Below are 113,296 nucleotides of genomic sequence, written 5' to 3'. Positions count from 1 at the left end.
TGCGCGATTCTCGGCAACGCGCTCAAGACTGCGGGTCTTGGGGATGGCGATGGCGTCCCGCTGATCCAGCAGCCAGGCGAGCGCCGCCTGGGCGGGCGTCATCCCGTGGCGCCGGGCGAACTCCTGCAGGCCCGGGTGCTGCAGCAGCCGTCCCTGGCCGAGAGGGCAATAGGCCATGACCGGAATCCCGTGCCGGCGCAGCCACGGCTGCACCTGCCATTCGATGCCCCGCTCCCCCAGGTGGTAGAGGAGCTGATCCGTGACCGCCTCCGCGCCGCCGGGGACCTGCCGGAGATCGTCCAGGTCATCGGCGTCCAGGTTGCTCACGCCCCAGTACCGGATCTTTCCGGCCTTCTGGAGATCCCGGAACCCGGCCACTGCCTCGGCCAGGGACGCCCCGCCGCGCCAGTGCAGCAGGTAGAGATCGATGCGGTCCGTCCCCAGGCGCTCCAGGCTGCGCTCACAGGCGGCGGCCACGCCGCTGCGGCCGGCGTTGTGGGGAAAGACCTTGCTGACCAGGAACACCTCGTCGCGGCGGCCCGCCATGGCCTCGCCGACCACGCGCTCGGCGCCGCCGTCGCCGTACATCTCGGCGGTGTCGATGAGCGTCAGCCCCTGGTCGAGCCCCGCTCGCAGGGACGCCACCTCCGCCACCCGGTCGCCGCCGCGCTCGCCCATGTGCCAGGTGCCCTGGCCGAGCGCCGGCACCCGCTCGCCGCCCGGCAGCTCCACGTATCGCATGATCACTCCGCTCCGGATCGTCCCATTCGGGCCATACCCTACCGGCGACCGGGCCGCATGAACACGGCCCGGTCCCGGCGGCTGCCACGGGCCGTCAGTCCTGCGCCCGGAACTGCTCCAGCAGCTCCTCGACGGTATTGCGGAAGCCGCCGTACTCCAGCTCCGTGTAGGGCAGCATGGCCGGCCCGGACCAGCCCTGGCTGCGCATCTCCAGGGCCTTGTGCTGGGCCTTCCGCCGGGTCTCGTCCCAGGCCGGATTGTCGAAGAAATCCGCCGCCTCGCGGCTGAAATGCCCGTCCGCCGACAGCGAGAAGCCCACGCAGCTCACCACCGGCAGGCAGTAGGCCCCGGTGACGGCGGTGTTCACCGGCACCGGCATGAGCGGCATGTTGTGCGAGCCGCGGGCGTCGCCGCCGACGTAGTGGGCCTTGGTGAACGGCTGCAGCAGCTCCTCCGGCGCCGGGAAGATGCCCTGGTTGCGCACCAGCGCCACCGGGTCGTCCTTGCCGGTGTACTCGCCGGCGATGCTGTGCAGCCGCTGGGCCGAGATGGACACGGCCTTGTCGCTGTATGTCCGCGAGGTGATGCTCTCGATGGCGAAGCGCTCGTTGTCCCGCAGCAGTGCCGCGATCCGGTAGGCATCCTCCGGCGCATCCAGCTCCAGGGCGTAGTCGGCATCGGTGCGCTCCATGTCGATGATGCGGAAGGTAAAACCGCGGATCATCTTCGGCAGCATCAGCCCGGCGCAGTACATTGGGTCGGCGAAGCCGAGGTAGAACGGCAGGTTGTAGGCCCCCGGCCCGCACTTGTCGGCGGCGAACATCATGAACGACTCCGCCGGCCGGGGCTTAGTCAGGTCGTGCTCGAACTCGATCTCCGCCACGGCCGGGCCGGCCCCGCGGACGTTGCCGGAGGGCGCATCCGCCAGCAGGTCCTGGCCGGCGCCGTAGAGGCCGTCCCGCCGGGCCCGGTCCGTGGCCTCCAGGAACGCGTTCCACGCCAGCTCGTGGACCCCGGCGTTATCCTCGCCGCGGGTGTGACTCATGAGGATGGCGATATCATCGCCCGTGTAGGACACGTAGCTATCGATGATCATCCCCTCGTGCACCGCCCCGTCGATGCGCTCGCGCACCGCCGCCAGCATGTCCGCCGACGGCTGCGTGTGGCCGCCGATGGAACCGACGTCCGCCTTGATCAGGGAGAGCGTTATTCGCATGGCAACAACCTCCTCCGTACTCGTGTTTCACCCTCCAGTGTAAGCCCGCCCTTCCGGGAATGCGGTGCCTGCCGTGCACGGCAACAGTCCGGGCGACGCAATGCAAAGGGACGTCCCCCTGGCGGAAGGCCCCGGCGGTGTAGTACTGTGGATATATACAGCTTCGCGAGTTCCTGCTTAACGTCAGGGCAACCGAACCCGTCACCCCGACCCATACGAGGCATTCCATTATGGCGGTCAAAGCGTTCTTCGTTTCCGACAAGGATCCCAAGCAGATGATGTTCGAGAAAAAGGCCGACGCCGACGCGCGTGACAAGGACCTCAACGTGGCCGAGGCACTGGAGACCTTCCTGCGCAGGCAATTCCCCAAGGCCGACGAGTCGCTGCTCGTGGAAATCGCCTACGCCCTGGGCGACCGCCGCAAGGCCCTCGCCGCCCTGGCGCACAGGCTCGATTTCGATGCGCTGGAGAACGCGGAGGCGCCCGATGCCCAGGACGATCATGGGACGACGCAGGAGGCGGATCAGAAGGGGAAGGTCACGAAGATGGCGAAGGCGGAAAGCGGCGGGAGCTGATCGGAATCTGCGGGGATCGCCGCCTGCCCCCGTCAACTAAGGCAGTGTCGCCCACGCGAATCACGACTCATCCGGATGTATCGAGCAGGTACTCTTCGGGCGTGAATGCGGGCACCGGTGAGCCCGAGAAATCGCGGACATTTCGTGTGACGATTACCTCACATCCCAGCGCGTCCGCAGCGGCGGCGACAACCGCGTCCTCAAAATCCGCCCAGGCAAACGATTGCGCACGTATCAGCTCCGTGCGACCCACGGGTGCAACCTCGAATCGCGCCAATATCCAGTCGACGACCTGGGATGCCATTTCCTGATTCTGGTACCGGCGCACGAGGAAGTGGATCGTGGTGATTGCATGGGCAGGAAGCGCCGCTTGCGTACGTTTACGGATGACTCGGTCAATCACGGCGGCCGACGCCCGGTAATGAGGTTCGCGTTTCTGGATGACGTCCAGAGCCACGTTGGTGTCGATCAGTATCATCGATGCTTGCGGTCCAGGTAATCGCGATGTGCTGCCTCGGCATCCACCTCCGCGGGGACCAGGCCCGTGATGAATTCCAGCTCCGGTGACGGTGCGTTCTCTTCCAGCGCCCGCATGCGTCGTAGGTATCGGTCAATGACCTCGGTAACCGTCAGTCCGTGGGCTTTGGCATACGCCTTGGCGAACTCGACGTCTCGCCGCGGCAAGCGAATGGTCAGCTTGGTGGTCTCGGTGTTCACGGCAGTCTCCACGCATACGGCCAATTAGATGAAATTGTACGGCATACGCAGCGCTCAAACGACCACGGCTCCAGCCTGAAGTCCGCTGCACGAGCCGTCGGGCACCAAATGGCGGCTGACGGAAATGCAGGCTGCTATCGAACAAGAATCCCAAGCAGATGATACGCAAGAAAAACGCCGACGCCCTGGGCGACCGCCGCAAGGCCCTCGCGGCCCTGGCCCACAAGCTCGATTTCGATGCGCTGGAGAACGCTGAGGCGCCCGATGCCCAGGACGATCATGGGACGACGCAGGAGGCGGATCAGAAGGGGAAGGTCACGAAGATGGCGAAGGCGGATAACGGAGGGGGCTGATCGCGGCGGGCGCTCTGCCTATTGGCTAGGCACGCCGCTCCACTTATAATTGGAATTATAATCTTAAATTGGAGGCGGCAACCGTGGGTCAGGTCACCATCTATCTCGACGACGAGCGGGAACGCCGGCTCAGGCGAGCCGCCAAGGAATCCGGCGTGCCGGTCAGTCGCTGGGTTGCGGCTCTCATCGAGGAGAAGACCCGTACCGAATGGCCCGAGTCGGTACGCGAGCTCGCGGGGAGCTGGGACGATTTTCCCGACGCCGAACAACTGCGGGCAACGCAGACGCCGGATACATCCCGGGAACCGCTGTAATGTATGCCCTGGACACGAACACCCTTGTCTACTTCTTCAAGGGGGTGGGCGACGTCCCGGCCCGAATGCTCGCCACTGCGCCATCCCTGATCGGCATCCCGGCGATTGTCGCCTACGAGATCGAGACGGGCATTGCCAAATCCAGGGCTCCCGAGAGACGGCGCCGCCAGTTCAACGAATTGCTGGCAACTACGACCCTTCTCCCTTTCGACCGTGACGCGGCGACGCACGCAGCGAGCATCCGGGCTCGCCTGGAGAAAGAGGGCAACCCCATCGGGCCGCTCGACACCTTGATTGCCGGCACCGCCCTGGCGTACAGCGCCATTCTCGTCACGCACAATACGGCGGAGTTCACGCGAATAGCGGAGCTGCAGGTTACCGACTGGTGTGCTGCATGACATCCCCGCCACGCGGGAGACCGAACCACGGCCCCTGGTACACCGCTATTCACCAACAACACGGTCCTCTCGACTGACGTCATCGCTCCGGGACGCCACAGCGGGACTCCCTCCTCTGATCAGCGCAGGGGGTGCTTCGTCGACAACCGTCATCCGCGCCCGGCACACACTGAGCCGGTCCCGCTCCCAGCGACGCATGACCCCGACCGCGCCCAGAAATGCGAACAACAGGATGATCAGTGTCCGGCTCGCGGTGTGGTTGATCTGGGTCGAGAGCAGGAGCATCGTCGCCATGGTGCCCATGACGCCGTAGAGAGCGACGGCGATGCCCACGGGGAGCAGCTTCCGCTGCGTCGCCCGCACTACCCGGCGGATCAGCACGTACGCGAGAACAATGAACAGGCCGAGGCCGAGCAAGCCGTAACCGACGAGCAGGCTGAGATAGAAGTTCTGGAAGGTACCCTGCCGGCCGATATCCTCCAACGAGAGATCCCGCCGCGGCGACGTGACCCCCCACCCGGTGAAAGGCCTTCCCCCTGCGCTCCGCAACGCTTCACCCCACAGGGTCAATCGGGTCGCGGTGGCCGGGTGGCGCTCGCGGGCCAGCTCGTGCTCGCCGCCAACATACAGCGCGGCAGCCTGCAGGGGCTCCTGGAACGCATCCCGGGTGGGAACGCTCTCGTGGATCAGAAACCAGGAGCCGGCGCCCAGCACGGCGACGAGCAGGGCGCCGCCGATCAGGCCCGCCCACTGCTGGCGATTCGCGCCGTAGAGAATGGCTGATACGCCGACGATGAGAATGCCGACGCCGGCGCCGATCCAGGCCGTGGTGTAGTTCGAGACCACCAGGAGAAGCAGCACGGGCACCGCTGCGGCCAGGGAGATGATCAACGTAAAGGCCGGGCGCCACCCCCGGCCGAACCGGGCGATAGCCGCAACGGCAATCGCGAAGAGAAGCACGAGAACGCAGGCCGCAGTGGAAGCATAGTCATCCGGCGATCCATAGTGGGTGGAGTCCCCCAACTCACCCCGCATGAGTTCCGGCCAGTGCGCATCGACGGCGAACGCGGCGGCGCTCGCCGCGATCAGCGCCCAGAACAGCCACGGCCAGTGGAAGCGTGCCCCCGCCAGCCACCAGGCCAGGGGAAGGCTCAGCAGCACCGTCACACGCAGCAGGTGCCGCCAGTGGGGGACCGACTCCTCCGCCAGCGCGGGAAACCGGATCTCGCCGACCAGGCTGACCAGTCCCACGTAGACGGTGAGAATCACCGCCAGCCAGAACACCGGCAGCCGCACCATATCCCGCAGGAACGCGGGTGCACTCGCAATGGTTGCCGCAAGCACCAGCCCGAGGCCGATGTTGGTCAAGGCCGTGGACAGCGGGATGGCCGCCACCATCATGTACAGCCCCGCCAGCGCCAGCCCACGCCGCCAGCCCGTCACCGGGGAGGCCAGGGTATGTCCGGGTTGCAACGGCGTACTCGCCGCCTCGGGCGCGCTGGAACGCCGCTGCCCGAGCCGGCGCAGGGCCTTCATAGTCCGCCAGGCATAGCGGATGAACACGAAATGCAGGCCGATGGCAACGGCAAGCCCGGAAGCCAGAACCAGATCCGGCACGCCATACACCGACAGCATGACGCCGACGCCCCCGAAGCTGAAGGCAATGGCCACGAGCATCCAGCTCGCCTGGCCCGGGGAGTAGCCCGCGCGCATGAACAGATGATGGAGATGCTCACGGTCCGCCACGAACGGGCTGCGCCCTTTCACCAGCCGCCGCAACATCAGGCTCACTGTGTCCATCACCGGCAGGGCAATGATCCAGCCGACGGCCACTGGCGAAACCGGCGCTCCTACGCCGGCCCGGGCGACCTCCACACTGAACCAGGCGATGGCGAGCCCGAGGAGCATGCTGCCGGCGTCCCCGAGGAACACCGCCGCCTTCCCCCGCAGGGGATGGCGCGCGTTGAAGAAGAGAAATCCCGCCAGGGCAGCGGCGAGTACGGCGATGATTGCCGGCGCATCGGCGAGACCATTCAGGTGGGCGGCAACGGCCAGCCACAACAGCATGACGAAGGACGCCCCGCCGGCCAGCCCGTCCAGGCCGTCCAACATGTTGACCGCATTGACCAGGCCGACAATACCGAACAGAGTCAGCGGCATCGCCCAGGCCCCGAGGCTGAGCGTACCCGCCGGCGCGAAATCCCCCACCTCGGTGAGCACCATTCCGCCCCAGGCCACCACCAGCGTCGCCGCGATGATCTGCACCGCAAGCTTCGTCGTGCTGCGCATATCGCGCAGGTCATCGACCACGCCGCACGCGAGCAGAAGTCCCATCCCGGCAAACAGCGCCGCATAAGGACGCAGCGCCATGTCGACGGTCAGCACGGCCAGCAGGAAGCCGCCGAAAACGGCAATGCCGCCCACCAGCGGCGTCGGCGCGGCGTGACGCTTCCGCCCTCCCGGGTGATCAACCAGGTTCAGCCGTCGCGCCGGACCCCGCAGCGCGAAGATCAACCCCGTGGTCAGCAACAGGGCCGCGATCAGATTCGGAATAAGTGAAATGGTCATCGTAGTATGCGCATTCGGTATCGCGGCGCTAACGATACCCCAGCCGGCTCACCTAGTCCGGTCGCGGGCATCGGAAATTTGAGAGGGCGCATCATCACCAAGCAAATCCCGATATAAACGGAGATGCGCCTCCACAACCCGTGCAACACCGAACTCCGCCTCCGCCTTCGCCCGCCCACATGCTCCCATCTGGGCCAAGCGCTCCGGGTTAGCCAGCAATCGTTCCATGGTATCGGCCAAGGCGTGTGAATTGCGTGCGGGCACCAACTCACCGGTCACGCCCGGGTCCACCGCAACTCGACACCCTACGGTATCCGTGGTAACAATGGCGCGGCCGGCGGCTGCCGCTTCTAAGAGCGCCTTTGGTACGCCTTCCCGATAGAACGAGGGCAATACGACCAAGCTAGCCGACGCCAGAACCGACGGCATATCATCCTGCTGCCCCCACCACTCCACAGGACCGTTAGCACGCCACTGTTCCAACATTCCCAATGGTACGGCGCTCGGATTCTGCGGATCCGGCGGACCTACTAGAGCGAACCGTGCCTGCACTCCCTTCTTACCCAGCATTCTGGCTGCTTCCGCGAACTCGCCAACACCTTTCTCCCAAAGCATCCGCGCCGGCATAACCACAATTGGTACTCCGTGCGGGAAGGATGTAGGCGCGAAAATATCGAGGTCCACACCCGAACCGGGGATAAGCAAATCCCGCCCGGGTGGGAGCGCGCCCATCGCCTGCAATGCTGCACGATCCCCCTCGTTTTGCACGATCACGCGGCCATTCGGATGCGCCAACGCCATCCGATAAAGCTGCTCCGCAAGTAACCGGCCGGGGCCGCGCCGTCCCTCAGCGAACAGAAAACCCATCCCGCTAATGGCGGCAACCATACCCGGAACGTGTGTGAGCCGCGCCGCTAGCCCCCCGTAAAGAACCGGCTTAATCGTCACCAAGTGCACAACGGCCGGGCGCAGACGCCGGAAAAGGCCAACAAGGGCGAACAACGAGCGCAATTCCTTCAGCGGGTTCACGCTGCTGCGCCCGAGCGGGATTTCGTGGTGGGTAAGCCCTGCCTCGGCGATACGCCCGGCATCGTCATCGCCAGGACCCGTGGCCACATGCACTTCGCAACCGGCATCCTGCGCCGCCAGCGCGACCGGAAGTCGGTGCGACAGAAAGAATCCCGGATCATTGACGACCATAAGAACCCGCCTGCTACCCACCCCTTCAGCCTTCTCTCTGCATCATCGGTTTCCGTGGCTATCAATATCTGTCGGCATTGCTGACCCTTTCCGTTACATCGCTTCCAATCTCGGCCCGAGGTTCATACCGCGCCCCCTGCTCTTCATTCCAAGCCTGGAACATCAACACATCCCACAAGTAGTAGTGCCAGCGCCGCACACCGGCGACGTGCTCCTGCCACATCCGGCGAATTGGTGCTGGTTCGAAAAAGCCCTCCTCCCGCAGGCGCTTCCCATCCAGCAACTCCTCCGCCCATTCCCGCAGCGGGCCACGCAGCCAGTGCTAAATGGGTAGGCCGAAGCCCACCTTGGCCGGTCCATGAGCTGCTACGGGACGTAGCGGTACAGCACCTGGCGCAGAAGCCACTTTTCCTTGATATTACGACACTTATACTCCGTTGGCACCCGCCAGGCGAACTCTACTAACCGATGGTTCGACATCGTAACGCGCGCCTCCAAGCTTACCGCCATGCCCGCCCCGTCCACATTGGTCAGAATGTCGTCGGGCAAGCAGATCATCATGTCCAGGTACATCATCGCGCGCTTGCCATGCAGATCCGGCTGCGCGCCAGTCTCGTCCAAAGGAGTGCGGGCTCAGGCGGGCCCAAACTACACAACATCAGGTCGCTAACGGTGAATACCAGCCAGCTCCACTTACATAGCCTTTCCTAGTGCATGTCTGGAGATTCGAGCTCCGACTCAGTCATCATTTGCTTTCAGCAAATTGCGGGTCAGACGCTCGGCAATGGCTGGCCACGTGTAGTGCATAGCTACCCATCCGCTGCCTTGCCGGTCTTCACACGCATCGGCTAGCGCGCGCTCCATCGCGGTAGCCATATCCACGGCATTCAAGGGGTCAAAAAACACGGCTTGGTCCGCCATAATCTCTTGGAACACCGAAATACGCGAACAGCATACCGTACAATCGCGCGCCCGCGCCTCGATGAGCGGCATGCCGAAACCTTCGAAGACTGAGGGGGACACAAAGACCCGGCTACTGTCATAATGCGCCATCAGCGCCGACTCGTCGCCAACGGACTCCAGGATTCCGATGTCCGATTGCATACCCGCTGCCTGAATTGCGTATTCGACCTCGTCGCGAGTACCGAGGTCGCGCCCAACGAGCCGCATTGTCAGACGCCGCTCTAGACGTCTCTGAAGCCTGGCGAAGGCCTCGACCAGTTTGAGATGGTTCTTGCGAGGCTCAAACGTCGCAATATAAAGGAAATCGGTTTCTTGACGCCGGCATCGAGGCGCTTCCACGAATGCACGACGGACTCCGTTGTAGGACACTGTGACTCGACTCGCCGCGACACCGCATTCGCTGACTAGCATATTGCGCGTAAAGTCGCTAACGGCGATCAGCCGCTGACAACGCCGCCACTGCCACGCCTGCCACCGACGTACAATGTCGCCGAAACGCCATCGCCCAAATCCTGTTGCACTTCGGACGTCGTGAACAAGCTGATAGTGGCAATGTTGGCGGAGCCCCATAAACGGCACGGGCATGAAATCTGAAATTACGACAGACGGCGATCGCCTCGCGAGCATCACGGAGAGCGTCAACCATTCACGGATCCGCCCTAGTACGCCCCCGCGCGCAGCACCCTTCAATTCCGAGCATTCGGCTCGAACCCCGCAACCGTCCGGGCACACCGTTGCCGTCAACCGGTGCCCCTCCGGGACGATTGCTTCCACCGGGCCCGGCCACCTCGAAGCCAGCTCGGCAGCGAGTTCCGCGAAGCGCTTATTCGCCCCCGTGACAACATCGTTACGGTAGTAAAGTGAGACCAGCAGCAAGCGCTTATCCGACACTTTGCGCGGCATGTGCATCAAAACTTATCTCTCGACAACGATAACCTCCCCGAACAACGAAATGGCGGAGCGAAGTACCGGACCCCGCCGCTGTCGCCTTTGACAAATTGCCCCGCTCCTCGCGCGGGCGCTTGTCATCCTAGTGTGGGTGCCGTAGCTCATCCTGCTCGACCGATGTCGGGGCATCATGCCGCAGGCCGGCATCACGGTCGGCCCGCGCAACCCAATCCACAATCGTCTACGCCGAGGGGTCAAACTCTTGGGCCAATTCCCACGGCGTATACCCGCTGCGCACCAGGTCGATCATCTCTTGCCGAAACTGCGCCGGCGGATACGGCGGTCAGCTTCGTGCCATCTTGACCTCCTACTCTCCCTCAAAGGGTCAAGTTTCCACCAAGCACGTCTACTTCCCGTCATCGCTACGTCTTGTGACCGCTACCTGCCCGTTCCCAGAAGACTCCAACGCGCCAATCACGGCCAAAACTACCCAAGCAGCCGGCTGAAAAAACGTTGCGGTAGCCAAATAATGAACCCCAGCGTAAAAAGAGACAAAGAGACCAACATCACTTAATGATGACGCACCCCTAAAATGCCGCAGTACTATCGTAAACAAAAAAAGAAGAATAAATGTTAAAGGTATTAACCCTCCTTGATATAACAAGGTTAGATACCAATTAATAGCACTTCCACCTATATCGGAAAGCCCACTTCCAAGACCCACCCCAAAAAAAGGCGTATCAGTTGGGCCAATTCTCTCTAACGTTTCCAATGCATTCTTAAAACGAGGCCCACTCCCGTATCTTTCCAGCTTATCAATAACCGAAAATTCGACTCCTGCCATTGGTCCAGCCGCAATTAACGCAATCCCCATCGCCAAACCAACTCCCCCGACTAACGCCGTCACTACAGTGCTTTTTCGGAAAAGCCCGTACCGTTGCCTTGCTTTCCGGATAAACCACTTACTTATAACCGCGGCAAACCCAATCACCGCCGCTACTAGCCCTGCGGTAGAAAATGCTAGCGCCCAAGCTACTATGGTTGCACACAGTACGATTACCCCCAGTTTGCGGGAGCATCTCCAAGCGAACCAGACTGCCAAAGCGCCAGCGCAAGCTAGGTAGAGCGCCAAGTTGAGTGGCTCCTCAGAGAGCCCGTACGCTCTAGGCCACCTGACTCCGAGCACGGTTGCTAACGCGTCTTCCTCTTTCAGCTTGCCAACCCATTGCCCGAGCTCTATATCACTAGTTGCAGCTAAAGCTACCTCTGTATAAACGTACAGAACTACTAAGGCTACACCAATCAGATTGCACCGCAGTACAGCCCCACCACCAAATTTGCCGTCTAAAAAGAATTTTGGTGCAAAGTAGAATCCAACAAAGACAAACGTATAGGCTGCTACGTAAGCGGGGTCCGTAGAGACTGGATTAAAGAACCAGCTCGCCACTATAGCCACAAGAAAAATGAGAAGAGCTATATCTTCCAATCGGAAAATACCGACTATTCTCCTCCCGGAATGAGTTACCGCCAAAACAAATAAAGACGGAATCAATAAGGCGCCAATCACTACGGGTGGGCGGATTACTGGGTTGCCTAGAACCACTCCATCCCACCCAATTACGATAAAAAACAACAGGAAGATAGATCGAAAAACCAAAGGGAGCCTATTACCCATATAAATGCAAGATATCTCCGGAAAATACCGAATAAAAGAGTCTTTTCGCAAAATACCGATAATTAAATTAAACCGCGAAGGCGCGTAATAGGCATCAGTTGTGGCGCAATGCGCGACTTCATTCAACAATTCAAGGAGCGTGACTGATGGACATTCGTCTGCATAAGAACCCTACGACGACCGCCGCGCGGTAGGAACACATCCAAGCCTCCACGAAAGTGAGTTCGCGAGATTGCCCGAGAGTTTGGGATCACCGAAGACACCGTTCGGCGTTGGTGCGGCCGGCAGAGTGTGGCTGATCACTCGCATACCCGCATCGACTGGATACGACGCTGACCGAGGCGCAGGACGCGATTGCCATCGAACTCCTACGCACGTTGAGAATCCCCCGACGACCTGCCACTCATCGCTCCAGAGTTCATGACCCCGGCAGCATCGCCTTGGGCGGTTCACCGTTTGCTCATGCGCCACAGTTTAAACCGGTTAAAGAACGCGATAGGCGCTGCCAAGCGCCCGGATTTACTTCGCCAAGAGCCCCGGAATCTTCCGGGATGTAGCCGCTAGCTCGATCTCAGCCGAAACGATGAAATCTCGAGGCCACGACCAATTGTTCATACAATCTCAGCCGTCTTCTGCTCTCACTTAGCATGCTCAGTACCATTTATGCTTAGAACTCTTACGCACCTTTTTTAGAGACCTCAACACTCTCCATGGGAGAATGCGGCAACATGCAATTTTAGCGAGAGATGAATAAAACTGATACTCCAAACGCCATTTAGAAAGGCCGTGCTTCTTTTGTATACGTCGCGTTTCAATGAATGTTTGAAGTCCACCGCTTGCGCCCCCATCGCGAAAATAGCCAACCGGTGATTCTATGCGAACGTACGGAACGGAATTTTCAAGTAAGCGCAAAAGGAAATCATAGTCAGCGCTAAGCTTATATGACTCGTCGAACCCCCCTAACTCCTCATAGACCTCGCGACGCACGTACATCCCTTGATGAGGAAACGGCATTTCGCGATACATGCGAGTCTCGAGTTCGTCGTCCGCGAGTGGCCTAACTTGCCCGTATATGGAACCGTCATCGCTCGCTAGATCCACCGGAGCACACGTAAAGCCAGCATCTGGGTGGCGAGTCAAGACATCGACTACGTCCGCGACTGCACTTGGGTAGATGACATCGTCGGCGTTAACTAGACCGATAATCTTGCCCATTGCCAGACCTATTCCCTTGTTCATGGCGTTGTATATGCCCGTATCGGGCTCGCTTTTCCAATAGTCAATTGTGTCTTCATTCTCGCGGATAAAATCGACTGTACCGTCGGTGGAACCACCGTCGATCACAATGTATTCGATATTCCGATAGTGCTGTCGTCGCACACTTTCAAAGGACGTTTGGAAGTGCTCTCGAGCATTAAAGACGACAGTGACGATGCTCACTAGCGGGTATTGCTGGGTACAATAACTCGCCATGCTTCAATGCACCATAGTGTTCTTGACAAACCAAGCATACACATCCGTTAGGCCATCGATTAGTTTCACACTCGGATGCCATCCCACGCGCTTAAGGCGTGCCACATCTAGCAATTTCCTCGGCGCTCCATCCGGCCGACTGGTGTCGAAAACAAGTCGCCCTTCGTGACCCACCACCCATTGGATGGTCTCCGCGAGCTCTTGGATGGTGCAATCCTCTCCCGTCCCCACGTTGATATGCGAACACATGGGCTCGACCTGTGCCTGCCAAGCTTCCTTGGACAAGGTCATCACATACACCGAGGCGGCAGCCATGTCGTCTACATGCAGAAACTCCCGGCGAGGCTGACCACTGCCCCAGATCACCACCTCCTCGTCTCCATTCCGCACCGCTTCATGGAAGCGCCGGATCAGTCCTGGGATCACGTGACTGTTTTCCGGATGAAAGTTGTCATACGGCCCATAGAGGTTGGTCGGCATGACACTGCGGTAATCAGTCCCGTGCTGGCGGTTGTAGCTCTCGCACAGCTTGATCCCGGCGATCTTGGCGATTGCGTAGGGCTCGTTAGTCGGCTCCAGCGGTCCGGTCAGCAATGCCTCCTCAGCCATGGGCTGGGCCGCGTCACGAGGGTAGATGCACGACGATCCGAGGAAGAGCAGCTTCTCCACCCCGGCTTTGTAGGCGGCGTGGATAACGTTGGTCTCGATAACCAGGTTGTCATGGACAAAGTGGGCCGGGTAGGTACTGTTGGCGCGGATTCCCCCTACCTTGGCGGCGGCGAGATAGACTTGATCAATCCGCTCGCTCTGAAAAAAGGCGTTCACGGCCTGTTGATCCAGCAAGTCCAACTCGTCGCGTGTACGGGTGATGATATCGGTATAGCCCAGCGCCTCCAGCCTGCGCACGATCGCACGACCTACCATGCCGCGATGGCCGGCCACGAAGATCCTCGGTTCCTGCTCAGCCATGCTGGTTCTCCAATGCAATGGGCAATTCCAAGCCGTGCTTCTTGAGTAAGGCGTTGCGACGTGCATCCTTGAGATCTTCCGCCACCATTTCGGCACACATCTCTTCCAGCGTAGTCTCCGGTACCCATCCGAGTTTCTCTCGTGCCTTTGTCGGGTCACCCAGGAGCGTTTCAACCTCAGTGGGGCGGAAGTAGCGGGAATCGACACATGCGATCACGTCAGCCACCTCTACAGCCGGCGCCGACGCCCTATCTCGTACCGAATCCACCACGGCAATCTCCTCTACCCCCTCGCCTTCGAAGCGCAGACCGATGCCCAACGCCTTGGCGCTCATGGCTAGAAAGTCACGCACCGAGACTTGGCGCCCCGTCGCAATCACAAAGTCCTCGGGGTAGTCTTGTTGCAGCATCATCCACTGCATGCGCACGTAATCGCGGGCGTGACCCCAGTCGCGAAGGGCATTCATGTTGCCGAGGTAGAGGCACGATTCCAGTCCCTGCGCGATATTGGCAAGACCACGGGTAATCTTCCGGGTGACGAAGGTCTCGCCCCTCCGGGGTGACTCGTGGTTGAAGAGGATGCCGTTGCAGGCATACATCCCATACGCCTCACGGTAGTTGACCGTCATCCAGTAAGAATAGAGCTTGGCCACGGCATAGGGGCTTCGGGGATAGAAAGGTGTCGTTTCGCTCTGCGGTGTTTCCTGTACCAAACCATACAGTTCCGAAGTGCTAGCTTGGTAGTAGCGCACCTTCTTCTCCATGCCGAGCAGGCGGATCGCCTCCAAGATGCGTAATGTCCCCAGAGCATCAACATCGGCCGTGTACTCCGGCGATTCAAAGCTTACCGCGACATGGCTCTGAGCGGCGAGGTTGTAAACTTCGTCGGGCTGGACCTCCTGCAAGATCCGAGTCAGGTTGGAGCTATCGGTGAGGTCACCGTAGTGGAGGATGAAGCGTTGGCGCTCCGCATGCGGATCCTGGTAAATATGGTCTACCCGCTGAGTATTGAACGAGGAAGCGCGGCGCTTAATGCCGTGGACCTCGTAGCCCTTTTCCAGCAGGAATTCGGCGAGGTAGGAGCCGTCCTGGCCGGTGATGCCCGTGACAAGTGCCTTTTTCATGCTGTATCGCTGCCTTCTAAAACATTTCCGTGCATAGCATTCCATGCGTTCTCAGTTATGGCCTCCAGTCTGATGCGCTGAGGCACCTACCCGAGGTCTCTTTCGGCAGCCTGAGCATCAGCCAATGGAACAGTCGATCGTGCGCCTGGGGCTATCTCTCCAGGCATGGGGCGGCCGGTAAGCGTCGAAGAATTACGCCGAATCTACATCGGACCACAGCCAACCCAAGCGGCTACGCAACGTCCGCGGCGATAGCGCTTGCCGACTAACCTGGCCTGCATCTAGAAAGCTCGGATAGCACGGCGGCATAATTGCCACGCACACTTCGAGTCCGCCGGACCATAGTATTGCGCCATTTCGGTTTATCTACCGCTGCCGGTGAACGTCGAGTGAAATTGACCGTGTTAATGACTATCCGCGTACCCGGCTCGCTGCCGCCTACTTCAGCGCGCTGTTGAACCGCCCGCCGGGTAGACCTTGGCTGAAGGTGTTCATCCTAGGGTAGCTACCGATCATCCCGTGCCTGACCCGGCGTCGAGCCAGGACAAGAGCCTTCGCCTGACTGATCGCCTGCCACGGGTTAAGACTCATCAGCGCAGAGGCAAGAAGCGTGGCTTGCGGTGCTAGGTAACCATGCCGCGCCGCCTGCACCACGTGCTCGTTCTCGTATTGGGTCCGGTCACGAAACGTGGGCGGGAAATCACGCGCAAGTGCGTCGTACCGGTCCCGAACAAGCATATTTACGCCATTCCACCATCCCCGACGCATCTTCTCCAGCTCCGAAGCATCGGCGTTCTTCGGGTGGCAGCGAGTATAGGCTTCATAGAAGAGCTTGTACTCCGGGTTCACGGCCAGAAAGTCCCGGTTCGCCTGCCGGACGTGGCGATAGTTGCTGTCGTCCACCACAATGATTGCCCGCTCGCTCAGGTAAGGCCGGATCAGCTCTAGGCACATAAGCTGACTGCGATAGTCATGGGGGCCGTCGACGAAGTAGACGCCCACCCGCCGTTGGCCGATATGGTCTGTGAGCACCTCTAGGGCATCCTCGTAGTCGGCGTTAATCACCCTCGCATTCTCTGCCGCGTTGTCAGCCGCCCGCCGCTGCACCAGCGCCTCGTTTTCGCCGTCGGGATCGAACTGGGCGAAGTTGTCGATACCGTAGACGGGCACTGCCGGCGCAGCGGCGGCCACCGACACCAGGGTCAACCCTTGGAAAACACCCACTTCCAAGTAAGCCCCACCATCGTGGCCGTCCTGGTACCGAGCAAAACGCTGGAGCGCGCCCACCAGCTTGTCTCCGGAGTATCCGGTCAACCCACGGGCCTCGGCCAGGAGGCCGTGCGCTTCGGCATCGGCAATCAGCTCGGCCAGGGCGCTGAAATGGCTGTCTTCCATCCGTGATCCTCGGTCGGTTCGTTCATGCATCGCCCGCTGGGGCTCCGGACGCCTGGGAAGGGTCCGGCAACCGCGCCGCGGCATGGGAAAGATAAATAGAGAAGAATATAACGGCCGTTGCCATGAAGGCGAAGGCGGCCAGCGTGGCGTAGGCGGCCCCCATGATGCCGAACTGCGGGATCCACAGCACGTTGAGCACTATGTTGGCAAGCGCCGCCAGCAAGGACATAGACGCCAGGGTCTTCATGCGGGAGAACACGTAGAGCTGCCCGCAGAAGATCTTGCGAACCCCTTCCAGTCCATAGGCCAGGCAAACCACGGGAACCACGGCTGCCGCATTGGCGTAGGCGGCCGGATACATGAATTCGAAAGCGTGGCTGGCCGCGTACCCGTAAACCAACGCCGAAACCACCGAGGCCAGTGCATACAGCGACTGTGGCGCCAGCATTCGCCGCAGGCTGACCCCTTCGGAGGTGACCCGCCGGAAGAAATAGGGATTCCAAGCCTTCAACAGCGCGTCATGCGCCACACCCAGCACCAGCCCCAGCGTGTAGGCCGCTGTATACGCGCCAACGGCCGCCACGCCCTGCATATCCATGAGGATGAACCGGTCGATGGCGTTCACCAAGGCGAATCCGATTACATGGAAGGTAAGCGGAAACAAGAAACCGAAGGCTTCGCGTAGCCGTTGCGGACGAAGGCGCGCCAGTGAACGCAGTCCGTGGAAGCCGAAAAGCCCGGCGGCTAGAGCCGTGGAAACCCCAGCGCCCGCACACCAGACGACGAAGTTGCCCACCGCCATCGCCTCCCAGGAGCGCAGCCAATAAACCAAAGGCAACGACACCGCCAGATAGCCCACGGCCAGTACCAGCTGGCTGATAGCGTACTGGAGGGAGCGACCGCTCGACATCAGCAGGCTGTCGGGAATCAGCTGGAGCCCGCGTCCCAAGGACAGAACGGCGACTGCCGCGGCGAAGCCCAGAGCTACTTCGCGAGGCACCGGCAATAGGGCGTGACCGAGGACCAGCAAAGCAATTATGACTAAAAAGGTAGTCGCCAGGATCTGATACAGCGCCGCGATGTGATCGCCGAAGGCGCCTTCATCCTGATGATAGTGCTTGATCACATAGATATCGGGGCGCAGCCCTACATAAACTGAGACGATTCCGACCGTGACCATTATCGTGCCAACCAATCCGTACTCGTCGGGCGGCAAGACATTGGCGTAAACCACCATTAGGATGAACGGCACCCCCCTGGCAACCAGGGTGGCTGCCAAATAGATGAGCCCGTTTACACCAAGTGTCCGCGCCTCACTCATCGAGAAAGTCGGGAAGCGGCTTCCTAGGCAGGATCTCCAGCTTGCCGCCCTCGGTGCAGTTATAGAGGCTGCGGCCCGCCTCTTCGTAGACCTGTAGCGCCTTGAAGTAGGCCATCTCGCTCTCGACCAGATCCGGCAGCTGCCACTTCACCCCGGCGAAATAGTTCGGGTCGAAGTGGTTAGGATCCGACTCGCCGCCGGTCACGGTCTTGTTGGCCGGCCCCTTGGTGGCGAAGTTGTGATCGCAGCCCACCAGCGCCACCTGCTGAAAACCCAAATGGAAGGCTACCTGAAGCGCCACGTAGGTCACGGTGTGGCCCTGGAACAGGCTCATGGAAACGTCGCGGGCGAACGTGCCGTGGAGGGGGGTGGAGTTCAGGTAATAGACGTTGCCACGGGTCTTCAGGCCCTGCCGGACCGCCATGGAGTCCATAAACAACGGGGTGTCGGTCTCGTTAAAGAACGCCAGATTCTGCTCGATCACCAACCGGTTGACGGAGACGATGGAGCTGGGCCGGTGATCGGTCTTGTCGTAGAGCATATTGATTTTGTTAAGGCCGAAGGTATACACACGGCTAGCGCTGAGGCGGTCGAAGTCCACCTTCAGCAGGGATGGGCCGTTGCACAGGATTACAGCCTTCTCCCCGCGGTGGGTGTCCCGAAGCCTCTTCAACCGGCGCCGAGCCTGCCAAGACCGGGGATCCAGGTCCCACGCCAGGCGGAGGGCGATCAGCATCGCGGCGTTCCGGTAGGGGTTAACAGTACCGCTCATGGGTGCTCCTTTATGGATCAAACGGGGTCGTGCAGCCGCCCTGCAATGCCCCCGGTGAGGTCAACGACCGCGCCATTCTGGAAGGGCACCTCGCCACCGGCCAGGAACAGCGCCAGGCGTGCGACCTCAGCCGGCGTGCCGATACGGCCGGTGGGATGGCACGCCGCCAGGGCGTCATAGGCCTGGCTCTGGTCCTCGAAGCCCGCGCGCAGCATGGGCGTATCGATGGCGGCCATGCTGATGGCATTGACCCGCACCCGCGAGCCCAGCTCCACCGCCAGGGCCCGGGTCATCGTCTCCAGCGCACCTTTGCTGGTGGCATAGGCGGCAAAGGCCGGCTTGGTCTGGCGGGCGTGGATGGAGCCGATGTTGACCACGCTGCCACCGGCGGATGACAGCCGCTCCAGGCAGGCCTGCACTAGCGCGTAGGCCGCGGTGACATTGACATCCAGCGTCCGGCGGAACTCGGCCACGGATAACGTCTCCACCGAACCCAGCTGCTGTATCGCGGCATTGTTAATCAGCACCTTCAGGGGGCGCTCGCCCAGGGCCGCCAGTATGGCTTGCGTAGGGGCGTCGCCCGCCGGCGCCGCCAGCTCCGCCAAGTCCAGCCGGAGCGCGGCGTCAGCCTCTGGAGAATCTGCACGGTCGACGCCCACGACGAAATAGCCCATTTCCCTGAACGCCGCTACCAGCGCCTTGCCGATGGCGCCCGCGCTGCCAGTGATGATGGCCGCGTCCGTCATGGGTTTTGCAGGAACCCTTCCACCAACTCGATGGCCTTGTCGCTGGCCCGAAACACCCCTTCCTCCGTATTGGAGCCGTTGTGGGAGCCGAACACGCAATACGGGTGCTTCCGCAACGGGCTGTTCATAGGCAGCGGCTCCAGCTCGAACACATCTAGGGCCGCCGATTGTACCTGGCCGGATTCGAGCGCCTCGATCAGGGCCTGCTCGTCGATCAACGGACCCCTCGCCACGTTCACCACGCGAACCCCCTGCTTGCAGCGCTCCAGCACGCCAACATCCAGCATGTGGCGGTTGGCCGCCGTCAGCGCGCAGGTGAAGACCAGGAAATCGCACTCCTCGACGCCTTCCGGCCACGAGAGCAGCCGCATGCCGGGCGGCAGATCGGCGGACGAACGCGCGGGGTCGTAGACAATCACGTTCAGCTCGCAGGCCTGGAGCCGACTCACCGTGGCCCGACCGATGTCGCCGTAGCCGACCACAGCCACCGTCTTACCCGTCAGGGAGATACCCCTCGGCTTCGGCCAGCCGCCTTCCCGGACCCCGCGATCGATGGCGAAGGTATGCCGGGCCAGGGCGATGACGTAGCCCAGCGCCACGTCCGCCACCTCCGCACCGAACATCTGCGGTGTGTTGGCGAAGGCCAACCCCAGCTCCGCACAGACGTCCCGGTCCACATTGTCGACACCCACGCCCCACTTCACGGCCACCCGCAATCGGCCCTCGGCGCCGGCCGCCAGCACGCGCCGGGTCGCGGGGTCGTCGCCGATGATCCAGGCGTCGAACTGCGGCACCAGCTCCATGAGCTCCGCCTCCGACAGGGTCTGGGCCACATCCGGGCAGTGCACGTCGAAGCCGCGCTCGCGCAGCCGCGGCAGGAAATAATCCTTCTTGCCCAGCATGGGCGGGCAGGTGATCAGCAGCCGCTGCATCAGTGCTGCTCCAGGCCGTAGCGGGCCAGCGCCTCGGCCATGATCCAGTCCTCGGGCTCGTCGATGTCCACCGACTCCAACTTGGGCGTCTCGTACATCATGGGCGCCGCGCCGATCCGCGCCCCGGTGCGGGCGAAGCTCTCCCGCGTGAATAGGTACAGGCAGGAGTTTTCCTCCAGCCAGGGCTCCAGGTCCTGGGTTCGCAGCAGCACATTGGGATCGTGATTCACAGCGCTGCCGTCCTCCCGGTAGAAGCGGGTCTGGATCCGGTTAACCGTGAACAGCGAGTCATACCGCTCGCTGGCCGCCAGGAACTGATTCATGGCGTCTCGCGCGGTCGCCGCGGAGAGCAGCGGGTTGGTGGTGTGGGTCATCAGGTACAGGTCCGCCGGCACCGCCGCAATGTCATCCTCGATAATGCGGTTCATGCTGACCATATCACCCTGCAGGGCCTCATGCCGGTCGCGGACCATCACCCGGTCGGATTCCTCCAGACCGTTTTCCCGCAGGATCGCCCGCGCGTCGGTGTTGACCACGACCTTGTCGATCGACTCCAAGGACAGCAGCGAATCCAGCATCCACCGAAACAGCGGCTTACCGGCCAAATCGCGGAAGTTCTTACCGCGCACCCGTTCGCTGTTGGCCTTCATCGGCAGCAAGGCTACCTGCGTCATGCTTTGTCTCCACGGCGGTGACGTTTGGGTAGAAGTAGCGCATCTTCATTGCCTTTGAGAGTTTGCGATGCTCGTGGTTGCCACGGTAAGCCCCCCAGTACTGCATCAGCCGGAAGCGCAGAATATCGCCCACATTACCGAGCAGGACACCCTCCCGCCGCGCCGCGCCCAGATCGGCGGCCACGCCGGAGAGATAACACCACACGAAATCCAGCAGGCTGAAGTGCAACTCCGGCAGAATGTTACGTAACGCCACCGCCTCGCGCTCATAGCGGATGCGCACCTGGGTCCAGGTCTCGTCATGGATATGATGCACCGGCGCCTGAGCCACGTATGCCACGTGCCCGCCGTCGGCCACGACCTGCTTGGCCAAGTACATGTCCTCCAAGCCGGTGAGCTCCTCGTTGAACTGGTAGCGGGACCAGGCCCGGCGGGTTACGGCAGCATTGGCGTTGTTGCAGAAATAACCCTGCTGCGGGATGCTCGACTCCGCCGGATAGTACTTGCGGAACAGCATGTCCTCGCTGAACTTGGTGGTATCGCGGCCGGTCTGGCGCCCGTAGACGTAGTCGGCCAGCCCTTCCCGCAAAGGCCGCAGCAGCTGGGCCAGCCAGTCCGCGGTGGCCGGTATGCAGTGGCCGCTGACGAAGACCAGATACTCCCCGTCGGCAAACTCACAGCCCCGGTTCAGGGACCGGCCGAAGGTGAACTCCGACTTATCGATGGTCGTGATCCGGCAGCCGTAGCGCTTGGCAATATCCAGCGTCCCGTCCGTGGAGCCGGAGTCCACCAGCACCACCTCCACGTCGAAATCCGGCGTGTGCTGATCGGCAATGGCACTCAGCAGCTCCTCCAAGTGCCTGGACTCGTTCAGCGTCCGGATTACGATACTAGCCAAATGCGTCATCGGCTCATTACTCGCTGCCATTGGGCGGATTCAGATGCACGGCAAAAACGGCGCCGGCCAAGGGTTGAGCCTCCAGCTCAGCATCCGTCAGACCTTCGCGCGCGGAGGTTACATATAGCAAGCGCCCATCGCCACCACCGAGCGCACAGCTGGTTGGCCGGGAAACGGGCAGATTCAGGGCATCGTACGCCTCTCCCCGCATGTTGTATGCGACCAAACGCCCACCATCCCATTCAGCGTTGATCACCGCCGTCTCGTCCACCAAGGCGGAGCCGTCGGGCACCCCGCTCGAGCCCGTTGCCTTCGCCATCCACGGCTCGCCACCACTCAGCGCACTATCGTGGAGCTGGTAGCGGACAATCCGTCGGTCAAAGGAATCGCCGATGAGGGCGTACGCCCCACCAGCAGGGAACAGGAAAGTATTAGGTATACCTACGGGGCCGCCCACACGCTGGACGGACAGGTTCGGCGAGACCCGGTACAACGCTCCACCTTTTCTCACAGGCTCGCGCAGCATGGTACCGAACCAGAAGCTACCGTCCGGCGCCTCGCCACCGTCATTGCTGCGCGTGTCTGGCTGATCCGCCTCTACTTCAACGACAGTGCGGTAACGACCGTTGTCCAGGTCAAGCTCGCCAACCCCCTCGTCGGTGGCCAAGTAGACCCGTTCCCCGCTGACCTTCCATATGACGCTAGGCATGACCGGTAGTCGGTAGGTCTCATACGCTTCACCGGCGCCGACGAACACGTTGGCACCGAGGATATCCACCCACAGTAAACGCCGGCCGGCACGATCCCAGAACGCCCCCTCGCCCAACCCATTTCGGGTTTCATACGCAACGGAGCACCGCACATTCGCGAGTCTCGGCAATCGGTTGTCTCGTTGCTCCACGCTGAGTCCTTAGAATTCCAGAACAAGCCCAGAAGGTTAGCGGCAACGCTTTAGCGGATAAACCGGTTCTCACCAAGGTGGCACCAGACTCACCTTACCCAATTACGGTCAAGCCACCGTTACTAGCCAGCCCAGTAGCGAAGGGAGTCAGATGTGCAATCCAACACTGGCTGGCACAACACATACCACGATGCGCCTGAGGATCACTACACCAGTGGCACGGGTAGCGAGCCGTTGCGGAAAGGGGGACGCAACTCCAACCAGATCGTCATTGAATCGCTCGATGCCGAGCTCAGGCGGCCGCGCGAGGAGATCGACTACCACCCCACCTCAAGGACCAGCGCGAGCTGTTCGCCTCGGTCATCGGTACCGGAGAGGTCGCCGCGCGCTGCCTCACGTGGCTTTTCAGCGCCCCGACCGTATCGCTCGCATTCTCCAACGGCGCGAGCAACGGGCGTTTAGTCCCGTTCTCTGGGAATGTCGGGGCTGAACCACTCCCACAGAATGATTGGCTCTCCTACCTGGGGATCAGCTCTGGAAGAGATCGCTAGTTACCTCATTCCTACGGTGGCCGCGATCCTAATTGCTGCTCACTTTGGGTTCGGCGGTAGCGCCGAGCGTTACTGACGAACTCCCAGAAGAAGGCCGCGAACAGGCCGAGCATGCCGGCGAGGACAACCGATAGCGCGATGATGAGGCTTCGGCTTGGGCCAACGGGCGAGCTTGATTTCCTGGCAACCCCGAGGGCGTCCATGGGCTCCGCGCTCTCCCAGATCGTTTCCAGCATGCTCTGGGCGTCCAGCCGTTGCAGCCGTGCCTGGCGTAGCTCGCGGCGCACGTCGCCGAGCTGCTGCGCAAACACCATGGCGCGCACGCCATCGCCCCGGGCCGATGCCTGGGCCAGACGCTCGGTTTCTGCCTCAAGCTCGGTTATCTGTTCGCCGAGTAACTCCGCTCTCTCCTCGAACGGGCGAGCGCCGGTCTGTACGGCGCTCTCCAGCGCCGCCTCCTGCTGTGCTTGAAAGGCCTCGATGATCGCCTGATGGAGTTGCGTGACGGAATCTGACGCATCGGGCCCGGCCGTCGAGGTCAATGAGACCGTCGGGTTAGTGCCGGACACGCTGACCTGGAGGCGCGACATCGCATCGTTGTCGCCGGCAAGGCGGCCGCGTACTTCAGGGATCAGCACCTGCTCCAGCTCCCGCTGGACGGAATCAACAGGCACAACAGGGACCGCCTCGCCGTTGCCACCACCAGCGTCACTTGCCGGGTTGTGGTACTCGGGCAGCTGGGCCAGCTCGATCTGGGAGCGATAGGTGTATTCAATCGGCTGGCTGAAGGCGTATACCGCTCCCACGACGATGACCAGCAACGCGACACCGATCAGCACCGGCAGGCGCCGCATGAGGACATCCCACAGATCGTAGAGGCTGATTTCGTCGTCGTGTGTGTGGTGCTCGGCGGGGAAGTCGGCATCGCCGCGGGCTGGATAGCGGCCGCTGCGCGGGGTGTTGTGGTCTTCTTCCATGGCGTCCCTGGCTGGCTTTCATTATGGCTGGCTGGGTACGGGTTTGCGGCGTGAGCTTGTCAAGCTCGCATTTGCTGTCCGGACACGCTACCGCCTGGGGTGGTGCTCCCCAAGGGCTGGTCGCTGCCGGTCATTGTAGCTACGCAGGGCCGCCCCTAGGGGTTCCTGCACAGGCCAACATGCTGCCGGCTCTCGGCCAGGTCGGCCTCGAGCTGGGTGATCTCGTCCTGGAGTTGTTGGCGCTGCTGTTCCTTGCGCCGGATGAACACGGTGGCCAGTGCCGATTTCTCCAGCAGGCCGAGCCTGCTGATGCTGTAGCGCTGGCGTCGGCCCTGCCCGAGCTCCGTGACCACCACCAGCCCGCGCTCGACGAGCTGCTGAAGGCCGGCGTTGACGCGCCCCACGCTGACGCCGAGCGCCCGCGCCAGAGACCGCTGGCTGGTCTCGGGGCTGGCCTGGATGGCCTTCAGCAGAGCGTAACGAAGCTCTTCGGGTGGCACGTTCGTCCCCGCGTGTTCAGCGGCTGAACATGGGGCGGTATTGAAACGCAGGTCCCCCCGGCTTGCAAGGAACGGTGTCACGGAAAACTAACTGCAGGCGTTGGGCCGGTTCACCGGCCCTCGCAGCAGGCTCGATGGGCACAGCGGGAAGGGTTTGTGTGTCGGGGCTGAAGCCCCTCCTACAGCGCTTCTCGTAGGTCTTTTTTTAGCGTTGTGGGTGGGGCTTTGGGGCTGGTGGCCGGGAGCGCTCTGCGACGGTCGCGACTTACGTCGCTCCTACGGTGGCTGCGGTTGCTCCTATGCGCTGTGGTTCCGTACCGGCGTATTACGTTGCCGCGCGTATGCTGCGGGCGAAGGCGAGCAGGTCATCCAGGTGATTGTCGACGATATCGCGGACCACGGCGACATCCACCTCCTGGTATCCGTGGACCAGGATGTTGCGGAAACCGGCCATGGCATAGAGCGACTCCGCCAGGGGCGGTTCCACGAGACCCGCCCGGCGCAGGCTTTCGAAGAGCGCCCGATTGGTCTCGGGCTCGCCCAGTCTGCGCATCGACACCACGTGTGACGCCGCGTCCAGGGCGGACTGGATGGCGAGCTGAAGGGTGTGCTCGACGAAGCGCGTCTCGCGCACGTCATCACCGATGCGCTCGGGCCGGGCAAGCTCGCGCAGTTCGCGGACACATGTCTCGATGAACGCGAGTTTTTTTTCCAGAAGATCGGCGTCGGTCATGCGCTCCCTGCCCTTCGATACGCCTGAATATACGGCAGCAGGTCAAAGTACCGGTTGCGCGCATCCACCTCGAAGGCGATACGGCGCCCGGGGTCGGGGTCCAGCAGGAGCCGGCCTTCCCGCAGAACCCGGTGAACGAGGTCCACCGGCGCGGCTTCCAGGTCGATGAGCTCGACCTCGTACCCCGTGTGCTCTTCGAGCTCGCCTCGCAACGCGACGGCCGGGCCCATCAGCCGGCGCGGCTGGGCGTCGCGGAACAGCACGGCCAGATCGATGTCGCTGTCCGGCCGCTCTGTGCCCGTGGCGCGGCTACCGAACAGGTAGGCGCAGGCGATTTCGTCGGCGTGCGCTTCCAGGATGGCTTGAATGCGGGTTGTCAGGGCGTCGTTGTCCATGGCGGTTTCTGCCGCGTGGGTCTGCGGCCAGGGTAGCATGACCGGCGCTGAAGCACCGTCACATCGCCTTTCTCCCGAACAATTGCTCTGCAACGGTCGCGACTGAAGTCACTCCTACGGCGTTACGGCGGAGGTTGGGTGGGTGGCTGGATTGTGCGCAGGATGGCGTGGAGGGCGTCGACGCCGTCGGTGAGGGCCGCCGGGCCGGGCTGGAGGATGAGGGAGGACTTGATCTCGAACAGGGCGTTGTTGCGGATGGCCGGGACATCCGCCCAGGCGTCGATGGCGCGCAGCCACTCGGGCCGGAACTTCTTGCCGCACCAGGAGCCAATGATGACCTCAGGCGCCCGGGCGGCGACCTCGTCCGCGTCGGCGATGATGCGGCTGCGGGCGTCCGCGGCGCCGGCGCAGTCGGCGAAGCAGTCGATGCCGCCGGCGACGGCGATGAGCTCGCTCACCCAGCCGATGCCGCAGATCTGCGGGTCGTCCCACTCCTGGAAGTACACGCGCGGGTGGTGCGGCAGTGCCTCGCCGGCGGCGCGCACGCGGGCGAGGTGCGCCTCCAGCTCGCCGGCCAGGGCATCGGCCGCCTCGGCGGCATCCACCATGCGGCCGAGGCGCCGGATCATGGCGAGGATGCCGGCCACCGTGCGCTGGTTGAACACGTGCACCTCCACCCCGGCGCGGATGAGCGCGGCGGCGATGTCGGCCTGCATGTCGGAGAAGCCCAGCACCAGGTCGGGCTCCAGCGCCAGGATGCGGTCGATCTTCGCCGAGGTAAACGCGGAGACCTTCGGCTTGTCCCTGCGCGCCTGCGGCGGACGCACGGTAAACCCGGAGATGCCAACGATGCGGTCCTCGCGGCCGAGGCGGTAGAGGGTCTCGGTGGTCTCCTCGGTGAGGCAGACGATGCGGTGGTAGCCGGTTCGGGTCGTCAATACCACCCCCGGTACTTACAGGAACGCTGCGAACAGGCGCTGGAGCTGGCGGAAATCATCCAGGTCGCGGGTGAGGAAGCGGTGGACCTGCTGGCGGTCGATATCCAGGTAAGCGTGTACCAGGATGTTGCGGAACCCGATCATGCGCAGCCAGCGGCTTTCCATGTCCGCGTCGATGTAGCCCTGCTCACGGAAAACGCGAGGGATGTCGCGGCTCTGATTGACCGTACCGAGCTGCTCGTCCGCGATCACGTGGCTCCCCATGTCCAGCACGCTCTCAAGGGCGAGCTGCAGGAACCGCTCGGCGCTGCCATAGCGCTCCGGATCGGCCAGAAAGGTATCCTCGGAGTACGCTGCCAGGCGTTCCAGAATGGCGATATACTCGGCCAACCGCTCCAGCCGGCGGCGGATGACTTCAGGCCGGACCACCGCGCAACCTCCGCTGTAACGCCTCTCTCTGGATCTGCAGGTAGGGCTCGAAGTCGAAATACTCCCGCAGAGCCAGGGAGTAGTAGCTGCCGCGGTCGAACTCCGGTGTTGTATACACCAAGCAGTTGGGGCGTACGGCCTCGAAGCGCAGCGCCGGATCGGCACCGTCGAGCAACACCAGATCGACATTGTCCAGCCCCGCGCGCGCCAGATCCGCGAGGATATCGAGCTTCCGCTCGCCCAGCCGGTCCCTGGGCCCCACGAGAGCGATGTCGACGTCACTGCTCCCGGTGGGCGTGCCCGCGGCGTGCGAGCCGAACAGGAACGCGGCGGAGACATCCGGATACCCCCGGAGCACCGGGGTGACGATGCGCTGGATTGTCTCAGTGGTGAGCATGATGCGTAGCGCTAGCGGTCCGGTTTGAATAGCACGATAGCACAGGTGGCGACATGCCATCGCCATGCAGCGCGTCGCGCCAGGGTTCATGGGTTTTTATCGTATGTATTGAAGGCAACCGCGCCGCGTGGTGTCGAGCACCGTCATGCGTCAAGGAGACGGAGGGGGTGCATGCCTACGCGGCGGACTCGGGAACGGCCTGGCGCAGCCAGGCCAGGAGGCGGTCGGCGCACTGCTGCCAGCCGGGCTCGATCATGAACATGTGGCCGTGGCCGGGGAACTCCTCGAAGGCGGTGCCGTGGTAGCGGGCGATGTCGCGCACCATCTCCGGGGTGGTGGTGCGGTCCTCGGCACCCACGGCCGTGAGCATGGGAAAGCGCACGTGGCTGAGGTCCGCCTCGATACTGCCCTTGAGCACTTCCATGGCGACGGTGGCGGATTCCGGCTGCAGCTGCTGCCACAGCTCCTTCTGCTGCGCCGGCTCGAAGCAGTTGAACAGCGACGCGGCGGCCACCCGGTAGCTGGGCTTGATGGCCTTCTTGCGCACCATCGCCGGGATGACGCGCAGGCTGTGCAGGGCCATGCGGAGGTTCATGGGCGGGTTGCGGAACTTCACCCCGGCCACCGGCGCGGGCGCCGCGAACACGGCGGCGTGCAGCGGCGCGTGCTGCGCCACCACCTGGGCGATGGCCCCGCCCATGGAATGCCCCACGAGGATCACCGGCCCCAGGGCCTCGATGACGCCCTGCACATCCTCTACGTAGTCGCGCAGGGAGACCTTGCCCAGCTCCGGCAGCGCCGGGTTCGGCCCGTGGCCGCGGAGGTTGACGGCGTGGCAGCGGTAGCCGTGCTTGGCGAAATAGCCCATGAACCCATGCCAGTACCAGGAGCCGCCGCTGGAGCCGTGGACGAACAGGATGCGCGGCCCATCGTCGCCGATGCGGTCCACGGCCAGGCCGTTGAGGGTCTCCTGGGTGATCTCTGCGGGCATATTCGCCTCCAGCGCAATGTGCCCGCAGTATCTACTCCGCGGCCAGCGGTGTCGACCGCAGGCGGAACGTGCCCTCGCCCATGGCGATGAGCTCGCCGTCGGCGGAGAAGACCTCGCCGGTGGCCGCGAAGATGCGCCGGCCGCCGGCGCGGCGGCGCCCCACGGCGCGGATGGTGCCGCCGCTCACCTGGCCGGTAAAGCTTACGGTGAGCGACAGGGTGATGCAGCCGCGCCGGTCCGCCGGGTCGGGGCTGTAGCAGCCGGCAAAGCCGCACACCGCGTCGATGAGCGTGGACAGCACGCCGCCGTGGAGGACGCCGCTGCGGTTGAGGTGCCGGGCGTCCACGTCCAGCACCAGCTCGGCCAGGTTCTCCTCCCAGCGGGCAAGCCGGTGGCCGACCAGCTCGTGGAATCCCTCCCCGGTGACCTGTCCGAAGGCGTCCGGGTTGTTCGATTCGTCAGCCAAGAGGCCTCCCTTCGTTCACACGTCGCCGGCGGCGATCATGGCGTTGAGCTTGCCCTTGAGGATCTTGCCCGTGGGTGTGGCCGGCAGGGCCTCCATGATCACCACCTCCGACGGGCGCTTGTACGGCGCCAGGCGCTCGGCGGCGAAGGCGCGGATGGCCTCGGCGGTGGCCTTGCTGCCGGGGGCGAGCTGCACGTAGGCGACCACCTCCTCGTTGCCCTCCACGGGACGGCCCACCACGGCGGACAGGGTCACGTCCGGGTGCGCGGTGAGTACCGCCTCCACGTCCGGCGGGTAGACGTTGAACCCGGAGCGGATGATGAGCTCCTTGGTGCGGCCGACGATGTACAGGTTGCCGCGCTCGTCGACCCGCGCCATGTCGCCGGTGTTGAGCCAGCCGTCGGCGTCGACGACCTCGGCGGTGGCCTCCGGCCGCCGGTAGTAGCCCTTCATCACCGTCGGCCCGCGCACCCACAGCTCGCCCACCTCGCCCTCGGCCACCGGCTTGCCGTCGTCGCCCTGGAGGCGGTAGCTCAGCAGCGGCAGCACCGGGCCGCAGGAGGTGTCGTCCAGCGGATCGTCCAGCCGTGTCTGGGAGATGGTGGGGGCGGACTCGGTGAGCCCGTAGCCGTTGTGCAGCCGCAAGCCGAAGGCCTGCTCGATGCGCTCCTTCACCGCCGGGTCCAGCGGCGCACCTCCCACGGACATGTAGCGCAGATCCGGCGCCTGCAGCGACTCGCCCCGGGTATTCAGGTACTCCAGCAGGCGCTGGAACATGGCCGGCACCCCCTGGAGCACCGTCAGGCCGTCGTGCGCCAGCGCACGGGCCAGCGCCGCCGGGTCGAAGCGGGCCTGGAGCTGGAGCGTGGCGCCGGCGAACAGCGTGCCCAGGAACATGCTGGACAGGCCGAACACGTGCGAGATGGGCAGCACGCCGTAGACGCGGTCGGCCGGCGCCAGCGCACGCAGGCCGCCGGAGACGGCGGCGACGAAAAGCATGTTGCGGTGGCTGAGCATCACGCCCTTGGGCGTGCCTGTCGTGCCGGAGGTGTAGATGAGCGTGGCCACCTGCTCGGCGCCGGCCGCGGCCACCGGCTCGGGCTCCACGTCCTGCACCGGCCCCAGGGCGATCTCGCCCAGCCGCGGCGACACCACCCGCTCGGCGCTGCGGGCATCCGCCAGGGCGCCCGCGGCGTCGGGCGAGGCCCCGGTGGTGAACACCTGCAGCCGCGGCCGGCAGCTCTCGGCGATGGTGTCGATCTCGGCGCCGGACAGCCGGGCGCTGACCACGGCGCACCAGGCGTCCATCTCGCTGGCGGCGAGAATGCTGGCCACCAGCGCGCGGCTGTTCTCATTGAGCACCATGATGCGGTCGCCGGGGCGCACCCCGGCCGCCGCCAGGCGCTCGCGCATCTCGGCCACGGCCTCGGCCAGGTCGGCGCAGGTCCAGACCACGTCGCCGTCGACGATGGCCTCGGCATCCGGCGTCTCCCGGGCCCAGGCCAGCGGCGCGTGGCTGATGCGCTCCGGGAGCGCGGCGACGATCTCGCTGGCCCAGCGGCCGCGGATCGTCTCGTCGGGCATGGTTCGTTGGCTCATGGGTGGGGGTTTACTCCATCAGCTCCTTCGCCATGTTGCGCGCGATGACGATCTGCTGGATCTGGCTGGTGCCCTCGTACAGGCGGAACAGGCGCACGTCGCGGTAGAAGCGCTCCACCGGGTACTCGGAGATGTAGCCGGCGCCGCCGTGGATCTGTACCGCCCGGTCGGCCACGCGGCCCACCATCTCGGCGCAGAAGAGCTTGCAGCACGAGGCCTCGGTGCTGACGCGCTCGCCGGCGTCCTTCTTGCGCGCGGCCTCCAGGACCATGGAGCGGCCGGCGAAGGCCTCGGCCTTGCTGTCCGCCAGCATGGCCTGGATGAGCTGGTGCTCGGCCAGGTGCTTGCCGAACTGCTTGCGCTCGGTGGCGAAGCGCAGGGCCTCGTCGATGAGCCGCTCGGCGACGCCGGTGCACACCGCGGAGATGTGCAGCCGCCCGCGGTCGAGGACCTTCATGGCCGTCTTGAAGCCCTGCCCCTCCTGGCCGCCGATGAGCGCGCTGGCGGGCACCCGGGCGTCCTCGAAGATGACGTCGCAGGTGTGCGAGCCGGCCTGGCCCATCTTCTTGTCCGGCTTGCCCAGGGTGATGCCGGGGGTGTCAGCATCCACCAAGAACGCGGACACGCCGGAGGCGCCCTTCTGCGACGGATCGGTGCGCGCCATGAGGGTGAACACGCCGGCATACGGGGCGTTGGTGATGTAGCGCTTGGTGCCGTTGATGACGTACTCGTCGCCGTCGCGGATGGCGGTGGTCTTCACCGAGCCGGCGTCGGAGCCGACATCCGGCTCGGTGAGCGCGAACGAGCCGATGAGCTCGCCGGTGGCCATGCGCGGCAGGTAGTGCGCCTTCTGCTCCTCGGTGCCGTCCATGATGATGCCCTGGGAGCCGATGCCGTTGTTGGTGCCCATGATCGAGCGGAACGCGGGCGAGGTCTGGCCCAGCTCCAGGGCCACCAGGACCTCCTCCTCCATGGTCAGGCCCAGGCCGCCGTACTCCTCGGGGATGGACAGGCCGAACAGGCCCAGGTCCTTCATCTCGTCGACGATGTCCTGGGGGATGCGATCGTTCTCGGCGACCTCCTGCTCCCGTGGGACAAGACGCTCGCGCACGAAGCGGCTGATCGTGTCGAGGAGCGTGTTCAACGTCTCCTGGTCTCGGATCATGGGTCTATCCTCTTCACATGGGACGCAGTGCGATAATTACAGGCACACTGGTAACTGTAGGTAAGCCGGGAGGCAGATGCAGGGCGCGACGGCCGATTTGCATTGGAATCTGGCACGATCTATTCTCTCGGTCAAGTTTTTGAAACAGTGTTTCGCTTAGCGGAATATCACCGGAAAACGGCCCCTGCGGGCCCGGAGAGACACCATGCTCGACGCCTACGTCTACGACGGCATCCGCACCCCCGTCGGCCGCCACGCCGGCGCCCTCGCCCCGGTACGCCCGGATGATCTCATGGCCCACTGCATCCGCCACGTGGTCGAGCGCAACGGGCTCGATCCGGCGCTGATCGAGGACGTGCTCGCCGGCTGCACCAACCAGGCCGGCGAGGACGCCCGCAACCTGGCGCGCCACGCCGGCCTGCTCGCCGGGCTGCCCGTGGAGGTGGCCGGGCAGACGGTCAACCGCCTGTGCGGCTCCGGCCTGGCCGCCTCGCTGGACGCCGCCCGCGCCGCCAACGCCGGCGAGGGTCAGCTGTTCGTCGCCGGCGGCTCGGAGAGCATGAGCCGGGCGCCGTTCGTCATGGCCAAGGCCGAGAGCGCCTACAGCCGCGACATCCGCGTGTTCGACTCCACCATCGGCGCGCGCTTCCCGAACCCGAAGATCCTGGAGCAGTACGGCGGCGACTCCATGCCCGAGACGGCGGACAACGTCGCCGCCGACCGCGGCATCAGCCGCGAGCGCGCCGACGCCTTCGCCGCCTGGTCCCAGGCCAAGTACGCCAGGGCCAAGGACGCCGGCTTCTACGAGCAGGAGCTGCTGCCCGTGGAGGTGCCCACCGGCCGCAAGACGCCGCCGGTGACCGTGGCCGAGGACGAGCACCCGCGTCCGGAGAGTACCGCGGAGAAGCTCGCCAAGCTGCCGCCGCTGTTCCAGGGCGGCGTCACCACCGCCGGCAACGCCTCGGGCATCAACGACGGCGCCGCGGCCATGCTCATCGGCACCCGCGCCGCCGGCGAGCAGGCCGGCCTGCGGCCGCGCGCCCGCATCCTCTCCGGCGCCGTGGCCGGCGTCGAGCCGCGCACCATGGGCCTGGGCCCGGTACCCAGCTCGCGCAAGGCGCTGGAGCGCGCCGGCATCGGCCTGGATGAGCTGGACGCCATCGAAATCAACGAGGCCTTCGCCGCCCAGGTGCTGGGCTGCACCGAGCTTCTCGGCCTGGCCGACGACGACCCGCGGCTGAACCCCAACGGCGGCGCCATCGCCATCGGCCACCCGCTGGGCTGCTCCGGGGCGCGGCTGCTGCTCACCGCCGTGCGTCACCTGGAGGCCATCCAGGGCCGCTACGCGCTGGTGACCATGTGCATCGGTGTCGGCCAGGGCGTGGCCGCCGTCATCGAACGCATGGACGGCTGACATCGTCCCACGCAAGGACAATGACAACCTTTCAAACAAGCCGTTAGGGCTGCATGCTGCTAAGCGCGGGCGGGGGCATCCGGTCACGGACCGTACAGGCCAGGGATGGCCTGTGACGAGCCTACAGGGACGTATTCACGGCGTGTCCGTGACCGGATGCCCCCGCCCGCGCCCCGGCCGAAGCCCGAAGAGCTCCGCGGGAAGCAGGCTCTACACGAACACCGACTTCGGAGGTCCGCAATGACAACCCGATTCCAGTGGAACGACCCGCTGCTCCTGGAAGGCCAGCTCAGCGACGAAGAGCGCATGGTGCGCGACTCCGCCCACGACTACTGCCAGGAGCAGCTGTTCCCGCGGGTGCTGGAAGCCAACCGCCACGAGCGCTTCGACCGCGAGATCATGACCGAGATGGGCGAGCTGGGCTTCCTCGGACCCACCATCCCCGAGGAGTACGGCGGCGCCGGCGTCAACCACGTCAGCTACGGCCTCATCGCCCGGGAAGTCGAGCGCGTGGACTCCGGCTACCGCTCCGCCATGAGCGTGCAGTCGTCGCTGGTGATGCACCCCATCTACACGTACGGCTCCGAGGAGCAGCGCAAGAAGTACCTGCCCAAGCTCGCCTCCGGCGAGTGGGTGGGCTGCTTCGGCCTCACCGAGCCCGACGCCGGCTCCGACCCCGGCGGCATGAAGACCCATGCCAAGGCCGTGGACGGCGGCTACAAGCTGTCCGGCTCCAAGACCTGGATCACCAACTCCCCCATCGCCGACGTCTTCGTGGTCTGGGCCAAGCTCGACGGCAAGGTGCGCGGCTTCATCCTGGAGAAGGGCATGAAGGGGCTGGAGGCGCCCAAGCTGGAGGGCAAGTTCTCCCTGCGGGCGTCCACCACCGGGCAGATCGTCATGGACGAGGTCTTCGTGCCCGAGGACAACCTCCTGCCCAACGTCCAGGGCCTCGCCGGGCCCTTCGGCTGCCTCAACAAGGCCCGCTACGGCATCAGCTGGGGCGCCATGGGCGCCGCCGAGTTCTGCTTCCACCAGGCCCGCCGGTACACCCTGGACCGCAAGCAGTTCAACCGGCCCCTGGCCGCCACGCAGCTCATCCAGAAGAAGCTCGCCGACATGGAGACCGAGATCACCCTGGGCCTGCAGGGCTCGCTGCAGCTCGGCCGACTCATGGACGCCGGCAACTGGGCGCCGGAGATGATCTCCATCATGAAGCGCAACAACTGCGGCAAGGCGCTGGATATTGCCCGCAACGCGCGCGACATGCACGGTGGCAATGGCATCGCCGACGAGTACCATGTGATTCGTCACGTAATGAATCTGGAAGCCGTGAACACCTACGAGGGCACCCACGACGTCCACGCCCTCATCATCGGTCGGGCGATCACGGGCATCCAGGCGTTCACCGTCGAATAAGAACAGGCACCCACGAGGGCCGCGGGCCGGCCCGCAGCGAACGCCGGCCCGCGTCAGCAGGAGGTACGACAATGGCCGACAACGAAGCCGTGGAACGCGAGAGCATGGAGTTCGACGTCCTGATCGTGGGCGCCGGCCCGTCGGGGCTGTCGGCGGCGATCCGGCTGCGCCAGCTCGCCGTCGAGGCGGGCAACGACGACTTCGCCGTGTGCGTGGTGGAAAAGGGCTCGGAGGTGGGCGCGCACATCCTCTCCGGCGCCGTCATCGAGCCCCGGGCGCTGAACGAGCTCATCCCCGACTGGCAGGACAAGGGCGCGCCGCTGAACACGCCGGCGCAGCACGACAGCTTCCTCTACCTCACGGCGAACAAGGCCATCCAGCTGCCCAACCCGCCGCAGATGCACAACAGCGGCAACTACATCGTCAGCCTCGGCAACGTCTGCCGCTGGCTGGCGGAACAGGCCGAGGCCATCGGCGCCGAGATCTACCCCGGCTTCGCCGCCGCCGAGGTGCTCTACCACGACGACGGCTCGGTCAAGGGCATCGCCACCGGCGACATGGGCATCCAGAAGGACGGCACCCCCGGGCCCAACTACGAGCCCGGCGTCGAGCTGCACGCCAAGCAGACCCTGTTCGCCGAGGGCTGCCGCGGCTCGGCCAGCAAGGAGGTGATTCGCCGGTTCAAGCTGGACGCCGACTCCGACCCGCAAACCTACGGCCTGGGCATCAAGGAGCTCTGGGAGGTGCCGCCGGAGCAGCACGAGCCGGGCAAGGTGGTGCACTCGGTGGGCTGGCCCGTGGACAGCAAGACCTACGGCGGCTCCTGGATGTACCACCTGGAGGACAACCTGGTCTCCATCGGCTACGTGGTCGGGCTGGACTACCAGAACCCGTACCTGTCGCCCTTCGACGAGATGCAGCGGCTGAAGACCCACCCGGCCTTCCGCAAGTACCTGGAGGGCGGCCGGCGGGTGTCCTACGGCGCCCGGGCGCTGGTCGAGGGCGGCTACCAGTCGCTGCCCAAGGTGCACTTCCCCGGCGGCGTGCTCATCGGCGACTCGGCGGGCTTTCTCAACGTGCCCAAGATCAAGGGCACGCACAACGCCATGAAGTCCGGCATGGTGGCCGCCGAGGCGGTGTTCGAGGCGCTGAGCAAGAGCGACGCGCCCGGCCAGGAGGTCACTGGCTACCTGGACGGCCTCAAGGCCTCCTGGATCTGGGACGAGCTCTACCGCGTGCGCAACATCCGCCCGGCCATGGCCAAGTTCGGCCTCTGGGGCGGCATGGCCTACTCGGCGCTGGATACCTACCTCTTCCGCGGCAAGGCGCCGTGGACGTTCGCCAACCACGCGGACCACGAGCAGATCCGGCCGAAGACGGAGTTCCGGCCCATCGACTACCCCAAGCCGGACGGCAAGCTGACCTTCGACAAGCTCTCGTCGGTGTTCATCTCCAACACCAACCACGAGGAGGATCAGCCCAGCCACCTCACCCTCACCGACGACAGCGTGCCGGTGGAGATCAACCTGGAGCACTACGACGCCCCGGAGCAGCGCTACTGCCCGGCCGGGGTCTACGAGATCGTGCGCGACGACGACGGCTCCAACCCGCGGCTGCAGATCAACGCCCAGAACTGCGTGCACTGCAAGACCTGCGACATCAAGGACCCCACCCAGAACATCGAGTGGGTGGTCCCCCAGGGCGGTGACGGGCCCAACTACCCGAACATGTAGGGGCACCTGGCCGCGAAAACCTGCTGTGGGAGCGGCTTCAGCCGCGACCTTCCAGGGCATCCGGTTCTCTGGAAGGTCGCGACTCACGTCGCTCCTACGGCGGGTTTCAGGAAAGTCTTTGCCATCGCCCGCCGTAGGAGCGACGTCAGTCGCGACCCTCTCCCCCGACCTACCCCGCAAGCGCCGGGACGATTCGCCGGCATCCGCGGAACAGCCCACCGGCCAGCCCCCGTCAGCCGCCGCCGAGAACCCAATGGCACAGCCACAGCACCACCGGCAGCGTCACGCCGGCGAGCAGGGTCTGCAGCGTGACCAGGGCCGCCATGAAGGCGTGGTCCCCTCCCATCTGGCGGGCCAGGACGTAGCTGGAGGGCGATGTCGGCAAGGCGGCCAGGAGCACGACCACGGTGCCCGCGAGCACCGACAGATCCATGGCGACGACAACGGCCAGAGACAGCAGCGGCAGGCCGAGCAGCTTGAGCATCGAGTAGCCGACGCCCGGCGCGAGCCGCCCCGCTAGGCCCGAGACACGCAGCCCGGCTCCCACGGCCGCGAGCCCCAGGGGCAGCGCGGCGCCGCCCAGCGCCTCGAGGAACCGGTCCAGCGCCGGCGGGAGCCCGACCGGCATGCTGTTGACGGCCATGCCCGCGGCGCAGGCCAGCACCAGCGGATTGCGGACGATGGCCCCGCCGGCGTGGCGCCACGACGCCTTCCCGCCCGCCCCGAACCAGGACAGGCTGATCACCGAGAGGACGTTCACCAGCGGCACGAGGACGGCCAGCCCGAACGCCGCCACCGCGGCGCCCTGCCCGCCGCCCAGCGCCGAGGCCAGCGCCAGGCCGATGTAGGTGTTCGAGCGCACGGCCCCCTGGAAGCCCGAGGTGAACAACGCGCCGGCGCCGGGATCGGTCACCCGGTACAGGGCGATCAACATGAGGGCGAGCGCCAGCGCGCTCACGGGGCCCACGATTGCCGCCGCCGTACGCACCGGCTCGATGGCGTCCACAGGCGCCCCGGCCAGGGTGTGGACCAGCAGCGCCGGCAGCGCCAGGAAATAGGTGAAACGCTCCACGGCCGGCCAGAAGGACGCGGGCACGAAGGCGGTGGCGCGCAGCACGGCGCCCAGCACGATGAGCCCGAAGACACCGGCAAGTGCATGAATCAGCTCAGCCACGGAACCCCCGAGATCGGCAGGCGGAACGGGCCCGTGGCGCAACGGGCCCGCGTGGGCGGCGGCACACGGTTCTCGTGCGACACCTCGCCGGCGCCCGGTGGGCCGCCGGCATCCCGCAGCCTACCGCAGCCTCACCCGGTGCTCACCCGGGCCTGCCGCGTCGCCGTGCGCAGCCGCTGCAGCCCGAACACCGCCAGGGCCACGGCCAGACCGGCGATATCCGTCATCCAGCCGCCGGTGATCATCAGCAGGGCGCCGCCCAGCGTGACTCCGCGCAGCCACAGCGGCGCGGCCCCGAAGACCCAGCCCTGCACCGACGCCGCCAGGAGGAACACGCCCAGCGCCGCGGTCGCCGTCACGCGCACGATCGCCGCCGCGTCGCCCTCCATGAGCAGGGCCGGGCTGTAGAAGAACAGGAACGGCACGATGAACGCGGCCAGGCCGACCTTGAACGATGTCACCGACGTGCGCAGCGGATCGGTGCCGGCGATGCCCGCCGCCGCGTAGGAGGCCAGCGCCACCGGCGGCGTGATGGCCGACAGCACGGAGAAGTAGAACACGAAGAAGTGCGCCACCAGCGGCGGAATGCCCATCTGCTGCAGCCCCGGCGCCACCACGGAGGCCGCCACCGCGTACGCCGCCGTGGTAGGCATGCCCATGCCCAGGAGGATGCTGATACACATGGCGAAGAACATGGCCAGAAGCTGGCTGGCCTCGGCCACCTCCAGCAGCATGGCGGCGAAGCGGGCGCCCACGCCGGTGAGGCTGATCACCCCGACGATCACGCCGGCGCAGGCGCACACCACGACCAGCGGAATGGCCATGCGCGCACCCAGCGCCAGCGCGCGCAGAATGGCCCGCGGCCCCATCCAGTGCGGGGTCAGCCAGGAGACCACCACCGCGCTCACCATGGCCACGGTCCCCGCGCGGATCACCGAGTAGCCGGCGAACAGGGTGGCGATGAGAATGATGATGGGCAGGAACAGGTAGACCTGCCGCAGCATGCCGCGCAGCGACGGCAGCTCGTCGGCGGGCAGGCCCCGCATGCCGTCGCGCCGCGCCTCCAGGTCCACCATGAAGTAGATCGACAGGAAGTACAGCGCTGCCGGGATGATGGCGGCCACGGCGATATCGGTGTACGGCACGCCGGTGATCTCCGCCATGATGAACGCCCCGGCGCCCATGATCGGCGGCACCAGCTGCCCGCCGGTGGACGCGGCCGACTCCACCGCGCCGGCGCTCTGCGCCCGGTAGCCCACGCGCTTCATCAGCGGGATGGTCAGGCTGCCCGTGGCGGCGACGTTGCCGGCCGAGGTGCCGTTGATCATGCCCATCAGCCCCGAGGCGAACACCGCTACCTTCGCCGGGCCGCCGCGGGTCCGACCGGCGGCGGCGAAGGCGAAGTTGACGAAGTACTCACCCACCCGCGACGCCTGCAGGAAGGCGGCGAAGGTGATGAACAGGATGATGTAGGTGGACGACACCGCCGTGGTCGGCCCCAGGATGCCGTTGTCGGTGTAGATGTAGCTGAAGAACCGCGACACCGAATAGCCGCGGTGCTCGAGAATCCCCGGCAGGTACGGCCCGGCGAAGGCATAGAACAGGAACACGCCGGTGATGACCACCAGCGCATAGCCGGCCACCCGCCGGGTGAGCTCCAGGATCAGCAGCACGCCGGTCATGGTCATGAGGGTGTCGTTGAAACCGACCATGGGTGTACCGGCGACCATGCGCCAGCGGTCGATACCCAGCACCAGCCAGGCGGCCACCACCACGGCGGCCAGGGCCAGCGCCGCATCCGCCAGGCCGGGGGCGCGGCTACCGCCGGGCCACCAGCGGGCGGCCGCCAGTGCGGCGAGCACGCCCAGCGGCAGCGCGACGGCCACCTGCACGGCGATCCACTCCGGCGGCGCCGTCCGGCCCTGCTGGATGGCGAGGAACCACGCACACCCCATGAGCACCGCGGCGTAGGCAACACTGCCCGCCGCCAGCAGCAGCACGGGCCGCCGGGCGCGGCCGGCGGCCGTGCCGGCACCGGCATCCGGCTGCAGCGTCACCGCCGCGATGGTGCAGAAACCCAGGACCAGCCCGCCGGCCACGTGGACGATGCGGAAGATCCACGTCTCGATGGGCGCGATGTTGAGGCTGAACAGGTGAAACCCGGTGAACGCCACCGCCAGGGCGAATACGGCCAGCCCCAGCGGACCGGCCGGGTCGCGCTCGTTGCTGGCCAGCGGAATGCCGCCTTCGTCTTCCCGCGGGCCGTTGTCCTGCGTCTGCGTGGCTGTCATGCCCGTGCCTCCGTAGACCACGGGCACCGGCGCATGGCCGGCACCCGCGGCCGGTTGCTGTCATCCACGCAGATCCTCGGGGATCTCGTAGCCGTTCTCCTGGAACCACCGCACCGCGCCCGGGTGCCACGGGATGAAGCCGTTGTGCCGGAAGTTCTCGGGCACCGTCTCCGTGCCCGCCTTGTGGATCTCCACCATGCGGTCGTGGTTCTCCATGATGGTCTTGGTCACCTGGTAGACCAGCGACTCGGGCATGTCCTCGTGGGTGATGGCGAAGTTCCACACGGAGATCGCCGGCACTTCCTGGTCCAGCGACGAGTAGACGTCCGCCGGGATGGAGGCGCTGCTCAGCTCCGAGTACTGGTCGAGAATGGGCTCGTGGTTCTCGTAGGAGAAGATGTTCACCTCCTCCTGGGCCTCCAGCTGGCTGAAGGCCGCCACGGGCATGCCGGCGGCGAAGGCGAACGCGTCGATGAGACCGTCCTGCAGCTGCCCGGCCTGGTCCGAGGCGCCGCCGTTGCGAGTATCCACGTCCAGCCCCATGAGCTCGAACAGCTGCGGGTGGTACATGTCGGCGGTGCCCCCGGCCGGCCCCACACCCACGGTCTTGCCGTCGAGATCCTCCACGGAATCGATGCCGGAGCCCTCCAGGGCGATGATCTGCAGCGTGGTCTGGTACATGGGGAACACCGCGCGGATGCTCCGGTGCTCCATGCCCGGTGCCAGCTCGCTCTCGCCGTCCCAGGCCAGGCGCGCCGGGCCCATGGTCACCATGCCGAAGTCGTGGTCGCCGGTCTCCACCAGCGTGGCGTTCTGCACCGGCCCGCCGGTGACCTCGGCGCCGGCGTTGATGTCCAGCTCCTTGGCCACCATGTCCGCCCAGCCGGTGCCGTAGATGTAGTAGGTGCCGCCCTGGCTGGCGGTGCCCACCGTGATGCTGGCCGGCCAGTCGGAGCGGTCCTCGGCGGCACCCGCCGCCGTCGCCGCCAGCACGCCGGCACAGACCAGGGCGGCCAGAGTTCCGTTGTGTACGTTGGTCATCATGTCTCCTCCTTTATTTGTCCTTGACCCCGGGGCCGGTTGGCCGCGCGGTACGGCACATCCTTGCCGAAACCGCGGCGCGGCGACCAATGAGGATCTTTGATGGCAGCCCACGGGCGAACGCCGCATCATGGACTGCAGGAGCCAGAGGCCATTGCGGAGCAACGGTGACGAACCGGGACACGACCACCGCGGATGCGGGAACCGACGCACCCCTTCCGGCAACCACCACCGGGCGGCGGCGACGGCGCCTGTCGTGGGCGGGCTTCAGCGCGGTCTACGCGGTGATCGCCGTGCTCCTGGTCTGGCAGGGGGCCCAGGTCGTCGGCGAGCGGCTGGAGCACGAGACGCGGCAGATCATTGCCGAGCGCCTCAACCTGTACGAGCGCACGATCCTCGGCGAGCTCCAGCGCTACCGCTCGGTACCCTACCTGGTCGCCCAGACCGGGCAGGTGGCCGAGGTGCTCCGGGACCGCACTGCCGTCTACGACACCAACCGCTACCTGGAAGCCGCCGTGGACGACTCCGAGGCGGACGTCATCTACATCATGAACCGCGACGGCGTCACCGTGGCCACCAGCAACTGGCGCCAGCCGGACAGCTTCATGGGCGGCGACTTCTCCTTCCGTCCCTACTTCCAGGACGCCATGGCCGGCGAGCCCGGCGGCTATTTCGCCATCGGCACCACCAGCCGCGAGCCCGGCTACTACATGTCGCGGCCCATCCGCGTGGACGGCGAGATCCTGGGCGTGGCGGTGGTCAAGATCGATCTCACCAGCGTCGAGGCGGGCTGGGCCGAGGGCGGCGAGGCGGTGTTCGCCGCCGACGAGCACGGCGTGGTCTTTCTCACCAGCCGCGACGAGTGGCGCTATCACTACCTGCCCGGCGGCCGGCTGCGCGAGGAGCCGGTGGTGCCTTCCTACGGCCCCAACCCGCTGCCGCCGCTGGATTTTGCAAGCAACGACGGCCGTGTGACCGTCAACGGCACGGCCTATCTCGCCGGCACCCGCGAGCTGCCCGAGCAGGACTGGGACCTGTACTACCTCTCCCCGGCGGCGCCGCTGCGGACCCAGACCACCGCCGTCTGGGTGGGCCTGCTCACCCTGGCCACGGCCGTGTACTTCCTGCTGCTGTACATCCGCGAGCGCCGCGAGAAGCTCATCTCCCGGCGCGAGGCGGAGGACGCCGACCGCATCCGCGCCATCAACCGCCAGCTCCAGGACGAGGTGGAGGTCCGCCGCCGCACCGAGCAGGAGCTGCGCAACGCCGAGGCGGAGCTGGTGCAGGCGGCCAAGATGGCAGCGCTGGGCCAGATGTCCGCCTCGGTCGCCCACGAGATCAACCAGCCGCTGGCCGCCGTGCAGACCAACGTGGCCTCGGCGCGGCTGCTGCTGCGCAACGGCGATACCGACGAGCTCAACGAGGTGCTCGGCCAGGTGGAGATGCTGGTGCAGCGCATGGCGTCCATGGCGCAGCAGCTCAAGACCTACGCGCGCAAGAGCTCCGAGGACAACGGCCCGTTCGAGCTGCAGCGCAGCGTGCACAACGCCCTGCACCTGGTGCAGCCCACCCTCCGGCGCCGCGGGCTGGAGCCGGAGCTGGACATGCCGGACGCGCCGGTCCACGCCCAGGGGGAGCCGGTGCGCATGGAGCAGGTCATCGTCAACCTGCTGCAGAATGCCGCCGACGCCCTGGCGGACACGGCGTCACCCCGCCTGCGCGTGCGCATCCGCTGCCCGGAGCAGGCACCGGAGCTGCTGGTGGACGACAACGGCCCGGGCCTTGCCGGCGACGGGCGGGAGGTCTTCGAACCCTTCTTCACCACCAAGAGCTCCGGCGAGGGCGTCGGCCTGGGGCTCGCCATCGCCGAGCGCATCGTCGTGGGCATGGGCGGTACCATCACCGCCGAGACCGGCGACCTGGGCGGCGCGCGCTTCCGCGTGCGCCTGCAGCCCGCCGCGGCGGAGGACGGGAGCGAGCAGCACCATGAGTGACAACGCCATGACCATCCACCTGGTGGAGGACGACGAGGCCATGCGCTCGTCCGTGGCCCGCTGGCTGCGGCTGGCGGACTTCCACGTGGAGCCGGTGGCCACCGCCGCGCCCCTGGTGGAGACCATCACCCCGGAGCTGGACGGCATCGTCGTCTCCGACGTGCGCATGCCCGGCATGGACGGCCTGGAGCTGCAGCAGGCCGTGCGGCGCGTCGACGCCGATCTGCCGGTGATCCTGTTCACCGGCCACGGCGACATCGACATGGCCGTGGAGGCCATGCGCAACGGCTGCTACGACTTCATCGAGAAGCCCTTCAACGCCGAGCGTCTGCTGGAGTCGGTGCGCCGCGCCTGCGAGAAGCGCCGGCTGGTGCTGGAGAACCGCGCCCTGCGCAGCCGCATGCAGGATCTCACCGGCCTGCACGCGCGCATGATCGGGCGCAGCCCGGCGATCAACCAGCTCAAGCAGGAGATCGCGGACATGGCGCCGGTGGACGCCAACGTGCTGGTCGTCGGAGAGACCGGTACCGGCAAGGAGGTCGTGGCGAGCTGCCTGCACGATCTCAGCACCCGGCACCAGGGGCCGTTCGTTCCGGTGAACTGCGCCGCCATCCCCGAGACCCTGGCCGAGAGCGAGCTGTTCGGCCACGAGCCGGGCGCGTTCACCTCGGCGTCGGGACGGCGCACGGGGCGCCTGGAGGAGGCGGACGGCGGCACGCTGTTCCTCGACGAGGTCGTCAGCATGCCGCTGGAGGTCCAGGCCAAGCTGCTGCGGGCGATCCAGGACCGCGCCTTCAGCCGTCTCGGATCCAACACCGTACGGCATACGGACTTCCGCCTGGTCGCCGCCATCAATACCGACGCCCGCGAGGCGATCCGGCGCCAGCAGCTGCGGGAGGACCTGTACTACCGGGTCAATACCGTGGAGCTGCGCATCCCGCCCCTGCGCGAGCGCAAGGAGGACATCCCGTTCCTGTTCTCCGTGTTCTGCGAGCAGGCGGCCGTGCTCTACGACCGGCCCATGACTTACCCCGACACGGCGACCCTCGCCGCGCTCATCAATCATGACTGGCCGGGCAACGTGCGCGAGCTCAAGAACGTGGCCACGCGCTACGTCCTGTCGTCGCTGCCGCCGGGGGAACGGCTGGGCGGCTTGCTGGGCCGGCAGGGGGACACCCCAGCCGGTGCCGGCCTCAAGGAGCAGGTGCAGCGGCTGGAGCGCCAGCTCATCCAGGACGCCCTGCGGCGCCACGGCGGGCACATTGCCCCCGTGCTCGACGAGCTCCAGCTGCCGCGCCGCACCCTGAACGAGAAGATGCGCAAGTACGGCCTGCAGGCCTGAATCGGCGGAAATCCGCTGACCACCCCGGCGCCGTTGGCAATTTCTTGCTCACGGCCGTGCACACGGCCCATGAACGCCCTTTAGAATCAGCCTCTTACGGACGGCGTGCTGGCACGACAACTGCAACGGCCCGTGCACGTGGCGACCCCATAACGCCACGGCACCAAGGAGGAGAGATCATGACCGCTGCACTGCAGGCCCCCGGGGAAGGGGCCGACACCCTGCCCGTGCGCATGCCCAACATGCAGGCCCTGCGCGCGTTCGAGGCCGTCGCCCGCGCCGGCTCGTTCACCCAGGCCGCCGAGGAGCTCTACCTCACCCAGTCCGCGGTGACCTACCAGATCCGCAACCTGGAGGACTACCTGGGCGTCGCCCTGTTCCAGCGGCTGCCCCGGGGCATCCGCCTCACGCCGGCCGGGGAGGCCATCCGCCGCGATGTCACCTCCGGCCTCGCCCTCATCGGCCGCTCGCTGGGGGCGGCGGCGTCGTGCAGGGAGCGGCCGGCGGCGCGGGGTTGAACGTCCCGAGGGGCGTCTATCGCGTGGTGCCCGAGAACCGTTTTTCTGGAAGGTCGCGGCTGAAGCCGCTCCTACGGCGGGCTTCGGGAAGGCCTTCCGGCCAATCCACCGTAGGAGCGGCTTCAGCCGCGACCGTTGCAGAGAACCGGATTCCCTGCGATGTCGGGGCTGAAGCCCCTCCCACAGGATCCGCGGACGAAGCTGGACAACGGCTTGTGGGAGGGGCTTCAGCCCCGACCTGCCGGAGCGGGTGCGCCGGCGGCCTACCGCCGCCTCCCGAACCCCAGCCGCAGCGGTACCGAGCCGTTGCGCATGAACGCGCTGACGCCGGTGGCCACGGGGTCGTCCTCGCTGCGGTCGTAGGCGGTGCAGCGCACGAAGGCGACGTGCCGGGTGAGATGGTAGCACTCGGCGCGGGCGTGCACCGGCAGGCCCGGTTCCGCGGCGCGCAGGTGGTCGATGCGCAGGTCCAGGGTGGCCACCAGCTCCGGCGGCGAGCGGCTGAAGAATGCCGCCGCGCCGCTGGTCTGGTCGATGAGCGTGGTGACCACGCCACCGTGGAGGGTGCCGCGCCAGGGGTTGCCCACCAGCTCGTCGCGGTAGTCCACGCGTGCGGAGAAGGTGCGCCGGCCCAGGCCCGTGACCGACAGGCCCATGCGCCGGCTGTGGGGGATGGAATCGAAGAAGCGACCGCCGAAGTAGCGGCGCACGGCCGGGACGCCGAACAGCAGCCACCATGCCCCGCCGAGGAGACGCTCGCCCGCAGCCATGGCGGGTCAGCTCTCCAGGGCGCGCAGCCGGCGAACGGCGTCGCGGGCGATACGCGGATCCTCGCGATGGCCGGCGTCGGCCACCGAGCGCAGCAGCTCGCGGTCGGCCATGCGGGTCACGGCATAACGGCGCAGTCGCGCAACGGGGTCGTTCAGGGCCACCTCCATGAGCACGCGATCGCTGTCCAGGCGCTCGACCGCGGCCCGCCGGACCTGCTCCTCGCGCGCGCTGCGGGCGACGTAGGCCAGTACGGCGCCGTCGGTGCATGCCTGGACCCCGCGGATCCGGGCGTCCAGGCGCAGGCTGGCGTCGCCGCCCACCAGCAGGGCGCGGTAGCGGGCGTCGGCCCGCTGGCGCACGTCCCGATCCTGGGCATAGTGCCGGAGCCGGTCCAGCCGCGAGAGATCGTTACACTCGTTCAGGATGTCGTCACGACTGCGCCGTTCGCCGACGATCCGTGACTTGAGGGCTTCGAACATCACCACCCCGCGCAGAAGTTGCCCCATGCTACCCCAAAGTGCGCGCTACGACAGCAGGGTGGGCACATGCAGCGCATAGCCCTGGGCATAGTCGACGCCCAGGGCGCGCACGCGCTGCAGGGAAGCATCGTCCTCGACGAACTCGGCGACCGTAAGAATCCCCATGGTATGGCCCACCTGGTTGATACAGCGCACCATGCTCTGGTCCACGGCATCCGTGGCCAGATCGCGGACGAACTGGCCGTCGATCTTCAGGTAGTCCACGGACAGGGCCCGCAGGTAGCCGAACGACGACAGGCCGCTGCCGAAATCGTCCAGGGAGAACTTGCAGCCGCGCTCGCCCAGGGTGGTGATGAGCTCCTGGGCCCGGGCCATGTGGCTGATCACGGCGGTCTCGGTGATCTCGAAGCACAGCGACGCCGGATCGACGCCGGTCTCGCGGATGGATTCCAGGGCGTACGCCAGGAACGACGGATCGTTGATGGTCTGCCCGGACAGGTTGATGGCGAACTGCTCCACGTCCGCCAGCTCCCGCGGCCGCTCGGCGATGACCTCCATGGCCAGCCGCACCACGTGCCGGTCCACCGCCGGCATCATGCCGAAACGCTCGGCGGCCGGCAGGAACTGCGCCGGGCCGGCGAGGCCGCCGTCGTGGCTGACCATGGACAGCAGGAATTCCACCTTCGTCGGCAGCTCCGGCTGTAGCGACTCCAGGCGCTGGTACCGCAGGCGGAAGCGGTTGTCGTCCAGCGCCGATTGCACCTGGGACGCCCATTCCACCTGGCCGTGCCGCGTCGCCAGGGCCACGTCGTTGGGGTCGGCCACGTGCACGCGGCTGGCGCCCTCCTCCTTGGCCACGTAGCAGGCGACGTCGGCGGCGGCGAGGGTCGTGCCGACGCTCTCGCCGGCCGTGACCGGCACGACGCCGACGCTCAGGCCGGGATTGAACACGCGGCCGCCCCAGGTGAACCGGAAGCCGGCGATGCGATCCCGGATGTCGCCGGCCACGCTCCGGGCATGATCGAGGTCCGTTCCCGGCAGCAGGAGCGCGAACTCGTCGCCGCCCATGCGCGCCAGCGTGGCCTCCTGGGGCAGGTGGGCGATCATGTGCTCGCTGACCTGGCGCAGCATCTCGTCGCCGCCCACGTGACCGCAGGCGTCGTTGACCAGCTTGAACCGGTCCAGGTCGAACCAGCACAGAACGGCCGAGGCCGAACCGGCGGCGGCGATGGCGTCGCGCAGGACGTTCTGGAACTCGCGGCGGTTGGGCAGCCCGGTGAGGGCGTCATAGCGGCTCTGGTAGCGCATCTGACGGGCCATCCCACGGAGCTCGGTGACATCCCGGATCACCGCCACCAGCCCCCGCGGCTCGCCGGGGTCGTCCTGCACCGGGGCCACCCCGACCTGGACCGTGCGCCCCTGGACGGCGCCCCGGGGCTGCAGTTGCGCATCTTCCTCCCGGTGCACGGGCGTGCCCCGGGCAAGACAGGTCTCCATGAGAACGGCCAGGGAACCACCGTGGGTGGCATCGGCCAGGTGCACCACCTGACTCAGGTGCCGCCCCGTCGCGTCCGCGGCCGGCCAGCCCGTGAGCCGCTCCGCCGCGGCGTTCATGTAGTCCACGGCGCCGTCGCGGTCAGTGGTGATCACCGCATCGCCGATGGACGCCAGCGTCGACTCGAAACGGTGCTTCTCGGTGCCCAGCCGTTGCGCCAGTTCCGCCGTCTCCCGGCGCCGGGCCACGCTTCGCCGCAGCTGGCGGCTGCTGTCCAGGGCACCGCGCAGCATGAACGCGGCAACCAGCAGGAACGCTCCGGCCATGGCGGGATTGCTCTCCGGGTGCAGCAGCAGCCAGAGGCCGCCGCCGCTGACCAGGGGCAGCACGTAGGCCCAGTACACCGGCGGGTACAGCCCCACGATGGAGACGATGCCGGTGGCGAACATGCCGAAGGTCAGCCCGGCAAGCAGGGCCAGCGACGAGGTGCTCGCCGCATGGGCGAACACCAGCAGGGGAAGCCAGGCAAGCCCCTGGAAGAGGCTGAGCACGACGGCGGCGTACCCCCAGGGCTGGATCTCCGGGCCCTCGCGCACGTTGCGGCGCACGTACCGGAACACCAGCAGCCGCGCAGCGCCCACGACGACGACGGTCGCCAGCCAGGCGGCGAGCCAGTGCGCCGGGACCTGGCCGTAGAGCGCGGCCGCCAGCCCGAACGCCACCACAAGCGTCACGACGACGCCGCGGTGCCCGATCTGGTAGAAGCGCCGGATGCGGACGTAGTCGCCGCTCGCGGCCGTCTCCCCGGGGAGAGCGCCGGCCGTCGACACCTCCGCCGGCTGCGCCTGCGGGCCGATGTGCGGAGTATCTGTCATAGCGGATGGTCTGCGGCGGTTCCCTGGCAGCGGACGCTCGCGCGTCACGGGTCGACAGGGCCCCGACAAACACAGACGACCTCCCTGTTTGTCGTTATTGTCTCGTGGGCCGCCCCGGAGGGACCTTTCGACTCACGAAACGGGCCACCGGGCGACCGTACCGGTTTGTATACTCCTTCCCCCCGAAGAATCAAGGGCCGTCGCCGCCGCGTGCGACAACGGCCCTGCTGCGTATACCGTCCTCTCAGGAAATCAGGCCGGGTCTCAGCGCCGCCCGGCCTGGAGCTTCAGGCGCAGGGCATTGAGCTTGATGAAACCCTCCGCGTCCTTCTGGTCGTAGGCGCCGGCGTCGTCCTCGAAGGTGGCGATGCGGGCGTCGAACAGGCTGTTCGTCTCGGACTTGCGGCCCACCACCGAGACCCCACCCTTGTACAGCTTGAGCCGGACCACGCCGTTGACCACCTGCTGGGTCTGGTCGATGGCCGCCTGCAGCGCCTCGCGCTCCGGGCTGAACCAGTAGCCGTTGTAGATGAGCGTGGCGTAGCGCGGCATGAGCTCGTCCTTCAGGTGCGCCGCCTCGCGGTCCAGGGTGATGGACTCGATGCCCCGGTGCGCCTTGAGCAGGATGGTGCCGCCGGGGGTCTCGTAGCAGCCCCGGGACTTGATGCCCACGTAGCGGTTCTCGACGATGTCCAGCCGCCCGATGCCGTGGGCGCAGCCCAGCTCGTTGAGCTTCGACAGGATCTGCGCCGGCGTCATGGCCTGGCCGTCGATGGCGGTGCAGTCACCGCCCTGGAAGGTGAGCTCCACGTACTGCGGCCGGTCCGGGGCATCCTCCGGCGCCACGGACCAGCGCCACATGGACTCCTCGGCCTCCGCCCAGGGGTCTTCCAGCACGCCGCCCTCGTAGGAGATGTGCAGGAGATTGGCATCCATGGAGTACGGCGAGCCGCCCTCCTTCTTGCCCTCGATGGGAATGCCCTTGTTCTCGGCGTAGGCCAGCAGCTTCTCCCGGGAGAGCAGATCCCACTCGCGCCAGGGAGCGATCACCTTGATGCCCGGCTCCAGGCCGTAGTAGCCGAGCTCGAAGCGCACCTGATCATTGCCCTTGCCGGTAGCCCCGTGGGCGACGGCGTCGGCGCCGGTCTCCCGGGCGATCTCCACCTGCCGCTTGGCGATGAGCGGCCGCGCGATGGAGGTGCCCAGCAGGTACTCGCCCTCGTAGATGGCGTTGGCGCGGAACATGGGGAAGACGAAATCCCGCGCGAACTCCTCGCGCAGGTCGTCGATGTAGATCTCCTTGACCCCGAACTGCTTCGCCTTCTCCCGGGCCGGCTCCAGCTCCTCGCCCTGGCCCAGATCGGCGGTGAAGGTCACCACCTCGCAGTCGTAGGTATCCTTCAGCCATTCCAGGATGACCGACGTGTCCAACCCGCCCGAATAGGCGAGCACCACCTTGTTCACCTTGCTCATGGAGCACTCCCATGGATGTCGTGCATCAGCCGCGTGTACCTATCGTGGAACCCTGGCACGCCGCCGGTCGGGGGTTCCGGTCACGGACCGTCACCGGCCATGGATGGCCGGTGTCGAGCGTCCATGGATGGATTCACAGCGTGTCCGTGACCGGAACACCCGACCGGCGGCCCCTGATCCGCCCGAAACGCCGGGGACCACGAGGACTGCCGCAATGATCCGGCCTGGCGTCCGCGAGTGCAAGCCGGCGGCATACAGCAGCGCCGCGATGCCTGCTACACTCACCGGAAATGATACAAAATGGAGAACTGAATCATGACCCGAACCGCCCGCGCTGCCGTCTGCCGTGACTGGAACCAGCCCATCGGCGTCGAGACAATCCAGGTGGAGCCGCCCCGCCGCGACGAGGTGACGATCCGCCTGCACGCCTGCGGCGTGTGCCACAGCGACCTGTCCGCGGCCACCGGCGTCATCGCCTTCCCGCCGCCGCTGGTGCTCGGCCACGAAGGCGCCGGCGAAGTGGTCGCCGTGGGCGAGGGCGTGGAAGATTTCCAGGCCGGCGACCGGGTCATCACCTCCTTCGTGAGCATGTGCGGCACCTGCCGCTACTGCAACGCCGGCCGCCCGGTGCTCTGCGAGACGGTGAACTCCGCCCTGACCACCCTGCCCGACGGCACCGTGCGCACCCATGACGGCGACGGCAACGCCCTGAACGTGTTCTCCGGCTGCGGCGTCATGGCCGAGTACGCCACCCTGCACGTGAACAACGTCGTGCCCGTGACCGACGACGTGCCCATGGACCGCGCCGCCCTGGTGGGCTGCGCCGTGATGACCGGCGTCGGCGCCGTGTTCAACACCGCGCAGCTGGAGCCGGGCAGCACCGCCGTGGTGTTCGGCGCCGGCGGCGTCGGGCTCAACGTCATCCAGGGCTGCCGCATCGCCGGCGCCCGGCAGATCGTCGCCGTGGACATGTCGGAGGACAAGCTGGAGACCGCCCGGCAGTTCGGCGCCACCGACACGGTGCTGGCCGACGACAAGGCGCCGAAGGCCGTGCGCAAGCTCACCGGAGGCGCGGACTACGCCTTCGAGTGCGTCGGCCGCGGCGCAGTCGCCGAGCAGGCCTACGCCTGCCTGGGCAAGGGCGGCACCGTGATCATCGTCGGCGTCGCCCCCCGCGACGACATGACCCGGATCAACACCCTCTCCCTGCCCGCCCAGGAGCGGGGCATCCGCGGCAGCTGGTTCGGCTCCGCGCGGCCGCGCTACGACTTCCCGCGGCTGTTCGGGCTGTACGCCGGCGGCCAGCTGCTCCTCGACGAGCTGGTCAGCCAGCGCTACACCATCGAGGAGGCGCCCCGGGCCTTCGCGGACATGGAGGCCGGCCGCAACGCCCGCGGGGTGATCCTGTTCGAGTGAACGCCGCTGGGCCTGAACCCGGGCTGAATGCGGCTGTAGGAGCGACGTAAGTCGCGACCGTTGCAGATGACTCCGGTTCTCTGGAATGTCGCGGCTGAAGCCGCTCCCACACGGCTTCGGTAAGGCTTGCTGCGGAGTGCTGTGGGAGGGGCTTCAGCCCCGACGAGATCAGGAGCAGGTGCCCGCAACGGTCGCGACTCACGTCGCTCCTACGGTACTGCACGACGCAGCCTTCCTGTCGCGACCGCCTACACCCCTTCCGGCCGGAGCCGCTCGAAGGCGGCGACCTGCTGCTTGAAGGCCTCCGGGACGGGCTGCTTGCCGCGGGAGTCGACGTCGGCGTGGACGTAGATCATGCGCGCGGTGATGAGATGGCTGTCACCGCGGTGGATCTCGGCGCACCACTCCACGCTGCTGCTGCCGAAACGCACGATGCGGGCGCCGATGTCGATGACGTCGTCGAACTCGGCGGAGGCATAGAAATCCAGCTCCGTGCGCACCATGAAGAAATCGCCGCCGCCCACCGGGGGATCGCCCTGGTCCGCCGCCAGGGCCCGGAAGTACTCCGTGACGCCGACGTCGATATAGGTCAGGTAGTGGGCGTTGAACACCACGCCCTGCATGTCCGCCTCGCCCCAGCGCACGCGCTCGGCGTGCAGCAGGCGAAAGTCGTCCCGTGCCATGCCGTTCTCCGGTTGCCCGTCCGGTGGTATTCGTACCATATCCACCGGCAATCCGTGGGCATCCGAGGCCCCCATCGGGCTACCATCGCGTTATACTCTGCGGCCTTCACCGACACGCTGACACGAAACGCATGGACCGACTCATCCTGACCCGGCCCGACGACTGGCATCTACACCTGCGTGACGGCGAGGTCGTCGCCGACGTGCTGCCCTTCTCCGCCCGGCGCTTCGCCCGGGCGATCATCATGCCCAACCTGCGCCCGCCGGTGACCACGGTGGAGCAGGCGCGGGGCTACCGGGAGCGCATCCTCGCGGCGCTGCCGCCGGGCAGCGCGTTCGAGCCCCTGATGACGCTGTATCTCACGGACAACACGCCCCCGGAGACGGTGGATGAAGCCGCGGCCAGCGGCTTCATTCACGGCGTCAAGCTCTACCCGGCCGGGGCCACCACCAACTCGGATGCCGGAGTCACGGACCTGCGCCACTGCGACGAGACCCTGGCCGCGATGACCGAGGCGGGGCTGCCGCTGCTCATCCACGGCGAGATCACCACCGAGGGCGTGGACATCTTCGACCGCGAGGCGCGCTTCCTGGACGACCGCCTGGCCCCCCTGCTCCAGCGCCACCCGCGCCTGCGCGTGGTCTGCGAGCACATCACCACCCGCGCGGCCATGGAGTTCGTCCGCGACGCGCCCGCCAACGTCAGCGCGACCATCACCGTGCAGCACCTGCTGTACAACCGCAATCACATGCTGGTGGGCGGCATCCGGCCGCACTACTACTGCCTGCCCATTCTCAAGCGCGAGGACGACCGCCGGGCGCTGCTGGAGGCCGCGACCTCGGGGAACCCGAAGTTCTTCCTGGGCACCGACAGCGCCCCCCATGCCCGGGGCGACAAGGAGGCCGCCTGCGGCTGCGCCGGCTGCTTCACCGCCCCGGCGGCCATCGAGCTGTACGCGGAGATCTTCGAGCAGGCCGGCCGCCTGGACCGTCTGGAAGGGTTCGCCAGCCATTTCGGCCCGGATTTCTACGGTCTGCCCCGCAACCGGGACACCATCACCCTGGCACGCGAGCCGTGGACGCTGCCGGAGGACTACCCGTTCGGCGGGCAGCGCATCGTGCCGCTGCGCGCCGGCACGTCCGTTCCCTGGCGCCTTTGCTGAGCCGATCCGCCACCATTCGCGAGACGATCCGTATGTCCGAGCAAGATTCCGCAACCGCCCCGGCTCCGGCCAGCGCCATCGCCCGCCGCTTCCGCAGCTTCCTGCCGGTGGTGGTGGACGTGGAGACGGGCGGACTGAATTCGCAGACCGATGCCCTGCTCCAGCTCGCCGCCGTGATCGTGCGCATGGACGAGCAGGGGCGGCTCTACCGCGCGGAGACCCATTCCCTGCACGTGCGCCCGTTCGAGGGTGCCAACATCGATCCCAAGTCCCTGGAGATCAACGGCATCGACCCGGATCACCCACTGCGCATCGCCTACGGCGAGCAGGACGCCCTCGGCCGCATCTTCAAGCCCATCCGCCAGGAAGTGCGGGACACCGGCTGCACCCGGGCGATCCTGGTGGGCCACAACGCCACGTTCGACCTGAACTTCCTCAACGCGGCGGTGGAGCGCTGCGGTATCCGCCGCAACCCGTTCCATCCCTTCGGCAGCTTCGACACGGCCACCCTGGCCGGCCTGGCCTTCGGCCAGACCGTGCTCGCCAAGGCCCTGCGCACCGCGGGGCTGGGCTGGGACGGCCAGGAGGCGCACTCAGCTGTCTACGACGCCGAGAAGACGGCGGACCTCTTCTGCGAGATCGTCAACCGGTGGGATGCCCACATCGGGATTCCGGGGCAGAACGGTGCCGAGCAAGGCACGTAACCGGGAACAGCCGCTTCGGGTAAGAGCGCGGACCCCGTAGGAGCGACGTCAGTCGCGACCGTTGCAGATGACCCCGGTTCTCTGGAAGGTCGGGGCTGAAGCCCCTCCCACAGAATCCTGCAACAAGCTTCACCGAGGCCGTGTAGGAGCGGCTTCAGCCGCGACGTTCCAGAGAACCTGATGCCCTGGAATGTCGCGGCTGAAGCCGCTCCTACAACGCCTGTCGGCAGGGTCTTCCCCGTCGCCATGTGGGAGGGGCTTCAGCCCCGATTCGCCGGGAAACAGGTTCTCTGGAACGTCGCGACTGACGTCGCTCCTACGGCACCTCCTGCACCACGGGCGACCCCGAACGAAAAAACCCCGCCGGAGCGGGGTTTTTGGGGTCACGCGGGCTCGGCGCTTACTTGGCCGAGGCGTAGCGCTTGGCCACGTCGTCCCAGTTGACCAGGTTCCAGAACGCCGCCACGTAGTCCGGACGCCGGTTCTGGTAGTTCAGGTAGTAGGCGTGCTCCCACACGTCCAGGCCCAGGATCGGCGTGCCCGGCACGTCTGCGATGTCCTCCATCAGCGGGCTGTCCTGGTTGGGCGTGGAGGTGATCTTCAGCTTGCCGCCGGCCACCACCAGCCACGCCCAGCCGGAGCCGAAGCGGCCCAGCGCGGCGTTGGTGAACTCCTCCTTGAAGGCATCGAAGCTGCCGAAGGTGCTCTTGACGGCCTCCGCCAGCTCGCCGGACGGCTCACCCCCGCCATTGGGGCTCATCATCTGCCAGAACATGCTGTGGTTGGCATGGCCGCCGCCGTTGTTGCGAACCGGCGTCTGGATGTCGGCCGGCAGATCCTTGATGCGGCGGATCAGCACTTCCACCGGCTTGGAGGCCAGGTCCGGGTGATTCTCGAGCGCGGCGTTGAGCTTGGTGACGTACGTGTTGTGATGCTTGCCGTGGTGGATCTCCATGGTCTTGGCATCGATGTGCGGTTCCAGCGCATCGTGCGCGTACGGAAGCTCGGGGAGTTCGTGAGCCATTATTCTGCCTCCTTCGGTTGCAAAACACGTTCAGGATCCGGCCCTCCGGCCAAACCCCGTCGAATCCGGCCTGGCGTTTGGTACCGAGGTTCCCGGCGCCGACGCGGGACGTGCGCGAGCTGCCGTCATCGTGCCCTGCACGCCCCGTATCGGGAACATGCGGACGGGGCCGCCGCTTTTCAACACCCTGTCCCGGACGCAATGCAAAAACGCCCCGGGGACCGGGGCGTTCGGCTCGGGAAACACTGAACCATTTGCGTGCGCGTCTGCGCACCGCAGCGGAGCTGCAGCCGTCAGGCGCCGCTTCCCTGGGCGGCTCCCGCGTTCCTGACGAGCTGCTCGAGATCCCCGCTTTCGTACATCTCCAGGATGATGTCGCAGCCGCCCACGAGCTCGCCGTTGACATACAGCTGCGGAATCGTCGGCCAGTTGCCGAAGTCCTTGATGCCCTGGCGAATGCGCTCGTCCTCCAGGACGTTCACGTAGGCGAAATCCGCCTCGCAGCCCGCCAGCGCCTGGGATGCCTTCATGGAGAAGCCGCACTGCGGGAACTGCGGCGTTCCCTTCATGAACAGAATGACCGGGTGGCTGTCCACCTGCTTCTTGATGGCTTCCTGAACCTCGTCCATTATCAAACCTCGTTATCGTCGAATGCGTGGCCCGACGAACCGCCGGCGCCCCGGCGTTCACCGCGCCGTTCCCTCGTGACCGCGTTGCTGCCGACCAACGCGCGCTGCCTGAATCATGTATTCAGTATACCCATTGACGTGGCGGGTGAAAACGGCCCGCCGGCCGGAGCACCCCACGGCGGTAACTTGCCCGCTGTGCGGAGGCTTTCTATAATCCAGGATTCCCGGCAGCTCCCGTCGGGAGTCGCGGCGCCGGCCACCGGCGCCAGCGGTTCCCCCGGCGCTGCCTTTTTGTTTTTGCGAGCAGGGACACCATGGCCCATCCACTGATGCATACCTACGGCCGCCTGCCGGTGGCATTCAGCCACGGGCGCGGCGCCTGGCTGTGGGACGGCGACGGCAACGCCTACCTGGACGCGCTGAGCGGCATCGCCGTGTGCGGGCTGGGCCACGCGCATCCCCGGGTCACCGAGGCGCTCCGGGAGCAGGCGGGGCAGCTGCTGCACACGTCCAATCTCTACCAGGTGCCGCTGCAGGAGGAGCTGGCTGCCGCGCTGTGCCGGCGCGCGGGCATGGACGGCGTGTTCTTCTGCAACTCCGGCGCCGAGGCCAACGAGGCAGCCATCAAGCTGGCCCGCCTGCACGGCAGCCGGCGCGGCATTGCCAGCCCGCGCATCCTGGTGATGGACGGCGCCTTCCACGGGCGCACTCTCGGCACCCTGGCGGCCACCGGCAACGACCGCGCCCGGGAGGGCTTCGGGCCGCTGCCCGAGGGCTTCGAGCGCATTCCCTACGACGACCTCGGGGCCGTGGACGAGGCCGCCGGCCGCGAGGACATCGTCGCCGTGCTGGTGGAGCCCATCCAGGGCGAAGGCGGCATCCGCGAGCCGCATCCCGGCTACCTGGAAGGCCTGCGGGCGCGCTGCGACGACAACGGCTGGCTGCTGATGCTGGACGAGATCCAGACCGGCAACGGCCGCACCGGCGCCTGGCTCGCCTGCCAGCACGAGCACGTCGTGCCGGATGTGGTCACCCTGGCCAAGGGCCTGGGCAACGGCGTGCCCATCGGCGCCTGCCTGGCGCGGGGCGAGGCGGCGGACACCCTGGGCCCCGGCAGCCACGGCTCCACCTTCGGCGGCAACCCCCTGGCGGCGAGCGCTGCCCTGGCGGTGATCCGGGCGCTGGACGAGGACGACCTCATCGCCCGGGCCGGCCGGCTGGGTACGCGCATGCGCGACGGGTTCCATCATGCCCTGGACGACGAGCCCGCCGTGAAGGCCATCCGTGGCCGCGGGCTGATGCTCGGCATCGAGCTCGACCGGCCGTGCACCGAGCTGGTCCAGCAGGCCCTGGACCAGGGCCTGCTCATCAACGTCACCGCGCAGTCGGTGGTCCGCCTGCTGCCGCCCCTGGTCCTCACCGACGAGGACGCCGACCGTATCGTCGAGCAGGTCTCCGGTCTCATCCAGGGCCTGGTCCACGACACGAGGTACTGACCATGGATTCACGTCATTTCCTGACCCTGTGCGACACCACGCCGGAGACCCTGCACCGGCTCCTGCGCCGCGCGCAGGACCTCAAGGCGCTGCGCCGCCAGGGCGTTCTCCACGAGCCGCTGCGCGGCAAGGTGCTGGGCATGCTGTTCGAGAAGTCGTCGACGCGGACCCGGGTCTCCTTCGAGGCCGGCATGCAGCAGCTCGGCGGCAACGCCATCTTTCTCAGCCCCGGGGACAGCCAGCTCGGCCGGGGCGAGCCGGTGGAGGACACCGCGCGCGTGCTCTCGCGCATGGTGGATGCGGTCATGATCCGGACATTCGCCCACGAGACACTGGAACGGTTCGCCGCGTATTCCGCGGTGCCGGTGATCAACGGGCTGTCGGACAGCTACCATCCCTGCCAGGTGCTCGCCGACATGCAGACGTACCTGGAGCACCGCGGCTCCATCCAGGGCCGCACCGTGGCCTGGATCGGCGACGGCAACAACATGTGCAACTCCTACATCAACGCGGCCCGTCAGTTCGACTTCCGGCTCCGCATCGGCTGCCCCGAGGGCTACGATCCGGATCCGGAGCTGGCGGCGCAGGCGGGCGAGCGCGTGAGCGTCCACCGCGACCCTGCCGAGGCCGCCGACGGCGCCCACCTGGTGGTCACCGACGTGTGGGCCAGCATGGGCCAGGAAGAGCAGCAGCGCCACCGGGAGCGGGCCTTCGCCCCCTACCGCGTCACCGAGGCCCTGATGGCCCGGGCGACGGAGGACGCCGTGTTCATGCACTGTCTGCCCGCCCACCGCGGCGAGGAGGTGGACGCCGAGGTCATCGACGGCCCCCGCTCGGTGGTCTGGGATGAGGCGGAGAACCGGCTGCACGCCCAAAAGGCGCTGCTGGAGGCGCTGATCCTGGGCGCCACGGCGACGGAGGACGACACCGGCCGGCAGCCCGCCTGACCATGGCGGGCCCGGGGATCCTGCGGCGTTTCCCGGCACTGGAGGTCTTCCTGGTCTTTCTCGGCCTGGGATGCTGCTCGTTCGGGGGCCCGGTGGCGCACCTGGGCTACTACCGCGATGCCCTGGTGACGCGCCGCAGCTGGCTCAACGACCAGCAGTACGGCCAGATCGTCGCCCTCTGCCAGTTCCTTCCGGGCCCCAGCAGCAGCCAGGTGGGCCAGGCCATCGGCCTGGTGCGCGCGGGCCTGCCCGGCATGGCCGCCGCGTGGCTGGGCTTCACCCTGCCCTCGGCGATCGTCATGATCGCCCTGGCCCTGGCGGTGGGTGCCCTGGGGGCCGATGCCATCCACGGCACCGGCTGGCTGCAGGGCCTCAAGCTCGCGGCCGTCGCCGTGGTGGCCCAGGCGGTGATCAGCATGGCCCGCACCCTGGCCCCGGACGCCCCGCGTATCGTCATCACCCTGGCGGCGCTGACCCTGGCCCTGCTGTGGCCGACCCCGGCGGGACAGCTGCTGGCGCTCCTGCTCGGCGGCGGCCTCGCGTTCCTGCTGCCGGTCACGGGCCGGCGGATGGACACGGAGACGGCGCTGCACGTCCCGCTGTCCCGCCGTACGGCGGCGGCCAGCCTGGTGCTGTTCGCCGCGGGGCTCGTCGGGCTGCCCCTGCTCGCCGGCGCGTTCCCCGGGGCGCTCACGGCCCTGGTGGACGGCGTCTACCGGGCCGGCTCCCTGGTGTTCGGCGGCGGCCACGTGGTGCTGCCGCTGCTCGAGCGCGAGGTCGCCGCACCCGCAGGCATGGATCACGGCACGTTCCTGGCGGGCTACGGGGCCGCCCAGGCGCTGCCCGGCCCGCTGTTCAGCTTCGCCGGCTACCTGGGCGCGGAGGTCTACGACCCGGCTCCCGTCCTCGGCGGTATCGCTGCCCTGGTGGCCATCTTCCTGCCCGGATCCCTGCTGCTGGTGGGCGTGCTGCCGTGGTGGAGCCGGCTCGGGCACGTTGCATGGATCCGCCGCGGCGTCGCCGGCATCAATGCCGGCGTCGTCGGCCTGCTGGGGGCCGTGCTCTGGGATCCGGTCATCCGCGTGGGGATCACCGGGGTGCCGGAACTGGCCATCGCCCTGGCCGCGTTCGCGGCGCTCATGACCACGCGCGTCCCGGTCTACCTGCTGGTCCCCGCGTGTGCTCTGGCCGGATTCGTCATCCTCTAGGGTCACTTCGCCCCCTCGGTCGCGGGAGCGGCGATTGCGCTGGAAGAGTCGGGGCTGAAGCCCCTCCCACAGAACACGCGGAGGGCAGACTTGAAGATCCGCCCCACGCTCCAGGGTCGCTCCGGATGCCTCGCCTGTGGGAGGGGCTTCAGCCCCGACCTTCCGGAACACCGGAGGGCGCCGCCGGAAACCCGTGGCGCGTGCGGTTGGCGATGCGCACCAGCGCCAGCATCAGCGGCACTTCCACCAGTACCCCCACGACGGTGGCCAGGGCGGCCCCGGATTGCAGGCCGAACAGGGCGATGGCGGCGGCCACGGCCAGCTCGAAGAAGTTGCTGGCGCCGATGAGCGCGCCCGGGGCGGCCACGTTGTGGGGCACACGCCAGGCCCGCGCCCAGCCGTAGGCCAGGAAGAAGATCAGGAACGTCTGCACGGTCAATGGAATGGCGATGAGCACGATGTGCAGCGGATTGTTGAGAATGACCTCGCCCTGGAAGGCGAACAGCAGCACCAGGGTGAGAATCAGGCCGACGGGGGTAACGGGCCCGATGCGCCTCATGAAGACGTTGTCGAACCAGTCTGCGCCCTTGCGCCGGATCAGCGCCACGCGCGTGGCATAGCCGGCGGCCAGGGGAATGACGATGTACAGCACCACCGACAGCGCGACGGTGTTCCAGGGCACGGCGATGTCGGAGATCCCCAGCAGGAACACCACGATGGGCGCGAAGGCGAACAGCATGATGAGGTCGTTCACCGACACCTGCACCAGGGTATAGGCGGCGTCCCCGCGGGTGAGAAAGCTCCAGACGAAGACCATGGCGGTGCACGGGGCCGCACCCAGCAGGATCGCCCCCGCCAGGTACTCCCGCGCCAGCGGGCCGGGGATCAGCGGCTCGAACAGCACCAGCAGGAAGAACCAGGCGATGGCGAACATGGTGAACGGCTTGACGAGCCAGTTCACCGCGGTGGTGATCACCAGCCCCCGGGGCTGGCGGCGTACGCCGAGGATGGACGTGAAGTCGATCTGCACCATCATGGGGAAGATCATGGCCCAGATCAGGACGGCCACCGGGATCGACACCCGGGCGTACTCGAAGCGCGACAGGGCGTCCGGGACGGCCGGAGCGAGCTGGCCGAGGGCGACACCGGCGACGATGGCCAGTGCCACCCAGACGGTGAGATAACGCTCGAACAGGCCCATACCCTCGACAATCTCGGGGGCGTCGCTGGTGGCGGATTCTTGCGTGGTATTCATCGTCCTCTCCTGCCGGAAGTTGATCGTTCGCGCTGCAGCAGGCCGTGTCATGTCGCGGCTGAAGCCGCTCCCACCAGGGGGACCACCGGCCCCCGAGGGCCAACGGCAGCGCCCCGGTTCGGCCGCGAACCACGCAACCGGCGCGGGAGGGGCTTCGGGTCGCGATGCTCCCGCCGAGGCCGGCACCCGCCGCCCCGGAGACGGGCGACGCCATCATTCGGCCACCGAACACACACCCCGGTGTGGGAGGGACTTCAGTCCCGACGCGTCCGGAGCATCCGGCGCCTATGCGTCGACCCCGGCCAGCAGCGCCTCCACCCGTTCCCGCAGCTCGTCCCGCACGCGCCGGAACGCGGCGCTGATCTCCTCGTCCGTGCCCGTGACCCGGGTGGGGTCCGGCAGCGGCCAGTGCACCCTGCTGGTATCGGGCGGCAGGATCGGGCACTGCTCGTCGGCATCGCCGCAGACCGTCACCACCCGGTCGACGCCCGCCAGCATGGCGTCGGTGACCCGGGTAGAGACCTGGCCGGAGATATCGATGCCGTCCTCGGCCATGGCGGCGACGGCCCGCGGGTTCAGCCCGTGGGCCTCGATGCCGGCCGAGGCCACGGTGAGCCCGTCGGCGCCCAGTGCCCGCGCGAAGCCCTCGGCCATCTGCGACCGGCAGGAGTTGCCCGTGCAAAGGAAAAGGATGTTCACCACATTCCCCCGCTCGTTCGTTGTTCCGCTAGTCACAGGCCGCCGACGGGCGGTCGGGCATGCTTGCCAGCCGCTGCCGGATGTCACGCAGGCCCTCCGCCTGGAAGGCGGCCTCCAGGACGTCGTGCGCCCATTGCGGCAGCGCCGGGTGCAGCCGGTAGTGCACCCACTGGCCGCGGCGCTCGTCGAGGACGATGCCCAGGTCCCGGAGATGCCCGAGATGCCGGGACACCCGCGGCTGGGAGAGGTCCAGGGCATGGACGAACTCGCACACGCACAGCCGCCCCTCGGCCATCAGGAGCAGCAGGCAGCGCAGCCGCGTCGGGTCGGACAGGGCGCGAAAGAATGTCTCCGGGTCACGCATATATGGATATCCGTATATAAGGAATTAAAAGAATACGACGTCCCACAGCCCGGCGCAAGCCGTATCGGGCGCGGTCACGAAACGGTCACGGGAGCACGTCAGGCGCGCAGGCGCTCGCCCTCGCCGGCGCCCTGGCTCGTACCTGCCTCGGCGCCACCAGCCTCGGGCAGCTCCAGGGCGCGCGCCATCTCCGCGCGGCTGGCCGCCGCCAGGTCCCGGCGCCGCTGGCCCTCCACCGGGATCATCGGGCACACGCGCACGTGGCAGTCCGTGCGGGGCTCGCCGGCGAGCCGCATCACGTGGCGCACGAGCTTTTCCTCGTTGATGAACGGCGCGTGCACGCTGGGCTCGCCCGCTGTGTCCAGATACAGCAGGGTCACGGGCTGGATGGGCACCCCCGCATCCAGGGCGGCCTGGAACAGCCGCGGCCGGAACGGCAGCAGCTCCCGCCCGTAGCTGGTGGTGCCCTCTGGGAACAGCACTACGTTGTGCCCCTCGCGCAGGCGCTGCGCCATGACCTCGTTGGCCTGGGCCGAGGCGTTGCGGGCGCCGCGGTCGATGTACAGCGTCCCCAGGGCCGTGGCCGCCGGACCGATGCCGGGCCAGGAGCGCACCTCCGACTTGCTGAGGAACGACACCGGCCAGTACGCCGTGATCACCAGGATATCCAGCCAGGAAAGGTGATTGCTGACCACCAGGGCCGGGGGTTGCGCCATGGCCTCCCCGTGGACGTGCAGGCGCACCCCCAGGATCCGGCAGATGCTGCGCGACCAGAAGATCTGCATGCGCCGGGCGAGCCCCTGATGCAGCCGGTTCCCGCGGAGCCGGTCCCAGCCGGTGGCCGACACGATGGCGATCACGCCGATGACCACGTGGACGGACAGCACCGGAATGCGAATGAGGCGGCGAATAGTACGCATGGCCCTTCCCTGACGAAAACAGGGGCCCATTCTACGGCAACGACCGGCTTCGGGTAATACCGCGCGCGCTGCCGGTGGCCGCCTTCATCCCAGGGCCGATCTGGCGAAATTCCGCTAAACGGAATAGCCTTTCAGAAACGACAACAACAACCACCACGAAGGAGGAGAGACCATGCCCACCAGACGAACGATTGCCGCCGGCGCCCTGTCCGCCGTTGTCGCCCTGGGATCCCAGGCCGGGGCCGAGGTCGATTTCCCGGACAGCGCCATCGACCTACCCGATACGCTGGCCATGACGGCCTACGGCACCGGCTCCGCCGGCTACACCCAGATGGCCTCCATCGGCAACATGCTGCAGCAGGAATACGACACGGCCGTGCGCATCCTGCCCGGCGAGAACGACGTGGCGCGCATGACCCCGCTCAAGACCGGCCGCGTGAACCTGTGCGCCTGCGGCATTGCCGCCTACTTCGGCGCGGAGGGCGTGCTCATGTTCTCCGGCCCGGACTGGGGCCCGCAGGACATCCGCGTCATCGCCACCTCCACGGCCAGCTTCGGCCTGGGCGTCGCCGTGGCCGGGGACATCGGCGTGGAAACCCCGGCGGACCTGGAGGGCAAGCGGGTGTCCTACATCCGCGGCGACGACGCCCTGAACGTGGGCACGGAGGCCTTTCTCGCCTTCGGCGGCCTGACCTGGGACGATGTCGAGCGGGTGGAGTTCCCGGGCTACGGGCGCGCCTTCGAGGGCATCGTCGGCAACCAGACGGACACCGGCTTCACCATGACCGTCGCGCCCCCGGCGCAGCAGCTCGCCGCCAGCCCGCGGGGCATTACCTGGCCGCGCCTGGACCCCGACAACGAGGCCGGCTGGCAGCGCCTGCGGGAGGTGGCGCCGTACTTCCAGCCCCAGGAGGTGACCACGGTGGCCGGCGAGGACTACGGCGAGGACAGCCCCTGGATCGGGGCCGGCTACCCCTACCCCATCCTGGTGGCCAACAGCGACACCGACGACGAGCTGGTGCGCAACCTGGTCCGGGTGCTCATCGAGGAGCACGACAAGTACAGGGATGCCGCCCCCGGCAACGAGGGCTACGCGCTGGAGAACCAGAACATGGAGTGGGTCATCCCGTTCCACGAGGCGGTGGTGGAGTACTACAAGGAGATCGGTCACTGGACCGACGAGATGCAGGCGCATCAGGACCACCTGGTGGAGCGCCAGCGCACCATCCGCCAGGCCTGGGGCGACTACGTGGCGAACAACCCGCCGCAGGACGAAGAGGCCTTCAAGGACGGCTGGCTGGAGGCACGCGCCGAGGCCCTGGAAGCCAAGGACATGGCTCCCGTGTTTCGTTGATATCCCAGTGACCGACCACCCCGGCGCGGGCGCGCACCACCGTATGCACGCCCGGGCCGGGGCGGTTTTATTCTGACCCAGCCAGCCGACGCAGGTGACCGCATGAGCCAGCCCGACGCGCACGCAACGGCGCCGGATCCGGAGGCCATCTCGGGGGTACGCACGCTCAACGGCTACTGGCCCTGGGTGCCGCGGCTCGCCACCCTGGTCCTGACGCTGATCACGCTGGACTACCTGCTCAACCTGGGGCTGCTCACCGTGTTCACGCGGCGGGAGAGCCAGTTCTTCTACACCGTCGTGACGCTGATGCTGCCGCTGGTCTACCTCCTCTGGCCGGCCAGCGGCCGGGCCCGGCGGGACGGTGTGCCGCTGTACGACGCCGCGCTGTTCCTGTTCGCCGCGGGGGTGTGCGGCTTTTTCGCCTACAACGCCGCACCCATCGTGGACCGCGGCTGGGAGTACGGCGCACCCGACTACGCGGTGTACGTGAGCTTCCTGTTCTGGGTGGTGGTCCTGGAGGCCGCCCGGCGGGCCGGCGGCTGGACCATCGGCGTCATCGTCGCCCTGGCGAGCATCTTCCCCATTGTCACGGCGGACCTGCCCGGCCCGATCCAGGGCTTCCCGGCCACCCCCTCCCAGACGGCCATGTATCACGCCATGAGCCGCGAGAGCATCATGGGCATCCCGCTGCAGGCGTTCGCCAACCTGGTGATCGGCTTCCTGCTGTTCGGCGTGGCGCTGCAGCACACCGGCGGCGGGCGGTTCTTCATCAACCTGGCCTTCGGGCTCCTCGGCCACGTCCGCGGCGGCCCGGCCAAGGTGGCCATCTTCTCCAGCGGCCTCATGGGCTCGATGAGCGGCAGCGTCATCACCAACGTGCTCACCACCGGGGTGCTGTCCATCCCGGCCATGCGGCGCGTGGGCTTCAGCCGCTCGTATGCCGGCGGGGTCGAAGCCTGCGCGTCCACCGGCGGCGTGCTCATGCCGCCGGTCATGGGCGCGACGGCGTTCGTCATGGCCACGTTCCTGAACGTCCCCTACGGACACATCGCCCTGGCGGCGGCAGTGCCGTCGATCCTCTACTTCCTGGGACTGTTCATCCAGATCGACGCCTATGCCGCCCGCCACGACCTCAAGGGCCTGCCCGCGGCGGAGCTGCCCCCGCTCAAGCGCACGCTGAAGGAAGGCTGGTATTTCATCTTCGTGTTCATCCTGCTCATCTGGATGCTGTTCTTCCTCCGGCGCGAGGCCATCGCGCCGTTCTACGCCACGGCGCTGCTGCTGGTGATCAACCAGATCCTGCCCTACCAGCGCTGGGGCTGGCAGGAGGTGCTGGATTTCTTCTCCGCGGCGGGCAAGCTGTTCGCCGAGCTCATCGCCATTCTCGCCGGCGTCGGCCTGCTGGTCGGGGCCCTGTCCATGACCGGCCTGTCCGGCACCATCGCCAACGACCTCATCTTCCTGGCCGGCGGCAGCACCCTGGTGCTGCTGCTCATGGGGGCCCTGACCAGCTTCATCATGGGCATCGGCATGACCGTCACCGCGGCCTACATCTTCCTGGCCGTGGCGCTGGCCCCGGCGCTGATCCAGGGCGCCGGCATGAACCCCATGGCGGTGCACCTGTTCATCCTCTACTGGGGGATGCTCAGCTTCATCACGCCGCCGGTGGCGCTGGGCGCCTTCGCGGCGGCCACGATCGCCGGATCGCGGCCCATGGAGACCGGCCTCCAGGCCATGCGGCTGGGCAGCGTAATCTACTTCATCCCGTTCCTGTTCGTGCTCAACCCGGCGCTGATCCTGCAGGGATCGGCCGCGGAGATCGTGGTGGTGATGGCGCAGGCGCTGGTCGGGGTCCTGCTCATCGCCAGCGCCCTGCAGGGCTATCTGATCTTCGTGGGAAGCCTCTGCGCCAGCGCCGTACTGCAGTGGCCGATCCGGATCATGCTGGTCATCGCCGGGGTGGCCATCGCCGTGCCCGGGGGCGGCCCCGTGGCCCTGAGCAACGGCCAGATGCTCGCCATCAGCGCGGTGATGCTGGTCCCCGGCATTGCGCTGGCGCTGTGGACGGGCCGGCGTGCGCAGGGCATTCAGGCGGGCTGATGGCGGGCCACGGGGGCGCAGCCTTCGCGGGCGGCGCCGCAATGTACTACGATGCTCGGATCGTGCCGAGCCGAAATCATCCGCAGCGGAGCCATGTCCGAGCTCGCCCTGATCCTGGTGGCCACCGTGCTGGTCAACAATTTCGTGCTGACCCAGTTCCTCGGGCTGTGCCCGTTCATGGGCGTCTCGCGCAAGGTGGAAACGTCGCTGGGCATGGCGCTGGCCACCGCCTTCGTGCTGACGCTGTCATCGGTGGTGAGCTACCTGGTGAGCACCTGGGTCCTGGCGCCCCTGGGGCTGGAGTACCTGCGGACCATCGCGTTCATCCTGGTGATCGCGGCCGTGGTGCAGTTCACGGAGATGGTGGTGCGCTATACCAGCCCGCTGCTGCACCGGGTGCTGGGCATCTTCCTGCCGCTGATCACGACCAACTGCGCGGTGCTGGGCGTGGCCCTGCTCAACGTCCAGGAGCAGCACAGCTTCGCGGCCTCGGCGCTGTACGGCTTCGGCGCGTCCATGGGCTTCGCCCTGGTGCTGGTGCTGTTCGCCGGCCTGCGCGAGCGCCTGGCCGTGGCCGATGTCCCGGTGCCGTTCCAGGGCGCGGCCATCGCACTGGTCACCGCGGGCATCATGTCCCTGGCCTTCATGGGCTTCTCGGGGCTGGTAAAGATGTAATGGCAGGAGCGTCGTAGGAGCGACGTCAGTCGCGACGTTCCAGAGAGCCGATGCACTGCAAGGTCGCGGCTGACGCCGCTCCTACACGGCTCCGGCCTGGCATGCCGCAGGCCGTTGTGGGAGCGGCTTCAGCCGCGACCGGTCACCGCGGGCATCCTGTCCCTGGCCTTCACGGGTTCTCGGGCTGGTCAGGATGTCGTGGTAGGAGCGACGTGAGTCGCGACCGTTGCAGAGAAATCCGGTACAGCGGGCAGTCGCGGCTGAAGCCGCTCCCACATCAGTTGCCCGGGTTCCGGGCCGGAGCATTGTGGGAGAGGCTTCAGCCCCGACTTTCCAGGGAAGAGGATGCTCAGCAACGGTCGCGACTGACGTCGCTCCTACGGTCCTGGTCGGCAACAGCGCGTCCGGCGCGCTCGCACTGAAAACTGAAAACTGCCAACTGAACACTACGCCTGGGGCGCTATGCTCACCGCAATCATGGCAATCGGAACCATCGCCGCCGGCTTCGGGCTCCTGCTCGGATACGCCAGCGTGCGCCTGCAGCCGGGGTCGGATCCGGCGGTGGAGCGCATCGACGCGCTGCTGCCCCAGACCCAGTGCGCCCAATGCGGCTACCCCGGCTGCCGTCCGTACGCCGAGGCCATCGCCCGGGGTGAGGCGGACATCAACCAGTGTCCGCCGGGGGGCGAGGCCACCGTCCGCGCCCTGGCCGATCTCCTGGACCGGGAGCCGAAACCGCTGAACGCGGACTACGGCGAGGCCAAGGAGCAGGCCACGGTGGCCTGGATCGACGAGGACCGCTGCATCGGCTGCACGCTGTGCATCCAGGCCTGCCCGGTGGACGCGATCATCGGCGCGCCGCGGCAGATGCACACGGTGGTGGAAGACCTCTGCACCGGCTGCGACCTGTGCGTCGAGCCCTGCCCGGTGGACTGCATCCACATGCGCCCCGTTGCCACCACCACCCGCAACTGGCAGTGGCCGCGCCCCAGCAATACGCCCGACCACGCGGCATGAGCGGCTCCGCGTCCCTGTTCGGCTTCCCCGGCGGCGTGCGCCTGCCCACGCACAAGGCCGCAAGCACCGGGGACCCGATCGGCGCGCTGCCCCTGCCGCCGGAGCTGGTGGTTCCGCTGACCCAGCACGGCGGCGACCCGGCCAGGGCCGTCGTCTCCGCCGGGGACACGGTCGGCCGGGGGGAGTGCATCGGACGCGCGCCCGGCGAGTTCAGCGCCGCGGTACACGCGCCGACCTCCGGCACCGTGGTCGCCGTGGAGGACCGCCCGGTCGCCCACCCCTCCGGGCTGACAGAGCCGTGCGTGGTCATCGCCACCGACGGCCTGGACCGCCGCAGCCCGGAAGCGCCCGAGCCGCTGCACGACTGGGCGCAGCGCGCGCCCGCCGAGCTGCGGCGACGCATCGAGGCCGCCGGCGTGGTCGGCCTGGGCGGGGCGGCCTTCCCCACCGCGGTGAAGCTCACCCCGCGTCCCGGCGCCGACGTGGAGCTGCTGATCATCAACGCCATCGAGTGCGAGCCGTGGATCACCTGCGACGACGTGCTCCTGCGCGAGCACGCCGGGGCCGTGCTCACCGGTATCCGCATCATGCGCCATATCCTGGGGGCGCAGGAGGTCGTCATCGCCCTGGAGGAGACCAAGCGCGAGGCGGCGGACGCGCTGCACGAGGCGCTCGCCGGGGCGGAGGACGAAGGCATCCGCGTGGTGCCCGTCCCCGTCCGCTACCCGGCCGGCGGCGAGAAGCAGCTCGTCCAGTCGCTCACCGGCCGCGAGGTGCCCACCGACGGCCTCCCCCTGGATATCGGCGTTCTGTGCCACAACGCCGGCACGGCGGCCGCCGTCCACGACGCGGTCTGCCTCGGCGAGCCGCTCACCGAGCGCATCGTCACCGTGGCCGGCACCGGTGTCGGCGCCCCGCGCAACCTGCGGGTGCGCCTGGGCACGCCCGTCAGCGCCCTGGTGGAGGCGGCCGGCGGCTACCGCGGCCGCACCAGCCGGCTCATCGTCGGCGGGCCGATGATGGGCCATGCCCTGGAGCACGACCGGGTACCGGTCACCAAGGGCTGCAACTGCTTCCTGGTGGGCGAGGAGTACAGCTTCCCGGCGCCGGAACCCGCCCTGCCCTGCATCCGCTGCGGCGATTGCGCCGATGCCTGTCCCGTGAGCCTGCAGCCCCAGCAGCTCTACTGGCACGCGCGGGCCCGGGATACCGAGGCCCTGGCCGAAACGGGGCTGTTCGACTGCATCGAGTGCGGCGCCTGCGCCTACGTCTGCCCCAGCCACCTGCCGCTGGTGGGCTACTACCGCAGTGCCAAGGCAGAGATCCGCGCCGCCGAGCAGCAGCAGCGCTTCGCCGAGCAGGCGCGGCAACGCTACGAGTTCCGGCAGGCGCGGCTGGAGCGCGAACGCCGGGAGCAGGCCGAGCGCCGCCGGCGCAAGAAGGAAGCCCTGCAGACGGATGCCGGGGCGGACGAGCGCGGCGACCGCAAGGCGGAGATCCAGGCCGCCATCGCCCGGGCCCGCAAGCGCAAGCGCGGGGGCGACGACTGACATGCGCCTGCCCACGCCGCCGGCTCCGCACATCCACGGGGGCAACCGCGTGTCGCTGGTCATGCAGCGGGTGCTGCTGGCCCTGGTGCCGGGCATTGCGGCCCTGGTCGCGGTGCTCGGCTGGGGCGTGCTGGTCAACGTCGTCGTCGCGGTTGTCGTCGCCGTGGCCTGCGAAGCCTTCATGCTCCGGCTGCGCGGGCGGCCGGTGCGGCTGTTCCTGGGCGACTGGAGCGCGGTGGTCACCGCCGTGCTCCTGGCGCTGTGCCTGCCGCCCCTGCTGCCGGCCTGGATGACCGCCACCGGCGTCGCCTTCGGGCTGATCTTCGGCAAGCATCTCTACGGCGGGCTCGGCTACAACCCGTTCAACCCGGCCATGGTCGGCTACGTCGTCCTGCTCGTCGCCTTCCCCCGGGCCATGGTCCAGTGGCCCGCCGTCGCGCCGTTCGCGGAGACGGCGGTCGGGCCGCTGCAGACGCTGCAGATCACCCTTCTCGGCCACTGGCCCGCGGGGGTTCAGCCTGACGCCATCACCCAGGCGACGCCGCTGGACCACATCCGCACCCGGCTCGGGGAGGCGCTGACCATCGGCGAGCTGCGCGGCGGCCCGGCCTTCGGGGTACTGGCGGCGCGCGGCTGGGAATGGATCAACCTGCTGTTCCTTGCCGGCGGCCTGGCGCTGCTGTGGCTGCGGGTCATCCGCTGGCAGATCCCCGCAGGGGTACTGCTCGGCCTGGCGATCCCCGCCCTGGTGTTCTGGAGTTTCAACCCGGACCAGTACCTGTCGCCGCTGTTCCACCTGCTCAGCGGCGGCGCCATGCTGGGGGCGTTCTTCATCGCCACGGACCCGGTATCCGCCGCCACCACGCCCCGGGGCCGGCTGCTGTTCGGCTGCGGCATCGGCCTGCTGGCGTGGATCATCCGCACCTGGGGCGGCTACCCCGACGGCATCGCCTTCGCCGTTCTGCTCATGAACATGGCGGTGCCGCTCATCGACCGCGCAACCCGGCCGCGCATCTACGGTCACGGGGGCGGCTGACCATGGCCTTCGACCGGACGCTGGTGTCATCCATGCTGCGCGCAGGCGGCCTCCTGCTGGCGGTGGCCGCAGGAGGCGTGGGCGTGGTGGCGTTCGTCCATCAGCACACCGCCGAGCACATCGAGCTGCGCCGCCAGGAACGCACCCTGGAACAGCTCGAGGCCGTACTGCCGCCGCGGCGATACACCAACAACCCGGCCGCTGATACCCTGCAGGTACGCGATCCGCGCCTGGGCACCGATGAGCCCGTGACGGCCTATCGCGCCCGGGACCACGGCGAGCCCGAAGCGGTGGTCCTCACCGTGATCGCCCCGGACGGCTACAACGGCCCCATCGAGCTGCTGGTGGCCATCAATCGCGACGGCTCGCTGGCCGGGGTCCGCGTGGTGGAGCACAACGAGACGCCCGGCCTGGGCGACGCCATCGAGGCCGAGCGCAGCGACTGGATCCGGGGCTTCCGCGGGCGCAGCCTGGGTGATCCGCCACGGGAGGACTGGGCCCTGCGCCAGGACGGCGGCGCCTTCGACCAGCTCACCGGCGCCAGCATCACGCCGCGGGCGGTGATTCGCGCCGTGGCCCGGGCGCTGGCGTACTACCGGGAAGAGCGCAACCGGCTGTTCACGGCATCGGGCGAGGCTGACTGACCCATGACGGCAACCGACTACGCCGGGCTGGCCCGGCAGGGGCTGTGGCACAACAACCCGGGACTGGTCCAGCTGCTGGGCCTGTGCCCGCTGCTGGCGGTGAGCAGCACCGTGGTCAACGCCGTGGCCCTGGGCCTGGCGACCACGCTGGTGCTGGTCGGCTCCGGCGTCACCGTGTCGCTGATCCGCCGGGCCGCCCGGCCGGAGATCCGCATCCCGGTGTTCGTGCTCATCATCGCCTCGTTCGTTACCACCGTGGAGCTGGTCATGAATGCCTTCTTCCACGATCTCTACCGGATCCTGGGGATCTTCGTACCGCTGATCGTCACCAACTGCGCCATCCTCGGGCGCGCCGAGGCGTTCGCGTCGCGCACCACGCCGGCACCCGCCGGCTTCGACGGGCTGATGATGGGACTCGGGTTCACCGGCGTGCTCACCGCCCTGGGCGGATTGCGGGAGCTGCTGGGGCACGGCACCCTGTTGCGCAACGCCGAGCTGCTCCTGGGCGAGCGGGCCGCCGGACTGGGCCTGCAGGTCCTGCCGGTGGAGCAGGGATTCCTGCTGGCCCTGCTGCCGCCGGGGGCATTCATCGGCCTGGGGCTGCTGGTGGCGCTGAAGAACGGCATCGACGGGCATCTGGCGCGGCGGGCTGCGGCAGCCGGGTCGCCCGCCGCGGAGCCGGGCGGCGAGCCGCAGCAGACAGCTTCATGAAACCGTAGGAGCGACGTGAGTCGCGACCATTGCAGAGAGGCTGATTCCGAGCAGGTCGGGCTAAAGCCCCTCCCACATCCACCCAATGGGTTCCGGGGCCTTTGTGGGAGGGGCTTCAGCCCCGACGACCAGGGGACCGCACGCCGTGGCCGTAGGAGCGATGTCAGTCGCGACTTCTCCAGAGCGCAGATGCTCTGCAACGGTCGCGACTGACGTCGCTCCTACGGCGGGCAACCTCCACGACGGACATACCATGAACCAGGAACAACGACGGGCCATCTTCCAGCGGCTGCGGGAGCACAACCCGGAGCCCACCACCGAGCTCAACTACTCGACGCCGTTCGAGCTGCTGATCGCCGTAGTGCTGTCCGCCCAGGCGACCGATCGCGGCGTCAATCAGGCGACGGCGCGATTGTTCCCGGTGGCCAGCACCCCGCAGGCCATCCTCGACCTCGGCGAGGACGGGCTCAAGGAGCACATCAAGACCATCGGGCTGTACAACAGCAAGGCGGCGAACATCATGAAGCTCTGCCGCATCCTGGTGGACCGCCACGGCGGCGCGGTGCCGCGCACCCGGGCCGAGCTCGAGGCCCTGCCCGGGGTCGGCCGCAAGACCGCTAACGTGATCCTCAACACCGCCTTCGGCGAACCCACCATCGCCGTGGACACGCACATCTTCCGGGTCGCCAACCGCACCGGCCTGGCCCCCGGCCGGAACGTCCGGGAGGTGGAGGACCGGCTGCTGCGCTGGACGCCGCGGGAGTTCCTGCGCGACGCCCACCACTGGCTCATTCTCCACGGTCGCTATGTCTGCGTCGCCCGCAAGCCGCGCTGCGGCGCCTGCGTGATCCACGACCTGTGCGAGTACCCGGACAAGACCGAGGATTGATGCCACAATGTCCGGAGCGGCACGCCACAGTCACCCGTGGGAGCGGCTTCAGCCGCGACTTTCCGGAGAATCGGTTGTCCGCATCGATCGGGGCTGAAGCCCCTCCCACAATGCATCCCACAGGCCCGGAATCATGTTCTCCAACGACCGCGACGCCATGCGCCGGCAGTACCTGGAGGCCTGGCGCAAGTACCGCAACAGCGAGACGGTGACGCCGCTGGAGGCCATGATCGGCGAGGTGGTGGCGGAGCACCCGGAGTATCACCACCTGCTCGAGAACGACGAGGCGGCGCTGGGCGGCGACTGGACGCCCGAGGACGGTGCCACCAATCCGTTCCTGCACATGGGACTGCACCTGGCCCTGCGCGAGCAGGTGGCCACGGACCGCCCGCCCGGCGTGCAGGCGGTACACACGGCCCTGACCCGGCGCCTGGGCGATCACCTGGAAGCCGAGCACCGCATGATGGAGCCCCTGGCCGAGGCCCTGTGGCATGCCCAGAGCAGCGGCGGCATGCCCGACGAGCAGGCGTACGTGGAGGCGCTGCAGCGGCTGCTGCCGAAAAAGCCGTGACGCGCTGACGGCGGCGCCGAAGCCATTGTCCGCCAAGGGAAAAAATTTTTGCGTGATCGCGCACGGGCACGTATCATGGACTATTCATTCATAGTCAGAGGTTTTCCCTAATGCAGATTGCTAAGGACAAGGTCGTTGCCATCGACTACACGCTGAAGGACGAAGACGGCAGCGTCCTGGATACGTCCGAGGGCAAAGAGCCGCTTGCGTACCTGCACGGTTCCGGCAACATCATCCCCGGTCTGGAGCGGGCCCTGGAAGGCAAGAGCCAGGGCGAGGAAGTCAGCGTGCGGGTCCCGCCGGAAGAGGCCTACGGGGAACGCCGTGAAGACCTCACCCAGGTGGTGCCGCGCAACCTGTTCCAGGGCGTGGACGAGCTGCAGGTGGGCATGCAGTTCCAGGCCCAGGCCGAGGGCGGCGAGCAGATCGTCACCATCGCGGCCATTGATGGCGACGATGTCACGGTCGACGCGAACCATCCCATGGCCGGCGTGCCGCTGAACTTTGAGGTGAAGGTCGTGGAAGTCCGCGAACCCACGGACGAAGAGAAGGAACACGGCCACGCGCACTGAGCGCTCGGCGCACAGGTCAGTCAGCAGCGGGGCGCGGCCTTCAGGGGCCGCGTCCCGTTTGTTTGTGGGCCTGAGGTGGCTGTAGGAGCGACGTCAGTCGCGACTTTTCCAGAGAACCAGCGCTCTGCAACGGTCGCGGCTGACGCCGCTCCTACGTGGCTCCGGCGAAGCCCGCTGCAGAATCGTGTGGGAGGGGCTTCAGCCCCGACCTCGGTCCGTTGACCCGCTCTGCAATAGTCGCGACGCACGTCGCTCCTGCGGCACACGGACCCGAGCCACGGCGGCGACGGTGCCCGCCTATCGGATATAGCGGCGCTGCACGTGACGGAACAGGTCGGTGTCGGCGCGGTGGAGCCACTCGAAGGCCACCATCTCGCGGCTGACCACGTGCACCCCCGCCGTGCGCATGCGCTCCAGGGCAAGCTCCGCATCCCGCGGCTTGCGGCTGGAGACCGCGTCGGCGACCACGAACACCTCGTAGCCTTCCCGCACCAGCCCCAGGGCGCTCTGCAGCACGCACACGTGGGCCTCGGTGCCCGCCATGATGATCTGCCGCCGCCCGAGGGCGGCCAGGTGCCGCCGGATGCTGTCGGATTCCATGCAGGAGAAGTGCACCTTCTGCAGCAGCTCGTCGTCGAGCACCAGCGCGCGCACCGCCTCCACCGTCGGGCCGAGCCCCTGGGGATACTGCTCGGTCACGCGCACGGGCAGATCCACCTCCCGCGCCAGCTTGATCAGCCAGGCGGCGTTGGCCGTGACCTCGTCGCCGCCATGGATGGCCGGTGCCAGACGCTCCTGGACGTCCACCACCAGAAGGCACGATGTCTCTGCACGCATCTGCATGGGCAACCCTCCTCCCGGGCCCGCTGGGCTTGTGGTTCGGTTCCGGCTCACGTGCCCCGCGTGGTGTCCTGGCCGATCCACTGGACCTGGTAGAGGTCCAGGCGGCGGTCCTGGTAGTTCCGCACCGAGCCCTCGTAGCGCATCTCCCGGAGCTTCTCCAGGTCCAGGTCGACGATGAGGGTCATCTCGGTATTCGGGGTCGCCTCGGAGACCACGGCATCGTGGGGGAAGGCGAAGTCCGAGGGCGAGAAAACGCCGGACTGCGAGTACTGGATGTCCACGTTCTCGACATTGGGCAGGTTGCCCACGCTGCCGGTGATGGCCACGTAGCACTCGTTCTCGATGGCGCGCGCCTGGGAGCAGTGGCGCACCCGCTGGTAGCCGTTCTTGGTATCCGTCCAGAAGGGCACGAACAGGATGCGCATGCCCTGCTCCATGAGCACCCGCGAGAGCTCCGGGAACTGGACGTCGTAGCACACCAGGATGCCGATCTTGCCCACGTCGGTGTCGAACACGTGCAGGCCGTCACCGCCGCGCAGCCCCCAGTAGGCGCGCTCGTCCGGAGTGATGTGCAGCTTGTGCTGGGTATCCCAGCTGCCGTCGCGGCGGAACAGGAAGGAGACGTTGTTGAGCTCCATGTCCGCATAGACGGGCATGCTGCCGCCGATGATGTTGATGTTGTAGCTCACCGCCAGGGACAGCATCTCCTCGCGGATCTCGTCGGTGTACTGGGCCAGGCCGCGGATGGCTTCCGCCGGGTTGTCCTGGTTGAAGTTCGACAGCAGCGGCGCGTTGAAGAACTCCGGCAGCATGATGAAGTCGGCGTTGTAGCCGGCCAGCGCGTCGACGAAGAACTCCACCTGCTGCATCAGCTCCTCGACGGAGTGCATGGAGCGCATCTGCCACTGGACGGCACCGACGCGCACCACGCTCTTCTCGCCGCCGATGAGCGGCTTGTCGTCCTCTTCCTCGTAGAAGATGTTGTTCCACTGCACCAGGGTGGCGAATGCCTTGGAATCCCGGTCCTCCGGCAGGTAGTTGGTGATCACCCGGCGCACGTGGAAGTCGTTGGCCAGCTGGAAGCTGAGAATGGGGTCGTAGACCTCCTGGCGCTTGACCAGCTCGATGTACTCCTCGGGCGACATCTGGTCGGCGTACTGGGTGTAGCCCGGGATCCGGCCGCCGGCAACGATGGAGCGGCAGTTGAGCTTGCGGCACAGCTCCTTGCGCGCGTCGTACAGCCGCCGCCCCAGGCGCATGCCGGAGTAGCGCGGGCTGACGAAGATGTCCACGCCGTAGAGCACGTCGCCGTTGGGATCATGGGTGGTGAAGTAGCCGTTGCCCGTGATCTGGTCATAGGTGTGGCGGTCGCCGAACCGACGGTAGTCCACGATGATGGTCAGCGCGGCGGCGACGACCTTGCCGTTGTCCTCGATGCAGATCTGGCCCTCGGGGAAACGGTTCAGCTGCGCATGGAACTGCTTGCGCGTCCACGGCCCCATCGAGGGGTCGTAGACCTCCTCCATGATCTCCTTGATGTCCTCGTAGTCGTCCGTGCGCAGGTTGCGGAGGATGAGGCGATGCTCGTCGGTGTCTTCCTGGAGTTCGCGGGCGTCGGTCATGGCTGCTCGAGGGTTGTCAGGGCGTGAATAGGTGCTCGCGGCCGCCGCGCACGGGCTGCCGCGGCCGCGCTGAGGACATGATAGTACGAAACGGCGGCAACAATCAGACGCAATCCAGTGCGGCGGCGTAATCCGGCTCCCGGGCGATCTCCGGTACCTGCTCGGCGTGGAGCACGGCGCCGTCCTCGTCGACGACCACCAGCGCCCGGGCCATGAGCCCGGCCAGGGGGCCGTCCACCATGACCACGCCGTAGTCGCGGCCGAATTCCGGGTTGCGGAAGGTGGACACGGGCACCACGTCCTCCAGCCCTTCCGCGCCGCAGAAGCGCGACTGGGCAAAGGGCAGGTCCGCGGACACGCACAGCACGATGACATTGTCCCGGCCGGCCGCCTCCTGGTTGAAGCGGCGCACGGAGTTGGCGCACGTGGGCGTATCAATGCTCGGGAAGATGTTGAGTATCGCCTTCTTGCCCTTGAGGTCGTCCAGGGAAAGGGCGGAGAAGTCCGTCCGCGTCAGCGTGAACGCCGGCGCACGGCTGCCCTTCGCGGGCAGGTCGCCGGCGGTATGGACCATGGTGCCGCGGACTGAAAACTCTGCCATTGATTCGTTCTCCCGTTGCAGGCTTGATGGAAAATTCGATAGCGGACACGTTTCGGCAGCCGTGCCCGTGTCCCGGAGCTGCGTCCGGACCAAGGCAACGGCTGCCGACGTCGGATTCCTGTCAAACGGCCCTAGCGGAAATGCGACCAGGCCTTGCGGAAGCCCTCATCCAGGTCGTTCCAGGCCTGCTCCGCACGCTTGCGGAAATCCTCCCAGGCCTCCTCGCCGGACTGTTCCAGCTCCTTCATGCGCTGCCGCGCTTCCTCGCGGCGCTGCCGCAGCTCCTCGATCTCGGCCTCGTAGCGTAGCCGGGCGTCGGCCTGCGCCTCTTCCGCCTTGGCCTCCAGGCGCGCCAGCTCGGAATTCCACTGGTCCAGCTGCGCCTTGAACTTCTCCAGATACTCGTCCCGTTGGGCCATGGCCACCTCCTACACCGTCGCGGATTGGGCACTGTGGCATGGGTAGCCACGGAATGCGACCACTCATCCACTTATCCGCTCAGGTTAGCAGGTTCCGGCGGGCCGGGCTCAAGGAAGCCGCCCGTGTACCAGCAGGTGGCGGTCGGAGACCGTCTCCACCTGCAGGCCCGGCAGGCCGGCCTCCCGGAGCTGCCGGCGAACCTCGTCGGGGGTGAACGCGGCCAGCAGGGAATTGAAGAAATCCCGCCGCAGCACGTCCGGCTCGCCGGCCCCGTACGTGGCCACGATCGCCTCGGCGTCCTCGCGGCTCCCGGGGCGGAACAGGTCCATGACGAGCACGGCAGCGCCGGGCGCGGCCGCCCGGCGCATGGTCGCCCAGAGATCCGCCGGGCGGTGCAGGTGGTGCAGCAGGCTGTTGCTGGTCACCGCGGCGTAGTCGCTTCGCGGCAAGGGACCGTCCGGCAGCGTACCTTGCAGGAACCGGACCCGGGACGCCAGCTCCGGCTCCCGTCCCAGCGCCTGCCGGGCGTGCGCCAGCATGGCCTCGGCGCCGTCGAGCCCGTGGACCTCCACACCGGGGTAGCGGCGAGCCAGGCGCAGCACGATGTCGCCGGGCCCGCAGCCCAGGTCCAGGACCGGACCGGCCGGCGCGCCGACGGCATCGGCGAAAAAGGCCACGAAGCGGCTGTTGGGCTCCTCAAAGTCCGCCGCCGCGTAGGCCGCGGCCTGGTCGGCGGCATCCATGAGCTCGGGCTCGGGGACGCGCTTCACGACCAGCCGCCCCGGAGACCGATCACCACGTCCATGACGTTGGTGCCCGTGGGGCCCGTGCGCAGCAGGTCGCCGCTGGCGTCCAGGAAGGTGCCGCTGTCGGCGGCTTCCAGGCTGGCCTCCGGATCCAGGCCGGCCTGTCGCCCGCGGAAGCAGGTGTGGACGTCGACGATGGCGCCGGCGGCATCACCAGGGCCGTCCGTGCCGTCGGTGCCGGCGGCGAGCAGCCACAGCTGGTGATGGCCCTCGATGCAGGCGGCGGCCGTGAGCGCCATGGCCTGGGCGCGCCCGCCCTGCCCCGGGTTCTCCGGCAGGGCCACGGTGGTCTCGCCGCCCCAGACCTGCACTCCCGGCTCGCCGTGGATCAGGGCGTCGGCGACGTGCTCGCCGGCCCGCAGGGCATCCCCGTCCAGGGGCTCGTGATGGACCTGCACGGGCAGTCCCAGGTGCTCCGCCCGCTCGCCCACCGCGGTACGGGCGTCGGCGTTGGTGGCGATGATCTCCCGCCGCAGCCCGGCCAGCTCCGGCGCCTCCGGCGCCGGCGGCGCGGGCGCTGCGGCCGCCGCCTCGGCGACCCAGGCGGGAACGTCCGCCGCCAGCGACGGCTCCGCTGCCGACGGCACTAACGGGCCCGAGCCGATCACGGCGGGGTCGTCGCCGGGTACGTCGGAGATCAGGTACAGCCGCGCCGGCCGGCCGTGCAGATGCCGGGCCAGGCGCCCGCCCTTGACGCACGAGATGGCCCGGCGCACGGCGTTGACGCCGTCGATGGCCAGGTGCTGGCCCAGCAGCCAGCGGTTCAGCTCGGCGAGATGGTCCGCGGTGAACCCCTGCGGCAGGCGCTCCACCAGGCTGGATGCGCCGCCGGAGAACAGGATCAGCACCTCGTCGCCGGACGGCAGCGACTCCAGGTACTCCACCACCGCCTCGCCCGCAGCCAGGCTGCTGTCGTCGGGCACCGGGTGCGCCGCTTCCAGGCAGCGGAAGCGCGGGTCATCGCTGACGGCACGCCCCAGATGGCCGGTCTTGGTGACCACCAGGCCGCTTTGGAGCTGCTCGTCCAGCGCATCCATGGCGCCCTGGGCCATGGCCGAGGCCGCCTTGCCGATGGCCAGCACGTGCACCGGCCCGTCCGGCGGATCGTTCTCCACCGCGTGGCGCACCGCCGGCCGGCCGCCCACCCGGTCCAGGGCCGCGCGGTAGAGCTGTTGCAGGATTTCCCGGTGGTCCATGACGCTCCCCCGTTGATCTCGTGCGCGCCCGCGGCGGTCAGCCGGCCGCCAGGGCCCGGTCCAGGTCCGCCTGCAGATCCTCGACGTCCTCCAGCCCCACGGAGATGCGCAGCAGGCCCTCGGTGATGCCCGAGGCGTCGCGCTCCTCCTGGCTGATGCGCCCGTGGGTGGTACTGGCCGGATGGGTGATCGTGGACTTCACGTCGCCCAGGTTGGCGGTGATGGAGATCATCTCGGTGCCGTCGACCACCGCCCAGGCCCCGGCGCGTCCGCCGTCCACCTCGAAGGAGAGGATGCCGCCGAAGCCGTCCTGCTGGCGGCGGGCCAGCTCGTGCTGGGCGTGGCCCGGCAGGCCCGGGTAGTTGACCCGGGTCACCCGCGGATGCTCCTGGAGCCACTCCGCCAGCGCCTGGGCATTCTCGGAGTGGGCCCGCATGCGCAGCCGCAGCGTCTCCAGGCCCTTGCTGAACACCCAGGCGTTGAACGGGCTCATGCTGGGCCCGGCGGTGCGCAGCATGCCGAAGATCTCCTCGCCCACACGCTTGTCGTCCCCCACCACGGCGCCGCCGACGCAGCGCCCCTGGCCGTCCAGGTACTTGGTGGCGGAGTGGATGATCAGGTCCGCCCCCAGCTCCAGGGGCCGCTGCAGCGCCGGCGTACAGAAGCAGTTGTCCACCACCAGCAGGGCGTCGTGCTCGTGGGCCAGCCCCGCGAGCCAGGCGATGTCCGCCACCTCGGTGAGCGGATTGGACGGCGTCTCCAGGAACAGCAGCCGCGTCTCGGGGCGCATGGCCTCCTGCCAGCCGGCGTAGTCGGTCGGCCCCACGAACGTGGCGTGCACGCCAAACTTCGGCAGGACCTTGGTGAGCAGCGAGGTGGTGGTGCCGAACACGCCCCGGGAGCAGATCACGTGGTCGCCGGAGCGCAGCAGCGCCATGCACATGGCGTTGATCGCCGCCATGCCCGAGGACGTGGCCACGCAGGCCTGCCCGCCCTCGAGCCCGGCCAGGCGCTGCTCGAAGGTACGCACGGTGGGGTTGGTGAAGCGGGAATAGATGTTCCCGGGCTCCTCCCCGGCGAAGCGCGCGGCGGCCTGGGCGGCGCTGTCGAACGTGAAACTGGAGGACAGGAACAGGGGCTCGGACTGCTCCTGCTCGGCGGTCCGCACCTGTCCCCCGCGCACGGCACGGGTATCGAAGCCCTTTCCCTTGCCTTGCTCGGTCATATGCGTGGTCTCGCGGCTGTTGGCATGTCCCGGAATCGTCGGTCCGGCAGCGGTGACGGCGCCCCTACTCCGGCTCGCTCTCCAGATCCACCAGGGAATCCGCCACCTCGGTCACCGACGCCTTCGCGGCATCGTTGCGCGCCTGCTCCAGGGTGTCGAGATAGGCCTCGGTGACATCGCCGGTGACGTAGGCGCCGTTGAAGCACGAGGCATCGAACCGCTGCAGCCGGTGATTGCCGTGCCGGACGGCGGCCATGAGGTCGTCGAGATCCTGGTAGACCAGGCCGTCGGCGCCGATGAGCTGCCCGATTTCCTCTTCACTGCGATTGTACGCGATGAGCTCCCGCGCCGTGGGCATGTCGATGCCGTAGACGTTGGGATAGCGCACCGGCGGCGCCGCCGAGGCGAAATACACCTTGCGCGCGCCCTCGTCCCGGGCCATCTGGATGATCTGGTCGCAGGTGGTGCCGCGCACGATGGAGTCGTCCACCAGCAGGACGTTCTTGCCCTGGAACTCCAGGCCCACGGGGTTGAGCTTCTGGCGCACGGACTTCTTGCGCTGCTTCTGCCCCGGCATGATGAACGTCCGGCCGATGTAGCGGTTCTTCATGAACCCTTCGCGGTACTTCACGCCCAGGTGCTGGGCCATCTCCAGCGCCGCCGTGCGGCTGGTATCGGGCACGGGGATGATGACGTCGATGTCGTGGTCCGGCCAGTCCCGCTCGATCTTGCGGGCCAGGTACTCGCCCATGCGCAGGCGCGCCTTGTACACGGAGACGTCGTCGATGATGGAGTCCGGCCGCGCCAGGTACACGTACTCGAACAGGCACGGGCAATGCTCGGGCGTCTCGGCGCACTGGCGCGTGTGCAGCTGCCCGTCCAGGGTCACGAACACCGCCTCGCCGGGCTCGAGCTCGCGCACCAGGCGGAACCCCAGGGTGTCCATGGCCACGCTCTCGGAGGCGACGAGATATTCGGTGCCGTCCCCGGTCTCGCGCTCGCCGAAGCATACCGGGCGGATGCCGTGGGGATCGCGGAAGGCGAGCATGCCGTAGCCGTTGATCATGGCCACGGCCGCGTAGCCGCCGCTGCAGCGGCGATGCACGCTGGCCACGGCGCTGAAGATGTCCTCCTCGTCGATGTGCATCTTGCCCGGGCGGGCGAGCTCGTGGGCGAGGACGTTGAGCAGGATCTCCGAGTCGGAGTCGGTGTTGATGTGGCGCAGGTCCTCCTGGAAGAGCTCCTGCTTGAGGGTCTCGGCGTTGGTGAGGTTGCCGTTGTGCGCCAGGCTGATGCCGTAGGGCGAGTTGACGTAGAACGGCTGCGCCTCGGCGTTGCTCGAGCAGCCGGCGGTGGGATAGCGCACGTGCCCGATGCCGATGTGGCCGCGCAGCTGGATCATGTGCTCGGTGCGGAAGACGTCGCGGACCAGGCCGTTGCGCTTGCGCAGGAACAGCCGGTTCTCGTCCCAGGTCATGATGCCGGCGGCGTCCTGCCCGCGATGCTGCAGGACGGTCAGGCCATCGTAGATCGCCTGGTTCACGGGCCCGTGGGCCACCATTCCGATTATGCCGCACATGATTCCTGGATCCTCCTGCCGCCCGGTGCGCTCGGGCACCGGCGGCGTGTTCAGCTCGCTTCGTCCGCGGCTTCCCCGTCCGCGGGTTCGGGTCCGGATTCCGCTGCCGGGTCGGCGCGGCCGCAGAACTCGTCCCAGTAGTCCGGCGCGGGCGTGCCCTCCATCTGCGACTCGTCGGCCAGCGGAGCGTAGACCATCATGTCGTCCAGCCACTCGCGAACGCCGATCTCGCAGACCCACGGCTGGAACTGCCGGGTCAGCATCGACCCCTGCCACCAGGGCTCCCGGGGCAGCGCCGTCAGCCCGGCCGCCAGCACCAGCACGCCCACCACGACGACGCCCCGGGCGATGCCGAAGATCACGCCGATGTAGCGATCCGTGCCGGTGAGCCCCGTGCGGCCGACGAACTGGCCGGCTGCGTAGTTGATCAGCGCACCCACGATCAGGGTGGCCACGAACAGCAGCACGAACGCAAGCCCCAGCCGCAGCGTGGGCGAGGCGATGGTGTCGGTGAAGTACACCGAGACCTCGCCGGAGTAGCGAATGCCGATCCAGAAGGCGGCGACCCAGACCACCAGGGAGACCACCTCGCGCACGAAGCCCCGGATCAGGCTGATCAGCGCCGACAGGGCGATTACGGCGAGGATGGCATAGTCGAGCCAGTTCATGGGCGGACGTCGGGCGCCGGAGCAGCAGGAAGGGCGAAATGGTAGCAAAGCGCCCGCACGGGAGAAACCTGCTTCGCCGCCCGGCGCGCCTTCACGGATGGGAGACCACCAGCCCGTCCAGATCCGCCTCGGCACTCAGGCGTTGCAGCAGCGCCTCGGCATCCTCGCGCTGGATCACCGGCCCCACCCGCAGGCGGTACAGCGGTGGCTCGCCGTCGCGCTCCACCCGGTCCACGTAGGCGGAGAACTCCTGATCGCGCAGCCGGTCGCGCAAGCCCAGTGCGTTGTCCCGCTGGCTGAAGCTGCCCACCTGCACGGCCCAGGCCGCATCCTCATCGCCCCGGGGCTCCGTATCGCCTTCGCCTTCCGCCGGCGCCGGGCCCGCTTCGGCCGTCTCGCCGGCTTCGCCACCGCCGGGCTCGGCCGCCTGGACGCTCGGTTCCGGCGGCGGCGCATCCTGCGCCCCGGTCGTGCCGGTATCGCCGGTATCCGTGTCCTCGGGCAGGGGCACCGCTTCCAGGGTGTCCGCCGGCCGGCGGGCGTCCTGCCCGGCGCTGTCGCCGCTGCCGGCCTCGGGCCGCGGCGGGATGTCCATGGACATGTCCGTGGTGCTGCGATCCACCGGCCCCTGGAGCAGCATGGGCAGGAACACCACGGCCAGGGCGACCACCACCACCGCGCCGATCAGCCGCTGCTTGTGATGCTGTTGCAAACCGCCTTCCTCCTTGCGGAACCGCCCGCGGGCCGCTTACGAACCGGGAAGGTTAGTAATCCGTCCCGGTGCGCGCCCGGGTCATCTCCTCCACCGTACGGAAGGAGCCGAACACCACCACCCGGTCCCCCGGCTTCACGGCGGCCGTCAGCTCCCGGAGCAGGGCATCGGCGTCGCCGGTGCCGGCCACCGGCTCGCCGCGGGCGCGCAGCTCCGCGGCCACCTCGGCCGCCGGCCGGGCTTCGTCGTCCGGCAGCGACAACGGCCACCAGGTATCCACCCCGGCGGCGACCGCATCCAGCACCGGTCCCAGGTCCTTGCGGGCCATAATGCCGAGCACCGCATGGCACCGGCCCGTCACCGGCCGGCGGCGCATCTCCGCGGCGAGCACGGCGGCCGCATCTGCATTATGGGCGACATCCAGCAGCCACTCCACCGGACCGGGGATGACCTGCAGCCGCCCCGGCAGACGTGCCCGGCGCAGCCCTTCGGCCGCAGCCGGCGGCGGCACCGGCAGGCGGTCCGCCAGCGCCTCCAGGGCGGCCAGCGCCCCGGCGGCGTTGGCGTACTGCATGCCGCCGGGCAGGGCCGGCGCCGGCAGCCCGTCCAGGTGCTGCGTCGCCGACCACCACGACCACGTACCGTCGTCCGCCACGTGCCGGTGAAACGCCTCGCCGGCGACGCGCAGGGGCGCCCCCAGGGCGGCGGCATGGTCCCGCACCGACGCCGGCATCGCCGTCCCGGCGAACACCGCGGGCCGGCCGGCGCGCAGGATTCCCGCCTTCTCCCGGCCGATGGCGTCACGGTCGGTGCCCAGCCACTCGGCGTGATCCAGGCCGATGCTGGTGAGCAGCGCCACGTCCGGGTCCAGCAGATTGACGGCGTCCAGCCGCCCCCCCAGGCCGACCTCCAGCACCATCACGTCCACGGCGCGCTCGCGGAACAGCCACAGCGCGGCCAGGGTGCCGAACTCGAAATAGCTGAGGCTGATCTCGCCGCGGGCCCGGTCGATAGCATCGAAGGCGGCCATGATCGCCTCGTCCGGCGCCTCCTCGCCGGCAATCCGGATGCGCTCGTTGTAGCGCAGCAGGTGGGGCGAGGTATACGCGCCGGTACGGTAGCCGGCGGCGGCGAGCATTGCGTCCAGCAGCGCCACCGACGAGCCCTTGCCGTTGGTCCCGGCGACGGTGATCACCGGCACGGCGGCCGGCCGCAGCCCCAGCCGGTCCGCCACGGCACCGACCCGGTCCAGGCCCGGGTCGACGAGCCGCGGGTGCAGACTTGCCTGCCAGTTCAGCCAGTCGTCCAGGGTACCGAAGCGCACGGGCGGCTCACTCGGTTGCGGGTTCTTCCACTTCGGCCGGCGCCGGCTGTTCGTCCGGGGAAGGCTGGTGGGTAAGGATGGCGAACAGCCGGGCGATGGTGTCGCGCATCTCGCGCCGGTCCACGATCATGTCGATGGCGCCGTGCTCCAGCAGGAACTCGGCGCGCTGGAACCCCTCGGGCAGGGTCTCGCGCACCGTCTGCTCGATGACCCGGGGGCCGGCGAAGCCGATCAGCGCCTCCGGCTCGGCGATGTTGACATCCCCCAGCGTGGCCAGGCTTGCGGACACGCCGCCCATGGTCGGATCGGTGAGCACCGAGATGTAGGGAACCCCCTCCTCGCGCATGCGGCCCAGCATGGCGCTGGTCTTGGCCATCTGCATCAGGGAGAACAGCGCTTCCTGCATGCGCGCGCCGCCCGAGGCGGCGAAGCACACCATGGGGATGCGCTCTTCCAGGGCGATGGCGGCGGCGCGCACGAAGCGCTCCCCCACCACCGAGCCCATGGATCCGCCCATGAAGTCGAACTCGAAGGCGCAGGCGACCACCGGACTGCCGCGCAGGCGGCCGTGGTAGGCCACCAGGGCGTCGTCCTCGCCGGTGGTCTTCTGCGCCTGGGTCAGGCGGTCCTTGTACTTCTTGCTGTCGCGGAAGCGCAGCGCGTCCACGGGCTTGACCGCGGCACCGATCTCGGTGCGGTCGTCGGCATCCAGGAACGACTGCAGCCGGGTCCGGGCGCCGATGCGCATGTGGTGGGCGCACTTGGGGCAGACCTCGTGGTTGCGCTCCACCTCCGGGCGATAGAGCACCGCGCTGCAGCCCGGGCACTTGGTCCACAGGCCCTCGGGCACGCTGCGGTTGCGCGCCTTCTCGGTGGCGTCGGTGCGAATCCGGGACGGCATGAGTTTCTGGAACCAGCTCATGGTGTCTCTTCCTTCACGCTTGTGGTTTCGCTTATGCGGGCACGCCGTCGGCGTCCATGGCCCGGCGCATGTCGCCGAGCAGCGCCGACAGCGCCTCCGCGGCCGCGGCCGGGTCGTCCTGGTGCGCCTCGATCTGCCGGACCAGAGCGCTGCCCACCACCACGGCGTCGGCGACCTCCGCCATGCGCGCAGCCATGGCGGCATCGCTGATGCCGAAGCCGACGCCCACGGGCAGGCCGGTCATGCCGCGCAGGCGGTCCACCCGCTTGCCGACCGCGTCCACGTCCAGCTGGCCGGCACCGGTGACGCCCTTGACCGAGACGTAGTAGACGAAACCGCCGGCCTTGTCGCAGATGAGCTGCATGCGTTCCTCGGTGGTGGTCGGCGCGACCAGGAACACCGAGTCCAGCCCGTGATCCCCCAGGTGGTCCGCCAGGTCGGCCATCTCCTCGGGCGGCATGTCCACCACCAGGATACCGTCCACGCCGGCCTCGGCCGCGGCGGCGGCGAACGCCGCATAGCCCATGACCTCCACCGGGTTCATGTAGCCCATGAGCACCACCGGCGTGGTGGCATCCTCGGCGCGGAACGCCCGGACCATGGCCAGCACGTCCCGCAGGCCGGTGCCGTGGCGCAGGGCGCGCTCGCAGGCCTGCTGGATCACCGGCCCGTCGCCGATGGGATCGGTGAAGGGCACGCCCAGCTCGACGACGTCGGCGCCGGCGCGCACCAGGGCGTGCATGAAGCCCACGGTACTGTCCGGCTCGGGGTCGCCGGCGGTAATGTAAGGGATCAGCGCGGTCCGGTCCCCGGCGCGCAGCTCGCTGAATCGTGCGGCAAGGCGGCTCACAGGTCCTTCCCCTCCTGTTGCGCGACGGTCTGGATATCCTTGTCGCCCCGGCCGGAGAGGCTCACCACGATGGTCCGGTCCGGCCCCAGCTCGCGCGCGAGCCTGTCGGCATAGGCCAGGGCGTGCGCCGTCTCCAGGGCGGGGATGATGCCCTCGGTGCGGGTCAGCGCGTGGAACGCCGCCAGGGCCTCGTCGTCGGTGACGGAGGTGTAGGTCGCACGGCGGATATCCTTGAGCCAGGCGTGCTCGGGGCCGACCCCGGGATAGTCCAGCCCCGCCGACACGGAGTGGGTGCCGAGGATCTGGCCGTTGTCGTTCTCCATGAGATAGGTGCGGTTGCCGTGCAGCACACCCGGCCGGCCGGCGCACAGGGGCGCGGCGTGCTCGCCGCTGGCGATGCCGTGCCCCCCGGCCTCGACGCCGTACAGCGCCACGCCGCTGTCGCCCAGGAACGGGTGGAACAGCCCGATGGCATTGGAGCCGCCGCCCACGCAGGCCACCAGCGCGTCCGGCAGGCGGCCCTCGCGGTCGAGCATCTGCTCGCGGGTCTCGCGGCCGATGATGGCCTGGAAGTCCCGCACCAGCAGCGGATAGGGATGCGGGCCCGCCACCGTACCGATGATGTAGAAGGTGTTGTCCACGTTGGCGACCCAGTCCCGCATGGCCTCGTTCATGGCGTCCTTGAGGGTGCGGGAGCCGGAGTACACCGGCACCACCTCGGCACCCAGGAGCCGCATGCGGTAGACATTGGGGGCCTGGCGCTCGATGTCGTCGGCGCCCATGTAGACGATGCACTCCATGCCCAGGCGGGCGGCCACGGTGGCCGTGGCGACGCCGTGCTGGCCGGCGCCGGTCTCGGCGATGATGCGCGTCTTGCCCATGCGCCGGGCCAGCAGCGCCTGGCCGATGGTGTTGTTGATCTTGTGCGCGCCGGTGTGGTTGAGGTCCTCGCGCTTGAGGTAGATGCGCGCGCCGCCGGTCTCCCGTGTCCAGCGCTCGGCCAGGTACAGCGGCGACGGCCGGCCGACGAAGTCGCGGCAGTCGCGCTGGAACTCGGCGGCGAACTCGGGGTCCTCGCGGTAGCGCGCGTACGCCTCGGCCAGTTCCCGCAGCGGCGCCATCAGCGTCTCCGGGACGAACTGACCGCCGTAGGGGCCGAAATGACCGGTTGCGTCCGGGAAGCGCGTGAAATCAGTCGGCTGCTGCACTGCCTGGGATGTCTCGGACACCTTGGACCTCGCTGATGAATCGTGCCATGCGCGCGGCATCCTTGATGCCGGGCGCGGACTCTACGCCGCTGCTGACGTCGACGGCCCACGGCGCCACCTGCCGCACCGCGTCGGCGACATTGCCCGGGTGCAGGCCGCCCGCCAGGATGACCGGCCGCTGCCGCGCCTCGGGGACGGTGGTCCAGTCGAAGGCGACCCCGGTGCCGCCGCGCTCGCCCACTCCGTGGCTGTCCAGGAGAAACCCCGCGGCCTGCGGGTGGCCGGCGAGAACCGCGGCCGGGTCGGCGCCCGGCGCCATGGACACGCCCTTGATATAGGGCCGGCCGAAGGCCTCGCAGTAGTCCGCCGGCTCGCTGCCGTGGAACTGCAGGAGATCCACGGCGACCCCGTCCAGCACGGCCCGCACCTCGTCCGCCGGTGCGTCCAGGAACAGCGCCGTCACCGTGACGAACGGCGGCACCGCCGCCCGGATGCGCCGGGCCCGGTCGACATCGATGAGCCGCGGGCTGGCGGGGTAGAAGACCAGCCCCACCGCGTCGGCGCCCAGCCGGGCCGCCTCGCGGGCATCCTCGGGCCGGGTGAGACCACAGATCTTGACCCGCGTGTGCACGCGCGCCCCCTCGTCCGCAAAGCAGTTGATAGTAACCCCCACGCCGGAGTCACGCAAAGCGCGGCGGCGCGGGCGGCGCCGGGAGCCCGAACCGCTCGGGGTAGTCCACCGCCACCATGTACAGGCCCGCGGCCGGCGCCGTCATGCCGCCGACGGTCCGGTCCCGTGCCGCCAGCACGTCCCGCACCCACTCGGGCTCGCGCTCGCCGCTGCCCACGGTCATCAGTGTACCGGCAATATTGCGGACCATGTGGTGGAGAAAGGCGTTGGCGGAGACATCCAGGTAGATGAGATCGCCGGCACGCGTCACCTCCAGGCGGGTCACGTCGCGCCGGGCGTGCGGCGCCTGGCAGGCCGCCGCCCGGAACGAGGTGAAATCCTGCTCGCCCAGGAGGTAGCCGGCGCCCGCCTGCATGCGGTCGGCATCCAGGGGCTTCCAGGTCCAGGCCACGCGGCCGTGCAGCCAGCCCGGCCGCACCGGGCGGTTGAGGATCACGTAGCGATAGTGGCGCTGCAGCGCGCTGCGCCGGGCATCGAACTCCGCCGGCACCTCCCGCGCCCAGGTCAGCGCGATGTCGTCCGGCAGGTAGGTGGTGCCGCCGAGGCGCCAGCCGTGCGGGTCGCGGCGCGCGCGGGTATCGAAGTGGAGTACCTGGCCGACGCCGTGGACCCCGGCATCGGTGCGACCGGCACACACCACCCGCACGGGCTCGTCGGCCACCCGGCCGAGGGCCCGCTCGACGTGCGCCTGGATGGTGTCGGCGTGGCGCTGCTCCTGCCAGCCGGCATAGCGTGTGCCGTCGTATTCCACGCCCATGGCAACCCGTACCCCAGTCACCGTGCCGCGATCTCCTAGGGCCTGTTAACACTTTCCGCGATCGCCGCGCCGGCGGCCATTTTGCCGCAAGGCTAGGCGCGGTGAGCGCAGCGTAGCACCACTACGTAAGCGAAGCGCAACGCCGCATTGCGGCAAAATGGCCCCGGCCCTTCGGGTTGCGCCCGCAATCGCGCCGGGCGGCGTTGCTCGTCGCTCATTTAGGCCCTGCTAAACGTCGCTCCTCGCGCCTTGCCCCGCGCGATTGCGGGCAGCAACGCGACGACCGCGGGAAGTGTTAACAGGCCCTAGAGTCGATCATGATCAGTCCGGCCAACAGGATAACGGGAAGCGCGACGGACCACAGCCTCACCGGCGGCAGCACGGGAACACGCACCGGCGTCAGGGGGGCATGCTCGGCGGTACGCAGGACATCCGCGAACACCTCCGCCGCGAAGGCGGACAGCCGCTGCCGCCACCCGTCACCAGCGGTGCGCGGGGACAGCGCGGCAATACGCTCCCGCAGCGCGGGCGCCGCCTCCAGGACCAGCACCAGCCGCAGCGCTACGCGGTCCGCCGATACCCCCAGGGCCTCCAGCGGACGCAGCCACCAGTGCAGCGCGGCGACCAGCACGCCCCGGGACGTGGTCACGAGCAGAAGCTGTACGGCGACCACCAGCAGGATCAGCGCCAGCAGGCGCTCGCCGCCCTGGGCGAGCCCTTGCACGGTGGGCAGCAGCGCGGGGGCACCGGCGAAAAGGGGCGTGCCCGGCGTCAGCCAGGCGTAGAACACCAGCAGGATCAGCAGGAACCAGCGCAGCCGCCACAGGCCGCGGAGCACCGTGCCGGGCGCCGGTCGCGCCCGGGCCCAGACGAGGCCGATGCCGAGCAGGCAGGCGGCAAACGTCCAGGCGCCCGGCCGCGCGAGCGCCACGGCCAGGCATACCAGCCAGAGCAGCCGGACCGCAGGGTGGACGTGCATCCGGGGACGGGCCACGCCCCCGGATCAGCGCGCCTGATCGTACAGGGACTCGGCCTCGGCCTTCTGCTCGTCGGAACCTTCCTGGATCACCTCGTCCAGCAGCGACCGGGCGCCCTCACTGTCGCCCATGTCCAGGTAGGCCCGGGCCAGGTCCAGCTTGGTGCTGTTCTCGTCGCCGGCATCGAAGAGGTCGTCGTCCGCGTCGTCGGCATCCTGCTCGCCGCCGGCCGACGCCTCCTGTTCCACCGGCTGGGCCACCTCCGCCTCTGTCTCGCCGGGCTCCTCGCCCGGCGCATCATCGGCAGCGAAGGAGAGATCATCGTCCCCCGCGGACGCCTCCGCGTCGGACTCCGGCAGGCCGTCGTAGCGCAGCCCCTCTTCCTCGGCCTCGGCATCGTCTTCGCCACCCAGGTCCAGGTCATCGAGGCTGTAGGTGGGCGCATCGTCGTCGTCCTCGGTGGCCTCGTCCGCCTCGGCCGTTTCCCCGGCTGCGGGCGCCTCTTCGGAGGACGTATCCGTCCCCCAGGCCTCGAAGTCCAGGGAGAAGTCGTCGTCAGCCGGCTCCTCCGCGGCCGGCGCCGCGGCGCTCTCGTCCGCCGCCGGCGCCGCCTCGTCGCCTCCTGCCGGCGCCTGGAAGTCCTCCAGGTCGAAGTCCAGGCTGAACGCGTCGTCGGCGTCGCCCTCACCCTCGGCCGGAGCCGGCTCCTCGCGGGCCGCCGCGGGGGCGCCGGCGGGCGCCTCGTCGGTGTCGTCGAGGCTGAAGTCCAGATCGCCGAAATCATCCTCGTCCGTCGCCTCGTCGGCAGCGGCCCCGCCGGAGGCGGGCTCCACCGTCTCCGGCGACGCGACGGGTTCCTCCGCTACGGCCGGGGCCGGCTCGCTCGCCATGGCCGGACTCCGGAGGTTGCCGCCATCCTCGGCGAACAGCGGGTGCTCCGGCGCGATCTCGCGCCCCATCTCCCGCGCCTGCTGCCACACGGGATCATCGGGACCATCCACCAGGGCGTAGAGCTCCTGGGCGTCCGTCTCGAACCCGCCGCGGTCGTGGGTGAGGGCGTGGATCTCGAGCTGCTTGAGCCGCAGGTCCTTGCGCTCCGGCTCGCCGGCGACGGCCGTCGCCAGGAGATCCCGGGCCTGGTCGTAGCGGCCGTAGGCCATGTAGACCTCGATCTCCTCCAGCGGGTCGACATCGCCGCGGGGCTCCGTGGGAGCGTCCTGCGCCGTCGATTCCTCGCCGGCAGCCGGCTGCCCGGCCTCCTCCGCCGGTACGCCGATGGATTGCGCCGCCGCTTCATCCAGCTCAGAGGCGGCGGCGACGCTGGCCGAGGCGTCCTCGGCCGCATTGCGGCGGCGGCGCACCACGAGCAGAGCCAGCACGGACAGGGCGAGCACACCCGCCGCACCCAGGCCGAGACTCCGCGGATTCTGCCACAGCGCCGCCAGAGGACCGCTGGTGGTCCCGGTGGCGGCCTCCGCCGGCTCTTCCTCCCCGGCGGCGGCCGTCTCTTCTTCCGCGGCGGCCTCCTCGGTCGGCTGTTCCGTGTCGGCGGCCTCTTCATCGGCGCCGTCACCGGCGCTGGCAGCACCTTCTTCCGCGGCCTCGTCCGTGGTGTCGGCCGACGCCATGGCCGCCTCATCCGAAGCCGCTTCGCCGTCGTCTGCCGCCGTGTCCGCGGCGGTATCGCCGGGCTGGCCGCCGGCCTCTTCCGCCGCGGCCATGTCCGGGGCATCCGCCGCGTCCGCGGAGGCTGCCGCCTCGGCGTCGGAAGCTGCACCCTCTGCGTCATCGGCGGACGCTGCCGCGTCGGCCTCGTCGGCGGACGCATCGTCCTGGCCCTGCGCCAGTTCCGGCTCGTCCTCGCCGGCGGCATCCGGCATGCCCGGAACCGCGCCCTCCACCTGGATATCCAGGGTCCGCTCGAGGGCCTCGACACGCTCCATGAGCTCATCGGTCTGCTGACGCAGCTCCTCGTTCTCGGAACGCAGGGAGGCTTCACTCTCGCGCAGGGCGGCGACTTGCGACTGGAGCCGTTCCACGTTCTCGGGGGTCGCCTCGAGATCGTCCTCCATGAGCGACGCGGTGGCATTACTCCCGGACGTCTCGCCGGCGGCCACGACTTCCAGGCGGCCCTCGCCGGGCTCGGGCGTCTCCTCGGCGACTTGCTCTTCCTGCGGCGGCTCCTGGGACGGCTCGGGCGCACGGCCGCTCTGCCAGGCCTCGACCTGGGCGGCGAACCGCTGGCGCGCCTCGCCGGCGCTGAGCACCTGGGTTTCCTCGCGGTCCGGCACCTGCAGGACCGCCCCTGCACGCAGATTGTTCACGTTGCCGTTGGTGAATGCCTCGGGGTTGGCCTCCAGCAGGGCCATCATCATCTGATGGACGCTGACGCCGTCATCGGGGCGAGCCCCCTCGGCGATCTCCCACAGGGTGTCGTTGCTGCGGACCTCGATCTGCTGCGGTGCGCCCGCCTCGGCGACATCTTCCGGGCGGCTGCGGCCGGCGGTGGCACTGGGCTGCCCTTCGCCCTCCCGGGACCGGGCATCGGACGGCGCATCCCCTTCGGCCACCGCGGCCCCGGATTCCTCTTCCGGCGAGTGGACCGGCGGATCCAGCAGCATGGTGTATTCGCGGATCAGCCGGCCGCCGGCCCAGTTGAGCTCCACCAGGAACGCCAGGAACGGCTCGCGGACCGCTTCGGAGGTACGGATCGCCAGATAGGGCTCCCGCACGCCCTCGGTGACCACCTCGAACTCCAGGCGGGAGAGCGTGAACGGGCGCTCCAGGCCGGCACGGTCGAAGGCCTCCGGTGACGCGAGCGTCGCGTTCAGGGTCCGGACTTCCTCGACATCCGCGGATTGCAGCGGAATCCGGGCTTCCAGGGGCTCGTTCAGGGCCGATTCGGTCTCGATGGACCCCAGCCCGAGCGCCACTGCGAAGGAGGGAGCAAATACGGTGGTGAGCGCCGCGATGCGAACCAGTCTGCGAGCCATGGCATTCCCTTAATCGATGGACCGATCGGCCAGAAAGTTGCCCGGCGGGGCCGTCAGCCCTTGCGATTGTGTTTCTTATCCCTGCAACAAGTCTGTGCGACCGTTCCCATTCTGCGACTTTGCATGTGCAGCGAAAGCGGTCACCAGTGTCCCGGCCAACAGCATTGCCGGCGGCTACACGGTGAAGGGAGACTAGCCGCCAGTACGCGGAATTTCAAACCCGCCGGTGCCGCCGGACCCGATCCGGCGGCACCGGATGCGGACGCTCAGCCTTCGCGCAGGATGCGCAGCATGCGGCGCAGCGGCTCAGCGGCGCCCCAGAGAAGCTGATCGCCGACGGTATAGGCCGCCAGGTACTCGCCGCCCATGGCGAGCTTGCGCAGCCGCCCCACGGGCACGTTCAGCGTCCCGGTCACCGCCGCCGGGGTCAGCTCCCGCAGGGTGTCCTCCTTGTCGTTGGGGACCACCCGCGCCCAGGCGTTGGACTCGGCGATGATGGTGCTGATCTCGTCCAGCGGCGCATCCCGGGTGAGCTTGATGGTCAGCGCCTGGGCATGGGAGCGCATCGCCCCCACCCGCACGCAGATGCCGTCGATCGGGACGGGATCGTGGCTGCGCCCGAGGATCTTGTTGGTCTCCACCCCAGCCTTCCATTCCTCCTTGCTCTGGCCGTTGTCCAGCTTCTTGTCGATCCAGGGCAGCAGGCTGCCGGCCAGCGGGTAGCCGAAGTGCTCGCTGGGGTAGCCGTCGTCCCGCAGGGCCTCGGTCACCTTGCGATCCAGCTCCAGGATGGCGCTGCCGGGGTCGGCGAGCTCGGCGCTGGCGGCGTCGCGCAGATGCCCCATCTGCGCGATCAGCTCGCGCATGTTCTGGGCGCCGGCGCCCGAGGCGGCCTGGTAGGTCATGGGGCTGATCCACTCCACCAGGCCCTCGCGCAGGAGCCCGCCGATGCCCATGAGCATGAGGCTGACGGTGCAGTTGCCGCCGACGTAGGTCTTCACCCCGTCGGCGAGGCCCTGGCGGATGACGTCGGCGTTCACCGGGTCCAGCACAATGATGCTGTCATCCGCCATGCGCAGGGTGGAGGCGGCATCCACCCAGTAGCCGTTCCAGCCGCTGTTGCGCAGGTCCGCGTAGACCGCTTCGGTGTAGTCGCCGCCCTGGCAGGTGACAATGGCCTCCATCTCGCTCAGGGCCGCGATGTCGCGGGCATCCTTGAGCGCGGGCACGTCCCTGCCGATATCGGGGCCCGGCTGCCCCACCTGGGAGGTGGTGAAGAACACCGGATCGATATCGGCGAAATCGCCCTCCTCGCGCATCCGCTGCATGAGCACGGATCCGACCATGCCCCGCCAGCCTACGAATCCAACGCGTCTCATCACTTCACCTCGTTCGCGAGAGGGCGGCGGTCCGCCCGTGTACTCATCAGTCGTCCAGGGCCTGCACCACGGCATCGCCCATGGCGCGGGTGCCCACCGTCCGGGCGCCCTCGGCGGCGATGTCCGGGGTGCGCAGCCCGTCGTCCAGCACGCGCCCGACGGCGCGCTCCACCCGGTCCGCCAGCGCGCCCTCACCGAGAGAATAACGCAGCATCATGGCCACCGAGAGAATGGTCGCCAGCGGATTGGCCCTGTCCTGCCCGGCGATATCCGGCGCCGAGCCGTGCACCGGCTCGTACATGCCGCGGCCGTGGCGATCCAGGGAGGCCGAGGGCAGCATGCCGATGGAGCCCGTCAGCATGGCCGCGCAGTCGGAGAGAATGTCGCCGAACATGTTGCCGGTGACGATGACGTCGAACTGCTTGGGCGAGCGCACCAGCTGCATGGCGGCGTTGTCCACGTACATGTGGGACAGCTCGACGTCCGGGTAGTCGGCGGCGAGCCGGTCCATGACCTCGCGCCAGAGCTCGGTGACCTCGAGCACGTTGGCCTTGTCCACGGAGCACAGGCGGCCGCTGCGCTTGCGCGCAGTCTCGAAGGCCAGCCGGCCGATGCGCTCGATCTCCGACTCGCTGTAGACCAGGGTGTTGTAGCCCTGCCGCTCGCCGTTGTCCAGCGTGCGGATGCCGCGGGGCTCGCCGAAGTAGATGCCGCCGGTGAGCTCGCGCACGATCATGAGATCCAGCCCGGCGACCACCTCGGGCCTGAGCGCGGACGACGCCGCCAGCTGCGGATACAGGATCGCCGGCCGCAGGTTGCCAAACAGCTCCAGCTCCGAGCGGATGGCCAGCAGCCCGCGCTCCGGGCGCAGGGGGCGATCCAGGGTATCGTACTGCGGCCCGCCCACGGCCCCCAGGAGAATCCCGTCCGCAGCCCGCGCCCGGGTCAGTGTCTCCTCCGGCAGCGGCGCGCCGTGGGCATCGACGGCGGCGCCGCCGATGAGCCCGTGCTCGACGGCCACGTCCAGGCCGCAACGGCTGCGCAGGTGCTCCAGCACCTTGACGGCCTCGGCGACGATCTCCTGACCGATGCCGTCGCCGGGGAGTACCAGTACCTTGCGGGTCATGCGCGGGCCTCGTATCGGTGGATGGGTTAGCTCCGGATCACGCCCGGAACAGCCACGGCGCCTCCCGCCGGCGGCGCTCCTCGTAGGCGCGGATGGCGTCGGCGTGCTGCAGGGTCAGGCCGATCTCGTCCAGTCCCTGCTCGAGCATGTGCTTGCGGAAGCCGTCGATGTCGAACGCCAGGACCTCCCCGGACGGCGTGGTCACCGTCTGCGCCGGCAGATCCACGGCCAGCTGATAGCCGGGCTCGGCCTCCACCGCCCGGAACAGCCGCTCCACGGTCTCCTCCGGCAGCACCACGGGCAGGAGGCCGTTCTTGAAGCAGTTGTTGTAGAAGATGTCGGCGAAGCTCGGGGCGATGAGCACCCGGAAGCCGAAGTCCTTCAGCGCCCACGGGGCATGCTCCCGGGACGAGCCGCAGCCGAAGTTGCGCCCGGCCAGCAGGACGGTGGCGTTGCAGTACGGCTCCCGGTTGAGGACGAAATCCGGGTTCTTCGGCCGCTGGCTGCAATCCTGGCCCGGCTCGCCATGGTCCAGGTAGCGCATCTCGTCGAACAGGTTGTCGCCGAAGCCGGTGCGCTTGATGGACTTGAGGAACTGCTTCGGGATGATGGCGTCGGTGTCGACGTTGGCGCGCTCCAGCGGCGCCACGATCCCCTTGTGCTGTCGGAACGGTTCCATCTCAGAATTCCCTGACGTCGACGAAGTGACCGGCCACGGCCGCCGCCGCCGCCATGGCGGGGCTCACCAGGTGGGTCCGGCCGCCCTGGCCCTGCCGGCCCTCGAAGTTGCGGTTGGACGTGGACGCGCAGCGCTCGCCGGGCGAGAGCTGGTCCGGGTTCATGCCCAGGCACATGGAGCAGCCCGCCTCGCGCCACTCGAAGCCGGCCTCCTTGAAGACCCGGTCCAGGCCCTCGTCCTCGGCCTGCTTCTTCACCAGGCCGGAGCCCGGCACCACCATGGCCAGCTTGATGTTGTCGGCGATGCGGCGCCCCTCGACGACGCGCGCGGCCTCGCGCAGATCGGAGATGCGCGCGTTGGTGCAGGAGCCGATGAAGATCTTGTCCAGCCAGATATCGGTCATCGGCGTCTCGGGCTCGAGGCCCATGTACTCCAGCGCGCGGGCGTAGGCGGTGCGCCTGGCCTCGTCGGTCTCCTTGAACGGGTTCGGCACGCTGCCGTGGATGGGCACGACCATCTCCGGCGACGTGCCCCAGGAGACCTGGGGCTGGATCGTCGCGGCGTCGATGTGCACCACCCGGTCGAAGGCCGCGTCCGGATCGCTGTGCAGGGTCTTCCAGTAGGCCACGGCCTGCTCCCACTGCTCGCCTGTGGGGGCGAAGGGCCGGTTGGCGATGTAGTCGATGGTGGTATCGTCCACCGCGATCATGCCGCACCGGGCGCCGGCCTCGATGGACATGTTGCAGATGGTCATGCGCCCTTCCATGGACAGGTTGCGCACCGCCGAGCCGCCGTACTCGATGGCGTAGCCGGTACCGCCAGCGGTGCCGATGGTGCCGATGATGTGCAGGATGATGTCCTTGGCGGTCACGCCGGGGCCCGGCTCACCGTCGACGCTGATGAGCATGGTCTTGCTCTTCTGCTGCACCAGCGTCTGCGTGGCCAGCGCGTGCTCCACCTCGGAGGTGCCGATGCCGAAGGCCATGGCGCCCATGGCACCCTGGGTGGAGGTGTGGGAGTCGCCGCAGACAATGGTCATGCCGGGCAGGGTCGCGCCCTGCTCGGGGCCGATGACGTGCACGATGCCCTGCCGCGGGTCGTTCATGCCGAACTCGGTGATGCCGTAGGTCCGGCAGTTGTCGTCCAGGGTATCCACCTGCAGCCGCGAGACGGGATCGGCGATGCCGCCGCGGCGGTCGGTGGTGGGCACGTTGTGGTCGGCCACCGCCAGGTTGGCGTCGGTGCGCCAGGGCTGCCGGCCAGCCAGGCGCAGGCCCTCGAACGCCTGGGGCGAGGTCACCTCGTGGACCAGCTGGCGGTCGATGTACAGAAGCGAGGTACCGTCCTCGTTGTCACGAACGACGTGATCATCCCAGAGCTTCTCGTAGAGTGTCCTGCCTGCCATATGTACTCACCCGATGGTGGCGAAACCACGCCTGAACCCGTTTCCAACCCGTAAGTATAACGGATTCGGATCCTCCGCTGTATCGGTAGATGAGGTGTCGGCTCGTGCAGGTCAAGTGCCTTTCGAGGGGTCAGATCCCGGGTCGGGGGCATTGGGGTGGGCTCCGGATCTCCGCTTACGGAAGCCAGCATTGCCGGCAATGCTGGCTTCCTACCCTCCGCTCCGGCCTGGCCGGCTGACAGCACATCCCTGTGCTGACAGCCGGTGGCCGCGTCCCTGCGGCCACCCCTGACGGGGCCGGACGGCCTGCGCTCCGGCGCTACGCTAGTCGCCCACCCCAATGCCCCCGACCCGGGATCTGACGGGCAGCGACTCGCCGTTTCCCGTCTGCCATGCCCGGTCTCGACGAATCTAAAGGTTCACCCCAGGGCTGCCGTCGGCAGTCCCCCGCAGGTTACCGCGAGCCCCACGGCGTCGGAGCCTCGGCGGATCGAGGTGTTGGCGATGCCGTTGGGGCGACTTGCGCAGCGCCGGAGCGCAGGCCGCCCGGCCCCGAAGGGGTTGCTTCAGGGATGAAGCAACCGAGCGTCAGCACAGGGACGTGCTGTCGCTCGGCCAGGCCGGAGCGCAGGGTAGGTACCCGGCTTCAACCGAAGCCGGGTACCGTAAGCGGAGCTCCGGAGCCCCAACGGCATCGCCAACACCTCGATCCGACCCTACCGCGAGCCCTACCGCCCCTGGGCCATGACCGCTTGCTGCTCTTCCGCCGCCCGCCCGGGCAAGCTGGCCACGGCGACGACGCCGGCCAGTGCGGCAACCAGGGCGCCCAGGTAGAAGGTGGCGCTGCCGCCGACGACATCCCAGAGCAGGCCGCTGGCCAGGCTCCCGGCGGCCACGCCGGCGCCGAAGGTGATGCTGCTGTAAAGCGCCTGGCCGCGGCCCTGGTTGGCACCCACGAAATAGCGGTTCACCAGGGCGATGCCCACCGCGTGGTAGACGCCGAACGAGGCCGCGTGCAGCGTCTGGGCGAACAGCAGCACCGGCAGGAGCTGCGGCGCCAGGGCGATGAGCACCCAGCGCAGCGCCGACAGGCACATGGCCGCGGTCATCAGCACCCGCGCCCCGAAGCGCGGCAGCAGGCGATGCATGACCAGGAACAGCACGATCTCCGCCACCACGCCCACCGCCCACAGCACGCCGATCATGCTGCTGCTGTAGCCCGTCTCCTCCAGGTAGATGCTGAAGAACGCGTAATAGGGGCCATGGCTGGCCTTGAGAAGAAAGCAGGCCAGGAAGAAACCGATCACGTCCGGCCGGAACAGCACCCGCAGAATGGGATCGCTCACCTGGCGGCCGGGGGCCTGCCGCGCCTCGGGCGCCATCTGGCTGGACACCCACAGCCCGGCGAACAGCACCAGCAGCAGCCACGGCAGGATGGTCACGCCGAAGCGGTCGATGAGCTCGCCGAAGCCCACCACCGAGACGATGAACCCCACCGAGCCCCACAGCCGGATGCGGCTGTAGCCGTGATCCCCCTGCCCCAGGTGGTTCATGGTATTGGCCTCGAACTGGGGCAGCGCCGCGTTCCAGAAAAAGCTGAACAGCGCGATGACCAGCGCCAGCCACCAGAAGCCGCCGCCCGGCAGCAGGCCCGCGAAGCTCACCAGCGCCGCCAGGGCACCGAAGCGCACCACCGTCATGCGCCGGCCCGTGCGGTCCGCAATCAGGCCCCAGACATTGGGGGCGACGATCTTGGTGGCATGAAGAATGGCGATGAGCTGCCCGATCTCGGCGGCCGAGAAGCCGCGGGCATTCAGGTACGGGCCCAGGTAGGGCGCCAGCCCGCCCAGCACGGCGAAAAAGCAGGCGTAGAAGGCGGACAGCCGCCAGTAGGGAAGCCCGCCGGCCATGGCCTACTCGCCCCGGCGGCCGGGCTCCGCGGGCACGGGGCGGAACGGCGGTTCGACATCGCCGTTCTGGGCCCGGTGGCGCAGGGCGTGATCCATGAGCACCAGTGCCATCATCGCCTCGGCAATGGGCGTGGCGCGGATGCCCACGCACGGATCGTGGCGGCCCTTGGTCGAGACCTCCACCGGACTGCCCGCGGTATCAATGGAACGCCCCGGCGTGACGATGCTGGAGGTGGGCTTCAGGGCGATGGACGCGACCACGTCCTGGCCCGTGGAGATGCCGCCCAGGACGCCGCCGGCGTTGTTGCCGAGAAAGCCGTCCGGCGTGATCTCGTCGCGGTGCTCGCTGCCCCGCTGCGCCACCGAGGCGAACCCGGCGCCGAGCTCCACGCCCTTGACGGCGTTGATGCTCATCAGCGCCCCGGCCAGGTCCGCGTCCAGGCGGTCGAATACCGGCTCGCCCCACCCGGGCGGACAGCCCTCGGCAAGGACCGTGACCCGCGCGCCCACGGAATCCAGGTCCCGGCGCAGCTGGTTCATGTACGCCTCCAGCTCCGGCACCCGCTCGGGGTCGCCGCAGAAGAAGGGATTGGCATCCACCGCCTGCCAGTCCTTGAGCGCCAGCTCCATGGGCCCGAGCTGCGACAGGTAGCCGCGGATGTGCACGCCGTAACGCTGCGCCAGCCACTTCTTGGCGATGGCCCCGGCGGCCACGCGCATGGCCGTCTCCCGGGCGGACGAGCGGCCGCCGCCGCGGTAGTCGCGCACGCCGTACTTTTGCACGTAGGTGTAGTCCGCGTGCCCGGGCCGGAAGGTATTGGCGATCTCCGAGTAGTCCCGGGAGCGCTGGTCGGTGTTCTCGATGAGCAGCCCGATGGGCGTGCCGGTGGTATAGCCCTCGAACACGCCGGAGAGAATGCGGACCTGATCCGGCTCCCGGCGCTGCGTGGTATAGCGGGAGGTGCCGGGACGCCGCCGGTCCAGGTCGCGCTGGAGATCGGCCTCCGACAGGGCCAGCCCCGGCGGGCAGCCGTCCACCACGGCGCCGAGCGCCGGCCCGTGGCTCTCGCCGAAGCTGGTGAGCTGGAACAGCTTGCCGATGGTGTTTCCGGACATGCGGGTTACTTCCTGAATGGTTGATGCGCTCAGGTATCGGATGCGGCGCGGAATGCCGCAGCGTACGCCGTCACCTCGGCGGATGTCAGGGCGAGCACGCCGTGCCCGCCGCGCTCGAACTCCAGCCACGTGAACGGCACCTGCGGCCAGGCGGCCTCGACCGCCGGCGCGCTGTTGCCCACCTCCACCACCAGCAGGCCGCCCTCGGCGAGCCGCTCCGGTGCCCCGGCCAGCACGCGGCGGACCACGTCCAGGCCGTCGTCGCCCGCCGCCAGGCCCTCGCTGGGCTCGTGCCGGTACTCCGGCGGCAGGCGGTCCATGTCGGCCGCATCCACGTACGGCGGATTGGCGACGATCAGGTCGTAGCGCCGCTCCGCGGGCAATCCCTCAAAGACGTCCGCCCGCACCGGGTGGACGCGCCGCTCCAGGCCGTAGCGCGCGACGTTGATGCGCGCCACCTCCAGGGCGTCGGCGGAGACATCCGAGGCATCCACCTCGGCGTGGTCGAAGGTCAGGGCACAGGTGATGGCGATACAGCCGCTGCCGGTGCCGAGATCCAGCACGCGCTCCACCGCGTCCGGGTCCAGCCACGGCGCGAAGCCGTTGTCGACGAGCTCGGCGATGGGCGAGCGCGGCACCAGCACCCGGGCGTCCACGTAGAACGGCAACCCGGCAAACCAGCCCTCGTGGGTGAGATAGGGCACCGGCAGGCGCTCGTCGATGCGCCGCTGCATGCGCGCCAGGATGGCCTCGCCCTCGCTGCGGGTAACCCGCGCCTGCCAGTACGGCTCCGGAATGGTGGGCGACAGGTGCAGTGTATGCAGCACCAGGGCCGCCGCCTCGTCCAGGGCATTGTCGGTGCCGTGGCCGTAGACCAGGCCGGCCTCGCGGAAGCGGCTCGCGCCCCAGCGCACGTAATCGTGCAGGGTGTGCAGCTGCTCCAGCGCTTCGCGGGTATCGAGCATGCAACGGGCTCCCAACCGTGGTATCGGCCGCCCATGATAACCGAACCGGGCCGGTTCATGCCGGCGCGCGATTTCCCCGCCCGGCCCTGTATGCGAAAATCGGGCACCATGAAGACCTCCCGGATTCCCGTCACCATCGCCGGCATCCTGGTCGCCACCGGCCTGCTGCTCGGCGGCGTGTGGGCCGCGGGCAGCCTGTTCACGCCGTCAACACTGGATGGCGGGCAGCTCAACGCCACCTATCTGCAAGACGGCCGCGCCGTCACCGATTTCCAGCTCGTGAACCACCGCGGTGAGCCGTTCACCGGCGAGGATCTCGAGGGCCGGTGGACGCTGATGTTCTTCGGCTTCACCCACTGCCCGGACATCTGCCCCACCACCCTGGGCAAGCTCAGCCGCGTGCATGCCCTGCTGGAGGAGGACGGCCTCGGCGCGAACCTGCAGACGGTGTTCGTGACGGTGGATCCCGCCCGGGATACGCCGGCACGCCTGGAGAGCTATGTCACCAGCTTCCGGGACGACTTCATCGGCGTCACCGGCCCCCTGAGCGAGATCGACGTCCTCGCCGCAGATCTGGGCATCAGCCACCAGCGCCACGACGACGGCGACGGCGATGACTACGCCGTCGACCACGGCACGGCGATCCTGCTGATCAACCCGGAGGGCCGCTTCCAGGCGCTGTTCAGCTCACCCCACCGGCCCCCGGAGATGAGCCGGGACCTGGCCAGGATCCTGGAATTCCATGGCGCCTCCTGAGCCGGCGGGGCCTTCCGGGACGGGAACGGATCGCTATCTCGCGGGAAAAGCGGGGATCGCGGACTACCTGAAGTCCCTGCCGTTGTATCCCCTGCCCCACCATGCCGTCTCGCGACTCGTCCACCGCCTCACCCGCAGCCGCCGGGCATGGATTCGGCGGCCGCTGACGCGCTGGTTCATCCGCCGCTTCGGCGTGGACATGTCCCAGGCCCGGGAGCCGGACCCGGACGCCTATCCGGACTTCAACAGCTTCTTCACCCGGGCCCTGCGCGCGGATGCCCGGCCCATGCCGGCCGCAGCCGATGCCGTGTGCGCCCCGGCGGACGGCGCCCTGAGCGCGCTGGGCCGGCTCGACGACGACCGCCTGATCCAGGCCAAGGGCCGGTTCTACTCCCTGGCCACGCTGCTCGGCGGCGATGCCGACCGGGCCGCGCCCTTCCGCAACGGCACCTTCGCCACCATCTACCTGTCGCCGGCGGACTACCACCGCGTCCACATGCCGGCGGACGGCGAGCTGCGGGCCATGACCCACGTCCCCGGGCGGCTGTTCAGCGTCGGCCGGCACACGGTGCGCACCATTCCCGGCCTGTTCGCGCGCAACGAGCGGGTGGCGTGCCTGTTCGACACCGCCCGGGGGCCCATGGCGGTGGTGCTCGTGGGCGCGATCAACGTCGCCAGCATCGCCACCGTCTGGGCCGGCGAGGTCACCCCGCCCCGCGGGCGCACCATCACCGAGCGCCGCTACGAGCCGGGCGCCGTCCGCCTGGCACGGGGCGAGGAGATGGGGCGGTTCAACATGGGCTCGACGGTCATCGTGGCGTTCCCGCCGGAGACCGTGCACTGGGACCCGGCCTGGTCGGCCGACGACCCCGTGCGCGTGAACCAGCCCCTGGGCACGTACCAGGCGAACACGCGCGGGGATCAGCCCCCGGCAGCGTCCAGGCCGGCGCCGTAGCCCGCGGCCTCGATGCCGGCGACGGCGCAGGCCTGGTCCTCCGGCGAGGCGTCGCCGCTGACCCCCACGGCGCCGACGATGCGTTGGGCATCATCCAGCACCAGTACGCCGCCCGGCACCGGCACGAACTCGCCGTTGGAGGCGGAGGCGACGCTGGCGAGGAAGGCGTCCCGGCCCTGGTTGCGCTCGCCCACGACGCCGCTGCCGATGCCGATCCCCAGGGCGGCCCCGGCCTTGCCCCGGGCGACTTCCATCCGGCGGATGCCGGAGCCGTCCTCCCGGTCCAGGGAGACGATATGGCCCCCGGCGTCCAGCACCACCACCGTCAGCGGCTGCAACCCGCGCCGGTGCCCCTCGGCCAGGGTCTCGCGGATCATGGTGCGGGCCTGCTCCAGGGGCAGGGTCACGGTCAGCTTGTATACGTCTGCAGGCATTGCAGGGCTCCTCCACGGAATGGAAAGGACTTAAGGAAACGCTGAAAAGGGTGTCACATGGCACCAGATCCGGGCGCCGAATGCCAGCCACTCGACAGCGGCGCGCCGCTCGGGGACACTCTCGGGGAACCGGTACAACGCAAACCAACGGAAGGACGACGTCATGGCCTTTCTGCAGAACGACCAGCTCGGCAAGCTCGTGCTGCGGCTCACCCTGGGCCTGCTGCTCCTGCCCCACGGCCTGCACAAGTTCATCGACGGCATCGGCGGTATCCAGGGCATGCTGGCCGGTGCCGGCCTGCCCGAATGGCTGGCGTTCGGGGTCTACCTCGGCGAGATCCTGGCGCCGCTGATGGTCATCGTCGGCTGGTACTGCAGCATCGGCGCCGTTCTGATCATCATCAACATGCTCTTCGCCCTGTTCCTGGTCCACGCCCACGAGATCTTCGCCCTCGGGGGCAACGGCGGCTGGGCCATCGAGCTCCAGGCCTTCTTCCTGATGAGCGCGGTGGTGATCCTCCTTCTCGGCCCGGGCCGGATCGGGCTGAACGGCCGCTGATCGGTCGCCCCCGGGGGTTGCGGCCCCCGGGGCATCCCGCAAGCCGGCGCTAGCCCTCTCCGCGGCCGCCGCGCACGCCCCCCTGCGCCCGGGCCGCGTGCATGCGGATCCACACGCTCAGGGGCAGGCGCAGCAGCACCAGGACGATGGCCGCCCAGAACCCCCAGGCGAACCCGGCCACCCCCGCCGCGGGCACCTCCCAGCGCACCACCACGCCGAGCACCACGGGCAGCAGGGCGACCAGCACCAGCATGTCCACCGACAGCAGGCGGATCCAGCTCACCCGGTCGGCGACCATCAGCAGCACCGAGGCCAGGGCCAGGAGCATGAGCAGCACCAGGCTGGCCAGGGTCCAGCCGGCACCCAGGTCCATGAGGGTCAGCACCCCGCCGTCGCCGAGATGCAGCAACGGTGCGTAGAGCAGGCCGGCGGCCACCAGCGAGAAGACCGCGTGCAGCCACGGGAGCTGCCGCGGGGGTGCGGTGTTGATCGCGCTCGTCGACGGTTCGTTCATGCACGGGACCTCGCGTTGCTTCCCGGCGGATTCTGCCACACTCGCCTTCCCGGATGCCCTCCCGCGCGCGTAGGCTTTAGCCATCATTCAGCGATTGCCGACGGCGGGGGCGACATGGACTACAACACCTACCGGCGAACGCTGCGGGACGGCCTGGCCGGCAGCGAGGTCCCCTTCTCCGCGGACGAGCTGGATCGCCGCGAGGAGAAGGTACGTCAGGCCATGGCGGCCCGCGGCCTGGACGTGCTGCTGCTGACGGCGCCGGCGGACATCTACTATCTCACCGGCTACAACACCTTCGAGGTCTCCGTGCACGCCTGCCTGGCCCTCGGTCCCGGCTACACGGCGCTGCAGGTGCCGTCCATCGAGACCGGGCCGGCGGTGGTCTGCACCCGCGTCAGCGATCTCATGGGCTACCGCTGGGAGGACAGTGGCGGGCCCCTGGCGCCGCTGGCGGACCTCATCGCCGGCAGCCGCGAGATCGGCTACGACCCGTGGCAGCCGGGCCTGCGCGCCGGCCTCCTGGACGGGCTCCGGCAAGCGCGCCCGGAGTGCCGCTTCCACGACGCCGCCGACCTGCTGCCGCCCATCCGGCGGGTCAAGAGCACCGCCGAGCTGGAGTGCCTGCGGGAAAGCGCCCGGCTTACGCAGGCGGGCCTGGATGCCGCCGTCGCCGTCGTCCGGACCGGCGTCAGCGACAGCACCATCGCCGCCGAAGGGGCCCGGGCCATGCTCGCCGGCGGCAGCGAGTTCATGAGCATGCAGCCCATTGTCACCACCGGCGTGCGCAGCAGCGTGATCCACGCCAACCACAACGGGCGCACCGTCGCAGCCGACGACCCGGTGTTCATGGAGTTCGGCGCCAGCGTGCGCCGCTACACCGCCCCGCAGATGCGCACCCGCGTGTGCGGCACCCCGGACGCCGACATGGAGCGGGTCGCCGACACCTGCCGCGCCATCTACACGGCCCTGGTGGAGAACATGCAGCCGGGCATCAGCTTCGATGCCGCCGCGCGGGCCGCCGAGGCGGCGCTGGTCCCCCTGGAGCGGGAGGCGTTCTTCTCCGGTGTCTTCGGCTACACCGTGGGGGCGGGTTTCCCGCCGTCGTGGGTCGAGGGGACGGGATTCATCGCCCGGGATCAGGACGTGCTGTTCCGGGAGAACATGGTCTTCCACCTGCCGCTGTGCCTGCGCCTGCCCGGCCGCTGGGGCATCGGCATGAGCGAGACCGTGCGGGTCTGCGCGAGCGGCGCCGCGGAGCCGCTCACCCACAACGACTGGAGCCTGGTGTCCGGTAACCCGAGCTCGTCGGATTTTGCCTGATCTCATACGAGTCGGACACTGACCCGGCCGTCTTGGAGGTGGCCCCGACTCTCGGTGATTTACCTCCAGTCGTGTATGATGCCGGCCTGATCGGTTCCGGAATCCGGACGGGTGTGCGCTGCTCCGGCCGCAGCTGCACCGCGAGCGCGTAGCGCGCCGCGGGCCCGTATGTACGAGGAGGACAGGCACGTGAGTTTCACCCTTGAGAAGCACGATATCCATGCGTCCCGGGTCCTGCGCAATCCCGCACCCGCGCGCCTCTACGAGGAGGCGCTGGCCCACGAGGAAGGCAGCGCCATTTCCGCCGCCGGCGCCCTGATCGCGCAGTCCGGCGACAAGACCGGCCGCAGCCCCGGCGACAAGCGCGTGGTGGAGCACCCGGACATCATGGACGATGTCTGGTGGAGCAACGTCAACATCGGCCTGGAGGACGACAGCTTCCGCAGCCTGCGCCGGCAGGCCTGCGAGCACCTGTCCTCCTGCCGGCAGCTGTACGTGGTGGACGGCTACGCCGGCTGGGACCCGGACTACCGTGTGAAGATCCGCGTCATCTGCGAGCGCGCCTACCATGCCCTGTTCATGCACAACATGCTGATCCGCCCCACGCGGGACGAGCTGGCCGCGTTCGGCGAGCCGGACTATGTCATCTACAACGCCGGCCGGGCCCGCGCCGATGACAGCGTCGCCGGGGTGAGCTCCGGCACCAGCGTCAGCCTGTGCCTACAGTCCGGCGCCTTCGTGATCCTGGGCACGGAATACGCCGGCGAGATGAAAAAGGGCGTGTTCACCATCATGAACTACATCATGCCGCGCCAGGGCGTGCTGTCCATGCACTGCTCCGCCAACGAGGGGCCGGAGGGCGACGTGTCCGTGTTCTTCGGGCTGTCCGGCACCGGCAAGACCACCCTCTCGGCGGACCCGCGGCGGCGGCTCATCGGCGACGACGAGCACTGCTGGACCGACAGCGGCGTGTTCAACATCGAGGGCGGCTGCTACGCCAAGGTCATCGACCTGGACCCCAGGGCGGAACCGGACATCTACAATGCCATCCGCTTCGGCGCCATCCTGGAGAACGTGGTCCACGATCCCGAGACCCGCCAGGTGGACTACCACGACAACAGCCTCACCGAGAACACCCGTTGCTCCTATCCGGTGGAGTTCATCGACAACGCCAAGATCCCCTGCGTCGGCGGCACGCCGTCGAACATCATCTTCCTCACCTGCGACGCCTTCAGCGTCCTGCCGCCGGTGAGCCGCCTGAACGCCGCCCAGGCCATGTACCACTTCATCAGCGGCTACACGGCCAAGGTCGCCGGCACCGAGGTGGGCGTCACCGAGCCGGAGGCGACGTTCTCCGCCTGCTTCGGCGCCCCGTTCCTGGTCTGGCATCCCACCCGCTATGCCGATCTGCTGGCGGAGCGCATCCGCCGCAGCGGCGCCTCGGTCTGGCTGGTGAACACCGGCTGGACCGGCGGCCCCTACGGCCAGGGGCAGCGCATGAGCCTGGCGCACACGCGGGCGATCATCGACGCCATCCATGACGGCTCCCTGGCGGAGGTCGATACCGTCACGGACCCGGTGTTCGGCGTGGCCGTGCCGACCAGCTGCCCGGGGGTGCCCTCGGAGGTTCTGATTCCGGAGAACACCTGGGAGGACAAGGCCGCGTACCGCGACATGGCCGCCCACCTCGCCGGCCTGTTCCAGGAGAACTTCCGCGCCTACGCCGACCAGGCCAGCGACGAGCTCCTGGCCGCCGGACCGCGCGCGCCGCGGGCGGGAGGCCGGGCACGCTCAGGCACCGCCTAAGGAAACGCTGAACCATTCCCGCGTGCCTCTGCGCTCCACAGCGGCGTTGTGGCAAGGCGGCATTCGCCGTGAATGGCCGTCGCCATTTACAAGAATGCCAACGCAGACCACAACGCCGCTGGGGAGCGCCCTTCGGGGCCGAGCAGCGCGAGCGCAGCCGGCGTTGCGTTGCTTGACTGTACCGCCAGTACAGCGCGGCGCAACGCGCCTTGGCGGCGCCTCCAGCTCACCTGCGCCGGTGGCGCGGAACAGGTGCCCCGGGCAGTCACAGTCCGACGCCCCGAACCGGGGCACGGCCAGCTCCAGCGCCGACGATGCCGCCAGTGCACGGGCCCAGGCGTGCTCGTGACGCCGGGGGCCCGGGAGGAACCACGCCCGGGCCACCTCGGCGACCGCGCGCAGGTAGTCCACATGCCAGTGACAGCGCCCCGGCGGCCGCGCATGACGCTGCAGCCGCGCCCGCAGCCCGCCGGGGCCGAAGGCGCTGCCGACATAGCAGTAGGTGCCCTGCGGAAACGCGACCTCGCCCAGGCGGCCGACCCGGCACACGCAGCCCCGCTCCAGCCGCAGTACCAGCACGTAGGTCCCCCCGGCCCGGGGCAGCGCAAGCGCGTGCCCGGCGGGGGTGCGTGACGGGCGCTCGTGTCCGGAACCCACGGCGTCTACGCCCGCCGCAGCGTCTGCTGGAGAACCAGCCCGGCGACGATCAGCGCCAGGCCGACCACTGTCGACGCCATGATCGCCTCCCCCACCAGGATGCGGATGAATACCAGGGACAGGAACGGCGACAGGAAGATCAGGTTGCCGATGCGGGCGGCGCTGCGGGTCAGGCGCATGGCGCTGAGCCACAGGGCGAACGCCAGCCCCATCTCGAACATGCCCACGTAGGCGGCACCCGCCAGGCCCTGCCACTGCGTGATCGCCATGCCGTCGGTCAGGGCGCAGGCGATCACCACCACCGGCGCCGCGGCGGCGAAGTTGCTGAACAGGGCCACCAGCGGCGGCCGGTGATCGCGGGTGGAGCCGATCCAGTACAGTGCCCAGAGCACGGTGCTGCCCAGGGCCAGGGCCACCCCGGCCGGGTTGGCGAACTCCACCGCCAGCACCTGCCCCCGCGTGGCGATGGTCCACACGCCGCCGTAGGCAATGACACCGCCGATGACGTCCCAGCGGCTGAGGCGCTGGCGCAGCAGGGGGATGGACAGCAGCGCCAGCGTGAACGCCCAGGTGTAGTTCAGCGGCTGGGCCTCCTGCGCGGGCAGCCGGTCGTAGGCCTCGAACAGCACCACGTAGTAGAGGAACGGGTTGCACACGCCCAGGGCCAGGGAATACGCCGCATCCGCGGGCCGGGTGGCGCGCAGCGCCCGCAGCTGGCCGGTGGCGGCCAGCAGCACGCCCAGGGTGACCAGGGACACCAGGCTGGCCCAGGCGAGAAGCTGGACCGGGGTGAGGTAGTTCAGGGACAGCTTGAACGCACTGGCCACCGTCGACCAGAGCAGGACGGCCCCGAGGGCCAGCAATGTCGCCTTGGTCTCGTTCGCCACCAGCCCTCCTTGGAACCCCTGTCTGCCCGACCGGACGAAGCTTTAAGGAAACGCTGACTAATTCCCGCGTGCTTCTGCGACCTGGCAATGGGTCCCGAAAGGTTAGTACCTTGAAGGGACCGCGCCGCGATCACAACGGGGACAAGCCCATGAGCGAGAGCAAGCACCTGCTGGTGGTGGCCCACGCGCCCTCCCCCAATACCCGCAAGCTGGTGGATGCCGTGCTGCGCGGAGCCCGGCACCCGGACGTCGATAACGTCGAGGCGCGCCACGTCCCGCCGCTGGAAGCCGGACCCGACGACGTCCTGTGGGCCAACGCCGTCATCCTCGGGACCACCGAGAACCTGGGATACATGAGCGGCGCCCTCAAGGACTTCTTCGACCGCATCTACTACCCATGCCTGGAGGAGACCCAGGGCCTGCCGTACGCGCTCTACATCCGCGCCGGGCGCGACGGCACCGGGACGCGCCGGGCCGTGGAGAGCATCGTCACCGGCCTGCGCTGGCAGCCGGCCCAGGAGCCCCTGCTGTGCCGCGGTACCTTCCAGGAGCAGTTCGTCGAGGACTGCGAGGAGCTGGGCCTGTACATGGCGGCCGGCCTGGATGCCGGCATCCTGTAGTGGCTGTCGGTCCCTTGCCAGAAGGTGACGGTGTCGGGTTGAATTCGTAGGGCCTGTCGACACGCCCCGCGGTGACCGCGCGGAGCGTCGACGGCCAAGTCCATCCCACGACCAGGATGCCCCTGTGGAAATACCCGATTTCGAGCACCAGCGCCGGTTCGAGCCGGCGATCGTACCGACCGCACCGGTGGCCCCCGGATGGTGGTTTCTGTTCCGCGGCCGGGACATGCTCCTCGCCCGCGTCGACGAGCGCCGGCTGCGGCCCCTGTACGGGCCTGCGGACCCGCGCGCCGGCGACGCGCCCGCACCACACTTCCTGGGCTATCTCGACGGCGTTCCCTGTCATGCCGCCGAGGTGACCGGTGACGTCCCGGCGGCGGGCGAGGAGATCATCGAGCGCAACCTGTACCGCCTGCACGGCCGCATGGACACGGACCTGTTCCTGCTGGCCGGGCGCGCGTACCAGATCCTGGAGTGGGACCGGAATCACCGCTTCTGCGGCCGCTGCGGGACACCCACGGAACACGCGCCGGATCAACGGGCACGGATCTGTCCGCGCTGCGGCCACACCCAGTTCCCGCGGGTCACGCCGGCGATGATGGCGCTGGTCCGGCGCGGCCGGGAGCTCCTTCTGGCACGCTCGCCGCGCTATCCCGAAGGCTTCTACAGCGTGCTCGCCGGCTTCGCCGAGCCCGGGGAGACCCTGGAGGGCTGCGTTCGCCGGGAGGTACGCGAGGAGGTCGGGCTGGAAGTACGCGACATCCGGTACTTCGGCTCCCAGCCGTGGCCTTTCCCCCACTCCCTGATGGTGGCGTTCATCGCCGACCACGCCGGCGGCGAGATCCGCGTGGACGGCGACGAGATCCTGGATGCCGGCTGGTACCGGCCCGACGCCCTGCCCGATGTGCCCGGCGAGATGTCCATTGCCGGTCAGCTGATCCGCTGGTTTGTCGACACGCACCGCTGAGGCGCCGCCGGCCGGCTCAGGTGTGGAACAGATACTCCTGCAAGCCGTTACGGAGCAGCACCGAGCGCTCCAGCTGCCAGTCCGGCAGCAGCCGCTGGAGCTCGCCGCTGCTGATCCGCCGCGGCGTCCGGCCGGGGTCATCGGCCCCGGCCGGCGCGGGCCGGACGCCCTCGGCGACCAGCTCGTAGCCCGTAGGGTGCGTCGCCACGCGGGAGGTGCCGTAGGCGACCAGGGCGTGCAGCTCCGTGCCGGGGCGCGCGAGATCCCGGAGATGATTGCCCAGCATGCGAATCCCCTGCTCCGGCAGGTACTCCAGCACGTCCCAGCACAGCACGAGCTGGGCCCCGGCAAACAGTGATGCCGGCAGGATGGCCTCGATCTCCGGCGCCGCGGACGCGGCGTCCCCGCCGGCCAGTGCCGGCAGCTCCGCCAGCGCGTCGGCGATGCCGAGCCGGCAGCGGTAGCGGCTGAGATGGGCCACGTTGGCCGCGCGCGGCGGCCCCAGGTCCAGCACCTCGAGACGCTCCCCGGCCTCCAGGCGGCCGAGACACCCGGCCAGGAGAGGGGCTGCAAAGGCTTCATGGCCCACCGCGGCGGGCGACGTACTATCGCGGCTCACGGAACGCGCCCCTCCGGACGGTCACGGCGGACTGTCCTCCGGATTCAGGAGCTGCCGCTGCCGGCATTGCGCTCCTTGCCGCCCGACGCCGGCTCTCCCGACTCCTTCGCCCCCTTCTGGGCACCTCCGGCGGCCGTCTTCCCGGCACTCTGGCCGCCGGCGGACGGGGACGGACTGCCCTGGCTGGACGAGGCCTGGCCGGACGAGGCTTCCGCACCCGTGGCGGACGCTCCCGGCCCGGCCGTGGAAGCGCGGCCCGCACCGGTGCCTGGCTCGGCCCCGGCCTTCGCGTCCGCCTTCCCGCGCGTGCCGAGGGCCGCTTCCACCGCCTCGGGATCCATCTCGATGGCCCCCTTGAACCGGGCACCGTCTTCCAGGCTCACCCGCGGCGCCGTGATGTTCCCGCGAACACGGGCGGAGCTGCGGACACCGACGCGCTCGGAGCCGTACAGATCGCCGTCCACCTGCCCTTCCACCATGATGGTGTGGGCGTAGACATTGGCCTCGACCTGTCCCTTGGAGCCGACGGTCAGGCTGTGCTCGCGCAGCTGCACCGTTCCCGTCACGCGGCCCTCGATCAGCAGATCCTCCTCGCCCTTGAGGGTGCCGTCGATATGGATGGACGGCCCGATGACCGCCGCCTCCCGGCTGCGCACGCCCGCCTTTCCGGGCGCCTCCCAGTCCGGCGCCACGGGGCCGACTCCGGCATTGTCGGACAGGGCCTCGTCCTCGAGTTCCCGCTCGTGCTCGCTGCCGCTGCCGCGGCGTCCCATATCAAACATGGCCATGGCATGCTCCTCCCCTTGGGTATGTTGCCCTGGCATCGCCGGCCCACGGGCCGGCGGTCCGCCGCGATTGCGCCTGTACCCGCCAATCGCGTCCTGTCAGGAGAATACGCCCGGGAACCATGCCCCCATAACTGTTTCCCCACGACGACAGGTCATGCGTGTCCCGGTCCCGAAAGGATAGAAGACAACGCGCGATCAGCCGTATGATGCACGCCGTGCGGACAACCACGACCGGCAACAGTGGAGACGGTCATGGCACGACTGGAATGGTTCTTCGACGTGATCTGCCCGCAGGTCGCCGTCGCCGCTGCCCGCCTCGGTACGCTGGCCCGGGAGACCGGTCACGAGCTCGTCCTCCGCCCGGTGTCGCTGGCGCGCATGTACGAGCGCCAGCGCCTGCCGTCGCAGCCCGAGCAGGCGTGGCCCGCCAGCAAGCGCGAGCTCCATCACCGGGATACCCACCGCCAGGCCGAGGACGCCGGCGTTCACCTGCGGGGACCGCTGGACCGGCCGGTCACCGAGAGCACGGCGGCCCAGCAGCTGCTCGCCGGCGCTCCCGACCCCGCGCGCCCCGGCCTCCTGCACGGCCTCTTGAGCGCTACCTGGGAGCGCGGCAAGCCGCTGGATGACGAAGGCCTGCTCCGCCGGCTCGCGGACGACCACGGCGTGGACCCGGGCGTGATCACGGCCACCGAGAGCCGCGCGGCCCTGGAGCGCACCACCGATGAAGCCCTGGATCGGGGGGCCTTCGGGGTGCCGACGTTCATGCTCGACGACCGGCTGTGGTGGGGAGCGGACCGCCTGGCCTTCGTCGCCGGCGCCCTCGGCGGCGCCGCGG

At 68.3% G+C, this 113,296-nt stretch carries 112 protein-coding genes and 1 pseudogene (1 of these 113 cut by a window edge); 36 read left to right on the top strand and 77 right to left on the bottom strand.

Annotated elements, in window-relative coordinates; all coding sequences use genetic code 11:
• Together QWY84_RS09490 and QWY84_RS09485 are read right to left on the bottom strand one after the other, a co-directional pair.
• On the bottom strand, window positions 1-741 hold the 5' portion of the coding sequence (locus QWY84_RS09490) for an aldo/keto reductase (protein ID WP_290202345.1). It extends 93 nt beyond the left edge of the window; the window shows 741 of its 834 coding nt (coding positions 1-741); its start codon is at window positions 739-741; the stop codon falls past the left edge of the window.
• Window positions 742-835: 94 nt separating this feature from the next.
• Window positions 836-1,957 carry a fructose 1,6-bisphosphatase gene (locus QWY84_RS09485; protein ID WP_290202344.1) on the bottom strand — a complete coding sequence of 374 codons (1,122 nt, stop codon included), beginning with the start codon at window positions 1,955-1,957 and terminating at the stop codon, window positions 836-838.
• 230 nt (window positions 1,958-2,187) lie between these two features.
• On the opposite strand from QWY84_RS09485, the gene QWY84_RS09480 reads away from it, so the two are divergent.
• On the top strand, window positions 2,188-2,532 hold the full coding sequence (locus QWY84_RS09480) for a YebG family protein (protein ID WP_290202343.1): 345 nt from the start codon (window positions 2,188-2,190) through the stop codon (window positions 2,530-2,532).
• A gap of 67 nt (window positions 2,533-2,599) precedes the next feature.
• On the opposite strand, the gene QWY84_RS09475 is transcribed toward QWY84_RS09480, so the two are convergent.
• Window positions 2,600-3,010 carry a type II toxin-antitoxin system VapC family toxin gene (locus QWY84_RS09475; protein ID WP_290202342.1) on the bottom strand — a complete coding sequence of 137 codons (411 nt, stop codon included), beginning with the start codon at window positions 3,008-3,010 and terminating at the stop codon, window positions 2,600-2,602.
• Window positions 3,007-3,249 (bottom strand): DUF6364 family protein, encoded by a 243-nt coding sequence (locus QWY84_RS09470; RefSeq protein ID WP_290202341.1) that lies wholly within the window; start codon window positions 3,247-3,249, stop codon window positions 3,007-3,009. The genes QWY84_RS09475 and QWY84_RS09470 overlap by 4 nt, the downstream gene beginning before the upstream one ends.
• Before the next feature lie 158 nt (window positions 3,250-3,407).
• On the opposite strand from QWY84_RS09470, the gene QWY84_RS09465 reads away from it, so the two are divergent.
• The 3 genes from QWY84_RS09465 to QWY84_RS09455 all read left to right on the top strand — a co-directional run bounded on the left by QWY84_RS09465 (window position 3,408) and on the right by QWY84_RS09455 (window position 4,314).
• Window positions 3,408-3,602 (top strand): hypothetical protein, encoded by a 195-nt coding sequence (locus QWY84_RS09465; protein WP_290202340.1) that lies wholly within the window; start codon window positions 3,408-3,410, stop codon window positions 3,600-3,602.
• Window positions 3,603-3,685: 83 nt separating this feature from the next.
• Window positions 3,686-3,916 carry a CopG family transcriptional regulator gene (locus QWY84_RS09460; RefSeq protein WP_290202339.1) on the top strand — a complete coding sequence of 77 codons (231 nt, stop codon included), beginning with the start codon at window positions 3,686-3,688 and terminating at the stop codon, window positions 3,914-3,916.
• Window positions 3,916-4,314 (top strand): type II toxin-antitoxin system VapC family toxin, encoded by a 399-nt coding sequence (locus tag QWY84_RS09455; RefSeq protein ID WP_290202338.1) that lies wholly within the window; start codon window positions 3,916-3,918, stop codon window positions 4,312-4,314. Before QWY84_RS09460 ends, QWY84_RS09455 begins: the two co-directional genes overlap by 1 nt.
• A gap of 45 nt (window positions 4,315-4,359) precedes the next feature.
• On the opposite strand, the gene QWY84_RS09450 is transcribed toward QWY84_RS09455, so the two are convergent.
• The 6 genes from QWY84_RS09450 to QWY84_RS09425 form a co-directional block, all read right to left on the bottom strand.
• Window positions 4,360-6,882 carry an MraY family glycosyltransferase gene (locus tag QWY84_RS09450; protein ID WP_290202337.1) on the bottom strand — a complete coding sequence of 841 codons (2,523 nt, stop codon included), beginning with the start codon at window positions 6,880-6,882 and terminating at the stop codon, window positions 4,360-4,362.
• Window positions 6,883-6,930: 48 nt separating this feature from the next.
• Window positions 6,931-8,082, bottom strand: a complete 1,152-nt coding sequence (locus tag QWY84_RS09445; RefSeq protein ID WP_290202336.1) for a glycosyltransferase family 4 protein — start codon at window positions 8,080-8,082, stop codon at window positions 6,931-6,933.
• A 61-nt stretch (window positions 8,083-8,143) separates the two neighbouring features.
• A complete protein-coding gene (locus tag QWY84_RS09440) occupies window positions 8,144-8,365 on the bottom strand; it encodes an asparagine synthase-related protein (RefSeq protein ID WP_290202335.1) in 222 nt (73 codons plus the stop codon).
• An 83-nt stretch (window positions 8,366-8,448) separates the two neighbouring features.
• Window positions 8,449-8,703 carry an asparagine synthase-related protein gene (locus QWY84_RS09435; protein WP_290202334.1) on the bottom strand — a complete coding sequence of 85 codons (255 nt, stop codon included), beginning with the start codon at window positions 8,701-8,703 and terminating at the stop codon, window positions 8,449-8,451.
• A gap of 117 nt (window positions 8,704-8,820) precedes the next feature.
• On the bottom strand, window positions 8,821-9,954 hold the full coding sequence (locus tag QWY84_RS09430; RefSeq protein ID WP_290202333.1) for a glycosyltransferase: 1,134 nt from the start codon (window positions 9,952-9,954) through the stop codon (window positions 8,821-8,823).
• 385 nt (window positions 9,955-10,339) lie between these two features.
• Window positions 10,340-11,734 (bottom strand): class I SAM-dependent methyltransferase, encoded by a 1,395-nt coding sequence (locus QWY84_RS09425; RefSeq protein ID WP_290202332.1) that lies wholly within the window; start codon window positions 11,732-11,734, stop codon window positions 10,340-10,342.
• Window positions 11,735-11,833: 99 nt separating this feature from the next.
• Here QWY84_RS09425 and QWY84_RS20090 point away from each other — a divergent pair.
• Window positions 11,834-11,944 (top strand): annotated as a pseudogene (locus QWY84_RS20090) (hypothetical protein); the annotation flags it as partial.
• A 315-nt stretch (window positions 11,945-12,259) separates the two neighbouring features.
• Here the strand turns inward: QWY84_RS20090 and QWY84_RS09420 are convergent.
• From QWY84_RS09420 to QWY84_RS09315, 22 genes are all read right to left on the bottom strand, one after another.
• On the bottom strand, window positions 12,260-13,048 hold the full coding sequence (locus QWY84_RS09420) for a glycosyltransferase family 2 protein (RefSeq protein ID WP_290202331.1): 789 nt from the start codon (window positions 13,046-13,048) through the stop codon (window positions 12,260-12,262).
• A gap of 36 nt (window positions 13,049-13,084) precedes the next feature.
• On the bottom strand, window positions 13,085-14,050 hold the full coding sequence (fcl, locus tag QWY84_RS09415; protein ID WP_290202330.1) for a GDP-L-fucose synthase: 966 nt from the start codon (window positions 14,048-14,050) through the stop codon (window positions 13,085-13,087).
• Window positions 14,043-15,173: a GDP-mannose 4,6-dehydratase gene (gene gmd, locus QWY84_RS09410; protein WP_290202329.1), complete on the bottom strand. Its 1,131-nt coding sequence runs from the start codon at window positions 15,171-15,173 to the stop codon at window positions 14,043-14,045. The genes fcl and gmd overlap by 8 nt, the downstream gene beginning before the upstream one ends.
• A gap of 438 nt (window positions 15,174-15,611) precedes the next feature.
• A complete protein-coding gene (locus QWY84_RS09405) occupies window positions 15,612-16,568 on the bottom strand; it encodes a class I SAM-dependent methyltransferase (protein ID WP_290202328.1) in 957 nt (318 codons plus the stop codon).
• Between the two features lie 22 nt (window positions 16,569-16,590).
• The gene (locus QWY84_RS09400) at window positions 16,591-17,889 is read right to left on the bottom strand and encodes a lipopolysaccharide biosynthesis protein (RefSeq protein WP_290202327.1); all 1,299 of its coding nucleotides are present in this window, start codon (window positions 17,887-17,889) and stop codon (window positions 16,591-16,593) included.
• A complete protein-coding gene (locus QWY84_RS09395) occupies window positions 17,882-18,661 on the bottom strand; it encodes a 6-hydroxymethylpterin diphosphokinase MptE-like protein (RefSeq protein WP_290202326.1) in 780 nt (259 codons plus the stop codon). The genes QWY84_RS09400 and QWY84_RS09395 overlap by 8 nt, the downstream gene beginning before the upstream one ends.
• A 17-nt stretch (window positions 18,662-18,678) precedes the next feature.
• Window positions 18,679-19,407, bottom strand: a complete 729-nt coding sequence (locus QWY84_RS09390) for an SDR family NAD(P)-dependent oxidoreductase (protein ID WP_290202325.1) — start codon at window positions 19,405-19,407, stop codon at window positions 18,679-18,681.
• A complete protein-coding gene (locus QWY84_RS09385; protein ID WP_290202324.1) occupies window positions 19,404-20,339 on the bottom strand; it encodes a phosphoglycerate dehydrogenase in 936 nt (311 codons plus the stop codon). Before QWY84_RS09385 ends, QWY84_RS09390 begins: the two co-directional genes overlap by 4 nt.
• Window positions 20,339-21,013, bottom strand: a complete 675-nt coding sequence (locus tag QWY84_RS09380; protein ID WP_290202323.1) for an acylneuraminate cytidylyltransferase family protein — start codon at window positions 21,011-21,013, stop codon at window positions 20,339-20,341. Before QWY84_RS09380 ends, QWY84_RS09385 begins: the two co-directional genes overlap by 1 nt.
• Window positions 20,958-21,920 carry a glycosyltransferase family 2 protein gene (locus QWY84_RS09375; protein WP_290202322.1) on the bottom strand — a complete coding sequence of 321 codons (963 nt, stop codon included), beginning with the start codon at window positions 21,918-21,920 and terminating at the stop codon, window positions 20,958-20,960. The genes QWY84_RS09380 and QWY84_RS09375 overlap by 56 nt, the downstream gene beginning before the upstream one ends.
• A gap of 7 nt (window positions 21,921-21,927) precedes the next feature.
• Entirely contained in the window at window positions 21,928-22,812 is an 885-nt protein-coding gene (locus tag QWY84_RS09370) for an SMP-30/gluconolactonase/LRE family protein (protein WP_290202321.1), read from the bottom strand.
• 562 nt (window positions 22,813-23,374) lie between these two features.
• Window positions 23,375-24,340 carry a Wzz/FepE/Etk N-terminal domain-containing protein gene (locus QWY84_RS09365; protein WP_290202320.1) on the bottom strand — a complete coding sequence of 322 codons (966 nt, stop codon included), beginning with the start codon at window positions 24,338-24,340 and terminating at the stop codon, window positions 23,375-23,377.
• A 155-nt stretch (window positions 24,341-24,495) separates the two neighbouring features.
• The gene (locus QWY84_RS09360) at window positions 24,496-24,840 is read right to left on the bottom strand and encodes a winged helix-turn-helix transcriptional regulator (RefSeq protein ID WP_290202319.1); all 345 of its coding nucleotides are present in this window, start codon (window positions 24,838-24,840) and stop codon (window positions 24,496-24,498) included.
• Window positions 24,841-25,165: 325 nt separating this feature from the next.
• Entirely contained in the window at window positions 25,166-25,573 is a 408-nt protein-coding gene (hepT, locus tag QWY84_RS09355; RefSeq protein ID WP_290202318.1) for a type VII toxin-antitoxin system HepT family RNase toxin, read from the bottom strand.
• On the bottom strand, window positions 25,570-25,968 hold the full coding sequence (gene mntA, locus QWY84_RS09350; RefSeq protein ID WP_290202317.1) for a type VII toxin-antitoxin system MntA family adenylyltransferase antitoxin: 399 nt from the start codon (window positions 25,966-25,968) through the stop codon (window positions 25,570-25,572). The genes hepT (QWY84_RS09355) and mntA (QWY84_RS09350) overlap by 4 nt, the downstream gene beginning before the upstream one ends.
• Window positions 25,969-26,090: 122 nt before the next feature.
• Complete coding sequence (locus QWY84_RS09345) at window positions 26,091-26,906, bottom strand: cobalamin-binding protein (protein ID WP_290202316.1); 816 nt, start codon at window positions 26,904-26,906, stop codon at window positions 26,091-26,093.
• A 15-nt stretch (window positions 26,907-26,921) separates the two neighbouring features.
• A complete protein-coding gene (gene hepT, locus QWY84_RS09340) occupies window positions 26,922-27,335 on the bottom strand; it encodes a type VII toxin-antitoxin system HepT family RNase toxin (protein ID WP_290202315.1) in 414 nt (137 codons plus the stop codon).
• The gene (mntA, locus tag QWY84_RS09335) at window positions 27,322-27,732 is read right to left on the bottom strand and encodes a type VII toxin-antitoxin system MntA family adenylyltransferase antitoxin (RefSeq protein WP_290202314.1); all 411 of its coding nucleotides are present in this window, start codon (window positions 27,730-27,732) and stop codon (window positions 27,322-27,324) included. Before mntA (QWY84_RS09335) ends, hepT (QWY84_RS09340) begins: the two co-directional genes overlap by 14 nt.
• A 175-nt stretch (window positions 27,733-27,907) precedes the next feature.
• Complete coding sequence (locus tag QWY84_RS09330) at window positions 27,908-28,723, bottom strand: alpha/beta fold hydrolase (RefSeq protein ID WP_290202313.1); 816 nt, start codon at window positions 28,721-28,723, stop codon at window positions 27,908-27,910.
• Between the two features lie 31 nt (window positions 28,724-28,754).
• A complete protein-coding gene (locus QWY84_RS09325) occupies window positions 28,755-29,189 on the bottom strand; it encodes a PaaI family thioesterase (RefSeq protein ID WP_290202312.1) in 435 nt (144 codons plus the stop codon).
• A 15-nt stretch (window positions 29,190-29,204) separates the two neighbouring features.
• The gene (locus QWY84_RS09320) at window positions 29,205-30,788 is read right to left on the bottom strand and encodes a class I adenylate-forming enzyme family protein (RefSeq protein ID WP_290202311.1); all 1,584 of its coding nucleotides are present in this window, start codon (window positions 30,786-30,788) and stop codon (window positions 29,205-29,207) included.
• A gap of 10 nt (window positions 30,789-30,798) precedes the next feature.
• Complete coding sequence (locus tag QWY84_RS09315; protein WP_290202310.1) at window positions 30,799-31,953, bottom strand: acyl-CoA dehydrogenase family protein; 1,155 nt, start codon at window positions 31,951-31,953, stop codon at window positions 30,799-30,801.
• A gap of 205 nt (window positions 31,954-32,158) precedes the next feature.
• On the opposite strand from QWY84_RS09315, the gene QWY84_RS09310 reads away from it, so the two are divergent.
• The 3 genes from QWY84_RS09310 to QWY84_RS09300 all read left to right on the top strand — a co-directional run bounded on the left by QWY84_RS09310 (window position 32,159) and on the right by QWY84_RS09300 (window position 36,519).
• Window positions 32,159-33,367 carry a 3-oxoadipyl-CoA thiolase gene (locus QWY84_RS09310; protein ID WP_290202309.1) on the top strand — a complete coding sequence of 403 codons (1,209 nt, stop codon included), beginning with the start codon at window positions 32,159-32,161 and terminating at the stop codon, window positions 33,365-33,367.
• Window positions 33,368-33,607: 240 nt separating this feature from the next.
• A complete protein-coding gene (locus QWY84_RS09305; RefSeq protein WP_290202308.1) occupies window positions 33,608-34,786 on the top strand; it encodes an acyl-CoA dehydrogenase in 1,179 nt (392 codons plus the stop codon).
• An 89-nt stretch (window positions 34,787-34,875) separates the two neighbouring features.
• Entirely contained in the window at window positions 34,876-36,519 is a 1,644-nt protein-coding gene (locus tag QWY84_RS09300; protein WP_353959886.1) for an electron transfer flavoprotein-ubiquinone oxidoreductase, read from the top strand.
• A gap of 232 nt (window positions 36,520-36,751) precedes the next feature.
• Here the strand turns inward: QWY84_RS09300 and QWY84_RS09295 are convergent, their stop codons facing one another.
• The 3 genes from QWY84_RS09295 to QWY84_RS09285 all read right to left on the bottom strand — a co-directional run bounded on the left by QWY84_RS09295 (window position 36,752) and on the right by QWY84_RS09285 (window position 41,028).
• The gene (locus QWY84_RS09295; protein WP_290202306.1) at window positions 36,752-37,693 is read right to left on the bottom strand and encodes an AEC family transporter; all 942 of its coding nucleotides are present in this window, start codon (window positions 37,691-37,693) and stop codon (window positions 36,752-36,754) included.
• Window positions 37,694-37,824: 131 nt separating this feature from the next.
• Window positions 37,825-39,984: a TRAP transporter permease gene (locus QWY84_RS09290; protein ID WP_290202305.1), complete on the bottom strand. Its 2,160-nt coding sequence runs from the start codon at window positions 39,982-39,984 to the stop codon at window positions 37,825-37,827.
• 60 nt (window positions 39,985-40,044) lie between these two features.
• A complete protein-coding gene (locus QWY84_RS09285) occupies window positions 40,045-41,028 on the bottom strand; it encodes a TAXI family TRAP transporter solute-binding subunit (protein WP_290202304.1) in 984 nt (327 codons plus the stop codon).
• A gap of 164 nt (window positions 41,029-41,192) precedes the next feature.
• Here QWY84_RS09285 and QWY84_RS09280 point away from each other — a divergent pair, with 164 nt between their 5' ends.
• The 3 genes from QWY84_RS09280 (at window position 41,193) to QWY84_RS09270 (ending at window position 44,879) form a co-directional block, all read left to right on the top strand.
• On the top strand, window positions 41,193-43,019 hold the full coding sequence (locus QWY84_RS09280; protein WP_290202303.1) for a sensor histidine kinase: 1,827 nt from the start codon (window positions 41,193-41,195) through the stop codon (window positions 43,017-43,019).
• Window positions 43,012-44,361 (top strand): sigma-54-dependent transcriptional regulator, encoded by a 1,350-nt coding sequence (locus tag QWY84_RS09275; protein ID WP_290202302.1) that lies wholly within the window; start codon window positions 43,012-43,014, stop codon window positions 44,359-44,361. The genes QWY84_RS09280 and QWY84_RS09275 overlap by 8 nt, the downstream gene beginning before the upstream one ends.
• Window positions 44,362-44,540: 179 nt before the next feature.
• Window positions 44,541-44,879 carry a LysR family transcriptional regulator gene (locus tag QWY84_RS09270; RefSeq protein WP_290202301.1) on the top strand — a complete coding sequence of 113 codons (339 nt, stop codon included), beginning with the start codon at window positions 44,541-44,543 and terminating at the stop codon, window positions 44,877-44,879.
• 263 nt (window positions 44,880-45,142) lie between these two features.
• On the opposite strand, the gene QWY84_RS09265 is transcribed toward QWY84_RS09270, so the two are convergent.
• The 4 genes from QWY84_RS09265 to QWY84_RS09250 form a co-directional block, all read right to left on the bottom strand.
• Complete coding sequence (locus QWY84_RS09265) at window positions 45,143-45,649, bottom strand: PaaI family thioesterase (RefSeq protein WP_290202300.1); 507 nt, start codon at window positions 45,647-45,649, stop codon at window positions 45,143-45,145.
• A 6-nt stretch (window positions 45,650-45,655) separates the two neighbouring features.
• On the bottom strand, window positions 45,656-46,156 hold the full coding sequence (locus tag QWY84_RS09260; RefSeq protein ID WP_290202299.1) for a hypothetical protein: 501 nt from the start codon (window positions 46,154-46,156) through the stop codon (window positions 45,656-45,658).
• A gap of 18 nt (window positions 46,157-46,174) precedes the next feature.
• Complete coding sequence (locus tag QWY84_RS09255; RefSeq protein ID WP_290202298.1) at window positions 46,175-48,499, bottom strand: EAL domain-containing protein; 2,325 nt, start codon at window positions 48,497-48,499, stop codon at window positions 46,175-46,177.
• A 264-nt stretch (window positions 48,500-48,763) separates the two neighbouring features.
• Window positions 48,764-49,972, bottom strand: coding sequence for an argininosuccinate synthase (locus tag QWY84_RS09250; protein ID WP_290202297.1), 1,209 nt, complete (start codon window positions 49,970-49,972; stop codon window positions 48,764-48,766).
• Between the two features lie 315 nt (window positions 49,973-50,287).
• Between QWY84_RS09250 and QWY84_RS09245 the strand changes: the two genes are divergently transcribed.
• Window positions 50,288-51,388, top strand: a complete 1,101-nt coding sequence (locus QWY84_RS09245; RefSeq protein ID WP_290202296.1) for a Zn-dependent alcohol dehydrogenase — start codon at window positions 50,288-50,290, stop codon at window positions 51,386-51,388.
• Between the two features lie 248 nt (window positions 51,389-51,636).
• Here QWY84_RS09245 and QWY84_RS09240 read toward each other — a convergent pair whose 3' ends face one another.
• Window positions 51,637-52,071: an acyl-CoA thioesterase gene (locus tag QWY84_RS09240; RefSeq protein WP_290202295.1), complete on the bottom strand. Its 435-nt coding sequence runs from the start codon at window positions 52,069-52,071 to the stop codon at window positions 51,637-51,639.
• 131 nt (window positions 52,072-52,202) lie between these two features.
• Here QWY84_RS09240 and pyrC point away from each other — a divergent pair, with 131 nt between their 5' ends.
• A complete protein-coding gene (gene pyrC, locus QWY84_RS09235; RefSeq protein ID WP_290202294.1) occupies window positions 52,203-53,234 on the top strand; it encodes a dihydroorotase in 1,032 nt (343 codons plus the stop codon).
• A 32-nt stretch (window positions 53,235-53,266) separates the two neighbouring features.
• Window positions 53,267-53,938, top strand: a complete 672-nt coding sequence (gene rnt, locus QWY84_RS09230; protein WP_290202293.1) for a ribonuclease T — start codon at window positions 53,267-53,269, stop codon at window positions 53,936-53,938.
• Between the two features lie 400 nt (window positions 53,939-54,338).
• Here the strand turns inward: rnt and QWY84_RS09225 are convergent, their stop codons facing one another.
• Window positions 54,339-54,962 (bottom strand): superoxide dismutase, encoded by a 624-nt coding sequence (locus QWY84_RS09225; protein WP_290202292.1) that lies wholly within the window; start codon window positions 54,960-54,962, stop codon window positions 54,339-54,341.
• Window positions 54,963-55,255: 293 nt separating this feature from the next.
• Window positions 55,256-55,591, bottom strand: coding sequence for a Grx4 family monothiol glutaredoxin (gene grxD / locus QWY84_RS09220; protein WP_290202291.1), 336 nt, complete (start codon window positions 55,589-55,591; stop codon window positions 55,256-55,258).
• 314 nt (window positions 55,592-55,905) lie between these two features.
• Here grxD and QWY84_RS09215 point away from each other — a divergent pair, with 314 nt between their 5' ends.
• The 3 genes from QWY84_RS09215 to chrA are packed head-to-tail and all read left to right on the top strand — an operon-like array spanning window position 55,906 to window position 59,242.
• Complete coding sequence (locus QWY84_RS09215; RefSeq protein ID WP_290202290.1) at window positions 55,906-57,087, top strand: acetylornithine transaminase; 1,182 nt, start codon at window positions 55,906-55,908, stop codon at window positions 57,085-57,087.
• Window positions 57,088-57,089: 2 nt separating this feature from the next.
• Window positions 57,090-58,034 carry an ornithine carbamoyltransferase gene (argF, locus tag QWY84_RS09210; protein WP_290202289.1) on the top strand — a complete coding sequence of 315 codons (945 nt, stop codon included), beginning with the start codon at window positions 57,090-57,092 and terminating at the stop codon, window positions 58,032-58,034.
• A gap of 2 nt (window positions 58,035-58,036) precedes the next feature.
• The gene (chrA, locus tag QWY84_RS09205; RefSeq protein ID WP_290202288.1) at window positions 58,037-59,242 is read left to right on the top strand and encodes a chromate efflux transporter; all 1,206 of its coding nucleotides are present in this window, start codon (window positions 58,037-58,039) and stop codon (window positions 59,240-59,242) included.
• 148 nt (window positions 59,243-59,390) lie between these two features.
• On the opposite strand, the gene arsB is transcribed toward chrA, so the two are convergent.
• The 4 genes from arsB to QWY84_RS09185 form a co-directional block, all read right to left on the bottom strand.
• Window positions 59,391-60,497 (bottom strand): ACR3 family arsenite efflux transporter, encoded by a 1,107-nt coding sequence (gene arsB, locus QWY84_RS09200; protein WP_290202287.1) that lies wholly within the window; start codon window positions 60,495-60,497, stop codon window positions 59,391-59,393.
• Window positions 60,498-60,782: 285 nt separating this feature from the next.
• Entirely contained in the window at window positions 60,783-61,196 is a 414-nt protein-coding gene (gene arsC / locus QWY84_RS09195) for an arsenate reductase (thioredoxin) (protein ID WP_290202286.1), read from the bottom strand.
• Window positions 61,197-61,224: 28 nt separating this feature from the next.
• Window positions 61,225-61,560 (bottom strand): metalloregulator ArsR/SmtB family transcription factor, encoded by a 336-nt coding sequence (locus QWY84_RS09190; RefSeq protein WP_290202285.1) that lies wholly within the window; start codon window positions 61,558-61,560, stop codon window positions 61,225-61,227.
• A gap of 98 nt (window positions 61,561-61,658) precedes the next feature.
• Window positions 61,659-62,480 (bottom strand): lysophospholipid acyltransferase family protein, encoded by an 822-nt coding sequence (locus QWY84_RS09185; RefSeq protein WP_290202284.1) that lies wholly within the window; start codon window positions 62,478-62,480, stop codon window positions 61,659-61,661.
• Between the two features lie 172 nt (window positions 62,481-62,652).
• Between QWY84_RS09185 and QWY84_RS09180 the strand changes: the two genes are divergently transcribed.
• The 11 genes from QWY84_RS09180 to QWY84_RS09130 all read left to right on the top strand — a co-directional run bounded on the left by QWY84_RS09180 (window position 62,653) and on the right by QWY84_RS09130 (window position 73,599).
• Window positions 62,653-63,834 carry a TAXI family TRAP transporter solute-binding subunit gene (locus QWY84_RS09180; RefSeq protein ID WP_290202283.1) on the top strand — a complete coding sequence of 394 codons (1,182 nt, stop codon included), beginning with the start codon at window positions 62,653-62,655 and terminating at the stop codon, window positions 63,832-63,834.
• A gap of 102 nt (window positions 63,835-63,936) precedes the next feature.
• Window positions 63,937-65,934 carry a TRAP transporter permease gene (locus QWY84_RS09175; RefSeq protein ID WP_290202282.1) on the top strand — a complete coding sequence of 666 codons (1,998 nt, stop codon included), beginning with the start codon at window positions 63,937-63,939 and terminating at the stop codon, window positions 65,932-65,934.
• A gap of 93 nt (window positions 65,935-66,027) precedes the next feature.
• Window positions 66,028-66,609 carry an electron transport complex subunit RsxA gene (gene rsxA / locus QWY84_RS09170; RefSeq protein ID WP_290202281.1) on the top strand — a complete coding sequence of 194 codons (582 nt, stop codon included), beginning with the start codon at window positions 66,028-66,030 and terminating at the stop codon, window positions 66,607-66,609.
• 462 nt (window positions 66,610-67,071) lie between these two features.
• Window positions 67,072-67,626, top strand: a complete 555-nt coding sequence (gene rsxB, locus QWY84_RS09165) for an electron transport complex subunit RsxB (protein WP_290202280.1) — start codon at window positions 67,072-67,074, stop codon at window positions 67,624-67,626.
• The gene (gene rsxC / locus QWY84_RS09160; protein WP_290202279.1) at window positions 67,623-69,176 is read left to right on the top strand and encodes an electron transport complex subunit RsxC; all 1,554 of its coding nucleotides are present in this window, start codon (window positions 67,623-67,625) and stop codon (window positions 69,174-69,176) included. The genes rsxB and rsxC overlap by 4 nt, the downstream gene beginning before the upstream one ends.
• Before the next feature lies 1 nt (window position 69,177).
• Window positions 69,178-70,212, top strand: a complete 1,035-nt coding sequence (locus tag QWY84_RS09155) for an RnfABCDGE type electron transport complex subunit D (protein ID WP_290202278.1) — start codon at window positions 69,178-69,180, stop codon at window positions 70,210-70,212.
• A gap of 2 nt (window positions 70,213-70,214) precedes the next feature.
• Window positions 70,215-70,856 carry an electron transport complex subunit RsxG gene (gene rsxG / locus QWY84_RS09150; protein WP_290202277.1) on the top strand — a complete coding sequence of 214 codons (642 nt, stop codon included), beginning with the start codon at window positions 70,215-70,217 and terminating at the stop codon, window positions 70,854-70,856.
• Between the two features lie 3 nt (window positions 70,857-70,859).
• Window positions 70,860-71,567: an electron transport complex subunit E gene (locus QWY84_RS09145; protein ID WP_290202276.1), complete on the top strand. Its 708-nt coding sequence runs from the start codon at window positions 70,860-70,862 to the stop codon at window positions 71,565-71,567.
• A gap of 253 nt (window positions 71,568-71,820) precedes the next feature.
• On the top strand, window positions 71,821-72,456 hold the full coding sequence (gene nth / locus QWY84_RS09140; protein WP_290202275.1) for an endonuclease III: 636 nt from the start codon (window positions 71,821-71,823) through the stop codon (window positions 72,454-72,456).
• 133 nt (window positions 72,457-72,589) lie between these two features.
• Window positions 72,590-73,027, top strand: a complete 438-nt coding sequence (locus QWY84_RS09135) for a DUF1841 family protein (RefSeq protein WP_290202274.1) — start codon at window positions 72,590-72,592, stop codon at window positions 73,025-73,027.
• Window positions 73,028-73,137: 110 nt separating this feature from the next.
• Window positions 73,138-73,599, top strand: a complete 462-nt coding sequence (locus QWY84_RS09130) for an FKBP-type peptidyl-prolyl cis-trans isomerase (protein ID WP_290202273.1) — start codon at window positions 73,138-73,140, stop codon at window positions 73,597-73,599.
• Window positions 73,600-73,896: 297 nt separating this feature from the next.
• On the opposite strand, the gene QWY84_RS09125 is transcribed toward QWY84_RS09130, so the two are convergent.
• From QWY84_RS09125 to prmB, 25 genes are all read right to left on the bottom strand, one after another.
• Window positions 73,897-74,442, bottom strand: coding sequence for a hydrolase (locus QWY84_RS09125; protein ID WP_290202272.1), 546 nt, complete (start codon window positions 74,440-74,442; stop codon window positions 73,897-73,899).
• A gap of 47 nt (window positions 74,443-74,489) precedes the next feature.
• Window positions 74,490-76,064, bottom strand: a complete 1,575-nt coding sequence (locus QWY84_RS09120) for a bifunctional GNAT family N-acetyltransferase/carbon-nitrogen hydrolase family protein (RefSeq protein WP_290202271.1) — start codon at window positions 76,062-76,064, stop codon at window positions 74,490-74,492.
• 103 nt (window positions 76,065-76,167) lie between these two features.
• On the bottom strand, window positions 76,168-76,665 hold the full coding sequence (gene tpx, locus QWY84_RS09115) for a thiol peroxidase (protein WP_290202270.1): 498 nt from the start codon (window positions 76,663-76,665) through the stop codon (window positions 76,168-76,170).
• A 131-nt stretch (window positions 76,666-76,796) separates the two neighbouring features.
• Window positions 76,797-77,084, bottom strand: coding sequence for a sll1863 family stress response protein (locus QWY84_RS09110; protein ID WP_290202269.1), 288 nt, complete (start codon window positions 77,082-77,084; stop codon window positions 76,797-76,799).
• A gap of 108 nt (window positions 77,085-77,192) precedes the next feature.
• On the bottom strand, window positions 77,193-77,828 hold the full coding sequence (locus tag QWY84_RS09105; protein WP_290202707.1) for a class I SAM-dependent methyltransferase: 636 nt from the start codon (window positions 77,826-77,828) through the stop codon (window positions 77,193-77,195).
• 23 nt (window positions 77,829-77,851) lie between these two features.
• Entirely contained in the window at window positions 77,852-79,087 is a 1,236-nt protein-coding gene (locus QWY84_RS09100; protein ID WP_290202268.1) for a glycerate kinase type-2 family protein, read from the bottom strand.
• A 37-nt stretch (window positions 79,088-79,124) separates the two neighbouring features.
• Complete coding sequence (locus QWY84_RS09095; RefSeq protein WP_290202267.1) at window positions 79,125-80,312, bottom strand: O-succinylhomoserine sulfhydrylase; 1,188 nt, start codon at window positions 80,310-80,312, stop codon at window positions 79,125-79,127.
• A gap of 64 nt (window positions 80,313-80,376) precedes the next feature.
• Window positions 80,377-81,891 (bottom strand): amidophosphoribosyltransferase, encoded by a 1,515-nt coding sequence (gene purF, locus QWY84_RS09090; RefSeq protein WP_290202266.1) that lies wholly within the window; start codon window positions 81,889-81,891, stop codon window positions 80,377-80,379.
• Between the two features lie 50 nt (window positions 81,892-81,941).
• Window positions 81,942-82,559, bottom strand: a complete 618-nt coding sequence (locus QWY84_RS09085; RefSeq protein ID WP_290202265.1) for a CvpA family protein — start codon at window positions 82,557-82,559, stop codon at window positions 81,942-81,944.
• Window positions 82,560-82,650: 91 nt separating this feature from the next.
• Complete coding sequence (locus QWY84_RS09080) at window positions 82,651-83,271, bottom strand: SPOR domain-containing protein (protein ID WP_290202264.1); 621 nt, start codon at window positions 83,269-83,271, stop codon at window positions 82,651-82,653.
• Window positions 83,272-83,323: 52 nt separating this feature from the next.
• Complete coding sequence (gene folC, locus QWY84_RS09075) at window positions 83,324-84,595, bottom strand: bifunctional tetrahydrofolate synthase/dihydrofolate synthase (RefSeq protein WP_290202263.1); 1,272 nt, start codon at window positions 84,593-84,595, stop codon at window positions 83,324-83,326.
• A 7-nt stretch (window positions 84,596-84,602) separates the two neighbouring features.
• Window positions 84,603-85,517, bottom strand: a complete 915-nt coding sequence (gene accD, locus QWY84_RS09070; RefSeq protein ID WP_290202262.1) for an acetyl-CoA carboxylase, carboxyltransferase subunit beta — start codon at window positions 85,515-85,517, stop codon at window positions 84,603-84,605.
• Between the two features lie 31 nt (window positions 85,518-85,548).
• On the bottom strand, window positions 85,549-86,367 hold the full coding sequence (trpA, locus tag QWY84_RS09065; protein WP_290202261.1) for a tryptophan synthase subunit alpha: 819 nt from the start codon (window positions 86,365-86,367) through the stop codon (window positions 85,549-85,551).
• Complete coding sequence (gene trpB, locus QWY84_RS09060) at window positions 86,364-87,596, bottom strand: tryptophan synthase subunit beta (RefSeq protein WP_290202260.1); 1,233 nt, start codon at window positions 87,594-87,596, stop codon at window positions 86,364-86,366. Before trpB ends, trpA begins: the two co-directional genes overlap by 4 nt.
• Window positions 87,559-88,206, bottom strand: coding sequence for a phosphoribosylanthranilate isomerase (locus QWY84_RS09055; protein ID WP_290202259.1), 648 nt, complete (start codon window positions 88,204-88,206; stop codon window positions 87,559-87,561). Before QWY84_RS09055 ends, trpB begins: the two co-directional genes overlap by 38 nt.
• A gap of 49 nt (window positions 88,207-88,255) precedes the next feature.
• A complete protein-coding gene (gene truA, locus QWY84_RS09050) occupies window positions 88,256-89,044 on the bottom strand; it encodes a tRNA pseudouridine(38-40) synthase TruA (protein WP_290202258.1) in 789 nt (262 codons plus the stop codon).
• A 274-nt stretch (window positions 89,045-89,318) separates the two neighbouring features.
• Complete coding sequence (locus QWY84_RS09045; protein ID WP_290202257.1) at window positions 89,319-90,017, bottom strand: CbiQ family ECF transporter T component; 699 nt, start codon at window positions 90,015-90,017, stop codon at window positions 89,319-89,321.
• A gap of 9 nt (window positions 90,018-90,026) precedes the next feature.
• On the bottom strand, window positions 90,027-92,993 hold the full coding sequence (locus tag QWY84_RS09040; protein ID WP_290202256.1) for a FimV/HubP family polar landmark protein: 2,967 nt from the start codon (window positions 92,991-92,993) through the stop codon (window positions 90,027-90,029).
• Between the two features lie 266 nt (window positions 92,994-93,259).
• Window positions 93,260-94,372 carry an aspartate-semialdehyde dehydrogenase gene (gene asd, locus QWY84_RS09035; protein WP_290202255.1) on the bottom strand — a complete coding sequence of 371 codons (1,113 nt, stop codon included), beginning with the start codon at window positions 94,370-94,372 and terminating at the stop codon, window positions 93,260-93,262.
• Window positions 94,373-94,418: 46 nt separating this feature from the next.
• Window positions 94,419-95,498, bottom strand: coding sequence for a 3-isopropylmalate dehydrogenase (gene leuB, locus QWY84_RS09030; protein WP_290202254.1), 1,080 nt, complete (start codon window positions 95,496-95,498; stop codon window positions 94,419-94,421).
• Window positions 95,499-95,535: 37 nt separating this feature from the next.
• Window positions 95,536-96,177, bottom strand: coding sequence for a 3-isopropylmalate dehydratase small subunit (gene leuD, locus QWY84_RS09025; protein WP_290202253.1), 642 nt, complete (start codon window positions 96,175-96,177; stop codon window positions 95,536-95,538).
• Between the two features lies 1 nt (window position 96,178).
• Complete coding sequence (leuC, locus tag QWY84_RS09020; protein ID WP_290202252.1) at window positions 96,179-97,582, bottom strand: 3-isopropylmalate dehydratase large subunit; 1,404 nt, start codon at window positions 97,580-97,582, stop codon at window positions 96,179-96,181.
• Between the two features lie 728 nt (window positions 97,583-98,310).
• Entirely contained in the window at window positions 98,311-99,492 is a 1,182-nt protein-coding gene (locus tag QWY84_RS09015; protein WP_290202251.1) for an MFS transporter, read from the bottom strand.
• 3 nt (window positions 99,493-99,495) lie between these two features.
• Window positions 99,496-100,608, bottom strand: coding sequence for a chorismate synthase (aroC, locus tag QWY84_RS09010; RefSeq protein ID WP_290202250.1), 1,113 nt, complete (start codon window positions 100,606-100,608; stop codon window positions 99,496-99,498).
• A gap of 29 nt (window positions 100,609-100,637) precedes the next feature.
• Window positions 100,638-101,573 carry a 50S ribosomal protein L3 N(5)-glutamine methyltransferase gene (gene prmB, locus QWY84_RS09005; RefSeq protein ID WP_290202249.1) on the bottom strand — a complete coding sequence of 312 codons (936 nt, stop codon included), beginning with the start codon at window positions 101,571-101,573 and terminating at the stop codon, window positions 100,638-100,640.
• Window positions 101,574-101,681: 108 nt separating this feature from the next.
• Between prmB and QWY84_RS09000 the strand changes: the two genes are divergently transcribed.
• Window positions 101,682-102,329, top strand: coding sequence for an SCO family protein (locus tag QWY84_RS09000; protein WP_290202248.1), 648 nt, complete (start codon window positions 101,682-101,684; stop codon window positions 102,327-102,329).
• Complete coding sequence (gene asd / locus QWY84_RS08995) at window positions 102,316-103,284, top strand: archaetidylserine decarboxylase (protein ID WP_290202247.1); 969 nt, start codon at window positions 102,316-102,318, stop codon at window positions 103,282-103,284. The genes QWY84_RS09000 and asd (QWY84_RS08995) overlap by 14 nt, the downstream gene beginning before the upstream one ends.
• Here the strand turns inward: asd (QWY84_RS08995) and QWY84_RS08990 are convergent.
• Window positions 103,251-103,718: a GlcG/HbpS family heme-binding protein gene (locus QWY84_RS08990; RefSeq protein WP_290202246.1), complete on the bottom strand. Its 468-nt coding sequence runs from the start codon at window positions 103,716-103,718 to the stop codon at window positions 103,251-103,253. The genes asd (QWY84_RS08995) and QWY84_RS08990 overlap by 34 nt on opposite strands.
• 163 nt (window positions 103,719-103,881) lie before the next feature.
• Here QWY84_RS08990 and QWY84_RS08985 point away from each other — a divergent pair, with 163 nt between their 5' ends.
• Entirely contained in the window at window positions 103,882-104,277 is a 396-nt protein-coding gene (locus QWY84_RS08985) for a DoxX family protein (protein ID WP_290202245.1), read from the top strand.
• 49 nt (window positions 104,278-104,326) lie between these two features.
• Here the strand turns inward: QWY84_RS08985 and QWY84_RS08980 are convergent, their stop codons facing one another.
• A complete protein-coding gene (locus QWY84_RS08980; RefSeq protein ID WP_290202244.1) occupies window positions 104,327-104,791 on the bottom strand; it encodes a hypothetical protein in 465 nt (154 codons plus the stop codon).
• A gap of 114 nt (window positions 104,792-104,905) precedes the next feature.
• Between QWY84_RS08980 and QWY84_RS08975 the strand changes: the two genes are divergently transcribed.
• Complete coding sequence (locus QWY84_RS08975) at window positions 104,906-106,114, top strand: M24 family metallopeptidase (protein WP_290202243.1); 1,209 nt, start codon at window positions 104,906-104,908, stop codon at window positions 106,112-106,114.
• Between the two features lie 189 nt (window positions 106,115-106,303).
• The gene (pckA, locus tag QWY84_RS08970; RefSeq protein WP_290202242.1) at window positions 106,304-107,920 is read left to right on the top strand and encodes a phosphoenolpyruvate carboxykinase (ATP); all 1,617 of its coding nucleotides are present in this window, start codon (window positions 106,304-106,306) and stop codon (window positions 107,918-107,920) included.
• Here the strand turns inward: pckA and QWY84_RS08965 are convergent.
• Together QWY84_RS08965 and QWY84_RS08960 are read right to left on the bottom strand one after the other, a co-directional pair.
• Window positions 107,906-108,577 carry a GIY-YIG nuclease family protein gene (locus tag QWY84_RS08965; RefSeq protein WP_290202241.1) on the bottom strand — a complete coding sequence of 224 codons (672 nt, stop codon included), beginning with the start codon at window positions 108,575-108,577 and terminating at the stop codon, window positions 107,906-107,908. The genes pckA and QWY84_RS08965 overlap by 15 nt on opposite strands.
• Window positions 108,578-108,582: 5 nt before the next feature.
• Window positions 108,583-109,464, bottom strand: a complete 882-nt coding sequence (locus QWY84_RS08960; RefSeq protein ID WP_290202240.1) for a DMT family transporter — start codon at window positions 109,462-109,464, stop codon at window positions 108,583-108,585.
• Between the two features lie 149 nt (window positions 109,465-109,613).
• Here QWY84_RS08960 and QWY84_RS08955 point away from each other — a divergent pair, with 149 nt between their 5' ends.
• Window positions 109,614-110,084 carry a flavodoxin family protein gene (locus tag QWY84_RS08955; RefSeq protein WP_290202239.1) on the top strand — a complete coding sequence of 157 codons (471 nt, stop codon included), beginning with the start codon at window positions 109,614-109,616 and terminating at the stop codon, window positions 110,082-110,084.
• Between the two features lie 124 nt (window positions 110,085-110,208).
• The gene (gene nudC, locus QWY84_RS08950; RefSeq protein ID WP_290202238.1) at window positions 110,209-111,051 is read left to right on the top strand and encodes an NAD(+) diphosphatase; all 843 of its coding nucleotides are present in this window, start codon (window positions 110,209-110,211) and stop codon (window positions 111,049-111,051) included.
• A gap of 16 nt (window positions 111,052-111,067) precedes the next feature.
• Here nudC and QWY84_RS08945 read toward each other — a convergent pair whose 3' ends face one another.
• On the bottom strand, window positions 111,068-111,670 hold the full coding sequence (locus QWY84_RS08945) for a hypothetical protein (protein ID WP_290202237.1): 603 nt from the start codon (window positions 111,668-111,670) through the stop codon (window positions 111,068-111,070).
• Between the two features lie 44 nt (window positions 111,671-111,714).
• The gene (locus tag QWY84_RS08940) at window positions 111,715-112,458 is read right to left on the bottom strand and encodes a bactofilin family protein (RefSeq protein WP_290202236.1); all 744 of its coding nucleotides are present in this window, start codon (window positions 112,456-112,458) and stop codon (window positions 111,715-111,717) included.
• A gap of 252 nt (window positions 112,459-112,710) precedes the next feature.
• On the opposite strand from QWY84_RS08940, the gene QWY84_RS08935 reads away from it, so the two are divergent.
• Window positions 112,711-113,296 (top strand): DsbA family protein (locus tag QWY84_RS08935; RefSeq protein WP_290202235.1); only part of this gene is annotated, 586 nt, incomplete at its 3' end.

It is taken from the genome of Aquisalimonas lutea (genome assembly GCF_030409225.1).
GTDB lineage: Bacteria > Pseudomonadota > Gammaproteobacteria > Nitrococcales > Aquisalimonadaceae > Aquisalimonas > Aquisalimonas lutea.
Note: the sequence above shows the minus strand (reverse complement) of the source record. Positions and strands in the feature narration are given on the sequence as shown.

Bases quoted from the DNA above. Each gene is read 5' to 3' on its own strand.
- QWY84_RS09485 (WP_290202344.1), bottom strand. From the start codon at position 1,957: ATGCGAATAACGCTCTCCCTGATCAAGGCGGACGTCGGTTCCATCGGC.
- QWY84_RS09480 (WP_290202343.1), top strand. From the start codon at position 2,188: ATGGCGGTCAAAGCGTTCTTCGTTTCCGACAAGGATCCCAAGCAGATG.
- QWY84_RS09475 (WP_290202342.1), bottom strand. From the start codon at position 3,010: ATGATACTGATCGACACCAACGTGGCTCTGGACGTCATCCAGAAACGC.
- QWY84_RS09465 (WP_290202340.1), top strand. From the start codon at position 3,408: ATGATACGCAAGAAAAACGCCGACGCCCTGGGCGACCGCCGCAAGGCC.
- QWY84_RS09455 (WP_290202338.1), top strand. From the start codon at position 3,916: ATGTATGCCCTGGACACGAACACCCTTGTCTACTTCTTCAAGGGGGTG.
- QWY84_RS09450 (WP_290202337.1), bottom strand. From the start codon at position 6,882: ATGACCATTTCACTTATTCCGAATCTGATCGCGGCCCTGTTGCTGACC.
- QWY84_RS09445 (WP_290202336.1), bottom strand. From the start codon at position 8,082: ATGGTCGTCAATGATCCGGGATTCTTTCTGTCGCACCGACTTCCGGTC.
- QWY84_RS09430 (WP_290202333.1), bottom strand. From the start codon at position 9,954: ATGCACATGCCGCGCAAAGTGTCGGATAAGCGCTTGCTGCTGGTCTCA.
- fcl (WP_290202330.1), bottom strand. From the start codon at position 14,050: ATGGCTGAGCAGGAACCGAGGATCTTCGTGGCCGGCCATCGCGGCATG.
- gmd (WP_290202329.1), bottom strand. From the start codon at position 15,173: ATGAAAAAGGCACTTGTCACGGGCATCACCGGCCAGGACGGCTCCTAC.
- QWY84_RS09405 (WP_290202328.1), bottom strand. From the start codon at position 16,568: ATGGAAGACAGCCATTTCAGCGCCCTGGCCGAGCTGATTGCCGATGCC.
- QWY84_RS09400 (WP_290202327.1), bottom strand. From the start codon at position 17,889: ATGAGTGAGGCGCGGACACTTGGTGTAAACGGGCTCATCTATTTGGCA.
- QWY84_RS09395 (WP_290202326.1), bottom strand. From the start codon at position 18,661: ATGAGCGGTACTGTTAACCCCTACCGGAACGCCGCGATGCTGATCGCC.
- QWY84_RS09390 (WP_290202325.1), bottom strand. From the start codon at position 19,407: ATGACGGACGCGGCCATCATCACTGGCAGCGCGGGCGCCATCGGCAAG.
- QWY84_RS09385 (WP_290202324.1), bottom strand. From the start codon at position 20,339: ATGCAGCGGCTGCTGATCACCTGCCCGCCCATGCTGGGCAAGAAGGAT.
- QWY84_RS09380 (WP_290202323.1), bottom strand. From the start codon at position 21,013: ATGACGCAGGTAGCCTTGCTGCCGATGAAGGCCAACAGCGAACGGGTG.
- QWY84_RS09375 (WP_290202322.1), bottom strand. From the start codon at position 21,920: ATGACGCATTTGGCTAGTATCGTAATCCGGACGCTGAACGAGTCCAGG.
- QWY84_RS09365 (WP_290202320.1), bottom strand. From the start codon at position 24,340: ATGGAAGAAGACCACAACACCCCGCGCAGCGGCCGCTATCCAGCCCGC.
- hepT (WP_290202318.1), bottom strand. From the start codon at position 25,573: ATGACCGACGCCGATCTTCTGGAAAAAAAACTCGCGTTCATCGAGACA.
- mntA (WP_290202317.1), bottom strand. From the start codon at position 25,968: ATGGACAACGACGCCCTGACAACCCGCATTCAAGCCATCCTGGAAGCG.
- mntA (WP_290202314.1), bottom strand. From the start codon at position 27,732: ATGCTCACCACTGAGACAATCCAGCGCATCGTCACCCCGGTGCTCCGG.
- QWY84_RS09330 (WP_290202313.1), bottom strand. From the start codon at position 28,723: ATGCCCGCAGAGATCACCCAGGAGACCCTCAACGGCCTGGCCGTGGAC.
- QWY84_RS09320 (WP_290202311.1), bottom strand. From the start codon at position 30,788: ATGAGCCAACGAACCATGCCCGACGAGACGATCCGCGGCCGCTGGGCC.
- QWY84_RS09315 (WP_290202310.1), bottom strand. From the start codon at position 31,953: ATGATCCGAGACCAGGAGACGTTGAACACGCTCCTCGACACGATCAGC.
- QWY84_RS09310 (WP_290202309.1), top strand. From the start codon at position 32,159: ATGCTCGACGCCTACGTCTACGACGGCATCCGCACCCCCGTCGGCCGC.
- QWY84_RS09305 (WP_290202308.1), top strand. From the start codon at position 33,608: ATGACAACCCGATTCCAGTGGAACGACCCGCTGCTCCTGGAAGGCCAG.
- QWY84_RS09290 (WP_290202305.1), bottom strand. From the start codon at position 39,984: ATGACAGCCACGCAGACGCAGGACAACGGCCCGCGGGAAGACGAAGGC.
- QWY84_RS09285 (WP_290202304.1), bottom strand. From the start codon at position 41,028: ATGATGACCAACGTACACAACGGAACTCTGGCCGCCCTGGTCTGTGCC.
- QWY84_RS09275 (WP_290202302.1), top strand. From the start codon at position 43,012: ATGAGTGACAACGCCATGACCATCCACCTGGTGGAGGACGACGAGGCC.
- QWY84_RS09270 (WP_290202301.1), top strand. From the start codon at position 44,541: ATGACCGCTGCACTGCAGGCCCCCGGGGAAGGGGCCGACACCCTGCCC.
- QWY84_RS09265 (WP_290202300.1), bottom strand. From the start codon at position 45,649: ATGGCTGCGGGCGAGCGTCTCCTCGGCGGGGCATGGTGGCTGCTGTTC.
- QWY84_RS09260 (WP_290202299.1), bottom strand. From the start codon at position 46,156: ATGGGGCAACTTCTGCGCGGGGTGGTGATGTTCGAAGCCCTCAAGTCA.
- QWY84_RS09255 (WP_290202298.1), bottom strand. From the start codon at position 48,499: ATGACAGATACTCCGCACATCGGCCCGCAGGCGCAGCCGGCGGAGGTG.
- QWY84_RS09250 (WP_290202297.1), bottom strand. From the start codon at position 49,972: ATGAGCAAGGTGAACAAGGTGGTGCTCGCCTATTCGGGCGGGTTGGAC.
- QWY84_RS09245 (WP_290202296.1), top strand. From the start codon at position 50,288: ATGACCCGAACCGCCCGCGCTGCCGTCTGCCGTGACTGGAACCAGCCC.
- QWY84_RS09240 (WP_290202295.1), bottom strand. From the start codon at position 52,071: ATGGCACGGGACGACTTTCGCCTGCTGCACGCCGAGCGCGTGCGCTGG.
- pyrC (WP_290202294.1), top strand. From the start codon at position 52,203: ATGGACCGACTCATCCTGACCCGGCCCGACGACTGGCATCTACACCTG.
- rnt (WP_290202293.1), top strand. From the start codon at position 53,267: ATGTCCGAGCAAGATTCCGCAACCGCCCCGGCTCCGGCCAGCGCCATC.
- QWY84_RS09225 (WP_290202292.1), bottom strand. From the start codon at position 54,962: ATGGCTCACGAACTCCCCGAGCTTCCGTACGCGCACGATGCGCTGGAA.
- grxD (WP_290202291.1), bottom strand. From the start codon at position 55,591: ATGGACGAGGTTCAGGAAGCCATCAAGAAGCAGGTGGACAGCCACCCG.
- QWY84_RS09215 (WP_290202290.1), top strand. From the start codon at position 55,906: ATGGCCCATCCACTGATGCATACCTACGGCCGCCTGCCGGTGGCATTC.
- argF (WP_290202289.1), top strand. From the start codon at position 57,090: ATGGATTCACGTCATTTCCTGACCCTGTGCGACACCACGCCGGAGACC.
- chrA (WP_290202288.1), top strand. From the start codon at position 58,037: ATGGCGGGCCCGGGGATCCTGCGGCGTTTCCCGGCACTGGAGGTCTTC.
- arsB (WP_290202287.1), bottom strand. From the start codon at position 60,497: ATGAATACCACGCAAGAATCCGCCACCAGCGACGCCCCCGAGATTGTC.
- QWY84_RS09190 (WP_290202285.1), bottom strand. From the start codon at position 61,560: ATGCGTGACCCGGAGACATTCTTTCGCGCCCTGTCCGACCCGACGCGG.
- QWY84_RS09185 (WP_290202284.1), bottom strand. From the start codon at position 62,480: ATGCGTACTATTCGCCGCCTCATTCGCATTCCGGTGCTGTCCGTCCAC.
- QWY84_RS09180 (WP_290202283.1), top strand. From the start codon at position 62,653: ATGCCCACCAGACGAACGATTGCCGCCGGCGCCCTGTCCGCCGTTGTC.
- QWY84_RS09175 (WP_290202282.1), top strand. From the start codon at position 63,937: ATGAGCCAGCCCGACGCGCACGCAACGGCGCCGGATCCGGAGGCCATC.
- rsxA (WP_290202281.1), top strand. From the start codon at position 66,028: ATGTCCGAGCTCGCCCTGATCCTGGTGGCCACCGTGCTGGTCAACAAT.
- rsxB (WP_290202280.1), top strand. From the start codon at position 67,072: ATGCTCACCGCAATCATGGCAATCGGAACCATCGCCGCCGGCTTCGGG.
- rsxC (WP_290202279.1), top strand. From the start codon at position 67,623: ATGAGCGGCTCCGCGTCCCTGTTCGGCTTCCCCGGCGGCGTGCGCCTG.
- QWY84_RS09155 (WP_290202278.1), top strand. From the start codon at position 69,178: ATGCGCCTGCCCACGCCGCCGGCTCCGCACATCCACGGGGGCAACCGC.
- rsxG (WP_290202277.1), top strand. From the start codon at position 70,215: ATGGCCTTCGACCGGACGCTGGTGTCATCCATGCTGCGCGCAGGCGGC.
- QWY84_RS09145 (WP_290202276.1), top strand. From the start codon at position 70,860: ATGACGGCAACCGACTACGCCGGGCTGGCCCGGCAGGGGCTGTGGCAC.
- nth (WP_290202275.1), top strand. From the start codon at position 71,821: ATGAACCAGGAACAACGACGGGCCATCTTCCAGCGGCTGCGGGAGCAC.
- QWY84_RS09135 (WP_290202274.1), top strand. From the start codon at position 72,590: ATGTTCTCCAACGACCGCGACGCCATGCGCCGGCAGTACCTGGAGGCC.
- QWY84_RS09130 (WP_290202273.1), top strand. From the start codon at position 73,138: ATGCAGATTGCTAAGGACAAGGTCGTTGCCATCGACTACACGCTGAAG.
- QWY84_RS09125 (WP_290202272.1), bottom strand. From the start codon at position 74,442: ATGCAGATGCGTGCAGAGACATCGTGCCTTCTGGTGGTGGACGTCCAG.
- QWY84_RS09120 (WP_290202271.1), bottom strand. From the start codon at position 76,064: ATGACCGACGCCCGCGAACTCCAGGAAGACACCGACGAGCATCGCCTC.
- tpx (WP_290202270.1), bottom strand. From the start codon at position 76,665: ATGGCAGAGTTTTCAGTCCGCGGCACCATGGTCCATACCGCCGGCGAC.
- QWY84_RS09110 (WP_290202269.1), bottom strand. From the start codon at position 77,084: ATGGCCCAACGGGACGAGTATCTGGAGAAGTTCAAGGCGCAGCTGGAC.
- QWY84_RS09105 (WP_290202707.1), bottom strand. From the start codon at position 77,828: ATGGATGCCGCCGACCAGGCCGCGGCCTACGCGGCGGCGGACTTTGAG.
- QWY84_RS09100 (WP_290202268.1), bottom strand. From the start codon at position 79,087: ATGGACCACCGGGAAATCCTGCAACAGCTCTACCGCGCGGCCCTGGAC.
- QWY84_RS09095 (WP_290202267.1), bottom strand. From the start codon at position 80,312: ATGACCGAGCAAGGCAAGGGAAAGGGCTTCGATACCCGTGCCGTGCGC.
- purF (WP_290202266.1), bottom strand. From the start codon at position 81,891: ATGTGCGGCATAATCGGAATGGTGGCCCACGGGCCCGTGAACCAGGCG.
- QWY84_RS09085 (WP_290202265.1), bottom strand. From the start codon at position 82,559: ATGAACTGGCTCGACTATGCCATCCTCGCCGTAATCGCCCTGTCGGCG.
- accD (WP_290202262.1), bottom strand. From the start codon at position 85,517: ATGAGCTGGTTCCAGAAACTCATGCCGTCCCGGATTCGCACCGACGCC.
- QWY84_RS09040 (WP_290202256.1), bottom strand. From the start codon at position 92,993: ATGGCTCGCAGACTGGTTCGCATCGCGGCGCTCACCACCGTATTTGCT.
- asd (WP_290202255.1), bottom strand. From the start codon at position 94,372: ATGAGACGCGTTGGATTCGTAGGCTGGCGGGGCATGGTCGGATCCGTG.
- leuB (WP_290202254.1), bottom strand. From the start codon at position 95,498: ATGACCCGCAAGGTACTGGTACTCCCCGGCGACGGCATCGGTCAGGAG.
- leuD (WP_290202253.1), bottom strand. From the start codon at position 96,177: ATGGAACCGTTCCGACAGCACAAGGGGATCGTGGCGCCGCTGGAGCGC.
- leuC (WP_290202252.1), bottom strand. From the start codon at position 97,582: ATGGCAGGCAGGACACTCTACGAGAAGCTCTGGGATGATCACGTCGTT.
- QWY84_RS09015 (WP_290202251.1), bottom strand. From the start codon at position 99,492: ATGGCCGGCGGGCTTCCCTACTGGCGGCTGTCCGCCTTCTACGCCTGC.
- aroC (WP_290202250.1), bottom strand. From the start codon at position 100,608: ATGTCCGGAAACACCATCGGCAAGCTGTTCCAGCTCACCAGCTTCGGC.
- prmB (WP_290202249.1), bottom strand. From the start codon at position 101,573: ATGCTCGATACCCGCGAAGCGCTGGAGCAGCTGCACACCCTGCACGAT.
- QWY84_RS09000 (WP_290202248.1), top strand. From the start codon at position 101,682: ATGAAGACCTCCCGGATTCCCGTCACCATCGCCGGCATCCTGGTCGCC.
- asd (WP_290202247.1), top strand. From the start codon at position 102,316: ATGGCGCCTCCTGAGCCGGCGGGGCCTTCCGGGACGGGAACGGATCGC.
- QWY84_RS08990 (WP_290202246.1), bottom strand. From the start codon at position 103,718: ATGCCTGCAGACGTATACAAGCTGACCGTGACCCTGCCCCTGGAGCAG.
- QWY84_RS08985 (WP_290202245.1), top strand. From the start codon at position 103,882: ATGGCCTTTCTGCAGAACGACCAGCTCGGCAAGCTCGTGCTGCGGCTC.
- QWY84_RS08980 (WP_290202244.1), bottom strand. From the start codon at position 104,791: ATGAACGAACCGTCGACGAGCGCGATCAACACCGCACCCCCGCGGCAG.
- QWY84_RS08975 (WP_290202243.1), top strand. From the start codon at position 104,906: ATGGACTACAACACCTACCGGCGAACGCTGCGGGACGGCCTGGCCGGC.
- QWY84_RS08955 (WP_290202239.1), top strand. From the start codon at position 109,614: ATGAGCGAGAGCAAGCACCTGCTGGTGGTGGCCCACGCGCCCTCCCCC.
- QWY84_RS08940 (WP_290202236.1), bottom strand. From the start codon at position 112,458: ATGGCCATGTTTGATATGGGACGCCGCGGCAGCGGCAGCGAGCACGAG.